Below are 89,661 nucleotides of genomic sequence, written 5' to 3'. Positions count from 1 at the left end.
CCGCCCTTGACGCCGTCTCCGGCGCGATCGGCGGCGGCGCAATCACCGGCCTCGTCGGCCCTGATGGCGCCGGCAAGACAACGCTGATCCGCCTGATGACCGGTCTGATGTTGCCCGACATGGGAACGATGGAGGTTCTCGGCTTTGACACCAGGAAGAATGCCGCCGGCATCCAGGCGGCGATCGGCTACATGCCGCAGCGCTTCGGCCTCTATGAGGACCTGTCGGTGCAGGAAAACCTCGATCTCTATGCCGATCTGCGCGGCCTGCCGAAGAGCGAACGCGCCAGCGCCTTCGACGAACTGCTCACCTTCACCGATCTCAAGCGTTTCACCGGCAGGCTGGCTGGAAAACTTTCCGGCGGCATGAAGCAAAAGCTCGGCCTTGCCTGCGCGCTTCTGAAAAAGCCGCGCCTGCTGCTGCTCGACGAGCCGGGCGTCGGCGTCGACCCGATCTCGCGCCGCGACCTCTGGAAGATGGTTGAGAACCTGACGAAAGAGGGCATCGGCGTGCTTTGGTCGACCGCCTATCTGGATGAGGCGGAAGCCTGCGATCACGTGCTGCTTTTGAACCAGGGCAAGCTGCTCTTTTCGGGAAAACCGATGGAGATGACCGAGCGCGTCAAGGACCGGGTCTTCAGGGTATCCGATGTCAGCGGCCGCCGCCGGCAGGTGCTTGCCGAACTCCTGCAGGCCGATGGCGTCATCGACGGCGTGATCCAGGGCGAGGCGATCCGCCTCGTCGCCGCCAAGGATAAGAAACCGGATATCGGTTCGGCCGGCGATGGCGCGACGCTCGCCCCTGCCACGCCGCGTTTCGAGGATGCCTTCATCGACATGCTGGGCGGCGGTCCCGGCGGCCGCTCGCGGCTGGCAGAGGCGCAGGAGCCAGTGAAGGATGATGGCGATCGGCCGGTGATCGAGGCCAAGGGACTGACCAAGCGCTTCGGTGATTTCACCGCTGCCGATGACATCAGCTTCGATATCCGCCGTGGCGAGATCTTCGGCCTGCTCGGTCCGAACGGCGCCGGCAAGTCCACCACCTTCAAGATGCTCTGTGGCCTGCTGAAGCCGACCGGCGGCGAAGGCCGTGTTGCTGGTTTCGATCTTCGCCGCGATGCCGCCGAAGCCCGCAACCAGCTCGGCTATATGGCGCAGAAATTCTCGCTCTACGGCGATCTCACAGTCATGCAGAACCTCGAATTCTTCTCTGGTGTCTATGGGCTTCGCGGAAAACACCGGCGCGAGCGCATCGATCTCATGGCCGGCATCTTCGATTTCGACCGCCATATCGGCCAACCGGCCAAGGACCTGCCGCTGGGTCTGAAGCAGCGGTTGGCGCTTGCCTGCGCCGTCATGCACGAGCCGCGCGCGCTTTTTCTCGACGAGCCGACCTCCGGCGTCGACCCGATTACCCGGCGGGAATTCTGGACGCATATCAATGCGCTGGTCGAAAAGGGCGTCACCGTGCTCGTCACCACCCATTTCATGGACGAGGCGGAATATTGCGACCGCATCTCGCTGATCTACCGCGGCCGCTCGATTGCGCTCGGCTCGCCCGATGAGTTGAAGGCCCGGGTCGCGACCAAGGAGCAGCCGGACCCGACGATGGAGGATGCCTTCATCGCCCTCGTCCAGCAATCGGAAGCGGAGGATGCCGCATGAGCGCCTCTTCCGGCAGGCTTCGGCGTCTTTCAGCTCTGGTGCGCAAGGAAAGCTTCCAGGCGATCCGCGATCCGAGCAGCATCCTCATCGCCTTCGTGCTGCCGCTGATCCTGCTCTTTCTTTTCGGCTACGGCGTCTCGCTCGATACCACCCGCACGCGCATCGGCCTCGTGACCGAGGAGATGACGCCGCTGACACAGGATCTGTCGGCCAGTTTCCAGGCCTCGCGCTATTTTGATGTCGCCATGGGACGCGACCGGCGTCTGTTCGAGGAAGACCTCGTGCTCGGCAAGGTGCGCGGCATCGTCGTCATTCCGGCCGACTTCACCACGCGCTACACCGCCGGCAACCGCCCCGGTATCCAGGTGATCGTCGACGGCTCCGATCCGAACACCGCGAATTTCGTGCAGAATTATGCCCAGGGCGCCGTCGCCAACTGGGAGCGGCAGAGGCAGGCGGACGTCGCCGTGCAGAGTCCTGCCATCTCGGTCGAGCAACGCTTCTGGTTCAATCCCGAACTGACCAGCCGCAATTTCCTCGTGCCGGGCTCGATCGCAATCGTCATGACACTGGTCGGCACGCTCCTGACCTCGCTCGTCGTCGCTCGCGAATGGGAGCGCGGCACAATGGAGGCGATGATGGCGACGCCGGTGACGGCGGTCGAGCTGCTCGCAGGCAAGATCCTGCCCTATTTCCTGCTCGGCCTCACCTCGATGACGCTCTGCGTGCTGCTTGCGGTCTTCCTCTTCGGCGTGCCGTTCCGCGGCTCCGTCGCCGCCCTTTACGCACTGTCGGCCGCCTTCCTGATCCCGGCACTCGGCCAGGGCCTGTTGATCTCGACAGCAACGAAGAACCAGTTCCTAGCCTCGCAGCTGGCGCTGATCTCGGCCTTCCTCCCGGCCTTCCTGCTGTCTGGCTTCCTCTTCGAGATCAATTCCATGCCGGTGGTGATCCAGTGGATCACCTTCATCGTGCCGGCGCGTTACCTGATCTCCAGCCTGCAGACGGTGTTCCTCGCCGGCGACATCTGGCCGATGTTCCTGCAGGCGATATCGGTCATGCTGACGATCGGCGCCATCATGTTCATGCTTGCCGCCCGCAGCACCAGAAAAAGGATCGGCTGAGATGTGGACAAGGCTTTACGCCCTGATCGTCAAGGAATTGCTTGCCGTCCTGCGCGATCCCAAGGGCCGCGCCATCCTGATCGGCCCGCCGATCGTCCAGCTTCTCGTTTTCTCCTATGCGGCGACGCTCGAGGTCCGCAATGTCGACGTCCTGATCCTCAACCGCGACAGCGGCCACTGGGGCCAGGAACTGATCGAGCGCATCGATGGCTCGCCGACTTTCCGGAAGATCGAGATCGCCTCCAGCCAAGCGGAGGTCCGCGTGGCGATCGACAACCAGACGGCCATTGCCGCCGTCGAGATCGGCCCTGACTTTTCGCGCAATATCGAGGCGGGAGCGCCGGCCGACCTGCAGATGGTGCTTGATGGCCGCCGCTCCAACGCCTCGCAGATCGTCGCGGGCTATCTCTCGCAGATCGGTGCAGCGCTCGCTGCCGAGACCCCGGCCGGCAAACGCGCCGGCGCCGATATCGTGTCGACCGTGCCGCGCAACTGGTTCAATCCGAACCTCACCTACCAATGGTTCATGGTGCCGAACCTGATCGCCAGCATCGCGCTGCTGATCGGCCTGATCGTCACCGCGCTGTCGATCGCCCGCGAACGCGAACTCGGCACCTTCGACCAGCTGATGGTCTCGCCGCTGCGCATCCACGAGATCCTGATCGGCAAGCTGATCCCGCCGATGATGATCGGCCTCTTCCACATCACCGTCTATATCCTGGCCGCAGTCTTCCTCTTCGAAGTGCCGCTGCGCGGCTCGCTCTTCCTGCTTTACGGCAGCGCGATCTTCTATCTCGGCTCGGTCGCCGGCCTTGGCCTCTTCATCTCGGCACTGTCGATGACGCAACAGCAAGCGATCCTCGGCGCCTTCCTTTTCATGGTTCCGGCCATGCTGCTCTCAGGCTTTGCGACGCCGATCGAGAACATGCCGGGGTGGTTGCAGCCGGTGACCCTGATCAACCCGCTGCGCTATTTCCTGGTGATCGTCAAAGGCGTCTTCCTCAAGGATATTCCGCTGAGCGAGGTGGTGAACCAGACGATCCCGCTGGCGCTGATCGCCACCGTTACGCTCAGCGCCGCCGCCTGGCTCTTCCGCCGGCGGCTGGAATAACGCCTCCCAACCCCGGCTTCAGCCGCCTCACATAATGTGAACCGGCCTTCCAAAGCGTGACTCTCTCCTGCTGGAACCTCGGATTGGCGTGGTCGTTACCCAAACGCAACCCCAGCAAAGGAGAAGCAAAATGTACAAGGTCCTACTTGTCTCCAGCGCCCTTGCGCTGTCGTCACTTGCAACCAATGCGCTCGCTGATGGAGCCGTGACCGGTGCAGCCGGTGGTGCCATCACCGGCGCAATCGTCGGCGGCCCCGTGGGTGCTGCCATTGGCGGCGTGGCCGGTGGTGTCGCCGGTGCCGTTGTCGATCCGCCGCCGCGCGAGGTCGTTACCTATGTCCAGCAGCAGCCGGCCCCGACCGCCTCCGTGGTAGTCCAGGAACCGATCGTCGTTGGCAAGCCGCTTCCGGCAGACGTCGTCGTGACGCCGGTGCCTGACAATCCGAAATATGCCTACACGGTCATCAACAATCAACGCGTGATTGTCGAACCCCGCAGCCACCGTGTGGTGCAGGTCATAGAATAATCAGGCAACCGAAGCCGCCTGTTGCGGCTCGGCAACTTCCGGCCCCGCTTCGGCGGGGCCTTTTTTCGTGCGCTTGCGCCACCTGCCGATCAGCGAGAACAGAACGACAAGGTGCCGTGGCAACTTGGAGCCTTTCCTAGGAAAGGCTCCAAACCCCTGTGGCAGCGCCTCTATCGGAATTCGGTCGCCGTAAAGCTTGCCCTGTTTGAGCGACAGAATATGCATGCTGGAAAGCATGAGCCGATCCTCCATCCTGATTGATGGGATCAGCGTGGCCGAAGCGACGGGCTGGGTCTTTAAAGTCCGACTAAAAGCTGCAAAAACTTGCAAAAGCCTATAGCCGCGGCCGCATCCCGGCGCGCGCCAGTCCTTCCAGAACCGGCGCAAAACGCAGCGGATCCTTGGCCGGCTGACCCGCCAGAATGCCTTCCAGCGTCACATCAGGTGCCATCGCCTCGAGCGCATGGAGGAACTGGCGCGCCTGCTCCATATTGCCGAGATGCGCATGTGCGGCGATCAACATCCAGTAGGTCGGGTCGAAATGGGCATTGAGCGCCAGCGAACGAGAGGCGTATGAAATTGCCGCCTCGTAATTGCCGCGAAAGATTTCGGCCATGGCAATGCCCGTCAGCGAAAAACGCGCATCCGGATCGCGGGGTCCCAATTTCACGGCGCGATGCAGTCGCTCGAGCGCATGTTCGATATCGCCGCAGTGCAAGGCCGCAATGCCGGAGCAGGCCGCGACCAGAAGATCGTTGGGATTGGCGGCAGCGGCGGCCTCCAGCACGGCCATGCCACCTTCATAATCCTTGCCCGTCTGCAGCAATGCCATGCCGCAATGGGCCATCACGCGGGGATCGCCGGCCGAATGCTGAAGCCCGCGACGGGCAAGGCTGATGCATTCCGCCTTATCGTCCGTCCCGAGCCGCGGCCAACCCATGGTAATGCGATGTTCGAGCGCCCATGCGGCATGGGAAAGCAGCATCGCATTTTCCGGCTCCATGGCGAGCGCTTCCTGCAGCAAGGCATAGGCGGCGGCATTACTTTCGATCGACTCGTCGATGATCGCGGCAAGCGCACGCAGATAGAGATCGTAAACTGCCGGACTGTTCGGCCGGTCACGTCGTGACCTCTGGATTTCGGCGATCTCGATCGCCGGCTCAACGATCGAGGCGACGCGTTCGGTGATATGGTCCTGGAAGGCGAAGATGTGGCTGATGCCGTCTTCAAAATGATCGGCCCAGAGATTGGTCGCGGTCACGCCGTCGACCAGCTGCACATTGATACGCACCTGCCCGCCTTCCCGCCGGATGCTGCCTTCGAGCACGTAGCGTACTCCGAGCTCCGCCGCCAGCTGTCGCACATCGATGCTGCGTCCCTTGTAAATAAAGGCGGAATGGCGCGAGACGACCGAAAAGGAGCGGAAGCGCGCAAGGGCGGTGATGATCTCCGTCACCACGCCATCGGCAAAATAATCCTGGTCGACATCGCCACCGAGATTGACGAAGGGAAGAACCGCGACGGAAGGCGGCTGCGGCGCCACGGGCGCCATCCCGGCATCGTCCCGGCACGGCAGGCGATAACCGACCCTGGGAACTGTGACGATCCACTCCGTGCCATCGGGTCTTGCGCCGAGAATCTTCCTGAGCGTGGCAATTTGAACCGTGAGGTTGCCTTCCTCCACGGCAAGCCCCGGCCAGGCCCTGTCCATCAGATCCGCCTTGGTGACGACGCGGCCCTCAGCCTCCAGCAGCAAACCGAGCAGAGCTGCCGGCCGTGGTCCCGTCGCAACGGATTTCCCTTCCCGCGACAGGCTTCCTGTCACGGGATCGTAAAGGAACGGACCAAAGGAAAGCGTCAAGCTGCCCATGCAGAAGCATAGCGTGAAAATCTCGCAAACTGAAAGCGGATCGACGCGCTGATGCATTGCAAAAGCCGCCGTTGGAACGGCGGCTTGTCAGTCAACCAGGATCAGACCTTCAGCTCGCGCCGCTCGCGCTCGGTCACCATCGCAAGATCGAGCACCTTCTGCAGGTTGGCGGCGTGGCGAAAGTTCGGATCCGGCTGGATGCCGCTTGCCACGGCCTCGGCAAAACGCTCGTAGTTGGTCGCCACCGGTTCAACCTCGATCTTCGTCCAGGTGGCGGTTTCGACATCCTCGCCGAGGCAGCCATGCAGCTCGGAACCGCTGGGACGATGGATGACCTCAAGGCTGCCCCTCTCGCCATAAATCCGCAGCTTCAACTCGTTCAGATGCCCTGTCGCCCAACGGCTGGCATGGATGACGCCGAGTGCACCATTGGCGAAATCGACAGACATGGTGAAGCTGTCATTGGCATCGAGCAGATATTCGCCGATCTGGCCGCCCGGCGCCTTGTTAAAGGTCTTCAGCCGCGCAAAGACGTGGTCGATGTCGGTCGCCGCACCATAGGCGGCGAAATCGAGGATATGGATGCCGACATCGCCGAGCACGCCGTTCGAGCCATGGCCGGTGGAAAGCCGCCAGAGCCAGGTCGATTCTGTGCGCCAGTCGCCCCAGGCGCGCGACACGAGCCAACTCTGGAGATAGGAGGCTTCCACGTGCCTGATCGTGCCGAGCTCGCCGGCGAGCACCATCTCACGGGCGCGCTGTAGCGGCGCGACGTTTCGATAAGTCAGGTTGACCATGTTGATGACGCCGGCTTTTTCGGCCGCCTCCGTCATCTCCAACGCCTTCGCATAGTTCTCCGCCAGCGGTTTTTCGCAGAAGACGTGCTTGCCGGCGGCAATCAGAGCCATCGTCGTCGGGTGATGGATGCGGTCGGGCGTCACGTTCGTCGCCGCATCGAATTCACCCCAGGCGATCGCCTCCTCCAGTGAAAGAAACCGCTTTTCGATGTTGAACTTGTCGGCGAAGGCCGAAAGCCGCTCAGGATCGGTGTCGACGGCACCGACCACCGTCACGCCGTCGATAAGGGGGAAGCGGGCGAGTTGGTTTTTCGCCATCACCCCGGTGCCAAGAACGAGTAATCGCATGGATGCTCCTCAGCGGTAACCGGCTTCGCCGGCCTGGTGCAGTTTCGGGCCGCGTTCGACGATCGGCTCCAGTGCTTTTTCTACCGGGACATTTGGAGCATCGGTGATACCAGTCAACGCCCCCTCAGGGTTATAGGCCCACTTCACGCCGTTGATCAGCACCTTCTGGACATTGACGTCGTGATAGGTCGGATAGGTCTCGTGGCCGGGGCGGAAATAGAAGATATTGCCGGCGCCACGGCGCCACGTCAGGCCCGAGCGGAACACTTCGCCGCCCTGGAACCAGGAGATGAACACCGTTTCGAGCGGCTCCGGCACCGAGAACTGCTCGCCGTACATTTCTTCGTTCTCGAGCTCGAAATGCTCGCCGATGCCTGCTGCGATCGGATGGCGCTGATTGATCGTCCACAGACGCTCTCGTTCACCCGCCTCGCGCCATTTCAGCGCGCAGGGCGTACCCATCAGCCGCTTGAAGATCTTGGAGAAATGCCCCGAATGCAACACCAGCAGGCCCATGCCTTCCCAGACGCGCTTGGCAACACGCTCGACGACGACGTCGGAGACCGCGCCGTGATCCTTGTGGCCCCACCAGGTCAGCACGTCGGTTTCGGCAAGGCGGGCCTCACTGAGGCCGTGTTCCGGCTCCTGCAGCGTCGCTGTCGTCGCCGAGATATCGGAATCGGTATTCAACGCGTTGGCGATCGTCGTGTGCATGCCTTCGGGATAAATATCCCGGACGATGGCATTGGTATTCTCGTGGATATTCTCTCCCCAGACGACGGTGCGAATGGCCATGATGTGCTCCTGTAGAACCTGGAAGTATCGATAGGCGGGAAGGCAGGATTCAAAGCGCTTTGGAAAATGGCGCTGGCTGCGCCTCGTCTCCTCCACGTCCAAAGAACACATAGACCTTTGTCAGTATTTTGACAAAGGGGAAAATTTACCGGCCTGAGGCGGAGAAACGGCCTGCAAATATCACAGCAATATCAATGCGAAACGGATTTCGAGAATAGATTGACGACCACAACGCCCGATATGATCAGCCCGAGTCCCACGACTGCCGGCAGGTCGAGGCGCTGCTTGAAGAAAACCAGACCGACCGAGGAAATCAGCACGATTCCCAAAGCGCTCCAAATCGCATAGGCGATACCGACGGGGATACTTTTCAGCGTCAGCGACAGGCAATAGAAGGCAGCCGCATAACAGGCGACGACGAGTGCCGTCGGCCCGATGCGGGTGAACTGCTGCGATAGCTGCAGCGCGGTCGTGCCAATGACTTCGAGCACAATAGCTGCAAACAGCAGCCCGTAGACGGCGGCCTGGCTCATGGCAAATCCCTTTCGAATTACTTGCCGGTCAGTTCGACAAGGCGATCGATGAGATCCCGCCTCAGAACGCCGTTGATATCATGGCTTTCCAACGTATCTGCGAACCAAAGTCCGTCGGCGGCGAAACGCACGACTTGTGCGTCGAGGGAGGAATCGGTGCCGATATATTCCTCCGACCGCGCCTGTACCCATTGGCGCCAGCGAAGACGCAACCGGGGTTCGGCAAGAAGCGCGATCGTCACCTGCGTCCAATTCCTGGAATCGTCGGGACGATCCTTGAGACCGGATACCGCCCTGAGATAGGCGCGGGTGAAGCGGCCCTGCGGCAGCGGATCGCCGCGCATCAGTTCCTCTATATCGGCGTCGAACTTTTCGAGCAGGCTCTCGAACAAGGCGTCGAGCAGCGCATTCTTCGTCGGGAAGTGATGCAGCAGCCCGCCCTTGCTGACGCTGGACGCGGCGGAAACCGCATCGAGCGTGACGGCGGCCATGCCTTCGCTGGCAGCAAGGCGCGCGGCGACCTCCAGTAACTGCTGGCGCACGAGGACGGGCTGCTTCTTGCGATGATGAGCGTTCGACATGGGAAATAAAGATACCGTCCGGACGGTTTTGTCAAGAAGAATCGGCCACCCCCCCTGCGTTGCCAACAATATGCGCGAAATGCCGCGGCACCTTGATGACAGTTGCGATCATTTTCCGCCCGGTGCATGAAGGGCCTGGGGATTAGGATGGCATGGGATGGTTTCGTGACGGAGAAGATCACCACACTCTATGAGGCGATCGGCGGCGATCCTGTCGTACGGGCGCTGACGCACCGCTTCTATGAGCTGATGGACACGCTGCCGGAGGCGAGAAACGTGCGGGCCGTGCATCCGCCGAGCCTTACGGGCAGTGAAGAGAAATTCTACGAATATATGAGCGGTTATCTCGGCGGCCCGCCGCTCTATACCGACAAGCGCGGCCATCCGCGCCTGCGCAGCCGCCATTTCGTCGCCGAGATCGGCCCTGTCGAGCGCGACGAATGGCTGCTCTGCTTCCGCCGCGCCTTGGACGAGACGATCGCAAGCCAAGCGCTGCGCGATCTCATCTGGGCGCCGGTGGAACGGCTCGCCTACCATATGCAGAACAGGGCCCCTGACAACAAGGAACAACCATGAGCTTGAACGCGCGTCCGGAACCGGTGCTCTATCTCTTTGCCGGCCTGTTCGGCGTAGCCGGCGTGGCGCTTGCCGCCCTTGCTGCCCATGGCGGCGGCGAGGCCAATCTTGCGGCATCCGCATCTGCCATGTGCCTTGCCCACGCCCCTGCCCTGCTGGCATTGGCTCTCGGCAACACCAGGCTCAGAACCGCCTGGCTGGCCGGTTTCCTGATGATTGTCGGAACGCTGCTTTTTGCGGGCGATCTCGTCACCCTGCGCTTTACCGGCTCCGGCCTCTTCCCCTATGCCGCGCCAACCGGCGGCTGGGCGATGATGCTTGGCTGGCTGGCCGTTGCGGCAGGCGCTGTCTTCCGCGCCAAGGCATAGAGCATTTCCGTTTTCCCCGAGCGAGGGAATTTCTCTATGTTTTGTTTTCTCGCAATCCGGACCCAAAACCGCTGCGCACTTTTGCTGGAGTTGCTCTAGTCACGCGGCTGCGGCACACGGCCGAAGCGCAGCAGATTGCCGTGCGGATCATGGATGTAGAACTCCTCCATGTTCCATGGCCGCACCTCCATATTGCTCAGGCGCTCGACGCCTTTTTCGCGATATTCCGCGTGGAGGGCGCCGATGCCGCCGCCTCGGAGATAGACGGAGCTGTTCTGGTAAAGCGTGGCATCCTGCGTCCGCCAGAAATGCAGCTCCATGTTGTCGCGCCGCAGGACGAGATAGTCCGCCGCCCGATAGACGATCTCGGTAAAGCCGAGCGCATCGCGGTAGAAGGCAAGCGTCTCATCGATATCCAGCGACGGCAGGACCGGCAGAACCTCGATGCGATCCGGCCCTTCGTTCATATGCCGTCGACGACGTTGAAGCCTTCGAAGACTGGCGGTCCCTTGTAGATCGCCTTGTGATCGCCGGCATTGCGGTGCGCTGCACGAAAGCTCTCGGACTTCGTCCAGTTCTGAAAATCCGCTTCGCTTTTCCAGACCGTGTGCGAGGAATAGAGCGTGTAGCCTTCCTCGTCGTTGACCTTGCCGCGCAGCAGGCGGAATTCGACGAAACCGGGCACCTCGGGCAGGCTGGAATCGCGATTGCGCCAGACCGTCTCGAAATCGCCTTCGCTGCCGGTTGCAACCTTGAAGCGGTTCATTGCGATATACATGAAATCTCCTTACGCCTTCCTCCCGCCCTTGCCGCACGCGAGGGAAAGGCGAGAACATTATCGCCGTTTGCCGCCGCCGGGCCAAGCGGTCTTGTCGCCGCCTCTCCGGGCATGCGCGCTTCCCAGGTCGGAAAGAACATCACATTCTGGTAGATCTGCTGGCGTTCGGCATGCTGCTGGAAACGCTCGTAGAGTTCGGGCACGAGGCCCTCGCCTGTCTGCGCGGCAAGCTTGTGCAGGCCGATCATGGTGAAGCCGCCGGGGCGCTGGTCGTTCATCGGGAATTGTCTCGTTCGTTCATCGTCTGCAGCGCACGCTCCAGGCTGGACTTGCTGCCGTTGCGAAGCGGGATGAAGGCCTTGCCGAACTTCTTGCAGCCGGTCTTCACGCGCAAGCAGGCATCGTGGCTGATACAGTCGATCGGGCAGAACACGCAGTCGACCGAGGGAAGGACGGTATCGATGCGCGAAACCGCTTCGCGTAAGCCGCCGTCGTGATGAATGAGCTCGGCGCCGAAATTGCTGCAGATCTGGCGAAGATGCGCCACCTGGCAGTCACGGCCGCCGACATAGAGGAAACTGCGGCCATCCAGTTTGGATCGCCCAAGGGATGCCTGACCGGCGTCCTCGCCCGCGCTGTCGCGGACCTCCCGGTTCGAACCCTTCTTGCCCTTGCGAGCCATATACCACCCGTTCGCTCGTTGATCGTCACACGATTCCTGCGTGTGCGAGCGGACCTTATTAAACTTGATTTTTAGAGTAAAGTATAAAGTTGATTATTTTTATCATATTATCTAGTGACCTGAACTTCCTGGGCGAAAGTCCAGCTAGGCTTACCCCACCCCGAGGGCAGCGGCGGAAACGGCGCCGCGCGCCGCACACCATCCAGAACAGCTTTATCCAACTCTGCAATACCCGAACTGCGAGCAACAGAAACCGACGCTACCCTGCCTGTTCCGTTAATCGTCAATTGAATCCTTACCGTCATACCGCCGCTCTTGTTTTTGTATTCATCAGGCACGCGAACAGCGCGACGGATCCGCTTCTGTATCTTACCAGGGTAGTTGGCTACGGCAGCACTTCCCATACCATCAGTTCCGCCTGTCGTGGTTGACGTGCCGTCAGTTTGCGGCCCGTGCTGGCCGTTGACCACGCCTCTCGTCGAGTCCTCACGATCTGAGCCCTCTTCCCCACCAGCAGGCTTGGCCCTCTTCTGAGACTGCTTCTTTTCAACCGGTTTCGGTTTTTCAGCCTTCGGCTTCGGTTTTGGCACCGGCTTGTCTTCAGGTTCCGGCGAGACTTCGACAGTCTCGACAGGCTTTACTTCTTCCGGCGGAACTGCGGTGGGCTGGACAGCCGTTGGCACTACTTCTTCCGGTACTGTTGCCTGCGCGATATCAGGCGTGGGCTGTTCGGGCACAGCCGTTGCCATCGGCTGAGCGACGAAAGATTCTGCAGGGCTCTCGGAGACAAGCACCTCTGGCTCGGCGGCAACAACGGCCTCAGGGGAAACCCGCGTAACTTCCTGCACCGACTGAACGGTCTCCATCGTTTCAGTTTCGACCGGCTGGGCCTGCTCCGGCGGCACGGTCGTGGCATCTAGTTCGGTGGCCTCCTCCGATTGAACTGTATCCGGCTCAACCTCCTCAGAGGCAACTTGCTCGGGCTGGCGCTCCAACTCTGGATCGCCGGCCGATGTCTGGTCAACGTCAGAGTCGCCATACACGACGACGCTGACAGCCTCACCAGCATCTTCAATCGCTTCGTTCGGCGGCGTCGGCATGAACACGCTAAGAGCAACCACCAGACCTGCATGAAAAAAGAACGAACCAATACAAGTCAGCGCCATCCGTCGCCGCACCGGCGCTTTCTCGTCCTCCTGCTTTTCCACCGCCGCATCCATCGGCGGCGCAGGAACGGAGGCTATCGGCTCGGCTTCCGGATGATCGGGAAAGGAGGGTATCTGCGCGAAACGCGCATAGTGGACCACCGCCTCGCCAGCCGGCTGCCGCTGCACATTGCGCAGGTCGGAAAGCTCGTGGCCGGGATGCATGTTATTGTCGTTCAGACTGCCGTCAGCGTCCGGCTCCGCGATGAGCACCTGTCTCGATCTGGACTTCGCTGAAATTGCCATTTGTATGCCTCGGACAGTCTGACCATGCCCGCCGGGATTCATTCCCGGCGTATTCTTAGCCCTCGAAGGGAACGGAAATCTGTGAACGGGTGACGAGACCCTTCATGCATTCGCCCGTCGCCGGGCCGTCGCAGACCGGCGTGTCGTTGATGATGATGCGCGTGACCGTTTCGCACTTCACATTCGGCATATCGAACTGGCGCACGCGCTTCTTGCCCTGCGGCAGATCGCGGAAGTCGAGCACGGTGATGCGGTCGACGGCATTCTTGTCGTTGAAGAAAGCGAGCTCGAAGGAGATCTTGTTGATCGGCGCCTGAAGATTGTTCTCGGCGACGAAGGTCATCATGCAGCCCTTTTGCGACGGCGCCAAAGCGTTGAGTTCGACATCCAGTTTGGCGGTTGCCGCATCCTGCGCCTGGCATACGCTTGAAACCGCCATCACCATGCCGGCTGCAACAGCCGCAAACCTAACCGTCATCATCTTCTCCGCCGTTGTCGCGAACCGCCGCCAGGCGGCTTCATATCAGCAATCTCAAAAACTTGACTGTATTAGTCTCCTATTGCGTCTTTAAAAAACTATGAGTAAGAAAGTCAAGATAATTGTCATCACAACCGGGGACCCTGATCACCGGTCTCACGGAATTGCCAACTGAAATGATGGTTGAAAAGCCAGATAACTTTAAGCACGTGCCGCTGGAGAGCGAGCCTGCGGCGCAGCACCGGATCGTCGAAAGCGCGGATCTCTTCCGCGGCACGAACGAGATCATGATTAGACACGACGGCTTGGTCTATCGCCTGAAGATCACCCGTCAGGGCAAGCTCATTCTCAATAAGTAGGGTAGGACATGACCGAACAGACAAGACCGGCGCCAGCCGAAATCCGTGCGTTTCGCGCCGAGAATCCGAAAATGCGCGAGCGCGATATCGCCGCGCAGCTGAAGATTTCCGAGGCAGCCCTCGTCGCCGCCGAAACCGGCATCAGCGTGACCCGCATCGATGGCAGCGCACTGAAGCTTCTCGAACGCGTGGCCGGCCTCGGCGAAGTGATGGCGCTGTCGCGCAACGAAAGTGCCGTGCACGAGAAGATCGGTGTCTTCGAAAACATCAAGAGCGGTGCGCAGGCCGCGATCGTTCTCGGCGAGAATATCGACCTGCGCATCTTCCCGAGCCGCTGGGAGCATGGTTTCGCCGTATCCAAGAAGGATGGCGACCAGGAGCGCCTCAGCCTGCAATATTTCGACAAAACAGGCAACGCCGTGCACAAGGTGCACCTGCGCCCGAGCTCGAATGTCGAGGCCTATCACGCGATCGTCGCCGAGTTGAAGCTGGAAGACCAATCGCAGGAATTTGTCGAGGCTGAAACCTCGAACGCCGCCGATGATACTGCCGACCTCAGCCGCGACGAACTGCGCGACAACTGGAGCAAGCTCACCGATACGCATCAGTTCTTCGGCATGCTGAAGCGCCTGAAGATCGGCCGCCAGGCGGCGGTGCGCACTGTCGGCGACGACTATGCCTGGAGGCTCGACAACAGCGCAACGGCAGAGATGATGCATGCCTCTGTGAAATCTGGCCTGCCGATCATGTGCTTTGTCGCCAATGACGGCATCGTCCAGATCCATTCCGGCCCGATCTTCAACGTGCAGTCGATGGGACCGTGGATCAATATCATGGACCCGACTTTCCACCTGCATCTGCGCCAGGATCACATCGCCGAGACCTGGGCCGTGCGCAAGCCGACCACGGACGGCCACGTCACCTCGCTGGAGGCTTACAACGCAGAAGGCGAGATGATCATCCAGTTCTTCGGCAAGCGGCAGGAAGGTTCCGACGAACGCGCCGCATGGCGCGAGATCATGGAAAACCTGCCGCGGGCAGCAAGCGTGGCCGCATAAGGATCGCAACGATGACGATGCGTAACAATCTGCGCCGGATCAGCCCTTGGGAACTGGCCCTGACGGCGGCCGTCATGGCGCTGCCGTTGGTCCCGACGGCACAGCCAATCGAAGGCTTCGCCTTCGTCCGCGCCGCCCATGCTGAGGAAAAGAAGCTCGACACCTCGCGCCTGGTTTCGGTCGGTGGCGACATCACCGAGATCGTCTATGCGCTCGGCGAAGAAAGCCGGCTGATTGCCCGCGACACGACGAGCATGTATCCGGAGGCGGCATTGAAGCTGCCCAACGTCGGCTACATGCGCGCGCTCTCGCCGGAAGGCATCCTCGCCATGAACCCGACGGCGATCATCGCCGTCGACGGTTCAGGCCCGCAGGAGGCGCTGACCGTGCTGAAGAATGCCAGCGTGCCCTTCGAAACCGTGCCGAGCGCCTTTACCCGCGACGGTATCATCGCCAAGATCGACCGTGTCGGCACGCTGCTTGGCGTGGCCGACAAGGCGAAGGCACTTGAAGAAAAGGTCGCGGCCGATCTCGACGCGGCGATCGCCGATGCGGAAAATCGCCCAGAGGCCGAGCGCAAGCGCGTTCTCTTCATCCTCAGCGCCCAGAACGGCCGGATCATGGCATCGGGCACCGGCACAGCCGCCGATGGGATCGTCAAGCTCGCCGGCGCCATCAACGCCGTCGGCGCATTCCCGGGCTATAAGCCGCTGACGGACGAGGCGATCATCGAAGCCAAGCCCGACATCATCCTGATGATGAACCGCGGCGATGGCGCCGGCACCAAGAACGAGGACTTGCTGGCTCAGCCGGCGATCGCGCTGACGCCGGCTGGCGAGAAAAAAGCGATCATCCGAATGGACGGCGTCTACCTGCTCGGCTTCGGCCCGCGCACCGCAGCCGCCGCACGTGAGCTCAACTCGGCGATCTACGGGGGCTGATCATGGCCCTGCCGCAAGCCATGGCGGAACGAAGGCGACCATTCCCGATGGCGGACATCGGCGAAATCAGGCAGGCGGGCGACAGGACGCGGCTCGCCTTGCTGGCGATCGCGCTGCTCGTCGCCGGCTCGGTCTTTTCGATGCTGTTTTCGGTGACGACAGGCGCCTCGGATGCCTCGATCCTCGACGTCATCAGCAACATGGCCGGCTCTGAGACGGCGCTCAGCACGCGTGACCGGATCATTATCGTCGATATCCGCCTGCCCAGGGCGATCCTTGGCTTCCTGATCGGCGCCTCGCTGGCCGTCTCCGGCACGGTGATGCAGGGCCTGTTCCGCAATCCGCTGGCCGATCCCGGCCTGGTCGGCGTCTCCTCCGGCGCAAGCCTCGGCGCGGTGGCGATGATCGTGCTCGGCAGCGGCCTTGCAGCTCCGCTCCAGGCGCTTCTCGGCATCTACGCTCTGCCGGCGGCCGCCTTCGGCGGCGGCCTCGTCACGACGCTGCTGCTCTACAGGATCGCCACCCGTCATGGCCAGACCTCGGTGGCGACAATGCTGCTTGCCGGCATCGCGCTCGGTGCGCTCGCCCTCGCCATAACAGGCTTGCTGATCTACATGGCCAACGACCAGCAGCTGCGCGACTTGACCTTCTGGAGCATGGGCTCGCTTGCCGGCGCCACATGGACGAAGATCGCTGCCGCCAGCCCGATCATCCTGTTGTCCTTCACCGCCCTGCCCTTCATGGCCCGCGGCCTCAATGCCATCACGCTCGGCGAGGCGGCCGCCTTTCATATGGGCGTGCCGGTGCAGCGGCTGAAGAATGTCGCGATCGTCGGCGTCGCCGCGGCGACCGGCGCGTCCGTCGCCGTCAGCGGCGGTATCGGTTTCGTCGGGATCGTCGTGCCGCATATCCTGCGTATGGCGATCGGCCCCGACCACCGTTTCCTGCTGCCGGCCGCAGCTCTGCTCGGCGGCTCTCTGCTGATCTTCGCGGATGTCCTGGCGCGCACCCTGGTCGCCCCGGCCGAGCTGCCGATCGGCATCATCACCGCGGCGGTCGGCGGCCCATTCTTCCTGTGGATCCTGCTGAGGCAGCGTTCGCGCCTTGCTCTGTGAGCGCCCCCGGTGAGTGACCCCCGTGAGTGACATTTAGATGATCGAAGTTTCCGGCGTCTCCGTGCGCCTTTCCGGCAAGACCATCATCAGCGACGTCGCCTTCACGGCAAAGGCCGGCGAACTGACGGCGATTGCCGGGCCGAACGGCTCCGGCAAGACGACGACGATGAAAGCCATCTCCGGCGAACTTGCCTATGGCGGCTCGGTGCGCATCGGCGGCGACGAGGTGAAGGGGCTGAAACCCTGGCAGCTTGCCGCCATTCGTGGTGTGCTGCCGCAGGCGAGCACCATCTCCTTTCCGTTTACCGTGCGCGAGATCGTCCGCATGGGCCTGACATCAGGCCTCAACCTGCATCCCGACAAGGCCGAGCAGACGGCCGCCGCAGCACTAGCCTCCGTCGACTTGACCGGCTTCGAAGGCCGTTTCTATCAGGAGCTCTCCGGCGGCGAGCAGCAGCGTGTGCAGCTTGCCCGCGTTCTCTGCCAGATCGCCGAGCCCGTCGTCGACGGCAAGCCCTGCTGGCTACTGCTCGACGAACCGGTCTCGAGCCTCGACATCAGCCACCAGTTGACCATCATGACGCTCGCGCGCAATTTCTGCGAACGCGGCGGCGGTGTCATCGCCGTCATGCACGATCTCAACCTGACGGCGCTCTTTGCCGACCGCATGGTGCTGATGAAATCCGGCCGGCTCGCGGCCGCCGGCAGCATCGTTGAGGTGCTGACGGACGAAACGATGCTCTCGGTGTTCGGTTGCGCGCTGCGCATCAACCAGGTGCCGGCCGACGGTACGCCCTTCGTGCTCGCCCACAGTGCCGCTTCCCGCCCCTGAGCACTGCTCCGGCGGAACTTTTGATCGTCCGGCACGTTTTTGGCATGATCTGGGTCAATGCCGGGCGATATCATTCATGCAACGGACGGTGGTGACCCTCGTGCGAAACAGGCGGGCTTGCGCGCGCCCCAGCCAATGGAGACAGCCATGAGCTATTCTATCTTCCAGTCCGCCCGCAGCCGCCGCAACGGCACCTTCCACAATCTGGAATCCGGCATCGAGGAGCAGATCGAGGCGCTGCGCGACGAACTCGCGGAACTGACGCGCCTCGTCGGCAAGAGCTCGCGCCACCAAGGCGAGAAAATCCGCAGCCAGGCCGGCGCCGGCTACGAAGAACTGCTTGGCCGCAGCGAGGATCTGCTGCGCGAATTGCAGCACGGCTATGAGCGCGGCGCGACGGAAATGCGCGATACCGTACGCAAGCATCCGCTGGCAACCATCGGCGCCGCAGCTGCTTTCGGCCTTGCCATCGCCTTCCTCGCCCGGCGCTGAGGAAGCGCGATGCTGTTTTCGATCCTCAGCCTGCTGACGGGCGCAAGCGTGCACCGGACCGTTGCGCGCGCCAAGCGCAATAGCATCTTCATTGCGCTTGCCGTGCTCTTCCTTCTCACCGCCTACGCGCTGGCCGTCACCGCCGGCGCCATCTGGCTCGCCGGCGTCTACGGCCCAGTCGGGGCTGCCCTCTTCCTGGCCGCCTGCGCGCTGCTGATCGCCATCATCGCCCTGGTCGCGATGTCGATCATCAACACCCGGGAAGCACGCCGCGCCCGTGAACGCCGTGCTGCGGTGGAATCGCTGGCAACGGTCGGGCTCGGCCTGATCCGCGCCCAGCCGCTCCTGACCGCCGGTGTTCTGGCAGCAATCGTCGCAGCCAATCTGGTGGGCTCGAAGCGCGACGATTGATGGTTGGGACCAGGCCGCCCCACCCTAACCCTTTCACCAAAACCAGGGAGAAGGCCACTCAATGGTATGGGATGGATGCTTTAACGGTTCATCCCATCTCTCCAGCCTTCAGTTCCTGGTGTCCGGAGCGGCGCGCGAAGTCCACTCATGCTTCGGCCGTTGAGCATCAGGCCGGAGGAGTCTGGGGCAGGCCAGAGCGGGATAGCTGCTCTCAAGACCGATTGCCAGCCCCTCGGGAGAGTTTTATCTTGAGTGGGTATAGGCCATGCAACGTTGTCTGCGGTTTAAGAATTCGTGGACAAGCGCTCATGAACGCCGGTACTGGCAGCGATCATCGCAACCACCTCCTCGTGCGCCAATGAAAAATTAGGCAAGGACGGTCAGCCCATCCTCCCTCATTCCTGTGCCCGTCACAGGAGTCCAGCCACGGCGCGTCCGCGCCGTGAGTGAACCAATACCAAATGGAAAGAGTCTTCGCGCCCAAGGACTTGGGCGCACTGGATTCCTGTGACAAGCACAGGAATGAGGATGAGAGGTAGTGCCTCGAATGGCCGTCCCATCCCGTGGAGCCCGTCCTTCTCCCCACCCTTCAACGCAAAAAAAGCCGGCGCCCCGGGGGGCGACCGGCTTTCCTCCCAAATATAACTCTTGTCAGAACGCGAAGGCCTTCGACGTTAGCGGCGCCGAGGTGGCGTCGGGGCCAAAATCAGCCTCGCCTGATATCTGCAGCAACTCCTGCAGCCGCTGGCGGGCCCGGTTGACGCGGCTCTTGATGGTGCCCACGGCACAGCCACAGATTTCGGCCGCCTCCTCGTAGGAAAAACCCGAGGCGCCGACGAGGATGATCGCCTCGCGTTGATCCGGCGGCAGCTGGTCGAGCGCCTTCTTGAAGTCCTGCAGATCGAGAGCGCCATATTGCGAGGGGTGCATCGCCATCGATTCAGTGAACAGCCCGTCGCTGTCCTGCACTTCGCGGCCGCTCTTGCGCATCTGGCTGTAGAGTTCGTTGCGCAGGATCGTAAAGAGCCAGGCCTTCATATTGGTGCCCATCTCGAAATGATCCTGTTTGGCCCAGGCTTTCATGATGGTGTCCTGGACGAGATCGTCGGCACGGTCGTGCCGCCCGATGAGCGAGATTGCGAAAGCGCGAAGACTTGGGAGTGCCGCCAGCAATTCCCGCTTGAAGCTGGGTTGCGATTTATCTTCCATGCGGGCGATCCTATTCGGCCATCTTGGCAGAAGCCATCATTTCAGCATGGTCGAGCTTTTCGAGAAGGTCGAGAAAACGATCGGGGATCGCCTCATCCTGTGCGGCCGCATAAAGCGACCTCAGCCTGACGCCGATCTGATTGTTCGGGTCCAAGATGTCGCTTGCCCGCAGCTCCAGCTTTCGCTGATCGGCTGCTTCTTTCTTGCGTGTAGTCATCAATTCGTCTTCTCGCCGGTTGTCTGTTCGCGGGGCGTGGATGGGATCAATCACAATTTCAACCATCGACATCGAACGTTCGATTGTCGATGTCGCTGGTATTTGCCGCTGCATGGGTCAAAACGCTACGCCCTTTCTTCGTCGGCTGGAATAATGCGGCGCGACGAAAAAAGTTCCTGCCATTCCGGAACTTTTTTACCAAGGCGGCGTTAACCGCTCATTGAAGCCAATGCCGGCCTGTATGCAGGAGCCATGAATGACACTTTCTACTCGGATTGCGCCGCACCTTCCTTATCTGCGCCGCTATTCCCGCGCCCTTACCGGCACTCAGACTTCGGGCGACGCTTACGTCGCCGCCGTTCTCGAAGCCATCATCGCCGATCTGTCGATTTTCCCGGATACGGCGAATGACCGGGTCGCACTCTACAAACTGTTCACGCAACTGTTTGGTTCCACCGCAGTCCAGATTCCAGAGCCGACCTCGCCCTATGCCTGGGAGCAACGCGCCACGCTGAACCTTGCCAAGGTTTCGCCGCGCGCCCGTCAGGCCTTCCTGCTCGCCTCCGTAGAGAATTTCCGCGTCGCTGAAATCGCCGAAATCCTGGAAACCGAAGAACAGGATGTCATGCATCTGCTCGACGTGGCGTCGCAGGAGATTTCCCGTCAGGTCGCAACCGATATCATGATCATCGAGGACGAACCGCTGATCGCCATGGATATCGAGCAGATGGTCGAGAGCCTCGGCCATCGCGTCACCGGCATTGCTCGTACGCATGCCGAGGCCGTGGCGCTCTACAACAAGACCAAGCCGAGCATGGTGCTGGCCGACATCCAGCTTGCCGACGGCAGCTCCGGTATCGACGCAGTCAACGACATCCTCAAGACGTCGAGCGTGCCGGTGATCTTCATCACAGCTTTCCCGGAACGGCTTCTGACCGGCGAGCGCCCGGAACCGACTTTCCTTGTCACCAAGCCCTTCAATCCCGACATGGTCAAGGCACTGATCAGCCAAGCGCTTTTCTTCAATGAATCGACCAGAGTAGCCGCCTGAGACGCAATTTTCCGGCCTTCGGAACCAAATCGCCAAAGCAGGCGTTGCGGTGCTACCGGGACGCTCCGGTGGCTTTAACGGTTTTTTGCAGCGCTTTGTTCTAGAGTTGGCAGGCGGTGTCTGTAAGGGCGCTCCCTTCAGCGACGTTCAAGATGTCACAAGGAAAGGCGGCCGCGTGAATACGACTGAACCATTGTCCGGCATGCCTTTCACCTTCGAGGGCAAAGCCGCAATGATGGAACGCGCGCTCGGCAGCGCCGGGATTTCGATCCTCTGCCAAGACGCCCGGCTGTCGATCTTCTACGCCGAAAATCTGCCGCCGCATTTCGCAGCGCTCTTTATGCCCGGCGGCAGCGACGCCGCCCTTTTCGGCGACGCCCATGGGCGATATCTGACCGCGCTGAAACACAAGGTGCTGGAAACCGGCATCCCCAACAATGCCGAAGTTGAGATCGACGTCGACGGCGAAAGGCGCACGTATGAACTGAAGATCCAGCGCACCGGCGAACGCGGCGTACATGGACTTCTGTCCGTCATGACTGAAGTCACCGAAAGCCGGCATCGCGAAAAAGTTCTGAAATCGCTGCTGCGCGAACTCTCGCACCGCTCGAAGAATCTTCTCGCCATCATCCAGGGCATTGCCACGCAGACGGCGCGCAACACGCTCTCTCTCGACAGCTTCCTCCTCAAGTTCCGCGGACGGCTGCAATCACTTTCCAACTCGCAGGACCTGATCACGGATTCCAGCTGGCGCGGCGCCTACCTCTTCGAACTCGCCGAAAAGCAGTTCGCCCCCTATTGGCCGGAGACGGCCGGCTCCATGCCGATCTATGGCATCAACGCCCACCTGACACCGAATGCCGCCGTGCATCTCGGGCTCGCCCTCCACGAACTCATCGTCAACTCCGCCTCCTTTGGCGCGATATCAGGCGGCGCCGCCTCCATCACGCTGAATTGCCGCGAAGCCATGATCAACGACAGGAAGGCAATCGAAGTCGCCTGGGCGGAAATTCTGCACGATCAGTCGGAGGTCCACGAATTCAGCGACAACAGCTTCGGCCGCACCGTGCTGGAGCGTGTCGTGCCATCGTCGGTCAATGGCAAGGCGGAGTTGAACCTCGTTCCCGGCCGCATTGAATATCGTCTGACCATTCCGGAAACCGAATTCGAGATCTTCAAGCGAGTGTGAAAGCCCTGGAGACAATCGAGAACGAAAAACAGCCGGTGCGAGGGCGGCGCACCGGCTGTCTTCACTCACCGGGAGGGGACCGTGAGTACGTCCGGATAGTGGGTTGGGGGCGCGCATGTTGGGTCGATGCGATCACCATCCGGATATCGCAATAACGACGACATCAAACTTTGGTTCCCTGCCATCCAAAAAAAATTCGACTTTTTTGAATCTTTTTTCGGATGCCCTTCCCTCGGCGCGCGCTCAGCCGTTTCACCGATGCAGACCGAATAAATTCTCCCAGCAAAAACAGCGGATTACTGGCGTGACGGCAAGAGAAAATCGTCAAAATTTTACCGTTTGATAAATTTTTAAACCTGAGTTACGCTTTCCCTCACAGGCCGTTTACCAATAATGAGGGAACTTCAATGGAACGACTGGAAACTGGGATTCATGCCGGCCGGCTTTCGCCCGCCGAGTATGAGGCTAATTTTTCCGATCTTCATCCGCGCCTCGACAATCACGAGGCGCTGGTCGCCGCGGACCGCTGTTATTTCTGTTATGACGCGCCGTGCATGACGGCCTGTCCCACCTCGATCGACATTCCGCTGTTCATCCGCCAGATTTCGACCGGCAATCCGATCGGCTCGGCAAAGACGATCTTCGACCAGAACATCCTCGGCGGCATGTGCGCCCGCGTCTGTCCCACCGAAGAACTCTGCGAACAGGCCTGTGTGCGCAACACGGCCGAGGAGCGGCCCGTCGAGATCGGTCGCCTGCAGCGTTATGCGACCGATGCCGCCATGCAGGCCGGCAAGCAGTTCTATGCCCGGGCCGAACCGACCGGAAAGACGATCGCCGTTGTCGGTGCAGGCCCAGCCGGCCTTGCCGCCGCCCATCGCCTGGCCGTGAAGGGCCATTCCGTCACAATCTATGATGCCAGGGAAAAATCCGGCGGCCTCAACGAATACGGCATCGCCACTTACAAGACCGTCGACGACTTCGCCCAGAAGGAAGTCGACTACGTCCTCTCGATCGGCGGCATCGAGGTCCGGCATGGGCAGCGTCTCGGCCGCGATTTCTCGCTTTCCGATCTGGAAGCGCAATACGATGGCGTCTTCCTCGGTATCGGCCTTGCCGGCGTCAATGCGCTGCGCATCGAGGGCGAGAACTTCGCAGGCGTCGACGACGCCGTCGATTTCATCGCGGCTCTCCGTCAGGCCGAACACAAGAGCGAAATCGCTGTCGGCCGCCGCGTCGTCGTCCTTGGCGGTGGCATGACGGCGATCGACGCTGCCGTGCAGGCAAAGCTGCTCGGCGCCGAGGAGGTGACGATCTGTTACCGCCGTGGCAAGGAACACATGAACGCCTCCGAATTCGAGCAGGATCTGGCTAGCTCCAAGGGTGTCATCATCCGCCACTGGCTGGCGCCGAAATCGATCCTGTCACAGGACGGCAAAGTCGCCGCCATCGAGGTGGAATATACGAGGATTCTCGAAGGCCGCCTGGTCGGCACCGGCGAGACCGGTGTCATTGCCGCCGACCAGATCTTCAAGGCGATCGGTCAGACCTTTGACGCCTCTGGACTCGGTTCGTTGCGCATGGAATCCGGCCGCATCGCCGTGGATGGCGACGGCCATACCTCGCTCGACCGCGTCTGGGCGGGCGGCGACTGCGTCTTCGGTGGTGAAGATCTCACGGTTTCCGCCGTCGCCCACGGTCGCGACGCGGCTGAATCCATCCATCGCACCCTGTCCGCAGCAGCCGCTCAGGCTGTCGCGGTTGCTTGAAGGGGAGAATGAACAATGGCTGATCTCCGCAATAATTTCGTCGGCATCAAATCCCCGAACCCGTTCTGGCTGGCGTCTGCGCCGCCGACCGACAAGGCCTACAATGTCGAGCGCGCCTTCAAGGCCGGCTGGGGCGGCGTGGTCTGGAAGACGCTGGGCGAGGAAGGCCCGCCCGTCGTCAACGTCAACGGCCCGCGCTACGGCGCGATCTGGGGCGCCGACCGCCGCCTGCTCGGTCTGAACAATATCGAGCTCATCACCGACCGCGACCTCTACACCAACCTTCGCGAAATGAAGCAGGTGAAGATGAACTGGCCGGACCGGGCACTGATCGCCTCGATCATGGTGCCTTGCGAGGAGCAGGCCTGGAAGGCGATCCTACCCTTGGTCGAAGAGACCGGCGCCGACGGCATCGAGCTCAATTTCGGCTGTCCGCACGGCATGTCCGAGCGCGGCATGGGGTCGGCGGTCGGCCAGGTGCCGGAATATATCGAGATGGTCGTGCGCTGGTGCAAGCAGTACACCCGCATGCCCGTCATCACCAAGCTGACGCCCAACATCACCGATGTCCGCCGTCCCGCCCGCGCCGCCAAGGCCGGCGGCACCGATGCCGTGTCGCTGATCAACACGATCAATTCGATCGTCTCCGTCGATCTCGACAACTTCGCCCCCAACCCGACGGTCGGCGGCAAGGGCAGCCATGGTGGTTATTGCGGCCCGGCGGTAAAGCCGATCGCGCTCAACATGGTGGCCGAGATCGCCCGTGATCCCGAAACCTACGGCCTGCCGATCTCGGGCATCGGCGGCATCACCACCTGGCGGGACGCGGCCGAATTCCTCGTACTCGGGGCCGGCAACGTTCAGGTCTGCACGGCGGCGATGACCTACGGCTTCAAGATCGTCCAGGAGATGATCACTGGCCTCTCCGACTGGATGGACGAAAAAGGCCACCGCAGCCTCGACGACATTACCGGGCGCGCCGTCCCCAACGTCACCGACTGGCAGTATCTGAACCTCAACTACATCGCCAAGGCGAAGATCGACCAGGACGCCTGCATCAAATGCGGCCGCTGCTACATCGCCTGCGAGGATACTTCGCACCAGGCGATCACCAACTTCGTCGACGGCGCTCGTCATTTCGAGGTTATGGACGAGGAGTGCGTCGGCTGCAATCTCTGCGTCAGCGTCTGTCCGGTCGAGAACTGCATCACCATGGAGCAGCTTCCCGCCGGCACTCTCGATAAGCGCACCGGCCGCGTCGTCGACCCCAACTACGCCAACTGGACGACGCACCCGAACAACCCGATGGCGCGCCAGGCGGCGGAGTAAGGATCTGCAACGCCGCGGAGATCTGCGGCATGTCGTGACTTGTGAAAACGGCGCCCTTCACGGAAGGGCGCCGTTTGCTATTTGTGGTCAGTCCATACGATTGCGGATTACAGCTTGAAACTCCTAACTTCGTTGCCTCTCTCGATGGTTCGGTTGGCGATGAAGCGTCCGGATTTGGCCGCCTCTTGCTTCTCCACTTCGAGATGGCGCAACATCGCCTCAAGACGCCGGAGCGCCAAGGCTTTGTTGCGGTGCTGGGAGCGCTCGTCGCGCGCCGTCACAACGAGACCGGTCGGCCGATGCAGAACGCGAACCGCGCTATCAGTCGTATTCTGGTGCTGTCCACCCGGTCCGCCCGCTCTCAGCGTCTCGAAACGCAGGTCCGCCGGATTGATCGTCACCTCGCCACCATCTGGTTGTGAATCGATACGCTGAACAGCCACGTACCAGTTCTGCCGTTTGTGGCCCGAACGTATCGGGCTCTTGAAGGTGAACCGGATCGTACCGCAATAGTCACTGGCGATCCGCTCCGCCTCGGAACCGTCCAAGCTGACGATCGCCGACTTCGCACCGTGTTGATCCGGCGTCGGGCCAAGGCTGGTCTCGAAAGAGCAATCAAACCGGATAGCCTCCCGCTCGATTATGCCGAGAAGCGCAGTGAGCGCCATGCGGCATTCCGCCGGACCGTTGCCTGAGGTAATGAGAAGATCAATAGCGCTCATGGCCACGCCCTCCCTCCCTGCGATATTCAGGTTTTCGCCGGCGCTGCTCGACCTCCGCTTCGTCAACGGCCTTCTTGAAGGTGACAAGTGGCCGCAAGCTGGCGTGCCTGACGACAAGGCTCTCGTTTTCCAGATCAGTCACCACCTGCTCAGCATCCTTGTATGCGGAGGCCGCCTCCTCGACGACAAGGGAGCGATCGTCGCAGATGGCGATACCGCCCCAGGAATTGCGCAGCAGTTGTTCTCGTTCGGACCGATTGCGGCCGACACGCCCGTGCATGGTGGCGCGGTCGTATTTGCGACCGGCCCCGTGAGAGATGCCGCCCAGCGAGCGGACAACGCCTGAGGTCGCAAGGACCAGATGGCTGAGGCTTGCACGAGATCCCGCAATCGGCGCGAGTTCGCCGGCTCCAACCGCCGCCGCGCCCTTGTAGTGCACGAAACCACGATTGGACGGGCGAACGAGATTGTGCGGCACGTCGGTGATGAGGCGCAGATCGGCCCGAAGCGCCGCGGCAGCCCGCGCCGCGATCAGCTGACGGTTCAGTGATGCCCAGGCTACGCACCTGTCATGATGCGCAAGCCAAGCGGCACCGGCCTCCGAACCGGGGTCGAGACCGTCAACGAGCCTTGGATGACCGGCCGCCGTCTCCGAAAATACAGTGGCGCCAAGAGCCCGCGAACCGGAGTGAACCAGTAGATAGAGCCCCTGATCGTCGATGCCGGTAGCAGATCCACCATCGGCAAGATCTTCCACCGCCTGCAATTCGCAAAAATGATTGCCGCCACCGATCGTGCCCAGAGCGTTAGGTGCCAGATCGGTGGGCAAATCCGCCTGCGCAAGCAGGTCGGAGACATCTCCGATCGCCTGCGCCTCAAGCCGGCGAAGCCGTTCCGCCGCCTTGTCGACCTTCAGCTTGCGCAAAGGCAGGTCCAGGCCGAAGAGCGACATGCCGCAGCCGATATCGTTACCGATCAACAGCGGGTGCAGCTGGGACGACAACAATGCCACGCCGGTCGCACCATATTTTCCGGGGTGCAGATCCGGAAAGGCGGCGATTTCCAAAACACCCGGCAGCCGTGACATTTCGTCAAGTTGGTCTAAAGCGGCGCCTTCGATCCAGGCGCTACCGGAAAAGAAATGTTTGATGACTGCCGGATGTGCCGACGACGTCATCGGAGAGCTTCCGCTCCCAATGGAATTGCCCATGATAATGAACTCTGGATGTGAGTGGTCTTTCATCGCCAAAATGGCGATGTTCAACCGGCATTCATCGGCCCGTTGGCCGAGTTAAGCCGAAACCCTCTCGGGGCGTACTGAGATGTTTGTCATCGTGGCGCTCCCTTTCCAGAAACAATCGAGAGCGCCCCTTTAAGTGAAGTGGCAAAGAAATGCAAGCATGGGATGCTCTAACCGCCGAATGACTTCCGATAGGCATTGGGGCTCGTCCCCAGTCGCCTGCGGAAATGATGGCGCATCGTCGCCAGTGTTCCAAAGCCGCTGGCGGCGGCGATATCGTCGAGCGAAACGGCAAGCTCCCTCTCCAGCAGATCGCGGGCATGCCGCAGCCGCTCCGTGAGCAGCCATTCGCCGACGCTGACACCCGTTGTCGCTTCGAAGCGCCGCTGGAAGGTGCGCATGCTCATGCCGGCTCTTTTCGCAAGCAGGCTGATCGGCTGGTCCTCGGACAGGCTTTCGCGCATCCATTCGATCAGCGGCCCCAAGCGGATGCCCTCGCGCTCCTCGGGAACCGGCGCGTGAATGAACTGCGCCTGTCCGCCTTCGCGGTGCGGCGGCACGACGAGCCGTCTTGCTACGCTGTTTGCAGCCTCCGAACCGAAATCGCCGCGCACCACATGCAGGCAAAGATCGATGCCGGCCGCACTGCCCGCCGCCGTCAGCAGGCTGCCTTCGTCCATGTAGAGAACGTCGGCATCAAGCCTGATGTCGGGATAACGTGCGGCGATCGAGGCGACATAGCGCCAATGTGTCGTCGCCCTGCGGTTGGCAAGCAGCCCCGATCCGGCAAGAACCGCAACACCCGAGCAGAGCGACATGATGCGCGCGCCGCGCTGATGCGCTGCCCTGAGCGCTGCGCCGAGTGGTGCCGGTACCGGCGCATCGATTGCCCGCCAGCCGGGCACGACGATCAGGTCCGCCTCATCGAGTACCTCCAGGCCCTTGTCGACCGCGACCGTCAGCCCTCCCGCAGCGCGAAGCGGCCCCGGCTCGATGGCGCAGACCGAGAAGCGATACCAATCCTCACCCATCTCCGGGCGCGGCAGGCCGAAGACCTCGTAGGCGATGCCGAATTCGAAGGTGCAGAGCCCGTCATAGGCAAGCGCTGCGACCAGCGGTCCTTTCGTCTGCTGTGGCGATGAGTTTGGCATGATCTTTACGCTGTCAGTCATGATGGCCAATTTCGCAAAGCTTTAGCATCGGCGATACCAGGCGGCAATTCGAACCCAAGAGGAAATCGCAATGCCAAGCCCTGTCGCAGAAATCCCCGCCGCCGCCGCTGAAATCGCCGCCGCCCATTTTGGAGCCAAGCTTGCCTTCGAGACCGATTGCTCCGATGTCCACGCCGCCTTTGCGTCGGGCAAGGTCGATTTCGTTCTGCTCGACGCGCGCTCGCCGACGCTCTTTGCACAGTCCCACGTTCCCGGCGCCCTCAACCTGCCGCATGGCAAGATGACTGCGCACCGCATGTCGGCCTGGCCCTCCGACACGCTTTTCGTCGTCTATTGCGCCGGCCCGCATTGCAACGGCGCAGATAAAGCCGCACTTCGCCTCTCCCGCCTCGGCCTGTCGGTGAAACTGATGATCGGCGGCATGACCGGCTGGGCCGATGAAGGCTTCGCCTTCGAAGAGGGCGTTCCCGCTGCCGCCTGAGCAGCCTCCCTTCTCCACCGACAGCGCCGCGCATCTTTTCAGACGCGCGGCGCTGTCGCACTTTGAATTGCGGCATAATTTTATGCAGCAGGGAGAAGGGAAAATCGCGACCGTCAGAACTCGACGACCACCTTGCCGAAAGGCCCGCGATAGAGATGATCGAGCGCCTCAGGGAATTCGTCGAAGGCATAGCGCTTGTCGATCACGGGCTTCAGCCCGGTCTGGTCGATTGCCCGCACCAAGTCTTCCAGCGCACGGCGATGGCCGACGGAAATGCCCTGCACAACAGGCGCCTTGAGCAACAGCGGGCCGGCCGGGCCGGAAACCTCGAGCCCCTCGAACACGCCGATAACGGAAATGCGGCCATTGATCGCCACCGCCTTCAGCGCCTGGCCGAGATGCGGGCCGCCGACGATCTCAAGCACGTGATCGGCGCCATAGCCGCCGGTCAATTGATAGAGTTGTTCGACCCAGTCGCCCTCATGGCGGTTGATCACGTGATCGGCGCCGAGGGCAGCGGCGCGCCCGAGCTTCTCGGCGCTGCCTGATGTGATGAAGACCTCCGCACCATGCACCTTGGCGATCTGCAGACCGAAGAGCGCCACGCCGCCGGTGCCTTGCACCAGCACCTTGTCGCCGGCCTTCAGACCGCCGCGTTCGATCAGTGCGAACCAGGCAGTCAGCCCGGCGCAGGGCAAGGTGCTCGCCTGCGCCGCATCGAGCGTGTCAGGCGCGTGTGAATACCACTCCTCGGAAAGCACGGTATATTGCGAGAGTACGCCGGGATAGAAGCCGCCGCGTGTCTTGTAGGGTGGCGTGCGCGCATCGCCCAACCCGCGTCCGTCGATCCAGTCGGGCGAAAACGTCGAAATGACCCGGTCGCCCGGCTTGAAACGGCTGACTTCGGGTCCGACCGCCTCGACGACCCCCGCCATATCGGAAGCTGGTACGAAGGGAAATTGCAGCGGCAACCCCATGCCGCTCTCCAGCACCAGCCGGTCGCGGAAATTGAGCGAGACGGCTTCCGTCCGGACCAGAACTTTGTTTCCCGAAATCGGCTCGAGCCTCCGCTCGCCGATCGTCACCTGGCGCTCCGGTCCGATCGTGTCGATCTGCCATTGCCGTGTTGTCTGCATTGTCTTGCTCCTTGTCCATTGCAGGGAGCCGAAACCATATCGTTGAATATTTCGCACCAGTTGCGATATTAACTCTCCAGAATGGTTCCAAAAAGGAAACAAATGGAACAGTTGAAGGGTATCTCGATCTTTGTCGAAGCCGTCGAGGCCGGTGGCTTTTCGGCTGCTGCCGAGCGGCTCCACCTCACGCGCTCGGCCGTCGGCAAGACCATCGCACGGCTGGAGCAGCGTCTCGGCGTGCGGCTTTTCAACCGTACGACGCGCATGCAGAGCCTGACCGAGGAAGGCCGCTTCTTCTACGAGCGCTGCCTGCGGGCGGTCGAGGAAATCCGCCTGGGCGAAGCCATGTTGGAATCCGGCCGGCGCGATGTGCGCGGCCGATTGCGCATCTCGATGCCCGTGCTCTTCGGCCGCCATTGCATCGCGCCGATTCTCGCACGCCTGCTCGATGAACACCCGAACCTCGAACTCGACCTTTCCTTCAACGACCGCATCGTCGACCTGCTCGAGGACGGCTTCGATCTTGTCATCCGCAACGGACCGCTGAAGGACAATCCGGATCTGATGGCCCGGGCGATCGCCCGCCAGCGCATGACCGTCTGCGCATCGCCCGCCTATCTGGAAAAACATGGCGCACCGCAGACAGTCTTCGATATTCCCCAGCATGAGGGCATCGTCTACAGGCGGGGCGACGATGACAAGGGTTGGATCTTTCCGACTGCAGCCGATCCCGGGCGGCGGCTGGCGCCAAAGGCGCGACTGCGGCTCGACGACCTCGCTTCGATTTCCGATGCGGCCGTCGCCGGGCGCGGTCTTGCCTGGCTGCCCTGCTGGCTGGTCCGCGAGGAGGTGCTGGCGGGCCGGCTCATTCAGGTGTTGAAGCATGAACCGGCCAATGTCTTCGATGCCCATGCCGTTTGGCTGCGCTCCCCGGTGATGCTGCCGAAGGTGCGGCTCGCGATTGATACGCTCGCCGCGGGGCTGCCGGCAATGATGGGCTGAAGCGCTCGCCGCGCGTCTGCGAGCGGCGAGAAACCCATGTTATTCCTAGGCGTTTCTCTGGAAATAACGCGATGCCGCAGTATATCCGCTAGTTCGTCGTCCCTTTTGGGCGGCGGCCATATCACTCGGAAAAACGTCAGCATGTCACTTCGCAGCGCCCTCCGCGCACAAACTGCAGATTGCCACGCCGCGGTCGACACCCTCTTCGGCAGTTTCAACCTCTCACGCACCCAGGATTACAAAGCGTTCCTGCGCGCGCATGCCCGGGTCGTACCATCAGTCGAACATGCGCTTGAGGAAGCCGGAATCAACAGCCTGCTGCCGGACTGGCCGGAACGAAGACGCGCGCATCTGCTGGCCGCCGATATAAGGGAACTCGATGATCGATTGCCCGTACCGCTTCCGCGACCGGCATTGCGCTGCGAAGCGGCAGTCTGGGGTGCCGCCTATGTCCTTGAGGGCTCCAAGCTCGGCGGCGCGCTGCTCGCCAAGGCCGTGCCTGACCACTTGCCCAGCAGCTACTTGAGCCCGCAAGGGCCGAAGGGCGCCATGCGGCTTTTCATGGATCGTCTTGACGCGAGCAAGGTGGACGATCCCGGTGCTGCTGTCGCCGCAGCCCGCGATGTCTTCGATCTCTTCCTCAAAGCGGGGCAAGTCGAACTGGAAGCCGTCCCATGAGCGGCACGCACGAACCCGTCGATCTCACCAATTGCGACCGTGAGCCGATCCACCAGCTCGGCTCGGTCCAGCCCTTCGGCTTTCTCTTGGCGGTATCCTCAGACTGGATTGTCATCCGCGCCTCCGCAAATCTGGCGGAGTTTCTCGGAGTGACAGAGGCCAATGCGCTCGGCCGTCCCGTTATCTCTCTGATCAGCCCCGAAGCACTCCACGCAATCCGCAACAAACTTACCACGCTGCGCGGTTCCGACGTCGTCGAGCGTATTTTCGGCATTGCTCTGACGCCCGATCAAAACAGGTTCGACCTTGCCGTGCATCTGAACGAAGGTCAGGTCATCATCGAAGGCGAGCGCTGCCAGGAAGACCGGCACGACGCTGCGTCGCTCTCCATGCGCAGCATGATGTCCCGCCTCGATCACACGGAAACACTGGAAGCTTTCTTCCGCGAAGGCGCAAGACAGGCGCGGGCGCTCACCGGCTTCGATCGGGTCATGGTCTACCGTTTCGACGAAAGCGGTTCCGGCGAAGTGGTGGCGGAAGCCGCCCGGGCAGGCATCGGATCGTTCCTCGGGCTGCACTATCCGGCTTCCGACATTCCGATACAGGCGCGCGCGCTTTATCTGCGCAACCTGTTCCGCATCATTGCCGATGTCGACGCCATCGCGGTCCCGATCCTGCCGCCGCTCGACGAGCACGGCCAGCCGCTCGACCTCTCCATGTCGGTCTTGCGTTCAGTCTCGCCGATCCATATCGAATATCTGAAAAATATGGGCGTTGGCGCCTCGCTTTCCATATCGATCGTCGTCGACGGGAAGCTTTGGGGGCTATTTGCCTGCCATCACTACGGTCCACGTCTGCCTTCGGCCCAAAGCCGCTCCACCGCCGAACTCTTCGGCCAGATGTTTGCCTCGCGCCTTGAAAGCCGCGAACGGCGACTGGCTCTCGATTACGAGACAAAGGCGCGCCGCATCGCCGACCGGCTCCTCACCTCCGTCGCAGACAATGCCAGCCTGCTCGACGATCCGGCTTGGCTGATCGAGGCGCTCGCCGACGCCATTCCTGCCGACGGGATCGGCGTCTGGATCAACGGCCGGCTGGCACTTGCCGGCATCGGGCCGGATGAGAGAAGTTTCGCAGCCCTCGTCCGACACCTCAACCGCAACGCCGCCGGCCGCATCTACGCCGTGGACAGGCTCGCGGAAACCTATCCGGATCTTGAGGTCGACGATGCGGTGGCAGGCATGCTCGCCATCCCGATCTCACGATCGCCGCGCGATTATGTCGTGCTTTTCCGTCAGGAATTGGTGCGCACCGTTCGCTGGGGCGGCGACCCGCACAAGCCGGTGGAATACGGGCCCAATGGCCCGCGGCTGACACCGCGCAAGAGTTTCGAGGCCTGGTCGGAACTGGTGCGTGGCCGCTCCCTCCCCTTCACGGAAGCAGAGCGCCGTGTCGCCGAAACCATCCGCGTCACATTGATCGAGGTGGTGTTGCGCCTCACCGACGAGGTCAGCATGGCGCGCCAGACGGCAAACGAGCGTCAGGAATTGCTGATCGCCGAGCTGAACCACCGCGTCCGCAACATATTGAGCCTCATCACCGGCATCATTCGGCAGTCGCAGGCAACGTCGGTCAGCCTTGGCGATTACATTCGCCAGCTCGAGGGCCGCATCCAGTCGCTCGCCCGCGCCCATGACCAGATCACCCGCGATCATTGGGCGCCCGCTTCGCTCCGGCAATTGCTGCTGGCAGAGACCGCCGCCTATCTGGGGAAAAATGCGCAACGCATTCAGATGGGCGGCGAGGACGTGCTGCTGGAACCGCAGGCTTTTTCCACCGCCGCCCTTGTCTTCCATGAGCTGATGACCAACAGCGCCAAATATGGCAGCCTTTCCGGTACCGGCAGCGGCACGGTCCAACTCCGCTGGCATCGCGACGACGAGGGTAATCTGCGCATTGGCTGGCGCGAAAAGGATGGCCCGCCCGTCGTCGAACCCAAACGTCATGGCTTCGGTTCGACCATCATCCGCCGCTCGATCCCCTATGACCTTGGCGGCAAGGCGGAGGTCCGCTACGTCGAGGATGGGCTCGAGGCCGATTTCTCTATTCCGGCGCGACATGTCGTCGGCCCGACGAGCGAACGGTCAAATCCGCTTCCGGTCGGAGCGACCGGACGCAAGACGATTCCCGACGATCAGCCGCTCTCCGGCCTGAACGTGCTACTGGTGGAAAATAATCTGATCATCGCCATGGATGGCGAAGACATCCTGCGCCGCCTGGGCGCCGACGTAGCAACGGCACCAAGTGTCACTGAGGCGATGGAAATTCTCGCCGGCCAGTCCTTCGATCTGGCGCTTCTCGATGTCAATCTTGGCGATGAGACGAGTTTCGGGATTGCCGACCGGCTGGCAGCCGATGGCGTGCCCTTCGTTTTTGCCACGGGGTATGGGGAAGGCATCGCCCAGGCAAACAGCCACTCGGACGCGCCTGTGCTACAGAAGCCTTATACGATGGAAGGCGTGACGGATATTCTTGCCCGGGTGCCGCTTCCGAGGAGAGGGTAAAACTCTCAGCCGCCAAGGGGATCCGGTCGCAGCCCGCCGATGAAGAGCTGTTCCAGAAACCGCGCCGCATCCTCGAAACGCCCTTCGCCGGAATGTTCCTGCCCCAGCACGGCACGCACCTGGACGTCGAAATCGGCGTAATGTTGCGTCGTCGACCAGATGGAGAAGATCAGGTGGTAGGGATCGCATTTGACGATCTTGCCGGCTTTCGCCCAGGCGCGGATGACCTCGGCTTTCTCATCGACCAACTCCTTCAGCGGCCCCTTCAGCTCGTCCTCGATATGCGGCGCGCCCTGCAGCACCTCATTGGCGAAGAGCCGGCTTTCGCGCGGAAAGTCGCGCGCCATTTCCAGCTTGCGACGGATGTAGCTACGGATTTCCGCTTCGGGATTGCCCTCGGCGTCGAAGGCCCGTAACGGCTCCAGCCAGGTGTAGAGCACCCGGTCGATCAGCGCCCGGTGCATGGCTTCCTTGGTGCGGAAGTAATAGAGCAGGTTGGGTTTCGACATGCCGGCCACTTCGGCGATCTGGTCGATGGTCGAGCCGCGGAAGCCGCTTGCCGAAAACACGTCGAGCGCCGCTTCCAGGATCTGCTCTTCCTTCTCCTCCTGGATTCGCGTCCGCCTCAGGGTTTTCGCTGCTCTCGGTATGGTCACAGGCTGTCGTTTCCCCTTGAAATTCAACTTCTTCGCTCAAATTTGGGTTGGGGACGACCCTCGCCGCGTCCTTGAGCAACTGCCCGCATTTTTATCAGCAATTTTCGTGATTTTCGTCTTGAGCCCGGCGGTGGAAGTTGTAATGTTTACCAATCGGTCAAATTATCCGTCAGATGCAAAACAAAGGCAACTGGCGATTTTCCGGCGCTCGACAAAACCAATAAGGGGGCGCAGGAAAGGACCACGGGAACAGGCGGGCATGCCTCTTTGCATGACTGCCGCAAACAGGTGAGGGCATAAAGAATGGTGGCAGCACCAGGCGAGAACATGCGCGTCAATGGCGACCGTCTCTGGGACAGTCTCATGGACATGGCGAAGATCGGCCCCGGCATCGCTGGCGGCAACAATCGCCAGACGCTGACGGATGCCGATGCGCAGGGCCGCAGCCTTTTCAAAAAATGGTGTGACGATGCCGGTTTGACCATGGGTATCGACCGCATGGGCACGATGTTCGCCACCCGCCCGGGCACCGATCCCGATGCCCTGCCCGTCTATGTCGGTTCGCATCTCGACACCCAGCCGACCGGCGGCAAATATGACGGTGTGCTCGGCGTACTTGCGGCCCTCGAAGTCGTCCGCACCATGAACGATCTCGGCATCAAGACCAAACATCCGATCGTCGTTACCAACTGGACGAATGAGGAAGGCGCGCGTTTTGCCCCTGCCATGCTGGCGTCAGGCGTTTTCGCCGGGGTGCACAGCCTGGACTTTGCCTATAACCGCAGGGACCCCGACGGCAATCTGTTCGGCGACGAACTGAAGCGCATCGGCTGGGTCGGCGATGAAGAAGTGGGCGCCCGCAAGATGCACGCCTATTTCGAATATCACATCGAGCAGGGGCCGATTCTCGAAGCCGAGGAAAAGCAGATCGGCGTCGTCACCCATTGCCAGGGCCTCTGGTGGCTGGAATTCACGCTGACCGGCAAGGAAGCCCATACCGGTTCGACACCGATGAACCTGCGCGTCAATGCCGGTCTCGCCATGGCCCGCATTCTGGAAATGGTCCAGGACGTGGCGATGGGCGAACAGCCAGGCGCCGTCGGCGGCGTTGGACAGGTATTCTTCTCGCCGAATTCGCGCAACGTGCTGCCCGGCAAAGTGGTCTTCACCGTCGACATCCGCTCGCCTGACAAGGAGAAGCTTGATCGCATGCGGGCAAAGATCGAGGCGAAGGCGCCTGAGATCACCGATGCGCTCGGTGTCGGCTGTTCCATCGAAGCGATCGGCCACTTCGAGCCGATCACCTTCGATCCGAAACTGGTCACGTCGGTGCGCGAAGCCGCCGAGCGGCTCGGCTATAGCCACATGAACATCATCTCCGGCGCCGGCCACGACGCCTGCTGGGCCGCCAAGGTGGCCCCTGCGACGATGGTCATGTGCCCCTGCGTCGGCGGGCTCTCGCACAACGAGGCGGAGGAAATCTCCAAGGAATGGGCGACGGCCGGAGCCGATGTGTTGTTCCATGCGGTGGTGGAGACGGCGGAGATCGTGGTGTGATGGCTTATGTAGCGCCCGGAGCCCCCTCATCCGACCCTTCGGGCCACCTTCTCCCCGCTGGGGAGAAGGGATCGGTAGACGTCGCGGTCTCCCCCTTCTCCCCTCGGGGAGAAGGTGCCCGAAGGGCGGATGAGGGGGCTCCGGGCGCAACGAAAATTATCAAGCAGGATATCCGGAAGCATCGCACCAACAAGACCGACCAGGCGAGAACTCTTCGCCGCAACGAAACTGAAGAGGAATACCACCTCTGGAGCGACCTGCGCGCCCGCCGCTTGAACGGCTATAAGTTTGCGAGGCAAGTTCCCCTCGGCCCATTTATAGTCGATTTCCTCTGTCGTGAAAAACAATTGATCGTCGAAGTCGACGGCTTCCAGCATGCCGATAGCGCCTCCGATCAACGCCGAACCGAATGGCTCAATGTGAATGGCTATTCCGTCCTGCGCTTCTGGAATCGGGAAATCTCGCGCGAACGCCGCTCAGTACTCGAAACGATTCTAGCGGCCTTGCAGGGCCGGATCGAGGTCAGCTCAGAACTGCCCGGCTTCTATTCGCCAGCCAAATGTGCAGACAAGAACGGGGAATAATCATGACCACAGTCATCAAAAACGGCACCATCGTCACTGCCGACCTCACTTACAAGGCTGACGTGAAAATCGACGGCGGCAAGATCATCGAGATCGGGCCGAACCTCTCGGGCGACGAGACGCTGGATGCGACCGGCTGTTACGTCATGCCGGGCGGCATCGATCCGCACACCCATCTCGAAATGCCCTTCATGGGCACCTATTCCTCCGACGATTTCGAAAGCGGCACGCGCGCCGCCCTTTCCGGCGGCACGACGATGGTGGTCGATTTCGCCCTGCCCGCCCCCGGCCAGTCGCTGCTCGAGGCGCTGACCATGTGGGACAACAAATCGACCCGCGCCAATTGCGACTATTCCTTCCACATGGCGGTCACCTGGTGGAGCGAGCAGGTCTTCAAGGAGATGGAGACCATCGTCCGCGACAAGGGCATCAACACCTTCAAGCACTTCATGGCCTACAAGGGCGCGCTGATGGTGGACGATGACGAGATGTTCGCCTCTTTTCAGCGCTGCGCCGAACTCGGCGCTCTGCCGCTGGTGCACGCCGAAAACGGCGACGTCGTCGCCTCGATGTCGGCAAAGCTGCTCGCCGAGGGCAATAACGGCCCCGAGGCGCATGCCTATTCCCGCCCGGCCGAAGTGGAAGGTGAAGCCACCAACCGCGCCATCATGATCGCCGACATGGCCGGCTGCCCGGTCTATATCGTCCACACCTCCTGCGAACAAGCACACGAGGCGATCCGCCGCGCCCGCGCCAAAGGCATGCGTGTCTATGGCGAACCGCTGATCCAGCACCTGACGCTCGACGAGAGCGAATATTCCAATCCCGACTGGGATCATGCGGCCCGCCGGGTGATGTCGCCGCCCTTCCGCAACAAGCAGCATCAGGACTCGCTCTGGGCAGGCCTTGCCTCCGGCTCGCTGCAGGTGGTCGCCACCGACCATTGCGCCTTCACCACGGCGCAGAAGCGCTTCGGCGTCGGCGATTTCACCAAGATCCCCAACGGCACCGGCGGCCTCGAAGACCGCATGCCGATGCTCTGGACGCATGGCGTCAACACTGGCCGGCTGACGATGAACGAATTCGTCGCCGTCACCTCGACCAACATCGCCAAGATCCTCAACATCTATCCGAAGAAGGGCGCGATCCTTGTTGGCGCCGATGCCGACATCGTCGTCTGGGACCCGAAACGTTCCAAGACCATTTCGTCCAAGGCCCAGCAGTCGGCGATCGACTACAACGTCTTCGAAGGCAAGGAAGTAACCGGCCTGCCCCGCTACACGCTGACACGCGGCGTCGTGGCGATCGAGGAAGGCGCGATCAAGACCCGCGAGGGCCACGGCGAATTCGTCAGGCGCGAGCCGGTCACGGCTGTCAGCAAGGCGCTTTCCCAGTGGAAGGACATCACCGCGCCGCGCAAGGTGACTCGCAGCGGCATTCCGGCAAGCGGCGTATGACGATGGCGCATGACGATACGGCCATCAACCGGAGACCGCTACCTCTATGCCAATGACCTCACGCCGGCACCAAAGCGTCCAACTCCGGCAGAAGCACGACGCTTTCCTGCTCGTTCGGATCGGTGCGCGCGATGATCGCCGTGCACGGCGTGCTGCTGAGGTTCGCCGGCAGGTGCGGCACACCGGCCGGGATATAGAAAAGTTCGCCGGCATGGACGATGACGTGATGCTCAAGTTCGTCTCCGTACCAGGTATGGGCCTCGCCGGAGAGCATGTAGATCGCCGTCTCGTGCGCCTCGTGCAGATGCGCCTTGGCGCGCACGCCAGGCGGGATCGTCAGAAGGTGCATGCAGATACCCTTGGCGCCGACCGTCTCGGCGGCGATGCCTGCGAAATAGCTGAGCCCCTGCTTGCCGTCATAGGCATGATTGGGGCGAACGATGTGGCAGGTGGGCTTTGATGTCGCGTCCATCCTCATCCTCCATGGAGTGTGTCGTCGATAAAACCGGCGGTAATGATAACATGCAAACCGCGCTCCCGCGGGGAAAACAAGACTGGTCGCATTGATGCAAGCACCCTCCGTCGTATCCGCCAAGGATCTCTGTCTCACCTACCAGGCGAATGACGGCCCGGTGCGTGCACTGAGCAATGTCAATCTCGACGTCCGCAAGGGCGATTTCGTTTCTTTCATCGGTCCATCGGGCTGCGGCAAGACCACTTTCCTGCGTGTCATCGCCGATCTCGAAAAGAGCACGTCGGGCGAGATCTCGATCAATGGCATGACGCCGGAGGAAGCCCGCAAGGCCCGTGCCTATGGCTATGTCTTCCAGGCGCCGGCGCTCTATCCCTGGCGCACCATCGAAAACAACATCGCCCTGCCGCTGGAGATCATGGGCTATTCCAGCGCCGACCGGACGAGGCGCGTCGCCGAAGCGCTCGATCTCGTCAGTCTTTCGGGCTTCGAGAAGAAATTCCCCTGGCAGCTTTCCGGCGGCATGCAGCAGCGCGCCTCGATCGCCCGCGCGCTCGCCTTCGACGCCGACCTGCTGTTGATGGACGAGCCCTTCGGCGCCCTGGACGAGATCGTCCGCGACCATCTGAACGAAGAGCTGCTGAAACTCTGGACCCGCACCAACAAGACGATCTGCTTCGTCACTCATTCCATTCCCGAGGCGGTGTATCTCTCGACCAAGATCGTGGTGATGTCTCCGCGCCCGGGCCGCGTGACCGATATCATCGACTCGACCCTGCCGGCCGAGCGCCCGCTCGACATCCGCGAAACTCCCGAGTTCCTGGAAATTGCCCACCGCGTCCGCGAAGGGCTGAGGACGGGGCACGCATGAGGAATAGGGGTTTGATTTCCGGGCTCTGCAGGCTCAACACCACATGGGAGCGAATCCCATGAAAACCGACACCCTCAAGGACAAGATCGTCCCCGTCACCACCATCCTGCTGGCGCTCGTCGTCATCTGGTATGTCGCCGCCATCCTCATGAACGCGCCGTTCCAGCGCGACATGGACGGCCGCGCCGGCGCCACACCTTCGACCCTCGAATTCATCGGCAAGACGCTCGCCCAGCCGAAGCCGATCCTGCCGGCGCCGCATCAGGTGGCGCAGAACGTCTACGAGAACACCTTCCTGCGCAGCCTTTCGAGCAACCGCAGCCTCGTCTATCACAGCTGGGTAACGCTCTCCTCCACTCTGCTCGGCTTCGGCTTCGGCATGCTGCTCGGCATCCTTCTCGCCGTATTGATCGTCCATAACCGCGCCATGGACCGCTCGCTGATGCCCTGGCTGGTGGCGAGCCAGACCATACCGATCCTCGCCATCGCGCCGATGATCGTCATCATCTCTTATAACGTGCTGACCGGCGACAATGCCGTTGCACATCTCCTCAATCTCGATTCCGACGCCTCCCGCCTTGTCTCGAAGGCGCTGATCTCCACCTACCTCTCCTTCTTTCCGGTCGCCGTCGGCATGGTGAAGGGGCTGCGTTCGCCCGAGATCATGCATCTCGACCTGATGCGCACCTACTATGCCAGCCCGATGCAGACCTTCTGGAAGCTGCGCGTTCCCGCGTCGATCCCTTTCCTCTTCACCTCGATGAAGGTTGCGATCGCCGCCAGCCTCGTCGGCGCCATCGTCGGGGAGTTGCCGACGGGTGCTGTCGCCGGCATCGGCTCGAAGCTGCTCGCCGGCTCCTATTACAGCCAGACCATCGATATCTGGGCGGCGCTTGTCGCCGGATCGCTGCTGGCCGGCATCCTGGTTGCGATTGTCGGCGTTGCAGCGAAAATCGTCGACCGCGCCATGGGCGGGAGGCCGGCATGAGACATCTGACCTTCTCCTGGCAAGGCGTGGTTGCTCTCCTCCTCTGCATCGGGGCACTGACGGCCCTGCCGCTCCTGGCCGAGGGCGCGACGCGACCCCTCACCGACGGCACGGCAAGCCTCATCTTCATCATCGTCATCGCGGCTGCCCTGTTGTCCCTAGCGCCGCAACCGCCGGCCTATCGAGCCACCGTGCTGTTTATCGGCGCGCATGGCGCCGCCTGGATGCTGCTTTCCGCTCTTTCCGGCAACGAGGGCGCAGGGACGCGGGCTTTCTTCCTACTGCTCTTCGCCTGCTGGCTGCTTGCCTGGCGATGCGTCACCGAGCTGTCGAAACTGCTGCCCGTCACCACTTTCGGCAAGTCGACACTGCAGCTGCTGATCCCGGCGATCTTCGGCGCCTGGATCCTCATTCTCTGGGAGGCGGTCACGCGTGGCGCCGGCGTTCCCTTCATCCTGCTGCCGCCACCGAGCGCCATCGGCGCGCGGTTCATGGCGTCGCTGCCGATCCTCGACGCGGACGTCAGGCAGACGATCTTCAAGGCGGTGCTGATCGGTTATATCGTCGGCTGCCTCAGTGGCTTCGTCGTCGCGGTGCTCGCCGACCGCATCGCCTTCTTGCGCCGCGGCCTTCTGCCGATCGGCAACATGGTTTCGGCCCTGCCGATCATCGGCGTCGCCCCTGTCATGGTCATGTGGTTCGGCTTCGACTGGCCGTCGAAGGCCGCCGTCGTCATCATCATGACCTTCTTCCCGATGCTGGTGAATACCGTCGCCGGCCTTGCCGCCTCCGGCAGCATGGAGCGCGACCTGATGCGCACCTATGCCTCAGGCTATTGGCAGACGCTGCTGAAGCTCAGGCTTCCAGCGGCAATGCCCTTCATTTTCAACGCACTGAAGATCAACTCGACGCTGGCGCTGATTGGTGCCATCGTTGCGGAATTCTTCGGAACGCCGATCGTCGGCATGGGCTTCCGCATCTCCACCGAGATCGGCCGCATGAATGTCGACATGGTCTGGGCGGAAATCGCCGTCGCGGCGCTGGCCGGCTCGATCTTCTATGGCATCATCGCCCTGACCGAACGGGCGGTGACGTTCTGGCATCCGTCTATCCGTGGTGGCTAGGCGCGCACGGACTCCAGAAACGGGTCCGGGCATAACTTCAGAGGGTAAGGATAAGAAAATGAGAAAGTTGATGGTTGCAATGATGGCGAGCGCGATGTCGCTTGCATCGGCCCATGCCATGGCCGCCGACAAGGTGGTGCTGCAGCTGAAATGGGTCACGCAGAGCCAGTTCGGCGGTTACTACGTCGCCAAGGACAAGGGCTTCTATAAGGAGGAAGGCCTCGACGTCGACATCAAGCCAGGCGGCCCCGATATCGCCCCCGAGCAGGTGATCGCCGGCGGCGGCGCCGATGTCATCGTCGACTGGATGGGCGGCGCCCTGGTTGCCCGCGAAAAGGGCGTTCCGCTCGTCAACATCGCCCAGCCCTACCAGAAGGCGGGCCTGGAAATGGTCTGCCGCAAGGACGGCCCGATCAAGACCGAAGCCGACTTCAAGGGCCACACGCTCGGCGTCTGGTTCTTCGGCAACGAGTATCCCTTCTTCGCCTGGATGAACAAGCTCGGCCTATCCACAGAAGGCGGTCCGAACGGCGTCACCGTGCTGAAGCAGAGCTTCGATGTGCAGCCGCTTGTCCAAAAGCAGGCCGACTGCATCTCCGTCATGACCTATAACGAATACTGGCAGGCGATCGATGCCGGCTTCAAGCCGGAAGAACTGACGGTCTTCAATTACACTGAAATGGGCAACGACCTTCTTGAAGACGGCCTCTATGCCATGGAAGACAAGCTGAAGGACCCGGCCTTCAAGGAGAAGATGGTCAAGTTCGTCCGCGCTTCGATGAAGGGCTGGAAGTATGCCACCGAGAATCCCGACGAAGCCGCCGAGATCGTCATGGACAATGGCGGCCAGGACGACAACCATCAGAAGCGCATGATGGGTGAAGTCGCCAAGCTGGTCGGCGACAGCTCCGGCAAGCTGGATGAGGCGCTCTATGCCCGCACGGCAAAGGCGCTGCTCGATCAGAAGATCATCAGCAAGGAGCCATCAGGCGCCTGGACGCACGACATCACCGACGCCGCTTCCAAGTAGTTTCGGCAAGATGCTAAGCGAAACGCGCGGGAGTTTTCCCGCGCGTTTTATCTTTTTCTAAAGCGCGTCGCGATCTTTCAATTTCGCTTGTTGCGCTTTAGGTCTTTGTTTTTACGCATGTCGATATCGCAAAACCGCTGCACACTTTTGCGCGACATGCGCTAAAGCATGATGCCGAAAAGTGTACGCGGGTTTCGGACGACATCGTGCTCTATTTATTTGATTTGGATGGTGATTCAGATTTGAGGCCGGTCGGCCTAAATCATCAGCAGCCAGCAACCGAAAAAAATCCCTTGCAACTGTCGCATTTATCGGGCGTCAAACGTCTTAGAGATAGAGGCGCGATCAATCTTCGTAATGTTGACATAACCTAGCGGTGATTGATTGACGTCAGAATGGTAATTATTATCGCCTAATGGGGAATTGTTTTCTGCCGGACTTGTAGATCGAGCAAATCGATACCACCTACAAGCCGAATTTGCCGACGAGGGATGAAGACGGCAAAGGATCGGCGGATACCTCTGAGAATGCAGGAAGGGCAGTGGCCTGATCGCGCGCTGAGTGGCAGACGCTCGAGTTCGGCCAACCTTATCATAAGATTGGACGAAGACGCATGGCACGCAAGCCGATTGGAATTCTAGGCGCCTTTACTCTTTTTGCAGCGGTACTTGCTGCATCCACCGCATTATCGCAGGAAGCGCCGGTCGCAAAACCGCAGCAGAACCTGCCGGCGATCGTCGTCACCACGGCGGTGAACCGCACCCTCGTCGACCGTGTCATCGGCACAGGAACGGTCAAGCCCGTCGAGGAAGTCTATATCCAGCCGCAGGTCGAAGGCCTCTCGATTCGCACGCTGAAAGCCGATGTCGGCGACAAGGTTCAGGCGGAAAGCACGCTGGCGACGCTCAACGATGACGCACTGGTCTTGGAAAAGAGCCAGATGATGGCGACGAAGGCCAAGGGCGAGGCAAGCCTCGCCCAGCTGCGCGCCCAGCTCATCGAGGCGCAGGCCAATGCCGAACAGGCAAGGCAGCAGCAGGCCCGCGCCCAGGAAATGGGCAAGAAGGGCACCGTTTCCACCGCCCAGGTCGAACAGGCCGATGCGACTGCCGCCGCAGCCAATGCCCGCGTCGTCTCCGCCGAACAGGCGATCGAGGTCTCCGAAGCGGATCTCAAGGTCTTCGACAGCCAGATCGCCGATGCAGATTTGAAGCTGGCGCGCACCGATGTGAAGACGCCGGTCGCCGGCACGGTCTCGGCAAAGAACGCCAAGGTCGGCGCCATTGCCGCCGGCAATGGCGATCCGCTGTTCACCATCATCCGCGATGGCGATATCGAGCTTGTCGCTGAGGTCGCCGAAAGCGATGTTGTCAGGATCATGGCCGGCCAAAAGGCAACGATTTCGCTTTCCGGCAGCCGCGACAAGCTTTCCGGCGCCGTCCGCCTGGTTTCGCCGACTGTCGATCCGGTTACCCGCCTTGGCCTCGTCCATATCTCCATCGATGATGACAGCAAGGCGCGTTCCGGCATGTATGGCAGCGCCGAGATCATCGTGCGCGAGACGCAAGGCGTAGCGCTTCCCCTGACCGCGGTACTCACCGGCAACGAAGGTTCCTCCGCCCGCAAAGTCGAGGACGGCGTGGTGAAATTCGCCAAGATCGAGACCGGCATCCAGGACGGCGCCTATGTCGAGGTCATCAATGGATTGAAGACCGGCGACGAGGTCGTGGCCAAGGCGGGCGCTTACGTCCGCGACGGCGACCACATCACGCCGGTGCGTGAACAGCTCCCGGCTTCCAACTAAAGAGACCATCCGATGAATTTTTCAGCCTGGTCCATTCGAAATCCCATTGCGCCGCTGCTGGCCTTCTGCCTGCTGGTGTTCATCGGCATGCAGTCCTTTAATTCGCTGCCGATCACGCGTTTTCCAAATATCGACGTGCCGCTCGTCTCGATCAGCGTGACGCAGAGCGGCGCTTCGCCGGCTGAACTCGAAATGCAGGTGACGAAGGAGATCGAAGACGCGGTCGCCTCCATCACCGGTATCGACGAAATCCAGTCGACGGTGACCGACGGCAGCTCGCAAACCAACGTCATGTTCCGGATGGAAGTGCCGACCGAACAGGCCGTACAGGACACCAAGGATGCGATCGACCGCATCCGCAGCGATCTGCCGGCGACGGCCGAAGCACCGATCGTCTCCAAGGTCGATGTGGAGGGACAGGCGATCCAGACCTTCGCCGTTTCCTCGCCTGCCATGTCGCTGGAAGAACTTTCCTGGTTCGTCGACGATACAATCAAGCGTTCACTGCAGGGCCAGGCCGGCATCGGCCGTGTCGACCGTTACGGCGGTGCAGAGCGCGAAGTACGCATCGAACTCACCCCTGACAAGCTCAATGCCTACGGCATCACCGCGGCGAGCGTGAACCAGCAGCTGCGCGGCACCAACATCGACCTCGGCTCAGGCCGTGGCCAGGTGGCGGGCAGCGAACAGGCGATCCGTGTTCTCGGCGACGCCCGCAACGTCGCCGACCTCGCCAACACGACGATCGGCCTGCCGAACGGCCGTTTCGTCAAACTGTCCGATCTCGGCGTCATCAAGGACACCTATGAGGAGCCGAAATCCTTCTCGCGCTTCAACGATACGCCGGTCGTTACCTTCGGCGTTTTCCGCTCCAAGGGCGCCAGTGAGGTCAGCGTCGCCGAAACCGTGGCGCAGAACCTCGACAAGGTGCGGGCCGAAAACCCCAATGTGAAGATCGAACTGATCGACGATTCGGTCTATTTCACCTACGGCAACTATGAAGCCGCCATTCATACGCTCCTTGAAGGTGCGCTGCTCGCCGTCATCGTCGTCCTCCTGTTCCTCAGGAACTGGCGTGCGACCCTGATCTCTGCAATCGCCCTTCCGCTGTCTGCGATCCCGACCTTCTGGGTCATGGACATGATGGGCTTCTCACTGAACCTCGTCAGCTTCCTCGCTCTGACGCTGGCCACCGGTATCCTTGTCGACGATGCGATCGTCGAAATCGAAAACATTGCCCGCCACATCAAGATGGGCAAAACGCCCTATCGAGCGGCGATCGAGGCGGCTGACGAAATCGGCCTTGCCGTCATCGCCACCACCTTCACCATCATCGCCGTTTTCGTGCCTGTTTCCTTCATGCCGGGCATTCCGGGCCAGTACTTCATCCAGTTCGGTCTGACCGTCGCCTTCTCCGTCTTCTTCTCGCTGATGGTTGCGCGACTGATCACCCCGATGATGGCCGCTTATCTGATGCGCGCCGAAGACGGCATGGAAGACCATCACGACAATGACGGCCTGCTGATGCGGGGATACACGCGTCTCATACGTGGCACGACTGGACGCTGGTACACGCGGTATGCGACGCTGATCGTCGCGTTCGCCTTCCTGGTCGGCTCCGTTTTGTTGCTGATGCAGGTTCCCGGCAGCTTCCTGCCGCCGGAAGATGCCTCACGCATCGTTCTCTCCGTCGAGCTGCCGCCCAATGCGCGCCTTGACGACACCGAGAAGACGACGGATGCGATCTATGACAGGGTCAAGGACATCAATGGCGTCGAAAGCGTCTTCGTCCTCGGCGGCGCGTCGCCGAAGGGTGATCTCGAACTGCGCCGTGCGACCATCACGCTGGCACTCGACAAGCTCGACCAATCGCTGGTCAAGAAGATGGTCAACGACGTGCTCGGCCATATCCCCGTCATTGGCCCGAAACTGCCGAAGGTGGAGGTCCACGGCCGTGAACGCCCGCAATGGGATATCGAAAAGGAAGTCTTCGCCAAGCTGCGCGATATTCCCGACGTCCGGATCCTGAAGCTCAATGACCGCGGCGAACGCGACCTCTCCTTCAACTTCCTTTCCAAGAACGACAAGGACCTGAACGACGCCGTAGGCATTCTGGAATCCAAGCTGCGCGCCGATCCGCTGCTTGCCAATGTCAGCGCCGACGGCTCCTTGCCCCGTCCGGAGCTGCAGGTTCACCCGCGCATGGATGAGGCTGCCCGCCTCGGCATTACGCCGCAGCAGATCTCCGAGACGATCCGCGTCGCCACCATCGGCGATGTCGATGCCGCCCTTGCCAAGATCTCGCTCGATGATCGCCAGATCCCGATCCGCGTTCAGGCCGCACTCGACATGCGTCGCGATCTCGCGGCCATCCGGACATTGAAGATCCAGACCGCCAGCGGCGGCACCGTTCCGCTCGCGAGCGTCGCCAATATCGACTATTCGGAAGGCGTAAGCTCGATCAAGCGTAACAACCGCAACCGCGTCGTCTCGATCGGCTCCGACCTGCCGCAGGGCGTAGCACTCGACACGGCTTCGGCCCGCTTCCGTCAGATCGTCAACGACGCCAATATCCCGGCCACGGTGCACCTTGCCGAAAGCGGCGACACCAAGGTGCAGACCGAGATGCAGCAGAGTTTCGTCAACGCCATGTTGATGGGCCTGCTGCTGGTGCTGACGGTGCTGATCCTGCTCTTCAAGGACGTGATCCAGCCCTTCACCATCCTGTTCTCACTGCCGCTCGCCATTGGCGGCGTCGCAGCCGGCCTGATCCTCACCAGCAATCCGCTGTCGATGCCTGTGATGATCGGCATCCTGATGCTGATGGGTGTCGTCACCAAGAACGCCATCCTGCTGGTCGATTTCGCAATCGAGATGCGCCATCAGGGCATGCCTCGTGTCGAGGCCATGGTCGAAGCCGGCCGCAAGCGCGCCCGGCCGATCATCATGACCTCGATCGCCATGTCGGCGGGCATGCTGCCTTCCGCGCTTGGTGTCGGCGAAGGCGGCTCGTTCCGCGCGCCGATGGCAATTGCAGTGATCGGCGGCATCATCGTTTCGACCGTACTCTCGCTCGTCGTCGTGCCCTCCTTCTTCCTGATCATGGACGACCTGTCCCGCCTGCTCGGCTGGGCTTTCGGCCGCCTGGTCGGCAGGAAGGACGAGGAGGAGCTGCCGCTGTCGCGCGAGGATCTCACCCGCGTCACCCGCGAGAACCGCAGCGAAATCGACTCGCTGGAGGAGCGCCTGACCGCAATCGAAAAGCCGGAAGGCAAGCGCAAGAGCGCCAAGGGCAACGACACCAACGTGCTGCGCCTGCCGCCCTTCGCGGCGGAATAGGCAAAGCCCAGGAAATGAACGGGCCGGGAGCGATCTCCCGCCCGTTTCGTTTTTGCTGTTCACTTCTGGCGATTGACCGAAATCAAATCCACCGCCATCTCCTTCCCGTATTTTGCCCGGCATGCACATGGAATTGGAAAGACCGGCCATATCAGGAGACCGGGAGATGAACAGGACGCTGACATTCAACGGCCAAGAGGCCGCTGTGCTCGCCAAGGCCGCCCTCATGGCCGGGCTCGACCACAACGAGGCTGAAGCCCTGCGCGCCTGCGCCACCGTTCGCCTCTGCGACCCCCATGACGTTCTCATCGAGGAGGCCGACAAGGCGGCCTATTTCTATTGCGTGCTGAGCGGTTATGTCAGGCTCTATCGTCGCAACGGCGACGGCAGGCAGGCCGATATCCGCATCTGCGAGCCCGGCGACAGCTTCGCGGAATGCCTGATCCACGCCGACGAAACCTATCACTACGGCGCGCAAGCAATGGATCATGCCGTGCTGGCGTGCTTTGATATCGCAAAGGTTCGGCTGTTGCTGGAGGAGCGGCCGCGGATCGGCAAGGCGATCACGCGCAGCCTGTCACTGCATCTGATCTCGATGATGGAATGCCTGGCAAGCGACCGCATGCAGACCGCGCCGCAGCGCGTGGCGCATTATCTGCTGACCCACTGCGCCGAGAACGGTGCGGCCGCTTCGCTGCGGCTGCCCTTTCCGAAAAACCTGCTCGCCCGCAAGCTTGGCCTCGCACCGGAGGCGCTCTCGCGCGCCTTCTCGACGTTGAAGACGAAAGGTGTCACGGTGCGCGGCCGGACGATCGCCATCAGCGACGTCAACCTGCTCCGACGGATCTAACCGTCAGAGCATGATGCCGAAAAGTGTGAGCGGTTTTCGGACGATATCATCCTCTAATTCTTCGACTTTGATCCGGCCTAAAATCTGGATCTAGAGACCGCCCTGCTCCCTGAGGAAGCTGACGATCGAGCTGACACCGTCGCCGCGCTTCATGTCGGAGAAGACGAAGGGGCGCGAAGCGCGCATGCGCGTCGCATCCCGGTCCATCACCTCGAGATCGGCGCCGACATAAGGCGCCAGATCCTTCTTGTTGATGACGAGCAGGTCCGACCGGGTGATACCAGGCCCGCCCTTGCGCGGGATTTCCTCGCCCTGGCAAACGGAAATGACATAGATGGTGATATCGGCAAGATCGGGCGAAAAGGTCGCCGCCAGATTGTCGCCGCCGGATTCGATGAAGACGACGTCGAGATCGGGAATCCGCTGGTTCAGGCCGGCGATCGCCTGCAAATTGATCGTCGCATCCTCGCGAATGGCTGTATGCGGGCAGCCGCCCGTTTCGACACCGACGATGCGGTCCGAAGGCAATGCCTGCATCCGCACCAGCGCCTCGGCATCCTCTGTCGTGTAGATATCGTTGGTGACGACGGCGACAGAATAGTCGTCGCGCATCGCCTTGCAGAGCTTTTCGGTCAGCGCCGTCTTGCCCGAGCCGACCGGCCCGCCGATGCCGACACGCAAAGGTCCGTTTCTTGATTTCATATGCCTTACTCCAATCGAACCTTGATGATAGCGAAGCCGCCCGCCGGCGCCACCGTCAAATGACGCAGCCACAGCGATAATTTCAGACAATCACGAACGGAACAGCCGCGTCGCCTGCGTCTCGTGGCGCAGGCTGGCAATATCGGCCTGCACCGTCGCCGAACCCAGATCGTCAAGCGCCGAGGCTGCCGCCCGCCGGGCGACCTCCGCGATATGGTCTTCCAGACCGGCAAGAACGGCGAGGCCATCCCTTTGCCCGGCGACACCGAGGCGGATGCCGGATGAAACCGCTTGTGAGACATAGGCATGCAGAAAGGCGGCGAGCGCCTTCTCGGGCATTATGCCATGGGCGCCTGTAACCGCCCCGACCGCAATGGGATAAGCGACCTTGTCAGGTAGCCGCTCGAACACCCCGTCCGGCCAGGCCCGCGCCGCTGCGAGGAAAGCCTCGCCGAGCAGCATCGTTTCCTGATGCCGCTCGCGTGATCCGGCCAGCGCCTCGGCGAGTGCAGCGACTTCGGCAAGGCGTGCGGGCTGTGCCTGTTGCCTATGGCTTTCGGCCAGAAGCACCGCATCGTTCCAGGCCGAACCATTGCCGACCAGCGTGCCGATCCAGGCCGCAAGCGAGGCCGCATCCGTAACGAGCCCGTCGGCCACCGCCCGCTCCAGCCCGCCCGAATAGGCAAAGCCTCCGATCGGAAAGGCTGGTGACAGCCATGCCGTCAGGCGCAGCAATGCCTGCAGCTCGCGATCCCTGGTCATCAAGGCTCAGTCGTGCTTGTGGTCATGATCATGGCCGCGATCGTGGCGGTGCTCATGCTCATGCTCATAGCCATGTTCGTGATCATGGTCATGGCTGTGACTATGATCATGCCCGTGGTCATGCCCGTGGTCATGCCCGTGGTCATGCCCGTGGTCATGATTGTGATCGTGATCATGCCCACGCGAATGCCCGCCTTGAGAATGATAGGCGCCCCGCGCCGGCTGGAACGGCTCGTCGATCTCGAGGACGACGGCGCCGAGGCCCTGCAGCATGGTGCGGATGACATGATCGCGGAGGATGACGATGCGGTCTTCCTCGATCTGAGCGGCAAGATGCCGGTTGCCGAGATGCCAGGCGAGCTCGACCAGATGGGTGCGGTCGCGACCGCGGATTTCGAAAAGTTTCTCGTCGGCGGCGAGGATCTCGATCAGTTCGCCGTCGTCGCGCACCAGCAGGTCGCCATTGGCGAAAAGCACCGGATCCTTGAGATCGAGCATGACCATCTCGCCATTTTCCAGATGCAGCAGCTTGCGGCGCAGATGGCGCAGATCATGCGGCAGCTTGACCTGGGCGATCGGGTGGGAGGAAGGGGTTCCGGCGGGAAGATAGGAGGTGACGCGCTGCATGACATGTCCGTTTTGCTGAGAGGACGACCATGCAAAATAGCTCTTCCCGATGCAAGCACCAATGGCCTTTCGTCCGGCTTGGGCTTTTATATTCCGTAAGCCTGCATCACATTGTCGCTCTCCGGGCCTCTGTTCTCGCCATCAACGCCGTTATCGACGAGCCCGTGCCAGGCGTGATGAAGGCCTTCCCGTTCGTGTACGACGCGATTGCGCCCGAGCGCCTTGGCGAGATAGAGCGCCCGGTCGGCGGAGGCATAGACCGCCTGCTTGTTACGCCCGGCGACGAGATCGGCAACACCGCCGGAAACGGTGATGCGGATCTCGTGCCCCTCGGCCTTGATGGCGCCGCTAGCAATCCGAGCCCGGACACCCTCGATCCGCTCCATCCGCGCCTCAAGAGGTTCGCCGGAGACAATGACGCCGAACTCCTCGCCACCCAGGCGTGCGACGACGGACATCTCATCGAAGGCGGATGTCAGCATGGCCGAAACCGCGATGATGACGGAATCGCCGCAACCGTGGCCAAAGCGGTCGTTGATCGCCTTGAAACGGTCGACATCGAAAATCACCAGCGACGCGTTGCTATCGACGTTATCGAGCGCCTCAGTAAAGGCACGCCGGTTGAGCAGTCCCGAAAGCGTATCCGTGCGGCTCAGCTTTTCGAATTCCGCCCGCGAGAGCGCAAGATCGCGCATGGCAAAGCCGGCAAACAGCGACAGCATGCCGGAAACCGTGCCGCCGATCAGCCAGGAAAAGATCGCGCTGAAGCCAATTGCGTGTGCGAGCGTCACCGGCAAAAGTCCGAGAAGATCAAGCGACGGCATCGTCAGCGCAATAATGACGCCGGAGAGAATGACGGCAAGAAAGCTCATCTTCAGGGCGAAGACATAGACGTTCCTGCGGTATTGAAGATCGCCAAAATCGGCCTGCAGCGAAATCCAGTTTCTCATGAGAATCAACCTTCTTGCCCGGCGTTTCAAGGCATTGATAAGAGCCCAATTGCTGCGGGGTTCTTAATCAACTCGTTAAAATTCGAGCCACTTTGGACGATTCGGTGGACAGAATTTTTCTAGCAGTGGATGCAGCTTTCCAATCCCTGAATCGAACACTATCGAAATACAGTTAAACTATTGATATTAAACGGATTTTTCCAATTGTGCAGTGCCGTTGTTCCAGAATGGTTTAGCTGGGGAAAGCAGCGATTTTTTCACCGATTTTTACAACCGGATGGAGAGTGCTGTTCACAATTCACTTTAAGAGCGGGATGGCCCGACGGTTGCTTCAATTGTAGACAGCAACAGACAATCGCAATGCTTGTGGAAACGGGTTCCATAAGCCGGTTCGAAGCCCGGCCGAGCGGAGGGCAGCGGCAGTCCAGGTATTGCAGCCGAAGAGCGCATTGAAGTATCCCTTGGCCTCGAAGAACCGGTCGATCTCGCCGTAGCCCGCATCCGGGATCGGCACGACCGCGCCCGCGTCGCGCACGAAACTGTCCGAGATAAAGTCGCGCAGCCGCATCAATTGATCGTCACTGACATTGAATGCCGCGACGTTGGACTGCGGCTCGGTGATATGACCGGCAAGGTCCACATGCAGCACTGAACGGTCGATCGTCAGCGCGCGCAGCACCGGCAGTGCTTTCAGTTCCGCCCATGTGGGCGTTTCCAGATAGAAAGCACGACCGCCCCAGCCGATAATGAGCCACTCCGCATTCGGATGGGCGAGCGGAAAATCGGTATTACCAAGGAAGGAAAAGGCAGCCCGCGTCTCCTCGTCGAGCGGAATGGCAATATCGGTATGGATTGGTCCCGACAGCAGGAGAATCCGATGTGTCACTGCGACGGACGACGCCTTGACCGGCGCAATCAGCGGCCGGGGAATGAAGGTTCCGCAGGCCACCAAAAGCACAAGCAGGAATACGATCCGCAACAACCAGCGGATACCTGTCCTCATCGGAACCGCCCGTTGCACATCGGACGCGCGTCTAGAACAGGAAATAGCGCTGCGCCATCGGCAGCACCGTCGCCGGCTCGCAAGTCAGCAATTCCCCGTTCGCCCTGACCTCATAGGTTTCCGGATCGACCTCGATCTCGGGTGTAAGGTCGTTGTGGATCATCGATGCCTTGGAGATGCCGCCGCGCGTATTCTTCACCGCGACCAGCTCCTTGGCGACGCCGAGCCGGCCCTTCAGGCCGGCATCGAGCGACGCCTGGCTGACGAAGGTGACGGAGGAATTGGTGAGGCTCTTGCCGTAGGAGGCAAACATCGGCCGGTAGTGCACCGGTTGCGGCGTCGGGATCGAAGCGTTTGGATCACCCATCGGCGCGGCCGCGATCGAGCCCCCGAGCAGCACCATGTCGGGCTTCACGCCGAAGAAGGCCGGATTCCACAGCACGAGGTCGGCACGTTTGCCGACTTCGACCGAGCCGATCTCACGGCTGAGGCCATGGGCGATCGCCGGGTTGATCGTGTATTTGGCGATATAGCGGCGGACGCGGAAATTGTCGTTGTCACCCTTCTCCTCCTTCAGCCGGCCGCGCTGACGCTTCATCTTGTCGGCCGTCTGCCAGGTGCGGATCGCCACTTCGCCGACGCGGCCCATCGCCTGGCTGTCGGACGAAATGATCGAGAAGGCGCCGATATCGTGCAGAATATCTTCGGCAGCGATTGTTTCCTTGCGGATGCGGCTTTCGGCAAAGGCGATGTCTTCGGGAATCGACGGCGACAGATGGTGGCAGACCATCAGCATGTCGAGATGCTCGGCGATCGTATTGACCGTATAGGGCCGTGTTGGATTGGTCGACGACGGAATGACGTTTGGCTGGCCGCAGATCTTGATGATGTCAGGCGCGTGGCCGCCGCCCGCCCCTTCCGTGTGGAAGGCATGGATGGTGCGGCCCTTGATGGCGCCGATCGTATCCTCGACGAAACCGCTTTCGTTCAGCGTATCCGTGTGGATCATCACCTGCACGTCGTATTCGTCGGCGACCGACAGGCAGCAGTCGATGGCGCCTGGCGTCGTGCCCCAATCCTCGTGCAGCTTCAGCGAGGTGGCGCCGGCCAGCACCATTTCGGTCAGCGCCCCCGGCAGCGAGGCATTGCCCTTGCCGGCAAAGGCAAGGTTCATCGGAAAGGCGTCGGCCGCCTCGATCATGCGCGCGAGATGCCAGGGACCGGGCGTGCAGGTGGTGGCAAGCGTGCCGTGCGCCGGTCCCGTGCCGCCGCCGAGCATGCAGGTCATGCCGCTCATCAGCGCTTCCTCGATCTGCTGCGGCGCGATGAAATGGATATGGCTGTCCATGCCGCCGGCGGTGATAATTTTGCCTTCGGCGGCGATCGCCTCCGTGCCCGGGCCGACGATGATATTGACGCCAGGCTGCATGTCGGGATTGCCCGCCTTGCCGATCGCAACGATGCGCCCGTCCTTGAGCCCGATATCGGCTTTGTAGATGCCCGAATGATCAACGATCACCGCATTGGTGATAACCGTGTCGACCGCGCCATCCGCCCGCGTCACCTGGCTCTGGCCCATGCCGTCGCGGATCACCTTGCCGCCGCCGAACTTCACCTCCTCGCCATAGGTGGTGAAATCCTTCTCGATCTCGATGAAAAGCTCCGTATCGGCAAGGCGCACCTTATCGCCGGTGGTCGGTCCGAACATGCCGGCATAGGCGGCGCGCGAGATCTTATAGGGCATCCATCAGGCTCCTTGGGAGGAAGAAACAGGTGTATCTCCGCCAAGCCGCGTGAGGCGGCCGGCGGCAATATAACTATCGACAAGCTGTCGTTCGGCCGCAAATGGGTGCCATTCCCAGCCTGAGTGGCCGAAGCCGGCAAGTACCACCTCGGCCTCGGCATATGTGTTCAAAACCTCGGCAATGACGATCATGCCACTGCTCGGCACGACATAGGGCGCCGGAGCAAAGGCCGAAAGCGAGGCATCGACGGCCTCGTGAACCGATTTGCCGATGACGATGTGCGCCTTGTCGGTGTCGACGCAGAAGGCGCTGAACTCATCGGTGTAGTCGTCGCAGAAATCGTCGAGTTCCGGATGCGAGACAGCAAGCGGCGCCCGCATCGCCGCGAATTTTTCCGGGTCGCGCACGCTCCAGATTTCGCGAGCCGAAACGACGCCGGGATGAGCGCGCCACTCAAGCGAACCGAGCATCGCCTTCGCCGGACGGCCGGTATTGCAGACCGCGACGGCATCCGTGCGCCGGCCGCCGGTGTCATAGGAGCGGCAATCGTTGAAGCGGACGACGAAATCGGCGGCATCGATGATGCCTGCCTCTGCCTCCGCGATCTCACCATTGCCGACGATCATGATCTTCCTGATCACCTTAATTGCTCATCGTGTCTTCGAGCTCTTTAAGCTCTTTTGTACGTTTGTCCGTGATGTTGGCGAGACATCCGGCGACCAGCATCGGCTCCATCGTGCCGCCGCGGGCCTGAAAGCCGAAGGCGTCGCATTCGGCGTCCCGATAATCGATCCAGGCGCGCTGCGCCTTGACCAGCGCCTGCTCTGCGCCCTTCATATCGCCGTCGAGATCCTTGTCGATCGCCACCATCGCGGCCCGGGTCTTCTTGTATTGCGCATTCAGCGCCTTGTCGGCGGCCTCATGGCGCGCCGCCTCGCAGCCAGTCATGTCCGATTGCGTCTTGGGATTGTTGCAATCGATATCCTGAGCGGAGGCAGCACCTGCCGTCAGCAGCATCGCCGCCCCGACCAGGCAGACATTCAAACGCATGCATTCCTCCAGCCTATTGTTCTTAAAGCTTACCCATCACCAGCTGACGGAAGCCATAGACCTCGCGCTTGCCGGAAAGTGGGATCAGCGTCACCGAGCGCGTTTGCCCCGGCTCGAAGCGCACGGCCGTTCCCGCCGGAATATCGAGCCGCTTGCCATGCGCCGCCGCGCGATCGAAGGAAAGCCCGGCATTGGTCTCGGCGAAATGATAGTGGCTGCCCACCTGGACCGGTCGGTCGCCTGTATTGGAAACCTCCAGCGTCACCGTCTGCGCGCCGGCATTCAGTTCGATGTCGCCGCTTGCGGCAATGATCTCACCTGGAATCATCTCGTCCTCCTTAAGCCGCCTTGGGCGCACAGCCCTCGGCCTTCAGCACACGCTTCCTCGAAGCCGGATTTTTAGCAAGCATGGCCGCCGGCCGAATAGGTCTCGCGACGAGATTACCGCCGCAGTTCGGGCAGACACCCTTCAACACACCGTCCACGCAATCCGCGCAGAAAGTGCATTCATAGGTGCAGATCCGTGCCTCAGTGCTATCAGGCAGCAGATCCTTGTCGCAGCATTCGCAATTGGGCCTGAGCTCGAGCATTCCTATCTCCTCACCGGATCGGCTCGTGCACGGTGACGAGCTTGGTTCCATCCGGGAACGTCGCCTCCACCTGCACGTCGTGGATCATCTCGGCAACGCCCTCCATCACCTGGGAGCGGCCGATCACATGGGCGCCGGCTTCCATCAGCTCGGCAACTGGGCGACCGTCGCGAGCGCCTTCGACGACGAAATCGCTGATCAACGCGATCGCTTCGGGATAGTTCAGCTTGACGCCGCGCTCCAGCCGCCGGCGTGCCACCATCGCCGCCATTGATATCAACAGCTTGTCTTTTTCTCTCGGAGTGAGGTTCATTGCTTGCCCATCTGCTTCATGCCTGGAACAGGATGATCCTGTTCTACATTAAAGAGTTAGAGTATGACGTCGCCCGAAAACCGCTCACACTTTTCGGCATCATGCTCCAGATTCATAGATTCCAGACTTTCGGCACAGGCGCACCATTTCGCAAGGCGGAAATGACCGGGATCAGGATTTTTCTGAGTGAGAAGCCGTCGGCTGCTGCAAGGCGGACAACGAGCTTGCCGTCCCAGGCGCTTGCACCGCCCATCGATCCTTCGACGAGCGGCCGGACTTTGCCAAGATAGGCTTCCGAAAGCGGCCCGGCATAAAGCAGCGTCGCAAACGCCACCTGCCCGCCGAGCACGGCCTGGCGCGCGGCAAGGGCCGCTACGCCGTCGGACAACCTCAGTTCTTCGGCATGGATCAACCGTCCCGAGCGGCGGATGCGCCAGCGGTCGCGAAACAACCCGGTCTCCACCATCTCACCCATTGCCTTGCGGCCGAGCAGCACGGCTTCGACGGCCAGAAATTCGGAGTCTTCGTCAAGATCGACATCCAAGCGGCGGGAAAGCGCTGCCCGGTCGAAGAGGATCGTTTCCTGCGGCAGCCAGTCGACACGGGCTTGAGCTCCAACCTTGATGCTGGTCGTCACCTCGGCGGTACCGGCCGATGCCTTGTAGATCTTCTCACAAGCCTGGGTGGTAACGTCGATGCGCGTGCCGGCGCCGGCATCAACGCTCCAGTCCATCCGGTCGCCGCCCGTCAGTCCGCCTGCTGTGTTGATGATGACTGCTTCCATCGAGGCATCGAAGGTATCCGGCAGGCGGATCTTCGCCGCCCCTTCCTGATAGAGTTCACGAATGCGCGTGCGGCCATCGAACAGCTTCGCCGCCAGATGCCCGCGCCCTTCCGCTCTCTGCGGTCTCGTACTCGCCGCCACGGTCGTCATATCGTCCCTTTCGGTCGCGCCACCGTTTTCATTCAATCGCGCGGATGACGGAAAGCAAGCAATTCCTATGCCGTCTGGAGCAGACCAGCAGAGGCAGAGGAAGATTTTCCAGACTCCGTGTCCCTTGCTGCAAAATGCGGCATTTGCCGGTCAGACAGTCAGATGGCGGCGGGCCTCCGGTGTATCCAGCGTTTCGGCAAGCCCTTCATGGACGATCTCGCCGCGATCCATGATGTAGACGTAGTCGGCGAGCTCTCGGCAGAAATCCAGATATTGTTCGACGAGAAGGATCGCCATGCCGGTGGAGTCACGCAAGTAGCGGATCGCCCGGCCGATGTCCTTGATAATCGAGGGCTGAATGCCCTCGGTCGGTTCGTCGAGCACGAGAATCCTAGGCCGCGTCACCATGGCGCGCCCAATCGCCAACTGCTGCTGCTGCCCGCCGGAAAGATCGCCGCCGCGACGTGACAACATCGACTTCAGCACCGGGAAGAGGCTGAAGATATCATCGGGGATGTTGCGGTCGCGGCGGCCAAGCGGTGCAAAGCCGGTTTCGAGATTTTCCTTGACGGTGAGCAGCGGGAAGATTTCGCGCCCCTGCGGGACATAGCCGATCCCCTGCTTGGCACGGGCAAAGGGCGGCAGGCCGTTGAGCCTGGTGTCGTTGAAGGTGACCGTGCCGGCCGACAGCGGATGCTGGCCGGTAACGGCGCGCAGAAGAGAACTCTTCCCCACGCCGTTACGCCCCAGCACGCAGGTGATCTTGCCCATCTCGGCCTTGATCGAGATGCCGCGCAGCGCCTGAGCGGCGCCATAATGCAGGTTTGCGTTTTCAACTGTCAGCATGATGCCGTCTCCCGAATCTTTGTGGGACCGCAATAGACCCCTCCCCAACATTCAATGGACCCATCATCCCTCACCGCCCCAGATAGTTCTCGATCACCTTCGGATCGGAGCTGACGAAATCGATCGACCCTTCCGCCAGCACCGAGCCTTCCGCGAGGCAGGTCACCTTGACGCCGAGATCGCGGATGAAGCCCATGTCGTGCTCGACGACGACGACCGACCGGGTCTTGGCGATATCCTTGAGCAGGATTGCGGTTTCCGCAGTCTCCGCATCGGTCATGCCGGCCACCGGTTCGTCGACGAGCAGAAGCTTCGGCTCCTGCGCCAATAACATGCCGATCTCCAGCCACTGCTTCTGCCCGTGCGAGAGATTGGCGGCGAATTCGTCGCGGCGGTGCGTCAGCCGCACCGTGTCGAGGATTTCCTCGATGCGTGCCTTGTCCTCGCCCGAAAGCCGGTAGAACAGCGTCGAGAACACACCACGACGTCGGTTCAGCGCCAGCTCCAGATTGTCCCACACCGTATGGCTTTCGAAGACTGTCGGCTTCTGAAACTTGCGGCCGATGCCGAGCTGAGCGATATCGGCTTCATCCTTCTTGGTGAGATCAATCGTACCGTTGAAGAACACCTCACCCTCATCGGGCCGGGTCTTGCCGGTGATGATATCCATCATCGTCGTCTTGCCGGCGCCGTTAGGGCCGATGATGGCGCGAAGTTCACCGGGCTCGATGACGATCGACAGCGAATTCAGCGCCTTGAAGCCGTCGAAGGAAACCGAAACGCCGTTGAGATAAAGCACGCTATTGGGTTTGACGTCGGGAATCATGGCGCTCACTCCGCTGCCTGGATTTTCGGCTCGATACTGTCTTCCTCAGCCGCCGGTGGGGCCGCCTTGGAGACAAGCTTCCGCTTGCCAAGATATTGCGCAATCGTGCCGACGACGCCCTTCGGCAGGAACAGAGTGACGGCGACGAAGAGACCGCCGAGTGCAAACAGCCAGAACTCCGGGAAGAGGCCAGTGAAGATCGTCTTGCCGCCGTTGACGAGGATCGCGCCGATGATCGGCCCGATCAGCGTCGCCCGCCCGCCGACCGCGGTCCAGATGACGACTTCGATCGAATTGGCAGGGGCGAATTCGCCAGGATTGATAATGCCCACCTGCGGCACGTAGAGCGCGCCGGCAATGCCTGCCATCATCGCCGAGACGACGAAGGTGAAGAGCTTGAAATGCTCAACGCGGTAGCCGAGGAAGCGCGTGCGGCTTTCGGCATCGCGCACGCCGACCAGCACCTTGCCGAACTTCGAGCGTACGATCGCCGAAGCAATCATCAGCGATAGAGCGAGGAAGATCGCAGTTGCGGCAAAGAGGGCTGCACGCGTGCCGTCAGCCTGTACGTTGAAACCGATAATGTCCTTGAAATCAGTAAGGCCGTTATTGCCGCCGAAGCCCATGTCGTTGCGGAAGAAGGCCAGCAGCAGCGCGTAGGTCATCGCCTGGGTGATGATCGAGAGATAGACGCCGTTGACGCGTGAGCGGAAGGCAAACCAGCCGAAGACGAAGGCGAGCAGACCGGGTACGACGAGGACCATCAGCGCCGCAAACCAGAAATGGTTGAAGCCGTACCAGAACCAAGGCAGATCCTTCCAGTTCAGGAACACCATGAAGTCGGGCAGAACAGGATCTCCGTAGCTGCCGCGCGTGCCGATCTGGCGCATCAGATACATGCCCATCGCATAGCCGCCGAGCGCAAAGAAGGCACCGTGGCCGAGGGAGAGGATGCCGCAGAAGCCCCAGACGAGGTCGAGCGCCAGCGCCAGCAGCGCATAGGTCAGATACTTGCCGAACAGCGACATGATATAAGTCGGCACGTGTAGCGGATTGGTCGGCCTCGTCATCAGGTTCAGGACCGGCACGAGGACCGCGACCAGAAGCAGGAGGGCGATGGCAATGACGATCTTGCGATCGAGTGATCGGAGAAGGAAGGCCGTAATCATGCTTCCACCGCCCTTCCTTTGAGTGCGAAGAGCCCGCGGGGACGCTTCTGGATGAAGAGAATGATGAGGACGAGCACCAGGATCTTGCCGAGCACGGCGCCGGCAAAGGGCTCGAGGAACTTGTTGACGACGCCGAGCGAGAGTGCACCGACCAGCGTACCCCAGAGATTGCCGACACCGCCGAAGACGACGACCATGAAGCTGTCGATGATGTAGGATTGACCGAGGTTTGGCGAGACGTTGTCAATCTGGCTGAGCGCCACGCCGGCGATGCCGGCAATGCCCGAGCCGAGCGCGAAGGTGAAGGCATCGACCCAACCGGTGCGGATGCCCATCGACGATGCCATGCGGCGGTTCTGCGTAACGGCGCGCATCTGCAGGCCAAAGGCGGACCGCTTGAGCAGCAGGAGCAGCGCCACAAAGACCACCATCGAAAAGACGATGATCCACAGTCGGTTCCAGGTGATGGAGAGCCCGCCGAGATCGAATACGCCGGACATCCAGGTCGGATTGCGGACCTCGCGGTTGGTCGGGCCGAAAATGCTGCGCACCGCCTGCTGCAGGATCAGCGACACACCCCAGGTGGCGAGCAGCGTTTCGAGCGGCCGACCGTAGAGATAGCGGATCACGGCGCGCTCGATCAACAGACCGACGAAGCCGGTAAAGACGAAGGCCGCAGGCACAGCAAAGGCCAGCGAATAATCGGCAAGCTCAGGAAAGGCGGAGGTTATGTATTCCTGCACGACATAGGTCGTATAGGCACCGATCATCACCATTTCGCCATGCGCCATGTTGATGACGCCCATGACGCCGAAGGTGATGGCAAGGCCGATCGCGGCAAGCAGCAGCACCGAGCCGAGAGACAATCCGTACCAGATATTCTGGACGATATCCCACAGCGCCAGGCTGCGATTGATGGAACTGATATCCGCCTGGATCGCCGGCTTCAGGTCTTCAGGCGCGGTTTCGAGTGTGGTCGTGAGGATGGTCAGCGCATCGCGATTGCCGCGCGCTGCGATCGTATCGATCGCAGCCTTCTTGTCTTCGACGCTCGCATCCGTCTTGAGCAGCAGCACTGCGCGCGCCGCTTCCATCGTATTCTTGATCTCTGCGTCCTTTTCGGCCGCCAGCGCCGAGTTCAGCAGGTCGAGATTGGCGGGGTCGGCATCTTTCAGGAGGCCCTGCGCCGCGGCAAGCCGCGCGGAACGGTCCGGGCTCATCAGGGTCAGTTGGCTGGTGGCGGCGCTAATGACGCCGCGAAGCGCGTTGTTGATCTTGACCTTCGTCATCAGATCCGGATCGACATCTGCAGCGAGTTCGCCGGTGATCGGATCGGAATAGGTCGGTTCGTCATCGGTACCGCCCTGGAGAAGAACCGGGCCGCCATCAGAATTGACGTAGAGAAGGCCGTCGCTCAACTGCTGCAGGATCTGGCTGACATGCTGGTCCTTGGAGGCGACCAGCGCTTTGATGGCCGCTTCGCGTTCCGGGAAGTCGCCGACGCCGAGCGCGTCGATGAGCACATGGATATCGTCCTGAGCCTGGGCTTCGCTCGAGATTATCACGCCCGAAAATGTCAGGCCCGAAAATGTCAGGCAAACCGTGATGAGGAAAATCTTTATGGCGCGATACATCGGCTTTCTCGCCCTTGATAGTGTTGGCCTCGCGGCGCAATCGCTGGGACGGAGCTTCCGCCCGGGATCAAACCCGGACGGAAGCCTTCAGGCAATCATTGGATCGGGGCCGTACTCAGGAACCCTTGCCACCGCACTTGCCCGTAGCAACGTTGAAGTTGCCGCAGGACATCGGCTTGCGCCAATCGGAGATCAGGTCCTTGGAATCAGGCAGGTAATCCGACCATTCGTCACCGACGACGGCAGGTGTCTGCTGGACGATTTCGAACTGGCCGTCGGCCTGGATTTCACCGATCAGCACCGGTTTGGTGATGTGGTGGTTCGGCATGACGGTCGCATAACCGCCGGAGAGGTTCGGAACGCTGACGCCGATGATGGTGTCGAGAACCTTGTCGGTGTCGGTCGTGCCGGCAGCCTGGACGGCCTTAACCCATGCGTTGAAACCGATATAGGCGGCTTCCATCGGGTCGTTCGTCACGCGCTTGTCGTTCTTGGTGAAAGCGTGCCAGTCCTTGATGAACTTCTTGTTGGCAGGGCTTTCGACCGACTCGAAGTAGTTCCAGGCAGCGAGATGGCCGACGAGCGGCTTGGTGTCGAGACCGGCAAGCTCTTCTTCGCCGACCGAGAAGGCGACGACGGGAATGTCGGTTGCCTTGATGCCCTTGTTCCCCAGTTCCTTGTAGAAGGGAACGTTGGCATCGCCGTTGATCGTCGAGACGACGGCGGTCTTCTTGCCGGCCGAACCGAATTCCTTGATCTTGGAAACTTCGGTCTGCCAGTCGGAGAAGCCGAACGGCGTGTAGTTGGTCATGATATCTTCTTTCGGAATACCCTTCGAAATCAGATATGCCTCGAGAATCTTGTTGGTCGTGCGCGGATAAACGTAGTCCGTACCTTCGAGAACGAAGCGCTTGACGCCCTCTTTTTCCATCAAGTAGTCGACAGCAGGAATGGCCTGCTGGTTCGGAGCAGCACCGGTGTAGAAGATGTTGCGCGAGGACTCTTCGCCTTCATACTGGACCGGGTAGAAGAGGATCGAGTTGGTCTCTTCGAAAACCGGCAGAACGGACTTGCGCGACGAGGACGTCCAGCAACCGAAGACGGCCGCAACCTTGTCCTTCTGGATCAACTCACGTGCCTTTTCGGCAAACAGCGGCCAGTCGGAAGCCGGGTCGACGACGACGGCCTCAAGCTTCTTGCCGAGAAGGCCGCCCTTCTTGTTCTGCTCGTCGATGAGCATCAGCATGGCGTCCTTGAGCGTGGTCTCGGAGATGGCCATGGTGCCGGAAAGCGAGTGCAGAATGCCGACCTTGATCGTGTCGTCGGCGGCAACCGCACCGCTGAAGGCAGCCGAGGCCGCCATGACGGCGCCGAGTGCAGCGCCAGTAATAGTAGTTCTGAGATTCATCTGGTTGAGCCCCTCTTCTTGTTCCGCAACAGGCCGAAAACGGAGATTAACTGTTGCTTAAGGGACTATCGGGCGCTGCAGCGCAAAAACACATACGCAAAATGACGTAGGCGCGGGGGTCAAACAGGCAGACCAGGGAAGGAAGGGCATCCCCCGCAGCAGGGATGCCCTATCTCGATACCGGAATTTATCCGTCGATCGTCAAGGTAACTGAGGTCGGGCCGTAGGAGAGGGTCGCCTTGTGGCCGGAAACCGTGACCTTGCCGAAGGTGCCAGTCACGGCACTCGCCTTCAGGATTTCGATCTTCGTTCCGGGCGTTGGGGCATAGCCATCGGCAATCGTCACGTCGAGGTCGCCGGCCAGCACTGCCTTGCCTTCGACAACCAGCGTGCCCGCGCCGTTTTCGCCGAGCGCCGACTTCGTCATGGCATTGGCGACCTGCTGATAGTCACCGCTCACGGTCAAAGGCTTGTCGGCCGCCAGAACGAGCGAGCCGCCATTGAGCGTCAGCCCGCCACGACCGAAGGCCGACGGCGACAAGGCCACCAGCGCGCCCTCTTCCAGCACGGTGCCGCCGGAATAGCTGTTGGCGCCTGAAAGCCCGAGGATGCCGTTGCCGCGCTTCACCAGCCTGCCCTTGCCGGTAATGTCGTTCCGCCAGGTGTCGATCGAATTGAACCCGCCCTTTGCCGCGTCCATCGTCACGGTCACCTCCTGTTCGAACGCAGCGTAACCGTCGGCGGCGGCAAACAGGTTGAGACGGCCGTAACCTTCCGCATCGTCGAGGAGCGGGTAGCCGGAGGCGATCTCCGTCGTCTTCAGCACGTCGCGGCGCTGCTCGCCGTCCAGATAGGGCAGACGCGTTTCGAGAAGCGCTTCGGCGCCCTGCGGCACCCGCGCCGGCTGATCGGTCGCATGGATCGTCGGCAGGCCGTAGCTCAGGCGCTGCAGCATGTAGGCGCGATTGGCGTCATGATCGGCGAAACGGTCTGCGGCAAGCGGTGCCGCGTGGGCAGCGACTTCCAGCGCTCCTGCATCCGCAACGCCTGACTTGGCGATAAGCCATGCCTGCGCTTGGGCGTAAGCATCGCTCTTCAGCGCCGCATTGTCGGCCTTGTTGAGATTGTAGACGACCGTAGCGGTGCCGAGCATCCGGCCGCCCATCACGTCGAGAGGAGAATGCATGCCGGCGAGGATGCGGTCTTCACCCAGCTCGCTGGCGCGCGTGATCATTTCCTGAAAACGCTGCGGCACGAGGTAGGCCATGGCCAGCGCATCCCGCCAGGCTTCCGCCGTATGCCCGCTGGGGAAACCGCCGTCCTCGACCGGCTTGCCGCTCTTGGCGGGCTCCAGCGTCGGGACGACCGATACGTCCTGGCTCCAGCGGTAGGGACGGCCATATTTGAAATAGCGCTTGGCCGGTTCCGTCGAACCGTCACCGCTTGCGGCGTTGATGAAGTCGATTGCAAGGCCCATGTCGGGGTTGGCATCGGTCTTGTTTTCCGTATCCGGCTTGCTGCCGGCGCCGCGATTGTTGCCCTTGTCATCGTATTTGACCGTCGTCGCATCGACCGCCACCTCGGTGATCGTGGTGGTCTGCTTCGAGCCGGCCTTCCAGGCAGCCGTCAGCGGGCCGAGGCCGTCGACGATACTGGCATTCTTGCCGCGCCGATCGTCGAGATAGGCGGCCACCGCTTGACCGGCCGTCCGCGCCCGCGTCGCATTGACGACATAGGCGATGTTCGCATCATGGACGGCCTGGTTGACGATATGGCCGTCGGTCTTGCTGGCGGGAATACCGTCCCAATCCGTCTTGGCGACAGCCGGGCAATTGTCCTTGGCCGGGGCCTCGACACCCGCATCGACGAAAGGCGTGCGCGGAGTCCAGATTTCGAGGAAGCCGGAGAGAAGGTGAACGGCGGCGTTGGTGTCTGCCGTCGAGAAGCAGGCGTCACCGCGCTTGTTGGTGTTTCCGGCCTCCACATAAGGAACTTTGGCCGCCGTGGCCTGCTCGGCGCTGGCAAGCGATGGCACGATCGAAAGAAGGCAGACAAGGGCGGTGCTCAGGCGGCAGAGGCTTAAAACAGACATGGTGATACCCGAAATGGTTGAACGAACGCCGGGAGAGTTAGAGCTCCTATGTGACGGATCAATTGCAAATATATTGCCATTCTGTGAACCAGTCGGTGCCCGCCTCTTGCCTTTCCCAACCATCCCGCCAAAACTGCCAGCGAGACGATGAGCCCAACCGGAATGCCGGAAAGGAAGACATGGCAGCGCGCCAACGCATCATTCCGGTGAGACGCGAATACAATCGCTGGGTCGCCAACCAGACGCTGGAAGATTACGCGTTGCGCTTCACCGCAAAGAGTGCTCGCCATTTCTCCTCGCAGCGCATCTCGCAGACGGCGATCGGCGCGATCTCCTTCCTGGCGCTGGAGGCGATCGGCGGCGCGATCACTCTCTCCTACGGCACCACCAACGCCTTTTACGCCATTATCGTCGCCTCGGTCGCCATGCTGGCGATCGGCCTGCCGATCAGCCGTTACGCCATCCGCCACGGCGTCGACATCGATCTTCTGACGCGCGGCGCGGGCTTCGGCTATATCGGCTCGACCATCACCTCACTGATCTATGCAAGTTTCACCTTCATGCTGTTTGCGATCGAGGCATCGATCATGTCGGGGGCGCTGGAGCTTACCCTCGGCATCCCGCTCTGGATCGGCTACATCATCAGCGCCGTCATGGTGATCCCGCTGGTGACGCACGGCGTGCGGCTGATAAGCAAGTTCCAGCTGATGACCCAGCCCTTCTGGATCGTGCTGAATATCCTACCCTTCATCTTCATCGCCTTGCTGGACTGGGAAAAATTCGATCTCTGGCGCGCCTTTGCCGGCATCCGCCATGCCTCCGGCCCGCCCGGCACCGTCGCCGAATTCGATCTGGTGGAGTTCGGCGCTGCTTCTGCCGTCATCCTGGCGCTGATGTCGCAGATCGGCGAACAAGCCGACTTCCTGCGCTTCCTGCCGCCGGACCCGCAGCGCAAGTGGCGCCATCGCCTGGCGATCTTTCTCGCCGGGCCCGGCTGGGTCATCATCGGCGCCCCGAAGCTGCTTGCCGGTTCCTTCCTGGTCGTGCTGACCTTCACTTCGGGCGTCCCCCTCGATCGCGCCGCCGACCCGGCGCAGATGTATCTGACCGCCTTCGGCTACATGGTCCCCTGGCACAATGCGGCGCTGCTGTTGATGGCCGCCTTCGTCGTCGTCTCGCAGCTGAAGATCAACGTGATGAACGCCTATGCAGGCTCGCTCGCCTGGTCGAACTTCTTCTCGCGGCTGACCCACAGCCATCCCGGCCGCGTCATCTGGTTGGTCTTCAACGTCGCAATCGCCCTGCTTTTGATGGAACTCGGCATTTACCGGCTGCTGGAGGAGACGCTCGGCATCTTCTCGATCATCGCCATGGCCTGGCTCTGCACGATCTCCGCCGATCTCTTCATCAACAAGCCGCTGGGCCTTGCTCCCCCCGGCATCGAGTTCAAGCGCGCCCACCTCTACGACATCAACCCGGTCGGCCTCGGCGCCATGACGCTGTCGGCGACGGTGTCGCTGATCGCCCATTTCGGTGCCTTCGGCGACATCGCCGCCTCGCTCGCCCCCTATATCACCCTCGTCATCGCGCTGATCGCCTCACCTGTCATCGCCTGGGCGACGAAGGGCAAGTTCTACCTCGCCCGCAAGCCGCGCCAGAGCTGGAAGAACCTGACGAGCATTACCTGCTCCGTCTGCGAACATCCGTTCGAACCGGAGGACATGGCCTGGTGCCCGGCCTACGCCGCGCCGATCTGCTCGCTCTGCTGTTCGCTCGACAGCCGCTGCCACGACATGTGCAAGCCCGCCGCTCGTTTCAACGCGCAGGTCGGCACCGTCGCCAAGGCGCTGCTGCCGGAAACCATTCTGGGGAAGCTGACGACGCGCCTCGGCCGCTACGGCATCGCCGTCGTGCTCGCATTGACGGCCATCGGCGCGATCCTGGCGATGATCGCCCATCAGGTCGCCTCCGCCTCACCCGCGACCGCCGAAGTCGTCAACCGCACCATCTTCATCGTCTTCTTCGTCTTCTCGGTAATCTCAGGCGTTGTCTGCTGGTTCTATGTGCTCGCCCATGACAGCCGCGTCGTTGCCGAGGAGGAATCCTCGCGCCAGAACACGCTGCTGCTCAAGGAAATCGCCGCCCACAAGAAGACCGACGCCGCCCTGCAGAACGCCAAGGAGACGGCCGAGGCCGCCAACCGCGCCAAGAGCCGCTACGTCGTCGGGCTCAGCCATGAGCTGCGCACGCCGCTGAACGCCGTACTCGGCTACGCCCAGATCCTCGAACGCGACGAGACCATCCCGGCGCCGCGCCAATCCTCGATCAAGGTCATTCGCCGCAGCGCCGAACACCTCTCCGGGCTGATCGACGGCCTGCTCGATATTTCCAAGATCGAGGCCGGCCGCCTGCAGGTCTATTCCAACGAGATCAACATCCAGGATTTCCTCGACCAGATCGTCGATATGTTCCGCCCGCAGGCGCAGGCAAAGGGGCTCACCTTCATCCATGAGCGCTCGCCGGCCTTGCCGCAGTTCGTCCGTACCGACGAAAAGCGCCTGCGCCAGATCCTGGTCAACCTGCTCTCCAATGCCATCAAGTTCACCGACGAAGGCAGCGTCACCTTCGATGTCGGCTATCGCAGCCAAGTCGCGACCTTCACCGTCACTGACACCGGCCGCGGCATCACGGAGAAAGACCTGACCCGCATCTACGAACCCTTCCAGCGCGGCGAGGCCGAAAGCGTGCGGCCAATGCCGGGGCTTGGCCTCGGCCTCACCATCACCCGGCTTTTGACCAACACGCTCGGCGGCGAGATTTCGGTTTCGAGCGTGAAGGACGAAGGCTCGACCTTCCGCGTCCGGCTGATGCTGTCCGCCGTCATGCGCGCCGTGGCCGCCGCACCGCAGGAAAAGCGCATTGTCGGTTACGACGGCCCGCGCCGCACGGTCGTGGTCGTCGACGATAACGAGGACCACCGCGAGATGATGCGCGAAATCCTGGCGCCGCTCGATTTCATCGTGCTGACGGCGGCAGGCGGCGGCGAATGCCTGACGCTGATCGAGGGCATCATACCGGACCTCTTCCTCGTCGATATCCTGATGCCCGGCATGAACGGCTGGCAGCTCGTCTCGCGTCTGCGCGAGGCCGGTCAGACGGCGCCAGTGCTGATGCTTTCGGCCAATATCGGTGATGCGGCGGTTCTCAGCGACAGTGACGACAGCCATAACGATGCGATCGGCAAGCCGGTCGACATCCGCCAGCTGCGCGACAAGCTCGCCCTGCATCTTGGCCTGAAATGGATCTTTGCCGATGCCGCGCCAGCCGTTCCTGTTAAGATCGAAGCGCCGATGCTGAGCCCAGGCGCTGCCCATATCCAGGAATTGCTGCGGCTCGGCGAGATCGGCTATATCAGAGGTATTGAAGCCAAGCTTTCCGACCTTGCCAAGGTGGAGGCAAATCAGCCATTCACAGAGGAACTTCGCGCCTATGTCGCCGCCTTCGATGTCGCCGGCTTCATGACCTTCCTGCACGACTTCGACGAAAAGGTGGAACCCATTGCCTGAGCCGGCCCTCCCCCGCGACATCGTTCTGCTCGTCGACGACTCGGCCGAAGCACTCGGCTTCTTGACCGACGCACTCGAACAATCCGGCTTCTCGGTGCTGATCGCCACGTCGGGCACGGCCGCACTTGGTATCGTCGAGCGCATCACACCCGATATCATCCTGCTCGACGCGGTGATGCCCGCCATGGACGGCTTCGAGACCTGCCGTCGGCTGAAGGCGAATGCCGCGGTGGCGCAGGTGCCTGTCATCTTCATGACCGGCCTGACCGAGACCGAGCATGTCGTGCACGCGCTGGAATCCGGCGGCGTCGATTATCTCAGCAAGCCAATCAACATCGATGAACTGCGCGCCCGCATCCGTGTCCATCTGCGCAACGCTCGCTCGGCCCAAAGCGCCCGCATCGCGCTGGACGCGGCCGGCCGCCATCTGCTGGCTGTCAAGGGCGACGGTGCCATCCACTGGTCAACGCCGCAAGCCACACGGCTGGTCAATGCGGCCATGGGCAGCGACGACGGCATGGAAATCGTCGTCCACCATATCGCCGGCTGGATGCGCGACCGCGTCGCCGCGGTGCGCGACGGCATCATCTCCGTTGCCCATGCCGGCCAAGCGGCGCTGCAGCTCGCCTTCCTCGGCGCGATCGGCCCTGACGAATATCTCTTTCGCCTCACTGCCGCCAATCAGCGCAGCGACGACGCAGTGCTGCGCCAGCGCTTTTCGCTCACCCAGCGCGAATCCGAAGTGCTGCTCTGGATTGCCAAGGGCAAGGCCAACCGCGACATCGGCGAAATATTGGGACTGTCGGCGCGGACGGTGAACAAGCACCTCGAACAGATTTATGTGAAGCTCGGCGTCGAGAACCGCGCATCAGCCGCCGTGAAGGCCACGCATGTGCTGCACGAGATGTGAGATGGCGTTGGCGGCTGGCCGCTAAACCACCCGATCCGGCACATCCCTGCCTTCGAAAAACGCCGTCACGTTGTCGACCACCTTCATGCCCATGGCGGTCCGCGTCTCTTCCGTGGCGCTGCCGAGATGCGGCAGCACCATGACGTTCTCCATCCGCCGCAGCGCCTCCGGGACATCAGGTTCCGCCTCGTAGACGTCAAGCCCGGCACCGCGGATCGTGCCCGCCTTGAGCGCTGCAATCAGCGCCGCCTCATCCACCACGTCGCCACGCGCCGTATTGATGAGAAAGGCGCCTGGCTTCATCGCCGTAAGCCGTGCCGCATTTATCAGGTGTCGGTTCTCTGCTCCACCGGGGCAATGCAGCGAGACGAAATCGGCCACCGCCAGCACGGCCTCGATCGTCGGCAGTTGCCGCGCGCCGTAACGCGCCGCCTCCGCCGGATCGATCGGTGAACGGTTGAAGAACACCACATCCATGCCGAAGCCGAAATGGCAGCGTTGCGCGAAGGCCTTGCCGATTCGGCCGAAACCGATGATGCCGACCGTCTTCCCGGTCACCTTGGTGCCGACCATATGCGTCGGGCACCAGCCCTTCCATGCACCAGCGCGTACCTGCCGCTCGCCCTCACCGCCGCGCCGGGCAACGGAGAGCAGCAGCAACATGGCGATATCGGCCGTGCAGTCGGTCAGCACGCCCGGCGTGTTTGTGACCGCAATGCCTCTCTCCCTGGCAGCGGATATATCGATGTGATTGTAGCCGACGCCGAAATTGCCAAGGATCTTGGTGACAACAGGCACGCCGTCGAAGACAGCGGCGGGCAACCGATCGGAAACCGTCGGCAATACGGCATCATAAGTCGAGAGCGCCAGCCTTAGCTCGTTTTCACCGAGCGGAATATCGTCAGGATTGAACGTCACGTCGAAACGTTCGGCAAGGACGGCTTCCACCGTGGCTGGCCAGCGCCGGGTGACGAGAATGCGGGGTTTGGACATGACGGTTCCACTCAACGCTTCAAAACGATGCCAAGAGTTAGACCAGCCAGGCGAAAATTGAAACGTCCGCAAAAAGAAAGAAGCCCGGTCGGAACCGGGCTTCGATAATCATGTCCCATAAAGGGGAGCGAAGCTTACATGCCCTGCGGGAAGTAGCTGTACTTGCCGTCCGGACCCTTCTTCCATTCGTACATGATGTAGCCGGGGATCTTCGGATCGCCCTTTTCATCGAACGAAATGTCGCCGAGAACGGTCGGGAACGGGCCCTTTTCCTTCATAGCCTTGGCAACGGCCTCAGGATCCAGCGAGCCGGCAGCCTTGGCGGCCCCGGCAATCGTCTGCATCGCAGCGTAGGAATAGAGCGTGTAGGCTTCCGGATTGAAACCAGCGGCCTTGAACTTTTCGACGAGTTCCTTGTTCGCAGGGTTCGCCGTCGGATCGGGGCCGAAGGTGTTCAGCGTACCGGCGACGGCGTCGCCAGCGATCGAGGCCAGTTCGTTCGAAACGATACCGTCGCCCGAAACCAGCGTCGCCTTCAGGCCCTGGTCAGCCGCCTGGCGGATGATGAGACCGGCTTCGGTGTGCAGACCACCCCAATAGATGATCGAGACGCCGGCTTCCTTCATCTTGGCGATGAGGGCCGAGAAGTCCTTGTCGCCGACATTGATGCCTTCGTAAATGACTTCCGTCACGCCGGCGGCGTTCATAGCCTTCTTGGTTTCGTCGGCAAGGCCCTGACCGTAGGGGGTCTTGTCGTGAACGACAGCGATCTTGGCGTCCTTGAAGTGATCGGCAAGATACTTGCCGGCGATGGCACCCTGCTGGTCGTCACGGCCGCAGGTGCGGAACGTGTTCCAGAGGCCCCGTTCCGTGAAGGTCGGGTTCGTCGCGGCCGGGGTGATTTCGAGGATGCCGTTTTCGGCATAGACTTCCGAAGCCGGAATCGAAACGCCCGAGTTGAAGTGGCCGATGACGAACTTGACGCCGTCAGCAGCGAACTTGTTGGCAACCGAAATGCCCTGCTTCGGGTCGGAGACGTCGTCGCCGAGTTCGATCTTGATCTGCTCGCCGTTAATGCCGCCAGCAGCGTTGATGTCGGCGGCCGCCTGTTCAGCACCCTTCTGGAGCTGAGCGCCGAACGCGGCGTTCGGACCAGTCAGCGGACCAGCGACAGCGATGAGAACGTCGGCCCACGCGTTGCCGCTGAAGGCGAGCATCGCCGTCAGAGCCACTGCCGACAGAAGAGACTTCTTCATATTATTACTCCCAATTTTTGGGCGGGTTCCGGTCCAAGGCCCAGCGCACTACCCACCATTGACTGCGCCAGGAAAGCTGTTCCACTCGGAAGGCAATTCATGCCTAGTTTCAACGGACTGTCAATGTTTGTCCTTCCACGAAAACGCGGAAGTCTTTTCGTACAGCCAGTAATAGTTGTTAACCATCTGATTGGTGCGGCGGTGGCGGAAGCCGGCCGTCGAGAAGACCAGCAGCGTCACGAAATCGAGGATATAGTAGAAGGTGCTAAGCATTGGCCCATTGAACAGGGCATGATGCAGGAACTGCATCGCCCAGGCGAGCAGAAATGTATAGACGATGACCAGCGGATAGTCGCTCCAGCCCTCGGCAACCGCTTTGCCGGCGCGCCAGGCCGTCCAGAAGCCTAAGAGCAAGACGATGACACGGATCGCCACAAGGGGGCCGACATCCGCTTCGAAGAAAAGTCCCTGCATGTCAAACTCTCCTTTCGACCTAGTGTCTTCCGCCTTCGAGATAGGCGGCGCGGACCTCGGGATTGGCAAGAAGCTCCTTGCCGGAGCCGCTCATCGTCACCTTGCCGTTCACCATCACGTAGGCGCGGTGAGAAAGCCTGAGGGCGGCGAACGCGTTCTGCTCGACGAGGAAAACGGTCAGCCCCTCCGCCTCGTTGAGCTTCTTGATCGCCTCGAAGATGCCCTTGACGATCAGCGGCGCAAGACCGAGCGAGGGTTCGTCGAGAAGCAGCAACTTCGGGCGCGCCATCAGCGCGCGGCCGATCGACAGCATCTGCTGCTCACCGCCCGAAAGTGTTCCGCCGCGCTGGGCGTGACGTTCCTTGAGACGCGGGAAGAGCGTGAAGATCTTCTCGACGTCTTCGGCGAAGTGTTTCAGATTGTCGAGGCCTGCGCCCATCTGAAGATTTTCCAGAACCGTCATGCGCGGGAAGATGCGGCGGCCTTCTGGCGACTGTGCAATGCGTAGACGGGCAATTTCATGCGTCGGCATGCGGGTGATGTCGCGGCCCTCGAAGACCACCGAACCGGTGCGGGCCTGCGGGCTGCCGCAGATCGTCATCATCAGTGTCGACTTGCCGGCGCCATTGGCGCCGATCAGGCTGACGATCTCGCCCTTGTTGACGTGGACATCGACGCCGGCCAGCGCCCGGATATTGCCGTAATAGGTTTCGACGCTGTTGACCTGAAGGAGCGGTTGACCGGTCATTACTTCATCGCCCATCAGTTTGCGCCTCCTTCGAGCTGCTCGACGGCTGCGATCACCTCTTCCACTTCTTCATCCTCGACACCGAGATAGGCCGCGATAACCCTCGGATCGTTCTTCACGTGATCCGGCGTGCCATCGGAAATCTTCTGACCATATTCGAGGACGACGACGTGGTCGGAGATTTCCATGACCACCGACATGTCGTGCTCGATCAGCAGGATCGACGTTCCTGTTTCGGCGCGAATGCTCTTCAGCAGCGCGTTGAGCGTTGCCGACTCCCGTGGGTTGAGGCCGGCAGCCGGTTCATCCAGGCAAAGCAGCTCCGGGCCAGTGCACATGGCGCGGGCAATTTCGAGACGCCGCTGGGCGCCGTAGGGCAGATCGCCGGCGGGGTCGTCGGCGCGGTCGATCAGGTCGGCCTTCTCGAGCCAGAAACGAGCGAGCTCGATTGCAGCAGCCGCTTCCCGCCTATAGGGGCCGACACCGATAAGGCCGAGGATCGTATAACCCGATGCCTTCATCAGCTTGTTGTGCTGGGCAACCAGCAGGTTTTCGAGAACGGTCAGGCCGGAGAACAGCCGGATGTTCTGGAAGGTGCGTGCGACCTTGGCTTCCCTGGTGATGCGAAAGTCCGGCAGGCGCTCCAGCAGGTATTGCTTGCCGCTCTTCTGGTTGAACGTGATCATGCCCATCGTCGGCTTGTAGAAGCCGGTGATGCAGTTGAAGACGGTGGTCTTGCCAGCACCGTTCGGCCCGATCAGCGCGGTGATATCGCCACGCTTGGCTTCAAAGGAGAAGTCGTTGATGGCCATCAGGCCGCCGAACTTCATCGACAGGTGTTCGACCTTGAGCAAAGTGTCATCAGACATCGTATTCGTTACGGGGCTCATCAACCATGGCCCTCCTTGATGAAGCTTCCGGATATCGCCTTGCGCTCTCTGAGGAAGGCTGTCGGCTCACGCGAGCCGACGAAGCCGCGCGGCTTGAACAGCATGACGACGACCATGGCGAGGCCGAAGATCAACATGCGGTAGAGTTCCGGCGTAAAATCGGGTCCGAAGATGAGTTTTAGGAAGTCCATGCTGCGCAACAACTCGGTGCCGCCGACCATGACGATGGCGGCAATCGCGATGCCGGTCAACGAACCCATGCCGCCGAGAACGACGATAGCGAGAATGACGGCCGATTCCAGGAAGACGAAGGATTCCGGCGAGACGAAGCCCTGGCGGGCGGCGAAGAACGAGCCGGCGAAACCGGCAAACATCGCGCCCGTCGCAAAGGCGGTGAGCTTGGTCGTGACCGTGTTGATGCCGAGCGAACGGCAGGCGATCTCGTCTTCGCGCAAGGCTTCCCAGGCGCGTCCGATCGGCATGCGGCGCAGCCGGATGGTGACATAGGCCGTCAGCATGCAGAGCGCCAGGATCAGGTAAAAGAGGAAGATCTTGTAATAGGCCGAGGAGATCGGCAGGTGAAAGAGCTTGGCAAAGCCGCCGGCCGTCGCATCGAAGGGAATGCCGAAGAGTGTTGCCTTCGGGATGCTCGAGATACCGAAAGTGCCCTTCGTCACTTCAGTCCAGTTGATGAGGACGAGACGAATGATTTCACCGAAGGCAAGCGTCACGATGGCCAGGTAATCGCCGCGCAGGCGCAGCACCGGGAAGCCGAGAATGACGCCCCAGAGTGCCGCGAAGATGCCCGAAAGCGGCAGCAGTACCCAGAAGGACAGGCCGAAATAGCTCGAAAGCAGCGCGTAGGAATAAGCGCCAACAGCATAGAAGGCGACATAGCCGAGGTCGAGCAGGCCGGCGAGGCCGACGACGATATTCAGCCCCCAGGCGAGCATTACATAGATCAGGATCTGGATGCCGAAATTGTCGACATATGTCAGCGAGCCCTGAGGGCCTTTGATCGCCACCACCACCATGGGATAAAGCAGCAGCGCGATCAGCGCGATCTTCAGGAAATGCCGGTGGAAGAAGCTCTTCTCGGTTGAGATGTCGAGTTCGCCCTGTCTCGACTTTGCCAGCTTGCGGCTATCGAGATGCGGCCGCAGGAAAACCACCGTGGCAAAGCGGCCGATGGCGGCGACCGCGACGAAGATCGCAAGCAGGCCCCAGCGCTGGACAATGATCAGCTCGTTGCTGATGTTCTGGTCGGTCTTGAGGCCGACATAGAGAACGAACATGCCGAACGACAGGACGGCGGCGAAAAGAGCTTCGGTAAGGCCTTTGCGGACAAGTCCGGCATCGGGCTTGCCTGCAGAATTTTCGATGTTTGCCATGACGTTATACCTTCTCGACTTCCGGCCGCCCGAGGATGCCGGTCGGCTTGAAGATCAACACGAAAGCCAGGATCGCAAAGGTCGCAACGTCCTTATAGGCGATGGTGAAGTATGCCGACCACAGCGACTCGATAAGGCCGATAAGCAGGCCGCCGAAGACGGCGCCGGGTAACGAACCGATACCGCCGAGAACGGCTGCCGTGAAGGCCTTCACACCGGGCGTGAAGCCGTCGTTAAACGAGGCGACGCCATAATACATCAGGTACATCGTGCCGGCGACGGCTGCGAGTGCCGCACCCATAACGAAAGTGATCGAGATCGTCTGGTCGACGTTGACGCCGAGCAGCGCTGCCATCTTGCGATCCTGCTCAGTGGCGCGCTGGGCACGGCCGAGTGCGGTACGATTGACGATGTACCAGAAGATCGTGAGCAGCACTGCCGTGATCACGATGATGATGATCTGTTTCAGCGACACCGAGATGTTGCCGAACTGGTAGACCGAGCTCACCATCGGCGGAATCGGCTTGTTGCGCGGACCCTGTGTCACCTGGATGAAGTTGGACAGCGTGATCGACATGCCGATCGCGGTAATCAGCGGCGCCAGGCGGAAGGAACCGCGCAGGGGACGGTATGCGACGCGCTCAATCGTCCAGTTCCACAAGCTCGTCATCAACATCGCGACGACAAGCATCGCCAGCAGCAGAACTGCCACCGGGAGACCTGCGAAGATGGATGTGAGGACGAGGAAGACGATAAGAGCGGCGAAACCACCGAGCATGAAAATGTCGCCATGGGCGAAATTGATCATGCCGATAATGCCGTAAACCATCGTATAGCCAATAGCCACAAGGCCATAGATGGATCCGAGCGTCAGCCCATTTAAGAGCTGCTGGACGAAATACTCCATATGTCGTTTTCCCCTGGATGCGAGCGAAACACGCTGCATCTCTTTTTGGTTCTTCAGTTCTCCGTTTCAGAGAACCTCATAGGCCGAATGCATAGCGGTTTCGTTGGAAATGTGAAGACAAAAAGGATTTACTCCGACAGATTCTTGTCAGAACAGGCCTAACTGGCGCGTTTTGAACCAAAATCCACAGAAAAACGGCAGAGCTGGGCCTATTTTTAGCCAGAAACTGCCACTGGCTTAACCATACGGAGATATCGCCGTCGATTTCCTGCCCCGCTTGCTGCGTAAGCTATTCCACAGAATTGGAAGATGGAGCAAATTCAGTCCCCAAGGCAGCCTCTTTGACGAATGCCATTTCACGAACAATGCCCCATCTTCGTCTGACAAGGCCGAAAACTTATGGTAGCATCATCAAGCTGTGTATTGAGGGATGCAGAGCATGACGGGGAACACCATATAACTTAAGTATCTGGTTGTAATAGGGATGGTTTGCGGACGAGCGACAACGGGGTGCTCGCCGCTTGGCGAACGGCAAAAGGACAATGCTGAGGACATTTGAAAAGGCGGCACTCGAAGCCGGCAAGGCCATCATCACGGTCTTGCGCGAAGGCTTCCCCGTCGCCATGAAGGCGGATGCCAGTCCGGTCACGGTCGCCGACGAGGAGGCTGAACGCATCATCCTCGCTCATCTCGCCAGAGATTATCCCGAAATACCCGTCGTGGCGGAAGAATCGGTCGCCGCCGGAAAAGTGCCCGACATTGCCGGCCGTGGCTTCTTTCTTGTCGACCCTCTCGACGGGACCCGCGAGTTCGTCGACGGACGGCAGGAATTCACCGTCAACATCGCCTATATCGAGAACGGCGCCCCGGTGGCGGGCATCGTCTACGCGCCAGCGCTCGGACTTGCCTTCTCGGGAGAACGCGGCCACGCCGAAAGGCTCGTCGTCGCGGACGATTTCACGGTTGGCGCACGCAGCACAATCACTGTGCGCGAGCAGCCTGACGACAGGCTGGCGCTTGCAAGCCTTCGCCACAACAGCCCGGAGACCGGAAGCTTCCTCGCCGACCACGCGATCTTCAAATGCACCAATATCGGCTCCTCGCTGAAATTCTGCCTGCTGGCCGAAGGCAAGGCCGACGTCTACCCGCGTTTCACCCGCACGATGGAATGGGACACCGCGGCCGGCGATGCGGTGCTGCGCGCCGCTGGCGGTTCGACGGTGACGCTGGACGGAACGCCGCTGACCTATGGCAAGACGGGAACCGCGGCCGATTTCGACTTCGCCAACCCGAACTTCATCTCCTGGGGCGGCAGGAAACGCGTCCTCGAACCGGCGTGACCATCCTTAGGATCGTTGAATACCGGCAAGCGGCGCGATTCTCTGCATCGTAACCATGAGCTCAGACCTGTCGCGACAATCCGCGACCGGCCTCGGGCATGCGCGCCTCAACTGCGCAAGCGTCCCTCCGTAAAGCGCATCCACGATCCCCTCTCCAGCTGTGAAGTGATTCGCGTTATCGGGCCTCACTGAGCGATTCGGGCCGCAAATTCGTTGCCCTGCATCTTTTCAAGACGCTGCGCGCCATCAATCTTGCCTTGATTTTGTCACATTTCGGCACGGCTTCGACAGTGATCGATATCTTCATCAGAAAAATTTCGCCCCGTGTTCCGTTAAGAAATATGCTTAAGAGACCTGGGTCACGTGTCGAAACGGCACGTCGCCACCCCCCTGTGAAGCCCTGCCAAAGGCCTAGAAACTTTGACAAAATTCCAATTCTTAACGAAATATCATGAGCTTGCCTCAACTTAACGCACATGCGAAAGATTTGCTGCGATGCGATATTTCTCTGGACACCATTACACAATTGTCGCATTTTTCCGTTTTAGTAGGGTTACCAAGACCTGAGTGCAGCCCTGGTGACAGGGTTAACCATTGATCGCCTATTGCCGCCGCGCCCCCCTCGAAGACAACAGAGTACGATCCTTGAGCATCACGGAACTAAACAACAGCATTTCGACAGACTCCTTCCGGCCGAGCCGCCGCCAGCAGCCGAGCCTGAAGATCCAGACCCCTGTTATCCATAGCGATGCGCCGCAGGCGCCGTTGGTGGATCTGGTCCTGAAGCGGGCGTTCGACATTTTTTCGTCGTTGAGCGCCCTCCTCGTCCTCGCCCCGTTCCTTCTGTTCGTCGCCCTGCTGATCAAGCTCGACAGCCCGGGACCGGTGCTCTTCAAGCAGACCCGCTGGGGCAAGAACTGCAAGGCCATCAAGGTCTACAAGTTCCGTTCCATGCGCACCGACCTCTGCGATGTCTCCGGTGTTGCCCAGACGGTGAAGAACGATCCGCGCATAACTCGCATCGGCGCCATCCTGCGCCGGACGAATGTCGATGAGTTGCCGCAGCTGCTGAACGTGTTGCTGGGCCACATGTCGGTCGTCGGCCCGCGTTGCCATGCAATCGGCATGCGCGCCGGCGGCATGCTCTACGAAGAGCTCGTACCGGAATACCATCAGCGCCATGCGATGCGCCCCGGCATGACGGGTCTTGCCCAGATGCGCGGCTTGCGCGGCCCGACCGATCGTCCGGCCAAGGCGCGCGCCCGCATCGCCAGCGATCTCTATTACGTCGGGAATTTTTCGATCGTGATGGACATGCGCATCATTTTCGGAACCGTCGTGTCGGAGCTGACCCGCGGAAAAGGCTTTTAAGCTTTAAGCTTTGTGAGAAGAGACCGGCTGCCTTGTGCATGTCGCCGAAAAGTGTGCAGCGGTTTTGCGAAACCGACATGCATAAAACAAAGACCTAAAGCGCGATGCCACGCGCTTTAGAGCATCCGGCACCGGAATGCTCTGGCGACCGCCTGCATGCGGTTGGCCGAGTCGAGTTTGCGCATCGCGCTCTTCAGATAACCTGCCACCGTATGCGACGAGAGATCGAGAACGATCGCGATCTCGTCGCTGCTCTTGCCGGCCGCCGACTACAGCGCCGCGCGTCTTTTTAGACGCGCAAAGGACGCTGTAGCACTTTGAATTGCCGCCTGATTCCTTAAGTCGATTCCGATTTAAGGAATCAGGCGGCGTCGCAGGCATTCGATTTCGCGCCGGGTGAGCGTCTCCGACGGACCGTTTCCGGGTTGCCATTGCGCGAAACCTTGTCCAGAAGCTCCATGCAGCCGTAAAGCAGCGCCATCGCCTGCTCCCGCGTGGGCATAGGACAGTCGCCTGAGAAAGGCGAAGATGTATTGTTTCAGGTCAGCGTCATGCAAGCGCGAAGGCGAAGGTATTCTTCAGCCCGTGCATCTAAAAGAGCGTGTTGAGTCTGCGGTTTTCCTGATTGGCGGCGCTGCCCGCAAACGACCCCACTTTGCAGAAGATCGGCACGATCGTCCGCTTCATCGCGGTCCCCAGTCTGCTGCAATAGAAGAGATCGGCGGCCTCGTAAAAGCCGACCAGGCTTAGCGGCCAGTTGCTGATCAGCCGGTTTTCGATGAAAGCCGTACGGTCGCCACGCGGGAAAACCGAGAGCAGATAAAAATCGAAGCCCGCAAGCTTCGCCATCTCCCCGAGCCGTTCCTTGCCGTCGTTAAACGAAGCCCCGGCGCCCACGGCCTTCGAAGGCGAAAATGCAGCATCCTCAGCGCAGTCGTCGACTGCGCGCTCAGGTCTTTCCATCTTCGTATCCTCGTAAGGCCAGCATCGGCTCGGCCTCGCTGCCGGCGGCGAGAAGCTCGCGCCGGAGCATCAGCAGAGACGGATTTCTGCCCCGCATCCCGAGGACACGAAGCATCAAAAGCGCAAACTGGCCTGATGCAGCGGGAAGAGCGGAGTCGAAGTCTTGCGCTCATTCCTTTGTTGCAGCGCTTAGAAGATCATCCCGGGAAATCAGCTAATCTTTATTCCGCATGGCTCCCATGCAGGCGCTAGAAATTGACGTAGCGGCAGGCGGCCGCCCCCAAATCCGCGGCCCGAGGGCATCTAAATTTGTTATCAAAGTCTTACGATGGGTTTAGGCAATTTTTAAATGTGGCAGGCTAGAGTGGGGCTCGTGGTCTTGCGTTGTGTAGAGAGTCCAATGACCGAAATGATACGTCCCCGAGTAAAATATGTCATCGGCCCCGATGGCAGCCCCCTGACGATCGCGGATCTTCCGCCGCCCAATACGCGGCGCTGGGTGATTCGCCGGAAGGCAGAGGTTGTCGCGGCTGTTCGCGGTGGCTTGTTGAGCTTGGAAGAGGCCTGCGAGCGTTATACGCTCACGGTCGAAGAATTCCTCTCCTGGCAGTCGTCGATCAACAGCCACGGTCTCGCCGGCCTGCGCACCACGCGCATTCAGCAATATCGTCACTGATCACTCGCCAGCATCGACGACATCTATTTCGGGCCGGACGCATCTCCCATCAGGGAATGAAGAAGGCCCGAAATCATTGACGAGGCCGCGTAGCACCAGAGGCCTGGCTGCGTGAAGGCATCCGCCAGCCCCGTCGTCTTCGCCGCCGCAATGACGATCGCGACCAGCAGCACGTCCATCATCGACCACTTGGACAGATGCGGTACGACACGACGATAGAACAGGCTGCCGGCCTGACCGCCGGTGGCCGTCGCTTCTGCGGCGATCCCGATCATCTTCAGAGACGGGAGCAGGATCGAAACCAGTGCAACGATCGCCGCCAGCAGCCCGTCCCCGCCTTGCCAAAGCGAGACGATGATTTCGATGAGGGACGGCGTCTCGTCGAAGAAATACAGCGTCTCGAAATGGACCAGCGGTAACACGAGGCCGAGCGCCAGGAAGAACGGCGCGGCCACGAGAAGCACGGGGCGAATCATTGAGAGCGCCTTCATTGCCCCGAACCTCGTAACGATCCGATATTTTGCATGAACACTCCGTCTTGTATCTGTCTTGCCTCCACGGCTTGGCACGACCGCGCCGCCATGTCACGGTCCGCTACGACACTATCCGTTACGAGGAAAGACAATGAACATTCGAAACGAGGAAGGCGCCTCCGGCGGCCGGTATGCGGCCGAGGTGGAGGGGCACGAGGCCGAGATGACCTATTCGCGCACATCGCCGAAGCTCATCATCATCGATCACACGGCCGTTCCCGATGCGTTGCGCGGCAAGGGTGTCGGCCAGGCATTGGCGCTCCACGCCGTGGAAGCAGCCCGCACAGGCGGATGGAAGATCATCCCGCTTTGCCCCTTCTTCAAGGCGCAGGCGCAACGCCATCCGGAATGGAAGGATGTCGTGAACTAGCGCATCTGCCCGAAAATCGGAATCGGTTGTCAGAAAGCACGATGCGCGGATTGAAAGAGTTAGAGCGTCCTTTGCGCGTCCGAAAGGACGCACGGCGCTCTATTGCGGTCGCTCAAAGACAGGCTGCAGGTTTGGGGCGGCGCATAAAAAGTCATGACTCGCGTCGCCTGAATCACGCTCGATGTGACCCGCTTTGGAGGTAGCTTCTTCAATCGCCTTCGGCGTGACAGCCTCGATTTCGGCGACAGCTGCGCCGAGGCGCTCGCCGATAGGCGAAAACACCAAAAGCCATGTATGACGGACAGCGCGCCCGTCATACATGGCTTCTCAGCGGCGATCCCAGGCGCCGAAACCGGCGCCCACCGTTTTTCACTTACGCCCTTGCTCGGGCGCCGCTGTCACGCTCTTCCAGCGCCGTCGCCCTTGCATATTCCGCCTGCATCTCCTCGAGCGCCATTTCCAGCGTCTCTTCCTGCATCTTCAGTTCCTTGATCGAAACCTGCAGGTTATCGGCCCGCTGACGCGCGGCCTTGGCGAAGGTCGGATAAGCAAAGTGATTCGGGTCGGAAATACCGGACTTCTTTTCCTCGACGACGATCTGGCTCTCCAGATCCTTCGTCATCCGTTCGAATTCAGACATCATCATTTGCAATTGCTGCAACTGACGTCGTTTTTCGTTCACCTGAAATTCCTTCAGGCGAACGAGACTTTCTCGCGACTTCATACGCATTACTCCCGTGATGCGAGACCCCGGCTCAACTTGAAACCGCCCTGCGCGCCGCTTTGACACGGTTTGCTAAAAAATTTCCTGCGATATTAACAAATACCAACCGCTGGTAACCTTTCGTTTACGGGCATCGTTAATGATAGGCCCTATGATTTAAGGGTCGGTAAATGCCACGGCATGAAGTTCGAACCTTTTCATTGGCGAGTCGGATGAATCACTTAGCGCTGTTTCCTAATGTTAAAGTTGAGGAACGCCTTTTTGAGATTCCTATTGGAAAACAGAGAAATGGAAAAATTATTTAATAAATTCGATACTCCTTGCCAGAGTGAATTAGAATTTGTTAACCATTTCGTGGCAGCTTCCAAATCACGTAGCGTGTTCGGTATCGTGTAGGGGGCCAGACCACCTTTCGGCGGCGGTAAAGGGGATAATTATGCGGGTACTTCTAATCGAGGATGACAGCGCGACGGCGCAGAGCATCGAGTTGATGCTGAAATCAGAGAGTTTTAATGTTTATACCACCGATCTCGGTGAAGAAGGCGTCGATCTGGGCAAGCTGTATGATTATGACATCATCCTTCTCGATCTGAACCTGCCCGACATGTCCGGATATGAAGTGCTTCGCACTCTCCGGTTGTCCAAGGTCAAGACACCGATCCTCATCCTGTCGGGCATGGCCGGCATCGAAGACAAGGTTCGTGGCCTCGGCTTCGGCGCCGACGACTACATGACCAAGCCGTTCCACAAGGACGAGCTCGTCGCTCGCATCCACGCCATCGTCCGCCGCTCCAAGGGCCATGCCCAGTCGGTCATCATGACCGGCGAGTTGATCGTCAACCTCGACGCCAAGACTGTCGAAGTCGGCGGCCAGCGCGTCCACCTGACGGGCAAGGAATATCAGATGCTGGAGCTGCTTTCGCTCCGCAAGGGCACCACCCTCACCAAGGAAATGTTCCTGAACCACCTTTACGGCGGCATGGACGAGCCGGAACTGAAGATCATCGACGTCTTCATCTGCAAGCTCCGCAAGAAGCTCGCCAACGCTGCCGGCGGCGCCAACTACATCGAGACCGTTTGGGGCCGTGGTTATGTTCTTCGCGAACCGGATGGGGCCGAATACGCCGAAACCGCCTGATTTTTTTTCCGATCCCCCTTATCGGATAAACGAAGATCCCGCCTTTCCGGCGGGATTTTTCGTTTCTGCCCTGGGCAAATAAGAAGCTACCCTGACGGAAGATTTCAGGCTGGATCGGCCTGATCCTCTGTGTCTCGTTTAAGAAAATAGGACGTGGCGACGGCCGAACGCACGTGCACTTTCGGCATGATGCTCGAGGGACACCGATATGAGCGGAAGATCTGCGTCAGGCGGCGATCGCGCGGTTTCCGAAAACCGCGGTCAGGATCTTGCGATCGAACGGCTTCAGCAGGAAGTCGGTCGCACCGGCCCGCTTGCCCGCCATCAGCTTCTTCAGATCCGCCTCGACGACGCAGTAATAGATCTTGACCTCTTTGCCGCCTTCCATGGCGCGGATGGCGGCGATGAGATCGAGGGCGCCTTCCATGCCGGAATCGACGATCAGATATTCCGGCAGCTCCGCCTGGCAGCGCTGCAGCGCCTCGCCGGCGTTGGAGGCTTCGCTGACGAGAAAATCGAGTTCGGAGAGAATGCGCTTGCCGACCTTGCGGACGATGTCCGAATTATCGGTGATCATGAACCTTTGCATGGCCGCTCCTTTGCCCCCGCATTCGTCGCAGCAAGAGGCCTCTTACAACCCTGGAGAATAGGTCCATCAGGCTAACGAATCGTTACCGGACGGGCGCCGACACGCGTCCGCACTCCGAAATCAGGTTGCCGCGGCCACTGCCGTGAACACCAGTTCGTCTGCGCTGGCGCTATGATCGAGCGTCATTCCGCACTCTTGCGCCAGAAGCACTGTGTAATAGGGCTGGATCGAATGGGCGTCGATCGCCTCCTCGATGGTGCCAGTCGATATCTCGACGAATTTCGGCGGCAAGCGCATCAGCTTGCCTTTGGCCGTGAGCTTGAACCTGGCGTCGAATTCGGGATTCTCGAGCGTTACCTCGAGTACACCGCCGCGCGGAATGGCAGAATAGGCAACGAGGAAGAGGTTGAGCAGCAGCTTGACACGGTTCTTGGCGACGATGGCGCGCGGTCCATTCCAAATCACCTCGGTCTTCTTCTCGGCGACGGCAAAATCCTTCGCAGCGCGTTCGGCCTCGCCCGTGTCGATCGAGGCGCCGACGGAGCCCGACGCACCAAAGGCGAGGCGTGCGAATTTCAGGCGGACGGACGCGTTGAGGGCGCTGGTGCGGATCAGGTCCATCGCATCAGAATCGGCGCCGCCCTCGTCCAGCAGTTCCAGCCCGTTATTGATCGCGCCGACGGGCGAGATGACATCGTGGCAAACGCGGCTGCAAAGAAGAGCGGCCAGATCCGGGCCGGACAGGGTGAGATTGGGGTTCTTGGACATCATCGTCTCCTGAGGGGCGGCAATTTCATTGCGCCCGGAATATACTTCATCAAAATTGCGCGAAGTTTGCGATCGTACTCGATGCCATAATGACACCATATTTGGTAAACCGATTGTTAAGATCATCGGCGCAAAATGCACCAATCGCCGCGAGCGGTTGCCCGCTCCTAGCCAAACGACGAACGGATGACACAATGCGCCCTCGATTTCCGCACCGATTCATCGGCTTCTGCAGGTTGCTTTCGGCCCTCGTCTTCTCCTCGCTGATGGTTGCCGCACCGGCCGCTGCCCAGGACAACGGCCAGTACACGATGCAGGAAATCGTTGACGCCGGCCACTCCTTCTTCGGTTCCGCCAGCGGCGGACTTGCCAAGGTCGTCGAGAGTGCCTTCCAGAAATACGGCCTGCCGAACGGCTATATCCTCGGACAAGAAGGCGGCGGCGCCTTCATCGCCGGCCTTACCTATGGCGAAGGCCAGCTGAACACCAAGAACGCCGGCGAACATAATCTCTACTGGCAGGGACCCTCGCTCGGCCTGGATTACGGCGGCCAGGGCTCGCGCGTGATGATGCTGGTCTACGACCTGCCCTCCATCAACGGCATCTATGCCCGCTTCGGCGGCGTCAGCGGCTCGGCCTATGTGATCGCCGGCTTCGGCATGACGCTGCTCAAGAACAACGACGTGCTGGTCGTGCCGATCCGCACCGGCGTCGGTGCCCGCCTCGGCGTCAACGTCGGCTATCTCAAGATCACCCAGGCGCCGACCTGGAACCCCTTCTGAGGCCGCAAAGCCGCCGGAATCTGCCGCCGTCCCCACCGGCGGCCTTGCCATGCGCGTCATGCCTGCTTAATCATCGCGGCTGACCCGTATCAACCTTCTTACCGATGGCCGCGCCGTGATCGAATATGCTCTCTTGTTCGGATTGGGCTTCCTGACCGCGGCCTTCCTCGTCTTTCTGGTCTCGCCGGCCGTTCACCGCCGTATTGTCTGGTATACAGAGAACCGGCTGAAAGCGACGATGCCGCTGAGCCCACAAGAGGTTCGCGCCCAGAAAGACATGGTGCGAGCGCTTTATGCCGCCGAAAACGCCCGCACCACCCAGGACCTTCTGCGTGAGCGCGAGAAATCCCTGTCGTTCCAGCTTCGCCACGACGCCCTCGCCGTCGACGCCGGCAGGCTTGCCGCCGAGATCGGCGATTTGCAGGCGCAGATCGGCGAGATGCATGTCGAAGCAGCTGACCAGCGCTCGCATCTGCGCAAGGACGAGAACTATATCAGCCAGTTGAAGACCAACCTGCATATTGCCGAGCAGTCCGCTGCCAACAAGGAAAGCGAACTGGCGACGATGCGGACGCGCCTGAGCAAGCTCGGTGAACAGGCCGATGGGCTGAGGATCGACCTGGCCGCGCGCGAGACCGAGGCGGAGAGCCTGAAATTCCGTGTGAACGCGCTGCGCGACGAACGCGACACGCTGCGCCAGGACGTCAGCCTGCTGCAGAAGCGCGCCAAGGATGCCGAACAGAAACTGACGCAGCAGCAGCATATGGTGATCCGCCTGGAGGATAAGGCCGCGCGCGAGAGCGCTTCCGCCACCGAAAAGGAAACCCTGGTCGCGCGCCGCCAGCAGGAGATCGCCAAGTTGAAGGAGCAGTTGAAGGCCGCCAACGCCGAAATCCGCAAGGTCAACCGGGTGTTGCGCGACGCCGGCCTTGCCGGGATGGTGGCGGAGTTGCCGGCGGAAATGACCGCCGAAGACACGACCGCAGCCGAACTCGACACCGCCGTCGTCACAACTGGGATCGGCGAAGATGTCCGGACGCGCAGTGCCGCCCTTGCCGAGCGCCTCGAAAAGGCAAAGGCCTCAACCGGGCGCGATGGCGCGATCCGCGAGGAGATCGCCTCGATCGCCGCCAATATGGTGGCGCTGACCGCACTCAACGAAGGTCCCTCCTCGCCGATCCGCACACTGCTGTTGGATGCTGCGGAAAGGAATCCGAACGATCGCGTCAGCCTTGCCGACAGGGCGGCCGCGATCATCGCCGATCGCGCGCGCTGACGCCTTAGCGCGGCGCGCCATCATTTTTGAATTGGCGCAGAACCCTGAAAATCGATTTCGATTTGAGGAGGCATGCGTTAGATCCGGCCCATCGCCGAGGCCATGGAAAACAGTGCGATCCCCGTCGCCGTCGCGGCGTTGAGGCTGTCGAGTTCCTCCGACTGTGGAATGCGCGCGCTCTGGAACCGCGCAAGCAGCGCCTCCGGCAACCCCTCGCCTTCGGTGCCGACGACGAGCGCCATACGCGTCGAGGCCGGAATGGCGCGGATATCGGTCTTACCGTGCGGCGAAAGCGTCCAGATGGCAAAGTCCCGTTCGGCAAGCGCCAGAAGCACATCCAGCGCCTCGCCGCCGCGACGGTGCGCAACGCCCAGCACCGAACCGACCGAGACACGCAGCGCCTTGCGGTAGAGTGGATCACAGGAGGTTTCGTCGAGCAGCACCGCATCGGCCCGGAAGGCAGCCGCATTGCGAAACATCGAGCCGGCATTGTCGTGATTGGAAATGCCACAACCGACGAGCACCAGCGCCTGCTCCGGCAGCGCGTCGAGAAGGGCAGCTTCCCCGCGATCCTCCCGCCGGCCGAGCGCGAGAACGCCGCGATGCAGATGGAAACCGACGACGCCGTCGAGCACATCAGCCCCGGCGACATAGACCGGCACATCGGCCGGAAACCGCTCCAGGATGGGCCGGACGCCCTCGACGCGGTTGCGCAGCAGCAGGATCTTCTCGGCGATAAAGCCGCGGCCGGCCGCATGTGCCTCGGCGAGCATGCGCAGCACGACGGTGCCTTCGGCAATGAAGCGGTTCTCTCGGCCGGTCAGGTCGCGCTCGCGAATATCGCGGAATTCGGCGACGCGCGGATCGTCGGCGCTGTCGATGTCGATCGGGACGGCGGCCATGCCGGCCTCAATTGCCCGCGACGGTGACGTCGGCGACGGTGCGGCCGGTCCTGAGATCGTAGACCAGCGCCTTACTCTTGCCCTCGACCGTTTCGCCGTAGAACAGGATCTGCCCGGCCGAAAACGATGTGGACTGCACCTTGAAGCCAAGCGGCAGGGAAACGGTTGCCGCAAGCGGCGCATCCGAAGGCACGCCGGAGGCGGCAACAGTGGACGCCGTCTCCTTCGGCTCGCTGTGCATCGCCTTGTAGACAACCGCGCCGAAGACCGCCATAAGGCTCACGAACATGATGGCGCCGGAAACGATCTGCAGGCGGACCATCTTGCGCCGGACACTTTCCATCGCCGGATCAAGGGGCTTCTCTTCCTGGTCGTCTGGCTCGATTGCTGTCATCTGTGCGTCCCGTTCTAAAAAATACGTCGGAGAAGAAGCGTCTTGAGCGACCCCTTTAAACAAGCCGCCGGCAATAGAAAAGTCCTGACCGCCGATGAAAGCGCCGAAGGCCGGCTCGACGCCTGGCTGACGGCGCAGGTCGGCGAGGAATTTTCGCGCAGCCGCATCAAGACGCTGATCAAGGATGGCCAGGTTTTTCTGCGCGGCCAACCCGTCACCGACCCGCAACGCAAGGTGCGCACCGGCGATAGTTTCGAGATCACGCTGCCCGAGCCGGAAGACCCGACGCCGCAGGGCGAGGACATCCCGCTTGATATCCTCCATGAGGACGACGACGTCATCGTCATTTCCAAGCCTTCCGGCCTCGTCGTCCATCCCGGCCCCGGCAACTGGACGGGGACGCTGGTCAACGCGCTGATCCACCATTGCAGCGATACACTCTCCGGCATCGGCGGTGTGCGCCGCCCCGGCATCGTCCACCGCCTCGACAAGGACACGACAGGCGTCATGGTCGTCGCCAAGAACGACATTGCCCATCGCCACCTCTCGCTGCAATTTGCCGACCACGGCCGCACCATGCCGCTGGAGCGGGCCTACCAGGCAGTCGTCTGGGGCCGGCCCCGCACGCTGTCTGGCACAGTCGACGCGCCGCTTGGCCGCGCCACCGG

The 89,661-nt window shown here is 61.2% G+C and carries 93 protein-coding genes and 1 pseudogene; 41 read left to right on the top strand and 53 right to left on the bottom strand.

Annotated features, from left to right (window positions below; genetic code table 11):
- From MOV76_RS10540 to MOV76_RS10525, 4 genes are all read left to right on the top strand, one after another.
- A partial coding sequence (locus MOV76_RS10540) for an ATP-binding cassette domain-containing protein (RefSeq protein WP_247264477.1) occupies nucleotides 1–1,664 on the top strand: 1,664 nt, incomplete at its 5' end.
- The gene (locus MOV76_RS10535) at nucleotides 1,661–2,788 is read left to right on the top strand and encodes an ABC transporter permease (protein ID WP_247264476.1); all 1,128 of its coding nucleotides are present in this window, start codon (nucleotides 1,661–1,663) and stop codon (nucleotides 2,786–2,788) included. The genes MOV76_RS10540 and MOV76_RS10535, both read left to right, overlap by 4 nt.
- Before the next feature lies 1 nt (nucleotide 2,789).
- On the top strand, nucleotides 2,790–3,899 hold the full coding sequence (locus MOV76_RS10530; protein ID WP_018243238.1) for an ABC transporter permease: 1,110 nt from the start codon (nucleotides 2,790–2,792) through the stop codon (nucleotides 3,897–3,899).
- 130 nt (nucleotides 3,900–4,029) lie between these two features.
- Nucleotides 4,030–4,425, top strand: a complete 396-nt coding sequence (locus tag MOV76_RS10525) for a DUF1236 domain-containing protein (RefSeq protein ID WP_018243239.1) — start codon at nucleotides 4,030–4,032, stop codon at nucleotides 4,423–4,425.
- Here MOV76_RS10525 and MOV76_RS10520 read toward each other — a convergent pair whose 3' ends face one another.
- The 6 genes from MOV76_RS10520 to MOV76_RS10495 all read right to left on the bottom strand — a co-directional run bounded on the left by MOV76_RS10520 (nucleotide 4,426) and on the right by MOV76_RS10495 (nucleotide 9,349).
- Complete coding sequence (locus tag MOV76_RS10520) at nucleotides 4,426–4,662, bottom strand: hypothetical protein (protein ID WP_018243240.1); 237 nt, start codon at nucleotides 4,660–4,662, stop codon at nucleotides 4,426–4,428.
- Between the two features lie 97 nt (nucleotides 4,663–4,759).
- Nucleotides 4,760–6,295, bottom strand: a complete 1,536-nt coding sequence (locus MOV76_RS10515; protein WP_247264480.1) for a winged helix-turn-helix domain-containing tetratricopeptide repeat protein — start codon at nucleotides 6,293–6,295, stop codon at nucleotides 4,760–4,762.
- 101 nt (nucleotides 6,296–6,396) lie between these two features.
- Complete coding sequence (locus tag MOV76_RS10510) at nucleotides 6,397–7,440, bottom strand: Gfo/Idh/MocA family protein (protein WP_018073767.1); 1,044 nt, start codon at nucleotides 7,438–7,440, stop codon at nucleotides 6,397–6,399.
- Nucleotides 7,441–7,449: 9 nt separating this feature from the next.
- Nucleotides 7,450–8,235, bottom strand: a complete 786-nt coding sequence (locus MOV76_RS10505; protein ID WP_018243242.1) for a ThuA domain-containing protein — start codon at nucleotides 8,233–8,235, stop codon at nucleotides 7,450–7,452.
- 191 nt (nucleotides 8,236–8,426) lie between these two features.
- A complete protein-coding gene (locus tag MOV76_RS10500) occupies nucleotides 8,427–8,768 on the bottom strand; it encodes an SMR family transporter (protein ID WP_018243243.1) in 342 nt (113 codons plus the stop codon).
- Nucleotides 8,769–8,785: 17 nt separating this feature from the next.
- Entirely contained in the window at nucleotides 8,786–9,349 is a 564-nt protein-coding gene (locus tag MOV76_RS10495; RefSeq protein WP_130717588.1) for a TetR/AcrR family transcriptional regulator, read from the bottom strand.
- Nucleotides 9,350–9,514: 165 nt separating this feature from the next.
- On the opposite strand from MOV76_RS10495, the gene MOV76_RS10490 reads away from it, so the two are divergent.
- Entirely contained in the window at nucleotides 9,515–9,925 is a 411-nt protein-coding gene (locus MOV76_RS10490) for a group II truncated hemoglobin (RefSeq protein ID WP_130718913.1), read from the top strand.
- Nucleotides 9,922–10,293, top strand: coding sequence for a DUF423 domain-containing protein (locus tag MOV76_RS10485; RefSeq protein ID WP_130717590.1), 372 nt, complete (start codon nucleotides 9,922–9,924; stop codon nucleotides 10,291–10,293). Before MOV76_RS10490 ends, MOV76_RS10485 begins: the two co-directional genes overlap by 4 nt.
- Before the next feature lie 95 nt (nucleotides 10,294–10,388).
- Here the strand turns inward: MOV76_RS10485 and MOV76_RS10480 are convergent, their stop codons facing one another.
- The 6 genes from MOV76_RS10480 to MOV76_RS10455 form a co-directional block, all read right to left on the bottom strand.
- The gene (locus tag MOV76_RS10480; protein ID WP_247264474.1) at nucleotides 10,389–10,760 is read right to left on the bottom strand and encodes a VOC family protein; all 372 of its coding nucleotides are present in this window, start codon (nucleotides 10,758–10,760) and stop codon (nucleotides 10,389–10,391) included.
- Nucleotides 10,757–11,071 (bottom strand): antibiotic biosynthesis monooxygenase, encoded by a 315-nt coding sequence (locus MOV76_RS10475; protein WP_017994942.1) that lies wholly within the window; start codon nucleotides 11,069–11,071, stop codon nucleotides 10,757–10,759. Before MOV76_RS10475 ends, MOV76_RS10480 begins: the two co-directional genes overlap by 4 nt.
- The gene (locus MOV76_RS10470) at nucleotides 11,056–11,349 is read right to left on the bottom strand and encodes a hypothetical protein (RefSeq protein ID WP_247264473.1); all 294 of its coding nucleotides are present in this window, start codon (nucleotides 11,347–11,349) and stop codon (nucleotides 11,056–11,058) included. Before MOV76_RS10470 ends, MOV76_RS10475 begins: the two co-directional genes overlap by 16 nt.
- On the bottom strand, nucleotides 11,346–11,753 hold the full coding sequence (locus tag MOV76_RS10465) for a DUF2325 domain-containing protein (RefSeq protein ID WP_018243248.1): 408 nt from the start codon (nucleotides 11,751–11,753) through the stop codon (nucleotides 11,346–11,348). Before MOV76_RS10465 ends, MOV76_RS10470 begins: the two co-directional genes overlap by 4 nt.
- A gap of 107 nt (nucleotides 11,754–11,860) precedes the next feature.
- Nucleotides 11,861–13,204 carry an energy transducer TonB gene (locus MOV76_RS10460; RefSeq protein WP_247264472.1) on the bottom strand — a complete coding sequence of 448 codons (1,344 nt, stop codon included), beginning with the start codon at nucleotides 13,202–13,204 and terminating at the stop codon, nucleotides 11,861–11,863.
- A gap of 55 nt (nucleotides 13,205–13,259) precedes the next feature.
- Nucleotides 13,260–13,682, bottom strand: a complete 423-nt coding sequence (locus MOV76_RS10455; RefSeq protein ID WP_047619083.1) for a hypothetical protein — start codon at nucleotides 13,680–13,682, stop codon at nucleotides 13,260–13,262.
- Nucleotides 13,683–13,858: 176 nt separating this feature from the next.
- On the opposite strand from MOV76_RS10455, the gene hemP reads away from it, so the two are divergent.
- The 7 genes from hemP (at nucleotide 13,859) to MOV76_RS10420 (ending at nucleotide 18,890) form a co-directional block, all read left to right on the top strand.
- Nucleotides 13,859–14,041, top strand: coding sequence for a hemin uptake protein HemP (gene hemP, locus MOV76_RS10450; RefSeq protein ID WP_247264471.1), 183 nt, complete (start codon nucleotides 13,859–13,861; stop codon nucleotides 14,039–14,041).
- 8 nt (nucleotides 14,042–14,049) lie between these two features.
- Nucleotides 14,050–15,099 carry a hemin-degrading factor gene (locus MOV76_RS10445; protein WP_247264470.1) on the top strand — a complete coding sequence of 350 codons (1,050 nt, stop codon included), beginning with the start codon at nucleotides 14,050–14,052 and terminating at the stop codon, nucleotides 15,097–15,099.
- Between the two features lie 11 nt (nucleotides 15,100–15,110).
- Complete coding sequence (locus MOV76_RS10440; RefSeq protein WP_247264469.1) at nucleotides 15,111–16,040, top strand: hemin ABC transporter substrate-binding protein; 930 nt, start codon at nucleotides 15,111–15,113, stop codon at nucleotides 16,038–16,040.
- A gap of 2 nt (nucleotides 16,041–16,042) precedes the next feature.
- Nucleotides 16,043–17,155, top strand: a complete 1,113-nt coding sequence (locus MOV76_RS10435; RefSeq protein WP_247264468.1) for an iron ABC transporter permease — start codon at nucleotides 16,043–16,045, stop codon at nucleotides 17,153–17,155.
- Between the two features lie 37 nt (nucleotides 17,156–17,192).
- The gene (locus tag MOV76_RS10430) at nucleotides 17,193–17,987 is read left to right on the top strand and encodes a heme ABC transporter ATP-binding protein (protein WP_247264467.1); all 795 of its coding nucleotides are present in this window, start codon (nucleotides 17,193–17,195) and stop codon (nucleotides 17,985–17,987) included.
- A 147-nt stretch (nucleotides 17,988–18,134) separates the two neighbouring features.
- Complete coding sequence (locus MOV76_RS10425; protein WP_018243255.1) at nucleotides 18,135–18,479, top strand: DUF883 family protein; 345 nt, start codon at nucleotides 18,135–18,137, stop codon at nucleotides 18,477–18,479.
- Between the two features lie 9 nt (nucleotides 18,480–18,488).
- A complete protein-coding gene (locus MOV76_RS10420) occupies nucleotides 18,489–18,890 on the top strand; it encodes a hypothetical protein (protein ID WP_028733291.1) in 402 nt (133 codons plus the stop codon).
- A gap of 651 nt (nucleotides 18,891–19,541) precedes the next feature.
- Here the strand turns inward: MOV76_RS10420 and MOV76_RS10415 are convergent.
- The gene (locus tag MOV76_RS10415; RefSeq protein WP_003542247.1) at nucleotides 19,542–20,099 is read right to left on the bottom strand and encodes an RNA polymerase sigma factor; all 558 of its coding nucleotides are present in this window, start codon (nucleotides 20,097–20,099) and stop codon (nucleotides 19,542–19,544) included.
- A gap of 10 nt (nucleotides 20,100–20,109) precedes the next feature.
- Nucleotides 20,110–20,316, bottom strand: a complete 207-nt coding sequence (locus MOV76_RS10410) for a NepR family anti-sigma factor (RefSeq protein ID WP_024319398.1) — start codon at nucleotides 20,314–20,316, stop codon at nucleotides 20,110–20,112.
- Nucleotides 20,317–20,572: 256 nt separating this feature from the next.
- On the opposite strand from MOV76_RS10410, the gene MOV76_RS10405 reads away from it, so the two are divergent.
- From MOV76_RS10405 to preA, 4 genes are all read left to right on the top strand, one after another.
- Nucleotides 20,573–21,367, top strand: a complete 795-nt coding sequence (locus tag MOV76_RS10405; protein WP_018243259.1) for a response regulator — start codon at nucleotides 20,573–20,575, stop codon at nucleotides 21,365–21,367.
- A gap of 193 nt (nucleotides 21,368–21,560) precedes the next feature.
- Nucleotides 21,561–22,556 (top strand): sensor histidine kinase, encoded by a 996-nt coding sequence (locus tag MOV76_RS10400; RefSeq protein WP_247264479.1) that lies wholly within the window; start codon nucleotides 21,561–21,563, stop codon nucleotides 22,554–22,556.
- Nucleotides 22,557–22,963: 407 nt separating this feature from the next.
- The gene (locus tag MOV76_RS10395) at nucleotides 22,964–24,325 is read left to right on the top strand and encodes an NAD(P)-dependent oxidoreductase (protein ID WP_247264466.1); all 1,362 of its coding nucleotides are present in this window, start codon (nucleotides 22,964–22,966) and stop codon (nucleotides 24,323–24,325) included.
- 15 nt (nucleotides 24,326–24,340) lie between these two features.
- Entirely contained in the window at nucleotides 24,341–25,654 is a 1,314-nt protein-coding gene (gene preA / locus MOV76_RS10390) for an NAD-dependent dihydropyrimidine dehydrogenase subunit PreA (protein WP_018243262.1), read from the top strand.
- 107 nt (nucleotides 25,655–25,761) lie between these two features.
- Here the strand turns inward: preA and prfH are convergent, their stop codons facing one another.
- The 3 genes from prfH to ftrA all read right to left on the bottom strand — a co-directional run bounded on the left by prfH (nucleotide 25,762) and on the right by ftrA (nucleotide 28,788).
- A complete protein-coding gene (gene prfH, locus MOV76_RS10385; protein WP_247264465.1) occupies nucleotides 25,762–26,376 on the bottom strand; it encodes a peptide chain release factor H in 615 nt (204 codons plus the stop codon).
- A complete protein-coding gene (locus tag MOV76_RS10380) occupies nucleotides 26,363–27,553 on the bottom strand; it encodes an RNA ligase RtcB family protein (RefSeq protein WP_247264464.1) in 1,191 nt (396 codons plus the stop codon). The genes prfH and MOV76_RS10380 overlap by 14 nt, the downstream gene beginning before the upstream one ends.
- A 233-nt stretch (nucleotides 27,554–27,786) precedes the next feature.
- The gene (gene ftrA, locus MOV76_RS10375) at nucleotides 27,787–28,788 is read right to left on the bottom strand and encodes a transcriptional regulator FtrA (protein WP_018243263.1); all 1,002 of its coding nucleotides are present in this window, start codon (nucleotides 28,786–28,788) and stop codon (nucleotides 27,787–27,789) included.
- Between the two features lie 70 nt (nucleotides 28,789–28,858).
- On the opposite strand from ftrA, the gene MOV76_RS10370 reads away from it, so the two are divergent.
- The gene (locus MOV76_RS10370) at nucleotides 28,859–29,269 is read left to right on the top strand and encodes a rhodanese-like domain-containing protein (RefSeq protein WP_018243264.1); all 411 of its coding nucleotides are present in this window, start codon (nucleotides 28,859–28,861) and stop codon (nucleotides 29,267–29,269) included.
- A 113-nt stretch (nucleotides 29,270–29,382) separates the two neighbouring features.
- Here the strand turns inward: MOV76_RS10370 and MOV76_RS10365 are convergent, their stop codons facing one another.
- Nucleotides 29,383–30,405 carry an NAD(P)-dependent alcohol dehydrogenase gene (locus MOV76_RS10365; RefSeq protein ID WP_247264463.1) on the bottom strand — a complete coding sequence of 341 codons (1,023 nt, stop codon included), beginning with the start codon at nucleotides 30,403–30,405 and terminating at the stop codon, nucleotides 29,383–29,385.
- A 102-nt stretch (nucleotides 30,406–30,507) separates the two neighbouring features.
- On the opposite strand from MOV76_RS10365, the gene MOV76_RS10360 reads away from it, so the two are divergent.
- The 3 genes from MOV76_RS10360 (at nucleotide 30,508) to MOV76_RS10350 (ending at nucleotide 34,649) form a co-directional block, all read left to right on the top strand.
- Entirely contained in the window at nucleotides 30,508–31,407 is a 900-nt protein-coding gene (locus tag MOV76_RS10360) for a LysR family transcriptional regulator (protein ID WP_112904733.1), read from the top strand.
- A 141-nt stretch (nucleotides 31,408–31,548) separates the two neighbouring features.
- Nucleotides 31,549–32,085: a biliverdin-producing heme oxygenase gene (locus MOV76_RS10355; protein WP_026188502.1), complete on the top strand. Its 537-nt coding sequence runs from the start codon at nucleotides 31,549–31,551 to the stop codon at nucleotides 32,083–32,085.
- The gene (locus tag MOV76_RS10350) at nucleotides 32,082–34,649 is read left to right on the top strand and encodes an HWE histidine kinase domain-containing protein (RefSeq protein ID WP_247264462.1); all 2,568 of its coding nucleotides are present in this window, start codon (nucleotides 32,082–32,084) and stop codon (nucleotides 34,647–34,649) included. The genes MOV76_RS10355 and MOV76_RS10350 overlap by 4 nt, the downstream gene beginning before the upstream one ends.
- Nucleotides 34,650–34,654: 5 nt before the next feature.
- Here MOV76_RS10350 and MOV76_RS10345 read toward each other — a convergent pair whose 3' ends face one another.
- Nucleotides 34,655–35,332, bottom strand: a complete 678-nt coding sequence (locus MOV76_RS10345) for a TetR family transcriptional regulator C-terminal domain-containing protein (RefSeq protein WP_018243269.1) — start codon at nucleotides 35,330–35,332, stop codon at nucleotides 34,655–34,657.
- 276 nt (nucleotides 35,333–35,608) lie between these two features.
- On the opposite strand from MOV76_RS10345, the gene MOV76_RS10340 reads away from it, so the two are divergent.
- The 3 genes from MOV76_RS10340 to hydA are packed head-to-tail and all read left to right on the top strand — an operon-like array spanning nucleotide 35,609 to nucleotide 38,903.
- The gene (locus MOV76_RS10340) at nucleotides 35,609–36,862 is read left to right on the top strand and encodes a Zn-dependent hydrolase (RefSeq protein ID WP_130652931.1); all 1,254 of its coding nucleotides are present in this window, start codon (nucleotides 35,609–35,611) and stop codon (nucleotides 36,860–36,862) included.
- Complete coding sequence (locus MOV76_RS10335) at nucleotides 36,862–37,446, top strand: endonuclease domain-containing protein (protein WP_247264461.1); 585 nt, start codon at nucleotides 36,862–36,864, stop codon at nucleotides 37,444–37,446. Before MOV76_RS10340 ends, MOV76_RS10335 begins: the two co-directional genes overlap by 1 nt.
- 2 nt (nucleotides 37,447–37,448) lie before the next feature.
- Nucleotides 37,449–38,903, top strand: a complete 1,455-nt coding sequence (gene hydA, locus MOV76_RS10330) for a dihydropyrimidinase (RefSeq protein WP_047618895.1) — start codon at nucleotides 37,449–37,451, stop codon at nucleotides 38,901–38,903.
- Between the two features lie 58 nt (nucleotides 38,904–38,961).
- On the opposite strand, the gene MOV76_RS10325 is transcribed toward hydA, so the two are convergent.
- Nucleotides 38,962–39,375 (bottom strand): cupin domain-containing protein, encoded by a 414-nt coding sequence (locus MOV76_RS10325; protein ID WP_018243273.1) that lies wholly within the window; start codon nucleotides 39,373–39,375, stop codon nucleotides 38,962–38,964.
- 94 nt (nucleotides 39,376–39,469) lie between these two features.
- Between MOV76_RS10325 and MOV76_RS10320 the strand changes: the two genes are divergently transcribed.
- The 7 genes from MOV76_RS10320 (at nucleotide 39,470) to MOV76_RS10290 (ending at nucleotide 49,381) form a co-directional block, all read left to right on the top strand.
- Nucleotides 39,470–40,246, top strand: a complete 777-nt coding sequence (locus MOV76_RS10320; RefSeq protein ID WP_018446866.1) for an ABC transporter ATP-binding protein — start codon at nucleotides 39,470–39,472, stop codon at nucleotides 40,244–40,246.
- Between the two features lie 58 nt (nucleotides 40,247–40,304).
- Nucleotides 40,305–41,234 carry an ABC transporter permease gene (locus MOV76_RS10315; protein ID WP_168298605.1) on the top strand — a complete coding sequence of 310 codons (930 nt, stop codon included), beginning with the start codon at nucleotides 40,305–40,307 and terminating at the stop codon, nucleotides 41,232–41,234.
- Nucleotides 41,231–42,358 (top strand): ABC transporter permease, encoded by a 1,128-nt coding sequence (locus MOV76_RS10310; protein ID WP_247264460.1) that lies wholly within the window; start codon nucleotides 41,231–41,233, stop codon nucleotides 42,356–42,358. The genes MOV76_RS10315 and MOV76_RS10310 overlap by 4 nt, the downstream gene beginning before the upstream one ends.
- 58 nt (nucleotides 42,359–42,416) lie before the next feature.
- On the top strand, nucleotides 42,417–43,388 hold the full coding sequence (locus MOV76_RS10305) for an ABC transporter substrate-binding protein (RefSeq protein WP_018243277.1): 972 nt from the start codon (nucleotides 42,417–42,419) through the stop codon (nucleotides 43,386–43,388).
- Nucleotides 43,389–44,001: 613 nt separating this feature from the next.
- Nucleotides 44,002–45,192 carry an efflux RND transporter periplasmic adaptor subunit gene (locus tag MOV76_RS10300; protein ID WP_018243278.1) on the top strand — a complete coding sequence of 397 codons (1,191 nt, stop codon included), beginning with the start codon at nucleotides 44,002–44,004 and terminating at the stop codon, nucleotides 45,190–45,192.
- Between the two features lie 12 nt (nucleotides 45,193–45,204).
- Nucleotides 45,205–48,531 (top strand): efflux RND transporter permease subunit, encoded by a 3,327-nt coding sequence (locus MOV76_RS10295; RefSeq protein WP_130652935.1) that lies wholly within the window; start codon nucleotides 45,205–45,207, stop codon nucleotides 48,529–48,531.
- A gap of 166 nt (nucleotides 48,532–48,697) precedes the next feature.
- A complete protein-coding gene (locus tag MOV76_RS10290) occupies nucleotides 48,698–49,381 on the top strand; it encodes a Crp/Fnr family transcriptional regulator (protein WP_193445018.1) in 684 nt (227 codons plus the stop codon).
- A 90-nt stretch (nucleotides 49,382–49,471) separates the two neighbouring features.
- Here MOV76_RS10290 and ureG read toward each other — a convergent pair whose 3' ends face one another.
- The 18 genes from ureG to MOV76_RS10200 all read right to left on the bottom strand — a co-directional run bounded on the left by ureG (nucleotide 49,472) and on the right by MOV76_RS10200 (nucleotide 66,032).
- Nucleotides 49,472–50,083, bottom strand: coding sequence for an urease accessory protein UreG (gene ureG / locus MOV76_RS10285; RefSeq protein ID WP_003590582.1), 612 nt, complete (start codon nucleotides 50,081–50,083; stop codon nucleotides 49,472–49,474).
- Nucleotides 50,084–50,173: 90 nt separating this feature from the next.
- Complete coding sequence (locus tag MOV76_RS10280) at nucleotides 50,174–50,845, bottom strand: urease accessory protein UreF (protein WP_018243281.1); 672 nt, start codon at nucleotides 50,843–50,845, stop codon at nucleotides 50,174–50,176.
- Nucleotides 50,846–50,851: 6 nt separating this feature from the next.
- Nucleotides 50,852–51,472: an urease accessory protein UreE gene (locus MOV76_RS10275; protein ID WP_247264459.1), complete on the bottom strand. Its 621-nt coding sequence runs from the start codon at nucleotides 51,470–51,472 to the stop codon at nucleotides 50,852–50,854.
- A gap of 86 nt (nucleotides 51,473–51,558) precedes the next feature.
- The gene (locus MOV76_RS10270) at nucleotides 51,559–52,422 is read right to left on the bottom strand and encodes a GGDEF domain-containing protein (RefSeq protein WP_247264458.1); all 864 of its coding nucleotides are present in this window, start codon (nucleotides 52,420–52,422) and stop codon (nucleotides 51,559–51,561) included.
- A 331-nt stretch (nucleotides 52,423–52,753) separates the two neighbouring features.
- On the bottom strand, nucleotides 52,754–53,425 hold the full coding sequence (locus MOV76_RS10265; protein WP_130758886.1) for a TIGR02117 family protein: 672 nt from the start codon (nucleotides 53,423–53,425) through the stop codon (nucleotides 52,754–52,756).
- A gap of 31 nt (nucleotides 53,426–53,456) precedes the next feature.
- Entirely contained in the window at nucleotides 53,457–55,169 is a 1,713-nt protein-coding gene (gene ureC, locus MOV76_RS10260; RefSeq protein WP_018243285.1) for an urease subunit alpha, read from the bottom strand.
- A gap of 3 nt (nucleotides 55,170–55,172) precedes the next feature.
- A complete protein-coding gene (locus tag MOV76_RS10255) occupies nucleotides 55,173–55,796 on the bottom strand; it encodes a Urease operon accessory protein (RefSeq protein WP_247264478.1) in 624 nt (207 codons plus the stop codon).
- A 16-nt stretch (nucleotides 55,797–55,812) separates the two neighbouring features.
- Nucleotides 55,813–56,220 carry a lysozyme inhibitor LprI family protein gene (locus MOV76_RS10250; protein ID WP_112904757.1) on the bottom strand — a complete coding sequence of 136 codons (408 nt, stop codon included), beginning with the start codon at nucleotides 56,218–56,220 and terminating at the stop codon, nucleotides 55,813–55,815.
- A gap of 22 nt (nucleotides 56,221–56,242) precedes the next feature.
- The gene (locus MOV76_RS10245) at nucleotides 56,243–56,548 is read right to left on the bottom strand and encodes an urease subunit beta (RefSeq protein WP_018243288.1); all 306 of its coding nucleotides are present in this window, start codon (nucleotides 56,546–56,548) and stop codon (nucleotides 56,243–56,245) included.
- Nucleotides 56,549–56,558: 10 nt separating this feature from the next.
- Nucleotides 56,559–56,810 (bottom strand): DUF1272 domain-containing protein, encoded by a 252-nt coding sequence (locus MOV76_RS10240; RefSeq protein ID WP_018446878.1) that lies wholly within the window; start codon nucleotides 56,808–56,810, stop codon nucleotides 56,559–56,561.
- 10 nt (nucleotides 56,811–56,820) lie between these two features.
- A complete protein-coding gene (locus tag MOV76_RS10235) occupies nucleotides 56,821–57,123 on the bottom strand; it encodes an urease subunit gamma (protein ID WP_018243290.1) in 303 nt (100 codons plus the stop codon).
- 112 nt (nucleotides 57,124–57,235) lie between these two features.
- Complete coding sequence (locus tag MOV76_RS10230; protein WP_247264457.1) at nucleotides 57,236–58,057, bottom strand: urease accessory protein UreD; 822 nt, start codon at nucleotides 58,055–58,057, stop codon at nucleotides 57,236–57,238.
- A gap of 150 nt (nucleotides 58,058–58,207) precedes the next feature.
- A complete protein-coding gene (urtE, locus tag MOV76_RS10225) occupies nucleotides 58,208–58,903 on the bottom strand; it encodes an urea ABC transporter ATP-binding subunit UrtE (protein ID WP_003581844.1) in 696 nt (231 codons plus the stop codon).
- A 70-nt stretch (nucleotides 58,904–58,973) separates the two neighbouring features.
- Nucleotides 58,974–59,729: an urea ABC transporter ATP-binding protein UrtD gene (urtD, locus tag MOV76_RS10220; RefSeq protein ID WP_018446880.1), complete on the bottom strand. Its 756-nt coding sequence runs from the start codon at nucleotides 59,727–59,729 to the stop codon at nucleotides 58,974–58,976.
- Nucleotides 59,730–59,734: 5 nt separating this feature from the next.
- Complete coding sequence (gene urtC, locus MOV76_RS10215; protein ID WP_247264456.1) at nucleotides 59,735–60,898, bottom strand: urea ABC transporter permease subunit UrtC; 1,164 nt, start codon at nucleotides 60,896–60,898, stop codon at nucleotides 59,735–59,737.
- The gene (urtB, locus tag MOV76_RS10210) at nucleotides 60,895–62,532 is read right to left on the bottom strand and encodes an urea ABC transporter permease subunit UrtB (protein ID WP_018446882.1); all 1,638 of its coding nucleotides are present in this window, start codon (nucleotides 62,530–62,532) and stop codon (nucleotides 60,895–60,897) included. The genes urtC and urtB overlap by 4 nt, the downstream gene beginning before the upstream one ends.
- A 115-nt stretch (nucleotides 62,533–62,647) precedes the next feature.
- On the bottom strand, nucleotides 62,648–63,940 hold the full coding sequence (gene urtA / locus MOV76_RS10205; protein WP_026230747.1) for an urea ABC transporter substrate-binding protein: 1,293 nt from the start codon (nucleotides 63,938–63,940) through the stop codon (nucleotides 62,648–62,650).
- A gap of 187 nt (nucleotides 63,941–64,127) precedes the next feature.
- Nucleotides 64,128–66,032: a phosphatase PAP2 family protein gene (locus tag MOV76_RS10200; RefSeq protein ID WP_247264455.1), complete on the bottom strand. Its 1,905-nt coding sequence runs from the start codon at nucleotides 66,030–66,032 to the stop codon at nucleotides 64,128–64,130.
- Nucleotides 66,033–66,211: 179 nt separating this feature from the next.
- Here MOV76_RS10200 and MOV76_RS10195 point away from each other — a divergent pair, with 179 nt between their 5' ends.
- Both MOV76_RS10195 and MOV76_RS10190 read left to right on the top strand, forming a co-directional pair.
- The gene (locus MOV76_RS10195; RefSeq protein WP_247264454.1) at nucleotides 66,212–69,598 is read left to right on the top strand and encodes an ATP-binding protein; all 3,387 of its coding nucleotides are present in this window, start codon (nucleotides 66,212–66,214) and stop codon (nucleotides 69,596–69,598) included.
- The gene (locus MOV76_RS10190; RefSeq protein ID WP_028733275.1) at nucleotides 69,591–70,508 is read left to right on the top strand and encodes a DNA-binding response regulator; all 918 of its coding nucleotides are present in this window, start codon (nucleotides 69,591–69,593) and stop codon (nucleotides 70,506–70,508) included. The genes MOV76_RS10195 and MOV76_RS10190 overlap by 8 nt, the downstream gene beginning before the upstream one ends.
- 21 nt (nucleotides 70,509–70,529) lie before the next feature.
- Here the strand turns inward: MOV76_RS10190 and MOV76_RS10185 are convergent, their stop codons facing one another.
- The 7 genes from MOV76_RS10185 to MOV76_RS10155 all read right to left on the bottom strand — a co-directional run bounded on the left by MOV76_RS10185 (nucleotide 70,530) and on the right by MOV76_RS10155 (nucleotide 77,167).
- Nucleotides 70,530–71,501 carry a D-glycerate dehydrogenase gene (locus MOV76_RS10185; protein WP_130717640.1) on the bottom strand — a complete coding sequence of 324 codons (972 nt, stop codon included), beginning with the start codon at nucleotides 71,499–71,501 and terminating at the stop codon, nucleotides 70,530–70,532.
- Between the two features lie 134 nt (nucleotides 71,502–71,635).
- A complete protein-coding gene (locus tag MOV76_RS10180) occupies nucleotides 71,636–72,757 on the bottom strand; it encodes a branched-chain amino acid ABC transporter substrate-binding protein (RefSeq protein WP_018243302.1) in 1,122 nt (373 codons plus the stop codon).
- Between the two features lie 120 nt (nucleotides 72,758–72,877).
- The gene (locus MOV76_RS10175) at nucleotides 72,878–73,231 is read right to left on the bottom strand and encodes a DUF6867 family protein (RefSeq protein ID WP_018243303.1); all 354 of its coding nucleotides are present in this window, start codon (nucleotides 73,229–73,231) and stop codon (nucleotides 72,878–72,880) included.
- Nucleotides 73,232–73,250: 19 nt separating this feature from the next.
- Nucleotides 73,251–73,994 (bottom strand): ABC transporter ATP-binding protein, encoded by a 744-nt coding sequence (locus MOV76_RS10170; protein ID WP_018243304.1) that lies wholly within the window; start codon nucleotides 73,992–73,994, stop codon nucleotides 73,251–73,253.
- Nucleotides 73,994–74,869, bottom strand: a complete 876-nt coding sequence (locus MOV76_RS10165) for an ABC transporter ATP-binding protein (protein ID WP_012758697.1) — start codon at nucleotides 74,867–74,869, stop codon at nucleotides 73,994–73,996. Before MOV76_RS10165 ends, MOV76_RS10170 begins: the two co-directional genes overlap by 1 nt.
- Entirely contained in the window at nucleotides 74,869–76,260 is a 1,392-nt protein-coding gene (gene livM, locus MOV76_RS10160) for a high-affinity branched-chain amino acid ABC transporter permease LivM (RefSeq protein ID WP_130758893.1), read from the bottom strand. The genes MOV76_RS10165 and livM overlap by 1 nt, the downstream gene beginning before the upstream one ends.
- A 4-nt stretch (nucleotides 76,261–76,264) precedes the next feature.
- Nucleotides 76,265–77,167 (bottom strand): branched-chain amino acid ABC transporter permease, encoded by a 903-nt coding sequence (locus MOV76_RS10155; protein ID WP_017965841.1) that lies wholly within the window; start codon nucleotides 77,165–77,167, stop codon nucleotides 76,265–76,267.
- A gap of 542 nt (nucleotides 77,168–77,709) precedes the next feature.
- On the opposite strand from MOV76_RS10155, the gene cysQ reads away from it, so the two are divergent.
- Both cysQ and MOV76_RS10145 read left to right on the top strand, forming a co-directional pair.
- Nucleotides 77,710–78,507 (top strand): 3'(2'),5'-bisphosphate nucleotidase CysQ, encoded by a 798-nt coding sequence (cysQ, locus tag MOV76_RS10150; protein WP_130758894.1) that lies wholly within the window; start codon nucleotides 77,710–77,712, stop codon nucleotides 78,505–78,507.
- A gap of 645 nt (nucleotides 78,508–79,152) precedes the next feature.
- Nucleotides 79,153–79,878 carry a sugar transferase gene (locus MOV76_RS10145; protein WP_018243308.1) on the top strand — a complete coding sequence of 242 codons (726 nt, stop codon included), beginning with the start codon at nucleotides 79,153–79,155 and terminating at the stop codon, nucleotides 79,876–79,878.
- Nucleotides 79,879–79,994: 116 nt separating this feature from the next.
- On the opposite strand, the pseudogene MOV76_RS40320 reads toward MOV76_RS10145, so the two are convergent.
- A pseudogene (locus tag MOV76_RS40320) lies at nucleotides 79,995–80,841 on the bottom strand (response regulator transcription factor).
- A 400-nt stretch (nucleotides 80,842–81,241) separates the two neighbouring features.
- On the opposite strand from MOV76_RS40320, the gene MOV76_RS10125 reads away from it, so the two are divergent.
- Complete coding sequence (locus MOV76_RS10125; RefSeq protein ID WP_007533628.1) at nucleotides 81,242–81,517, top strand: DUF1153 domain-containing protein; 276 nt, start codon at nucleotides 81,242–81,244, stop codon at nucleotides 81,515–81,517.
- Between the two features lie 23 nt (nucleotides 81,518–81,540).
- Here MOV76_RS10125 and MOV76_RS10120 read toward each other — a convergent pair whose 3' ends face one another.
- Entirely contained in the window at nucleotides 81,541–82,086 is a 546-nt protein-coding gene (locus MOV76_RS10120; RefSeq protein WP_247264452.1) for a paraquat-inducible protein A, read from the bottom strand.
- Between the two features lie 55 nt (nucleotides 82,087–82,141).
- On the opposite strand from MOV76_RS10120, the gene MOV76_RS10115 reads away from it, so the two are divergent.
- Complete coding sequence (locus tag MOV76_RS10115; RefSeq protein WP_112904768.1) at nucleotides 82,142–82,420, top strand: GNAT family N-acetyltransferase; 279 nt, start codon at nucleotides 82,142–82,144, stop codon at nucleotides 82,418–82,420.
- Nucleotides 82,421–82,519: 99 nt separating this feature from the next.
- On the opposite strand, the gene MOV76_RS10110 is transcribed toward MOV76_RS10115, so the two are convergent.
- Entirely contained in the window at nucleotides 82,520–82,741 is a 222-nt protein-coding gene (locus MOV76_RS10110) for a hypothetical protein (RefSeq protein WP_247264451.1), read from the bottom strand.
- Nucleotides 82,742–82,793: 52 nt separating this feature from the next.
- On the bottom strand, nucleotides 82,794–83,144 hold the full coding sequence (locus tag MOV76_RS10105) for a hypothetical protein (RefSeq protein ID WP_026188505.1): 351 nt from the start codon (nucleotides 83,142–83,144) through the stop codon (nucleotides 82,794–82,796).
- A 436-nt stretch (nucleotides 83,145–83,580) separates the two neighbouring features.
- Between MOV76_RS10105 and ctrA the strand changes: the two genes are divergently transcribed.
- The gene (ctrA, locus tag MOV76_RS10100; protein WP_003542362.1) at nucleotides 83,581–84,282 is read left to right on the top strand and encodes a response regulator transcription factor CtrA; all 702 of its coding nucleotides are present in this window, start codon (nucleotides 83,581–83,583) and stop codon (nucleotides 84,280–84,282) included.
- Between the two features lie 226 nt (nucleotides 84,283–84,508).
- Here ctrA and MOV76_RS10095 read toward each other — a convergent pair whose 3' ends face one another.
- The gene (locus tag MOV76_RS10095) at nucleotides 84,509–84,871 is read right to left on the bottom strand and encodes a response regulator (protein ID WP_003542364.1); all 363 of its coding nucleotides are present in this window, start codon (nucleotides 84,869–84,871) and stop codon (nucleotides 84,509–84,511) included.
- A 120-nt stretch (nucleotides 84,872–84,991) separates the two neighbouring features.
- Nucleotides 84,992–85,639 carry a histidine phosphotransferase ChpT gene (gene chpT, locus MOV76_RS10090; protein WP_028733269.1) on the bottom strand — a complete coding sequence of 216 codons (648 nt, stop codon included), beginning with the start codon at nucleotides 85,637–85,639 and terminating at the stop codon, nucleotides 84,992–84,994.
- Between the two features lie 194 nt (nucleotides 85,640–85,833).
- Between chpT and MOV76_RS10085 the strand changes: the two genes are divergently transcribed.
- Nucleotides 85,834–86,421 carry a DUF1134 domain-containing protein gene (locus MOV76_RS10085; RefSeq protein ID WP_028733268.1) on the top strand — a complete coding sequence of 196 codons (588 nt, stop codon included), beginning with the start codon at nucleotides 85,834–85,836 and terminating at the stop codon, nucleotides 86,419–86,421.
- Between the two features lie 115 nt (nucleotides 86,422–86,536).
- A complete protein-coding gene (locus MOV76_RS10080) occupies nucleotides 86,537–87,697 on the top strand; it encodes a hypothetical protein (RefSeq protein ID WP_247264450.1) in 1,161 nt (386 codons plus the stop codon).
- 77 nt (nucleotides 87,698–87,774) lie between these two features.
- Here MOV76_RS10080 and MOV76_RS10075 read toward each other — a convergent pair whose 3' ends face one another.
- Nucleotides 87,775–88,599, bottom strand: a complete 825-nt coding sequence (locus MOV76_RS10075) for an RNA methyltransferase (protein WP_247264449.1) — start codon at nucleotides 88,597–88,599, stop codon at nucleotides 87,775–87,777.
- A gap of 7 nt (nucleotides 88,600–88,606) precedes the next feature.
- Nucleotides 88,607–88,993: a hypothetical protein gene (locus MOV76_RS10070; RefSeq protein WP_018243316.1), complete on the bottom strand. Its 387-nt coding sequence runs from the start codon at nucleotides 88,991–88,993 to the stop codon at nucleotides 88,607–88,609.
- Between the two features lie 42 nt (nucleotides 88,994–89,035).
- Here MOV76_RS10070 and MOV76_RS10065 point away from each other — a divergent pair.
- Nucleotides 89,036–89,661 (top strand): RluA family pseudouridine synthase (locus tag MOV76_RS10065; RefSeq protein ID WP_247264448.1); only part of this gene is annotated, 626 nt, incomplete at its 3' end.

This window comes from Rhizobium sp. PRIMUS64, from assembly GCF_023006465.1.
Classification (GTDB): domain Bacteria; phylum Pseudomonadota; class Alphaproteobacteria; order Rhizobiales; family Rhizobiaceae; genus Rhizobium; species Rhizobium leguminosarum.
The sequence above is the reverse complement of the archived record's forward strand: the minus strand, read 5'-3'. Positions and strand labels throughout refer to the sequence as shown.

What these genes read in the sequence shown, in the direction of transcription:
- urtB (WP_018446882.1), bottom strand. Translation starts at nt 62,532, where the DNA reads ATGTATCGCGCCATAAAGATTTTCCTCATCACGGTTTGCCTGACATTT.
- MOV76_RS10295 (WP_130652935.1), top strand. Translation starts at nt 45,205, where the DNA reads ATGAATTTTTCAGCCTGGTCCATTCGAAATCCCATTGCGCCGCTGCTG.
- MOV76_RS10280 (WP_018243281.1), bottom strand. Translation starts at nt 50,845, where the DNA reads ATGACCAGGGATCGCGAGCTGCAGGCATTGCTGCGCCTGACGGCATGG.
- ftrA (WP_018243263.1), bottom strand. Translation starts at nt 28,788, where the DNA reads ATGACTGACAGCGTAAAGATCATGCCAAACTCATCGCCACAGCAGACG.
- MOV76_RS10320 (WP_018446866.1), top strand. Translation starts at nt 39,470, where the DNA reads ATGCAAGCACCCTCCGTCGTATCCGCCAAGGATCTCTGTCTCACCTAC.
- MOV76_RS10105 (WP_026188505.1), bottom strand. Translation starts at nt 83,144, where the DNA reads ATGAAGTCGCGAGAAAGTCTCGTTCGCCTGAAGGAATTTCAGGTGAAC.
- MOV76_RS10125 (WP_007533628.1), top strand. Translation starts at nt 81,242, where the DNA reads ATGACCGAAATGATACGTCCCCGAGTAAAATATGTCATCGGCCCCGAT.
- MOV76_RS10520 (WP_018243240.1), bottom strand. Translation starts at nt 4,662, where the DNA reads ATGCTTTCCAGCATGCATATTCTGTCGCTCAAACAGGGCAAGCTTTAC.
- MOV76_RS10250 (WP_112904757.1), bottom strand. Translation starts at nt 56,220, where the DNA reads ATGCGTTTGAATGTCTGCCTGGTCGGGGCGGCGATGCTGCTGACGGCA.
- MOV76_RS10420 (WP_028733291.1), top strand. Translation starts at nt 18,489, where the DNA reads ATGCTGTTTTCGATCCTCAGCCTGCTGACGGGCGCAAGCGTGCACCGG.
- MOV76_RS10115 (WP_112904768.1), top strand. Translation starts at nt 82,142, where the DNA reads ATGAACATTCGAAACGAGGAAGGCGCCTCCGGCGGCCGGTATGCGGCC.
- MOV76_RS10245 (WP_018243288.1), bottom strand. Translation starts at nt 56,548, where the DNA reads ATGATTCCAGGTGAGATCATTGCCGCAAGCGGCGACATCGAACTGAAT.
- MOV76_RS10175 (WP_018243303.1), bottom strand. Translation starts at nt 73,231, where the DNA reads ATGCAGGGACTTTTCTTCGAAGCGGATGTCGGCCCCCTTGTGGCGATC.
- MOV76_RS10415 (WP_003542247.1), bottom strand. Translation starts at nt 20,099, where the DNA reads ATGGAAGATAAATCGCAACCCAGCTTCAAGCGGGAATTGCTGGCGGCA.
- MOV76_RS10535 (WP_247264476.1), top strand. Translation starts at nt 1,661, where the DNA reads ATGAGCGCCTCTTCCGGCAGGCTTCGGCGTCTTTCAGCTCTGGTGCGC.
- MOV76_RS10070 (WP_018243316.1), bottom strand. Translation starts at nt 88,993, where the DNA reads ATGACAGCAATCGAGCCAGACGACCAGGAAGAGAAGCCCCTTGATCCG.
- urtE (WP_003581844.1), bottom strand. Translation starts at nt 58,903, where the DNA reads ATGCTGACAGTTGAAAACGCAAACCTGCATTATGGCGCCGCTCAGGCG.
- MOV76_RS10360 (WP_112904733.1), top strand. Translation starts at nt 30,508, where the DNA reads ATGGAACAGTTGAAGGGTATCTCGATCTTTGTCGAAGCCGTCGAGGCC.
- MOV76_RS10480 (WP_247264474.1), bottom strand. Translation starts at nt 10,760, where the DNA reads ATGAACGAAGGGCCGGATCGCATCGAGGTTCTGCCGGTCCTGCCGTCG.
- MOV76_RS10180 (WP_018243302.1), bottom strand. Translation starts at nt 72,757, where the DNA reads ATGAAGAAGTCTCTTCTGTCGGCAGTGGCTCTGACGGCGATGCTCGCC.
- MOV76_RS10265 (WP_130758886.1), bottom strand. Translation starts at nt 53,425, where the DNA reads ATGAGGACAGGTATCCGCTGGTTGTTGCGGATCGTATTCCTGCTTGTG.
- MOV76_RS10440 (WP_247264469.1), top strand. Translation starts at nt 15,111, where the DNA reads ATGACGATGCGTAACAATCTGCGCCGGATCAGCCCTTGGGAACTGGCC.
- MOV76_RS10515 (WP_247264480.1), bottom strand. Translation starts at nt 6,295, where the DNA reads ATGGGCAGCTTGACGCTTTCCTTTGGTCCGTTCCTTTACGATCCCGTG.
- MOV76_RS10200 (WP_247264455.1), bottom strand. Translation starts at nt 66,032, where the DNA reads ATGTCTGTTTTAAGCCTCTGCCGCCTGAGCACCGCCCTTGTCTGCCTT.
- MOV76_RS10240 (WP_018446878.1), bottom strand. Translation starts at nt 56,810, where the DNA reads ATGCTCGAGCTCAGGCCCAATTGCGAATGCTGCGACAAGGATCTGCTG.
- MOV76_RS10355 (WP_026188502.1), top strand. Translation starts at nt 31,549, where the DNA reads ATGTCACTTCGCAGCGCCCTCCGCGCACAAACTGCAGATTGCCACGCC.
- MOV76_RS10325 (WP_018243273.1), bottom strand. Translation starts at nt 39,375, where the DNA reads ATGGACGCGACATCAAAGCCCACCTGCCACATCGTTCGCCCCAATCAT.
- MOV76_RS10335 (WP_247264461.1), top strand. Translation starts at nt 36,862, where the DNA reads ATGGCTTATGTAGCGCCCGGAGCCCCCTCATCCGACCCTTCGGGCCAC.
- MOV76_RS10235 (WP_018243290.1), bottom strand. Translation starts at nt 57,123, where the DNA reads ATGAACCTCACTCCGAGAGAAAAAGACAAGCTGTTGATATCAATGGCG.
- MOV76_RS10290 (WP_193445018.1), top strand. Translation starts at nt 48,698, where the DNA reads ATGAACAGGACGCTGACATTCAACGGCCAAGAGGCCGCTGTGCTCGCC.
- MOV76_RS10455 (WP_047619083.1), bottom strand. Translation starts at nt 13,682, where the DNA reads ATGACGGTTAGGTTTGCGGCTGTTGCAGCCGGCATGGTGATGGCGGTT.
- urtC (WP_247264456.1), bottom strand. Translation starts at nt 60,898, where the DNA reads ATGATTACGGCCTTCCTTCTCCGATCACTCGATCGCAAGATCGTCATT.
- MOV76_RS10495 (WP_130717588.1), bottom strand. Translation starts at nt 9,349, where the DNA reads ATGTCGAACGCTCATCATCGCAAGAAGCAGCCCGTCCTCGTGCGCCAG.
- MOV76_RS10085 (WP_028733268.1), top strand. Translation starts at nt 85,834, where the DNA reads ATGCGCCCTCGATTTCCGCACCGATTCATCGGCTTCTGCAGGTTGCTT.
- MOV76_RS10530 (WP_018243238.1), top strand. Translation starts at nt 2,790, where the DNA reads ATGTGGACAAGGCTTTACGCCCTGATCGTCAAGGAATTGCTTGCCGTC.
- MOV76_RS10185 (WP_130717640.1), bottom strand. Translation starts at nt 71,501, where the DNA reads ATGTCCAAACCCCGCATTCTCGTCACCCGGCGCTGGCCAGCCACGGTG.
- ctrA (WP_003542362.1), top strand. Translation starts at nt 83,581, where the DNA reads ATGCGGGTACTTCTAATCGAGGATGACAGCGCGACGGCGCAGAGCATC.
- MOV76_RS10365 (WP_247264463.1), bottom strand. Translation starts at nt 30,405, where the DNA reads ATGCAGACAACACGGCAATGGCAGATCGACACGATCGGACCGGAGCGC.
- ureC (WP_018243285.1), bottom strand. Translation starts at nt 55,169, where the DNA reads ATGCCCTATAAGATCTCGCGCGCCGCCTATGCCGGCATGTTCGGACCG.
- MOV76_RS10435 (WP_247264468.1), top strand. Translation starts at nt 16,043, where the DNA reads ATGGCCCTGCCGCAAGCCATGGCGGAACGAAGGCGACCATTCCCGATG.
- MOV76_RS10500 (WP_018243243.1), bottom strand. Translation starts at nt 8,768, where the DNA reads ATGAGCCAGGCCGCCGTCTACGGGCTGCTGTTTGCAGCTATTGTGCTC.
- MOV76_RS10155 (WP_017965841.1), bottom strand. Translation starts at nt 77,167, where the DNA reads ATGGAGTATTTCGTCCAGCAGCTCTTAAATGGGCTGACGCTCGGATCC.
- MOV76_RS10460 (WP_247264472.1), bottom strand. Translation starts at nt 13,204, where the DNA reads ATGGCAATTTCAGCGAAGTCCAGATCGAGACAGGTGCTCATCGCGGAG.
- chpT (WP_028733269.1), bottom strand. Translation starts at nt 85,639, where the DNA reads ATGTCCAAGAACCCCAATCTCACCCTGTCCGGCCCGGATCTGGCCGCT.
- MOV76_RS10270 (WP_247264458.1), bottom strand. Translation starts at nt 52,422, where the DNA reads ATGAGAAACTGGATTTCGCTGCAGGCCGATTTTGGCGATCTTCAATAC.
- MOV76_RS10110 (WP_247264451.1), bottom strand. Translation starts at nt 82,741, where the DNA reads ATGTATGACGGGCGCGCTGTCCGTCATACATGGCTTTTGGTGTTTTCG.
- MOV76_RS10425 (WP_018243255.1), top strand. Translation starts at nt 18,135, where the DNA reads ATGAGCTATTCTATCTTCCAGTCCGCCCGCAGCCGCCGCAACGGCACC.
- prfH (WP_247264465.1), bottom strand. Translation starts at nt 26,376, where the DNA reads ATGAGCGCTATTGATCTTCTCATTACCTCAGGCAACGGTCCGGCGGAA.
- MOV76_RS10170 (WP_018243304.1), bottom strand. Translation starts at nt 73,994, where the DNA reads ATGGGCGATGAAGTAATGACCGGTCAACCGCTCCTTCAGGTCAACAGC.
- MOV76_RS10380 (WP_247264464.1), bottom strand. Translation starts at nt 27,553, where the DNA reads ATGACGTCGTCGGCACATCCGGCAGTCATCAAACATTTCTTTTCCGGT.
- MOV76_RS10165 (WP_012758697.1), bottom strand. Translation starts at nt 74,869, where the DNA reads ATGAGCCCCGTAACGAATACGATGTCTGATGACACTTTGCTCAAGGTC.
- MOV76_RS10405 (WP_018243259.1), top strand. Translation starts at nt 20,573, where the DNA reads ATGACACTTTCTACTCGGATTGCGCCGCACCTTCCTTATCTGCGCCGC.
- MOV76_RS10370 (WP_018243264.1), top strand. Translation starts at nt 28,859, where the DNA reads ATGCCAAGCCCTGTCGCAGAAATCCCCGCCGCCGCCGCTGAAATCGCC.
- MOV76_RS10275 (WP_247264459.1), bottom strand. Translation starts at nt 51,472, where the DNA reads ATGCAGCGCGTCACCTCCTATCTTCCCGCCGGAACCCCTTCCTCCCAC.
- MOV76_RS10485 (WP_130717590.1), top strand. Translation starts at nt 9,922, where the DNA reads ATGAGCTTGAACGCGCGTCCGGAACCGGTGCTCTATCTCTTTGCCGGC.
- MOV76_RS10470 (WP_247264473.1), bottom strand. Translation starts at nt 11,349, where the DNA reads ATGAACGACCAGCGCCCCGGCGGCTTCACCATGATCGGCCTGCACAAG.
- MOV76_RS10410 (WP_024319398.1), bottom strand. Translation starts at nt 20,316, where the DNA reads ATGACTACACGCAAGAAAGAAGCAGCCGATCAGCGAAAGCTGGAGCTG.
- MOV76_RS10230 (WP_247264457.1), bottom strand. Translation starts at nt 58,057, where the DNA reads ATGACGACCGTGGCGGCGAGTACGAGACCGCAGAGAGCGGAAGGGCGC.
- ureG (WP_003590582.1), bottom strand. Translation starts at nt 50,083, where the DNA reads ATGAAATCAAGAAACGGACCTTTGCGTGTCGGCATCGGCGGGCCGGTC.
- hydA (WP_047618895.1), top strand. Translation starts at nt 37,449, where the DNA reads ATGACCACAGTCATCAAAAACGGCACCATCGTCACTGCCGACCTCACT.
- MOV76_RS10255 (WP_247264478.1), bottom strand. Translation starts at nt 55,796, where the DNA reads ATGATCGTCGGCAATGGTGAGATCGCGGAGGCAGAGGCAGGCATCATC.
- MOV76_RS10310 (WP_247264460.1), top strand. Translation starts at nt 41,231, where the DNA reads ATGAGACATCTGACCTTCTCCTGGCAAGGCGTGGTTGCTCTCCTCCTC.
- MOV76_RS10445 (WP_247264470.1), top strand. Translation starts at nt 14,050, where the DNA reads ATGACCGAACAGACAAGACCGGCGCCAGCCGAAATCCGTGCGTTTCGC.
- urtA (WP_026230747.1), bottom strand. Translation starts at nt 63,940, where the DNA reads ATGAATCTCAGAACTACTATTACTGGCGCTGCACTCGGCGCCGTCATG.
- MOV76_RS10465 (WP_018243248.1), bottom strand. Translation starts at nt 11,753, where the DNA reads ATGGCTCGCAAGGGCAAGAAGGGTTCGAACCGGGAGGTCCGCGACAGC.
- MOV76_RS10430 (WP_247264467.1), top strand. Translation starts at nt 17,193, where the DNA reads ATGATCGAAGTTTCCGGCGTCTCCGTGCGCCTTTCCGGCAAGACCATC.
- MOV76_RS10075 (WP_247264449.1), bottom strand. Translation starts at nt 88,599, where the DNA reads ATGGCCGCCGTCCCGATCGACATCGACAGCGCCGACGATCCGCGCGTC.
- urtD (WP_018446880.1), bottom strand. Translation starts at nt 59,729, where the DNA reads ATGATTCCCGACGTCAAACCCAATAGCGTGCTTTATCTCAACGGCGTT.
- livM (WP_130758893.1), bottom strand. Translation starts at nt 76,260, where the DNA reads ATGGCAAACATCGAAAATTCTGCAGGCAAGCCCGATGCCGGACTTGTC.
- MOV76_RS10195 (WP_247264454.1), top strand. Translation starts at nt 66,212, where the DNA reads ATGGCAGCGCGCCAACGCATCATTCCGGTGAGACGCGAATACAATCGC.
- MOV76_RS10525 (WP_018243239.1), top strand. Translation starts at nt 4,030, where the DNA reads ATGTACAAGGTCCTACTTGTCTCCAGCGCCCTTGCGCTGTCGTCACTT.
- MOV76_RS10305 (WP_018243277.1), top strand. Translation starts at nt 42,417, where the DNA reads ATGAGAAAGTTGATGGTTGCAATGATGGCGAGCGCGATGTCGCTTGCA.
- MOV76_RS10475 (WP_017994942.1), bottom strand. Translation starts at nt 11,071, where the DNA reads ATGTATATCGCAATGAACCGCTTCAAGGTTGCAACCGGCAGCGAAGGC.
- MOV76_RS10095 (WP_003542364.1), bottom strand. Translation starts at nt 84,871, where the DNA reads ATGCAAAGGTTCATGATCACCGATAATTCGGACATCGTCCGCAAGGTC.
- MOV76_RS10300 (WP_018243278.1), top strand. Translation starts at nt 44,002, where the DNA reads ATGGCACGCAAGCCGATTGGAATTCTAGGCGCCTTTACTCTTTTTGCA.
- MOV76_RS10510 (WP_018073767.1), bottom strand. Translation starts at nt 7,440, where the DNA reads ATGCGATTACTCGTTCTTGGCACCGGGGTGATGGCGAAAAACCAACTC.
- MOV76_RS10340 (WP_130652931.1), top strand. Translation starts at nt 35,609, where the DNA reads ATGGTGGCAGCACCAGGCGAGAACATGCGCGTCAATGGCGACCGTCTC.
- MOV76_RS10350 (WP_247264462.1), top strand. Translation starts at nt 32,082, where the DNA reads ATGAGCGGCACGCACGAACCCGTCGATCTCACCAATTGCGACCGTGAG.
- MOV76_RS10315 (WP_168298605.1), top strand. Translation starts at nt 40,305, where the DNA reads ATGAAAACCGACACCCTCAAGGACAAGATCGTCCCCGTCACCACCATC.
- MOV76_RS10395 (WP_247264466.1), top strand. Translation starts at nt 22,964, where the DNA reads ATGGAACGACTGGAAACTGGGATTCATGCCGGCCGGCTTTCGCCCGCC.
- cysQ (WP_130758894.1), top strand. Translation starts at nt 77,710, where the DNA reads ATGCTGAGGACATTTGAAAAGGCGGCACTCGAAGCCGGCAAGGCCATC.
- hemP (WP_247264471.1), top strand. Translation starts at nt 13,859, where the DNA reads ATGATGGTTGAAAAGCCAGATAACTTTAAGCACGTGCCGCTGGAGAGC.
- preA (WP_018243262.1), top strand. Translation starts at nt 24,341, where the DNA reads ATGGCTGATCTCCGCAATAATTTCGTCGGCATCAAATCCCCGAACCCG.
- MOV76_RS10505 (WP_018243242.1), bottom strand. Translation starts at nt 8,235, where the DNA reads ATGGCCATTCGCACCGTCGTCTGGGGAGAGAATATCCACGAGAATACC.